This is a genomic window from Bradyrhizobium sp. Pha-3 (genome assembly GCF_042258325.1).
Taxonomy (GTDB): domain Bacteria; phylum Pseudomonadota; class Alphaproteobacteria; order Rhizobiales; family Xanthobacteraceae; genus Bradyrhizobium; species Bradyrhizobium elkanii.
The window spans coordinates 4092404-4204193 of the sequence record NZ_CP170151.1; the positions used below are offsets into that span (position 1 = coordinate 4092404).

The window sequence follows — 111790 nt, forward strand, 5'->3', positions numbered from 1 at the left end:
GGCCTGTCGCACCAGGCGCTGTTCGACGTCGCCTCGACCTCGTCGGGACAGTGCTGGTCGCTGACCACCTATTGCCCGGTTCCCGGACCGGTGCCGACGTCGCCGGCCAACAACGACTACAAGCCGGGCTTTGCTTCCAACCTGATGGTCAAGGACCTGACCTTGGCGCAGGACGCCGCCAATGCCGCCGGCGCGGTCACGCCGCTCGGCAAGCACGCGCAGGAGATCTATAAGATCTTCGACGCGTCGGGCCACGGCGGGGTCGACTTTTCCGGAATTATCCAGCACGTTCGGAGCCTCGCTGGAAAGTAGCTGTTCACTCGTAGCCCGGATGGAGCGCAGCGAAATCCGGGACTGCTTCATCGACTGGCGCGACCGCCCCCGGATTGCGCTTCGCTCCATCCGGGCTACGCTTGACGGTGACGCTGGTTGCCAATCAACGGGCTCGGAAGAAGATGACCACATTTCAGGACGCACGCGCCTTTCTGCTCGAGCACCGCACCGACTACGATGCCGCGGTGAAGGGATTTCGCTGGCCGGATCCGGTGCCGTTCAACTGGGCGCTCGACTGGTTCGATGCCGAACTGGCACGAAATCCTGACAGCCGCGACCGGCCGGCGCTGTGGATCGTGGATGCCGCCAGCGGCAACGAGACCAAGCTTTCCTTCGCCGAGCTGTCGCGCCGGTCAAACCAGGTTGCAAATTTCCTGCGCGCGCAGGGGCTGAAGCGTGGCGATCATCTGTTGCTGCTGCTCGGCAATGTGGTGCCGTTGTGGGAGACCATGCTGGCGGCGATGAAACTCGGCGTGGTCGTGATCCCCGCGACCACGCTCTTGACCGCGGATGAATTGCGCGACCGGCTCGACCGCGGCAAGGCGAGGGCGGTGGTCGCCACGCAGGATCAGGTCGCGAAGTTCGCAGGCCTCGGCAGCGACAAGCTCGTCCGCATCGTGGTCGGCGCGACGCAGGCGCAGGACGGCTGGCTGCCGTTCGAGGATGCCGCCAAGCAGTCCGACGCATTCGCGCCCGATGGCCCGACCAAGACCGACGACCCGATGCTGCTCTATTTCACCTCGGGCACCACGGCCAAGCCGAAGCTGGTGCGGCACAGCCAGCGCAGCTATCCGGTCGGCCATCTCTCGACCATGTACTGGATCGGCCTGCAGCCCGGCGACATTCATCTCAACATCTCCTCGCCCGGCTGGGCCAAGCACGCCTGGAGCTGCTTCTTCGCGCCGTGGAATGCCGGCGCAACGATCTTTATCGCGAACCAGCCACGCTTCGAGGCGAAAGGACTGCTCTCGATCATCGGCCGCTGCGGCGTCACCACGCTGTGCGCGCCGCCGACGGTGTGGCGGATGTTCATCCAGGAGGACCTTGCGAGCTTCAAGGTCTCGCTGCGCGAGGTGTGCGGCGCTGGCGAGCCGCTCAATCCTGAGATCATCGACCAGGTCAAATCGGCCTGGGGGCTGACTATCCGCGACGGCTACGGCCAGACCGAAACCACCGCGCTGGCCGGCAACTCGCCGGGACAGAAGGTGAAGGTCGGCTCGATGGGCCGGCCGCTGCCGGGCTATCGCGTGCAGGTCACCGACAATGACGGCCACCCCGCGAAGGAGGGCGAGGTGACATTGCTGCTCGGCGCCGCCCGCCCGGCCGGCCTGATGCAGGGCTATCAGGGCGACGACGGCAAGCTCATCGGCACCGACGGCGAGATCTATCGCAGCGGCGACGTCGTGTTCACCGATGACGAGGGTTATCTGACCTTCGTCGGCCGCACCGACGACGTGTTCAAATCGTCAGACTACCGCATCTCGCCGTTCGAGCTGGAAAGCGTGCTGCTGGAACATGATGCGGTGGCCGAGGCCGCCGTGGTGCCGAGCCCGGACCCGATCCGGCTCGCGGTCCCCAAGGCCTATGTGCTGCTGGTGTCCGGTGTCGAGCGCACGCCGGAGACGGCGCTGTCGATCTTCCAACATTTGCACACGCGGCTCGCACCGTTTAAACGCATCCGCAAGATCGAGCTGGTCACCGAACTGCCCAAGACGATTTCTGGAAAAATCCGTCGCGTGCAGTTGCGCCGGCTCGAACATGACGATGTCAGAAGCGATGCGTTGCGCGGGGTCGAGTTCCGCGAGGAAGAATTTCCGGAGCTGCAGAAGGTGCGGACCTCCGGTTAGCAGAGGTTAGCCAATGAACGAAGTCTGGAAGAAGCCGCCGGTGTCGCTGGAAACCTACCAGGGCATGGTCGGCAAGGAGATCGGCGTGTCCTCGTGGCATCTGCTGGATCAGGGCCGCATCGACACCTATGCCGACGTGATCGAGGATCACCAGTTCATCCATGTCGATCCCGAGCGCGCCAGGAAGGAGACCGCCTTCGGCACCACGATCGCCCATGGCTTTCTCACGATGTCGCTGATGTCGATCATGTCCTACGAGGTGATGCCGGTGCTCGAGGGCACCGCGATGGGCGTCAATTACGGCTTCGACAAGCTGCGGTTCATCTCGCCGGTGCGCTCGGGCAAACGCGTCCGCGGCCGCTTCGTGCTGGCCGAAGCCACGCTGCGCAAGCCGAAGGAGTTGTTGTCGCGCACCAACGTCACGGTCGAGATCGAAGGCGAGGAAAAGCCCGCGCTGGTCGCCGACTGGCTCGGCCTGATCTATTTCAGCTAACGGTCACGAGACGCGGTTGTGTTGCAATCGCGAAGGGTTGCGCCACCTCTCCCGCAAGCGGGGGAGGTGGGGCGAGCCACCCCGATCGGTTTTTTATGCGGTGCGCTGCTCTGGCCTATGTAGCGCATTGACGGCTGTGTTCCATGGTGTCCATGATGCCCGCTTTAGGCGGTGCGGTCCCGGGAGTGGCAGCCATGGTGCAAAACATCGTCGCCGGAATTGTCGTAGTCGCCTTGATTGTGATTGGCGCGATTAGCTACGCTCAAGAGCATCACGAGTGCTGGAGCGGGCATCTGCTCAAAAGCCTGAAACCCTGCGGGTCGATGACCCCTTCGGTCTAGCGCAACCGGTGGCCGCTTCGGCCAGTCTCGGCCGGGCTTGACCCGGCCATCCATCGCTGCTCAAAAGTCCCCAACCTTTTCATGCCGCTCGGGCATGCACCCTCTCCCCTTGTGGGAGAGGGTGGCGAAATCGAGCGGAGCGAGATGAAGCCGGGTGAGGGGTCTCTCTCCGCGTGCTCATCCGTGGAGAGAACCCTCATCCGGCGCGCTCGCGCGCGCCACATTCTCCCACAAGGGGAGCAGGGAAGTCAGAGCAGGAATGACAAGCATGGCAATCAGGTTTGACGGACGCGTCGCTATCGTCACCGGCGCGGGCAATGGTCTCGGACGGGCGCATGCGCTGGGGCTCGCCAGCCGCGGTGCCAAGGTGGTGGTCAACGATTTCGGCGGCGCGCGCGACGGCACCGGTGGGTCGCTGTCGCCGGCCGAGACCGTGGTCGAGGAGATCCGGAAAGCCGGCGGTACCGCGATGGCGGACGGCGCCGACGTCTCGAACTTCGAGCAGGTCACCGCGATGGTCGAGCGCGCCACCAAGGAATGGGGCAGCGTCGATCTCTTGTGCGCCAATGCCGGCATCCTGCGCGACAAGTCGTTCACCAAGCTCGAGGTTGCCGACTGGGCCAAGGTGCTCGACGTGCATCTCACCGGCACCTTCTACTGCTGCAAGGCGGTGTGGGCCGGCATGCGCGAGCGCAATTACGGCCGCATCGTGCTGACGACCTCGTCGTCCGGCCTGTTCGGCAATTTCGGCCAGGCCAATTACGGCGCGGCGAAGGCCGGCATGGTCGGCCTGATGAACGTGCTCGCCGAAGAGGGCCGCAAGAACAACATCAAGGTCAACACCATCTCGCCGACGGCTGCAACCCGCATGACCGCGGAACTGCTGCCGCCGCAGGCGCTGGCGCTGATGAAGCCGGAAGCGATCACGCCCGCGGTCGAATTCCTGCTGTCAGAGGACGCACCGACCCGCACCATCATGGGCGCCGGCGCCGGCTCGTTTGCCGTGATCCGCGTGCTGGAGACCGAAGGCGTCAACCTGCCGCAGTCCGAATGGACGCCGGACGGCGTCGCCGCGCACTTCAACGCGATCAGCGACATGTCGACCGCGAAGGCGCTGCAGGGCGCGTTCGAGCAGACGCAGAAGTATGTCGCCCAGGCCGCCGCGCGGGCCGGGATCAAGCTCTGAGCATGACCGTCGCCGTCATCGGAGCCGGACCTGCCGGCCTGATGGCGGCGGAGGTGCTCGCGCAAAGTGGCGCACAAGTCACTGTCTACGACGCGATGCCGTCGGCCGGCCGCAAATTCCTGATGGCCGGCCGTGGCGGGCTCAATCTCACCCACTCTGAACCGCTGCCGGATTTCCTTGCGCGCTATCGCGAGGCGCTGCCGCGTCTGAAGGCTGCGGTCGAGGCATTTCCACCCGACGCGTTGCGGGCCTGGAGCGAGGCGCTGGGGCAGCCGACATTTGTCGGCAGCAGCGGCCGCGTATTCCCCAAGGCGTTCAAGGCATCGCCCCTGCTGCGCGCCTGGCTACGGCGGCTCGATGCCGCGGGCGTTGCGTTCGCATTCCGGCACCGCTGGGTTGGATGGGACGCGCGCGGGGGACTGCTGTTCGAGACGCCGGAGGGCCAGCGCACAGTCAAGGCCGATGCAGCCGTGCTTGCGCTCGGCGGCGCAAGCTGGCCGCGGCTCGGCTCGGACGGCGCCTGGGCGGATATCCTCGCCGCAAAGGGCGTTGCCGTGGCGCAGATCAAGCCAGCCAATTCCGGCTTCACGGTTGCGTGGTCGAATATCTTCCGCGACCGGTTCGAGGGCCAGCCGCTCAAGGGTGTCGCGCTCACGATTGGTCCGGATACCGTGCGCGGCGAGGCGATCGTCACCCGCGCCGGCATCGAGGGCGGCGCCATCTATGCGCTGTCGGCGGAATTGCGCGAGGCGGTGCTCGCGAAGGGAACGGCGACACTGACGGTGGCGTTGCGGCCCGATGCCGCGCGCGACCAACTGGTCGCGCGTCTGTCGGCGCCGAAGGGCAAGCAATCCTTGTCGAACTTCCTGCGCAAGGCCGCGCAGCTTTCGCCGGTCGGCATCGGTTTGTTGCAGGAGGCAGCAGTCGCCTCCGGCCGGTCGCTGGCCGCGCTGCCGCCCGCCGAATTGGCCGAACTGATCAATGCGGTGCCGATCCGGATCACCGGCGTGGCGCCGATCGCACGCGCGATCTCGAGCGCCGGCGGGATCAGGTTCGACGAACTCGACGCGCAGTTCATGCTGCGGCGGCTGCCCGGCGTTTTCGCCGCCGGTGAGATGCTCGATTGGGAAGCGCCGACCGGCGGCTATCTGTTGCAGGCGTCGTTTGCAACGGGCGTGGCCGCCGGGAAGGGAGCGTTACGATGGTTCGTGCAGAAATCGTAGCTTCGTAGGATGGGTAGAGCGAAGCGAAACCCATCGACTTTCTACCGCGCGGAGACATGATGGGTTTCGCTGCGCTCTACCCATCCTACGCGATGCCACTCACTCCGATCCCGTCTTCGTCGCGATGTCCGTGATTAGGCCGAGCACGCTGAACACCGCAGCCACCGCACACACCGCGGTCCATCCACCAATGCTCCACGCCGCGGATGCCGCTGCCGCGCCGACCGCGCCGCCGATGAAGAACAGCGCCACGAACAGCCCGTTGATCCGGCCGCGCGCCTCGGGGCGCAGCAGGTTGACGGCGCGGCGGCCGAGCGTCTGGTCGGTGGTGATGCCGAGATCGAGCAGGATGGTGCCGAGGCTCAGCGCGACGAGTGCTGCAATCCGCGACTCCAGTACGCCGGCCCAAGCGCACAGCGCGAGCGATGTCGATATCAGGAGGTGTGAGCCGATCAGCATCGGCCGCGCCAGGCCACGGTCGCCCCAGCGGCCGGCCAGCGGTGTCGCGACAGCGCCGGCAACGCCGATCAGCGCGAACAGCGCGATCCCCCTGGCGTCGAGCTTGAACGGCGCATCCGGCAGGCGCAGCGCGACGGCGGCCCAGAACGCGGTGAACGAGGCCATCACCAGCGCCGCGGTCCACGACCGGACGCGCAGCACCGGCTCCTCGCGCAGCAGGGTCGGGAACGAACGCAGCAGCGCGCCGTAGCTGACCTTCGCCGCCGGCTGCAGCGTCGGCAGCGTGCGCGCAAGTGCTGCGGCGAGCACCGTCATCAGCACGGCTGAGGTGACATAGTAGCCGCGCCAGTTCCAGCTGTCCGCGATCCGGCTCGCCATCGGCCGCGACAGCAGGATGCCGATCATCAGGCCGCTCATGACATCGCCGATCGCCTGTCCCCGGCGCTCCGGCGGCACCATCGACGCTACCAGCGGCACCACCATCTGGATCGCGGCGCAGGAGGCGCCGAGGATGAAGGTGGCGGCGAGCAGGATCAACGGCGTCGGCGCCATCGCGGTGCCGATCGCCGCCACGATGGCGCAGGCCAGCGTCCGCAGGATCAGCCGCTTGTTCTCGATGAGGTCGACCAGCGGCACCAGCAGCAGCAGCCCGAGCGCGTATCCGAGCAGGGTCAGCGTCGAGATCAGGCCGGCCTCTAGCGCGGTCATGCCGAGCGAGCGGCCCATCAGGCCAACGAGGATTTGCGGCGCAAAGAGATTGGTGACGACGGTGCCGGTCGTGATGGCGCCGGTCCAGATCAGGGGACGCACGGCGACGGTGCGCGCCGGGGAGAGTTTGGTGGCTTCGGAGATGGTCATGGGGCCTCGCGATGGAGTGGCGAGGCCCCCTTTAGGGGATGGGCCTAATATGCTACAATTCAAATAAGATGATGAAGAATATGCGAGATTGTTATGAATACCCATGATCTCGTGGCGTTCGTCGCCGTGGTCGAGACCGGATCGATCGTCGCGGCCTCAGCACGGCTGAACCTGACCCAGCCCGGCGTGACGCGGCGGATCCAGAATCTCGAGGAGATGCTCGGCGCGCAGCTGCTCGACCGGCTCTCCAAGCCGCTGAAGCCGACGGCGGCGGGAATCGAGGCCTATGAGCAGGGCCGCCGGCTGCTGCGCATGCTCGACGACCTCAAGTCAGGCGTCGCCAATGACGGCGTGGTGCGCGGCGAGTTCAGGCTCGGCCTGACGCCGTTTTTGTCGGAGGCGGGGCTCACCGGACCGCTCGACGCGGTGCGCGGCGAATTTCCGGCACTGGCGGTGCGCGTCGTCTCGGGCTGGTCGCCCAACCACATGGAGCGGGTCAGCCGCAACGAGCTCGATGCCGCGGCGATCTGCCTTCCTGACGGCACGGCGCCGCCCGACGATCTCGTGGCCTCCGACCTCGGCGCGCAGCCGGTGGTGTTCGTCGTCGCGCGCGACATGAAGACGCCGAAGTCGGTCGATATCGAATGGCTGTCGCGGACCGGATGGGTGATCAACCAGGACGGCTGCGGCTTTCGCCAGACGCTGAAGCGTCATTTCGATGCGGCGCATCTGCCGTTCAACATCGCGGTCGAGGCTCTCGACAGCGAGCTGCGCCTGTCGCTGGTGGCGCGCGGGCTCGGCATCGGCCTCGTGACGCCGGTGGCGCTGAAACGAAGCCCGATCCGCAGCCGGCTCAAGGCCGTGAAGATCACCGATTTCAATCCCGCGGTGCGCGCCTGGATCGTGCATCGCCCGCCGGCCGGCCGCCTAGCGCGGCCGATCGAGGTGTTTCGCGCAGCGCTGGACCGCGAACTGCAGGCGCTGATGCACGGCTAAATACGTAGGATGGGTAGAGCGAAACGAAACCCATCACCTTTCATCTGCGCGGAAGCATGATGGGTTTCGCTGCGCTCTACCCATCCTACGAGGTCGCTGGATGCGGCTAGCGCAACTTCCCGCGCGCCGTCACCGGCAACGTACCGATGATCTCGTCACCGCGCACCATCACGACCTCGTCCATCATGTTGACGACGACGCAGACGTGATTGGGCACGATCCGCACCACGTCGCCGACATTGGGCCGCGTGTTGCTGCGGGAGAGGTCGAGAAAGCCATGCTCCTCGGCAAAGCGCGCGATCCTGGCCTCGGGATGTTCGAGGATCAGGCCGTGGCCTTCGAGGCCGCCGGTGTCGGAGGTCAGCGTCTTCGAGCCGGCATCGAGGATGCCGCGCTCCGGGCCGGCGCGGCTGACGACGGTGGAATAGATATGCAGCGCGCAATCGTCCCAGGTCGCGACGCCGGCCGCGACCTGCATGCGGTCGTTGTAGATGTAGGTGCCGAAGCGGTGCTCGGTGCCGCCCTTCAGCTTGCCGAGATTCTTCAGGTTCGGCGTGCCGCCGGTCGAGACGATTGTCGCGTCGAGGCCGTGGGCGCGAACGCCGGCCAGCGCCTCGTCGTAGAATTTCTGCGCCTCGGCCCAGCCGGTCTCGGTCGGATACAGCATGAAGCCCGCGAAGGTGAGGCCCTCGGAGGCCGCGATCTCCCGCGCCAGCGCGATCGCCTCGGCCGGGGTCTCGACGCCGGCGCGCTTGCGGCCGGTGTCGCATTCGACCACGACCGAGAGCGGGCGGCCGGAGGCGGCTGCGGCCTTCGGCAGGTCGCCGACGACGACGGAATTGTCGGCGGCGACAGTGACGTTGGCCTTTGCTTGCAGCGCGCCGAGCCGTGCCATCTTCTCGTCGCCGAGCAGATTGTAGCTGATCAGGATGTTGTCGATGCCAGCGTCCGCCATGATCTCGGCCTCGCCGAGCTTCTGGCAGGTGATGCCCTTGGCGCCGGCCTTGATCTGCAGCTGTGCCAGCATCGGGTTCTTGTGCGTCTTGATGTGCGGACGGTTGGCGACGCCGGCTTGGTCGCAGGCCTTCTGGATGCGCGCGATGTTGCGCTCGACCCGGTCCATGTCGATCACGGCGCAGGGCGTGCCGTATTCCTTGGCGATCTTGGCGGCGAGGGGCGTGGTCATGGTCTGTCCTTCTTACCCATCCTACAAATTACGCCTGTTCGATCTCTTCGCGCAGCACTTCGAGTTCGAGCCAGCGGTCCTCGGCGGCGGCGAGCTCTTGCTGCGCCTTTGCGATCGCCGCCGAGGCGGCGTCGAATGTCTTGCGATCCTTCGTATAGAGATCGGGATCGTCGAGCAGCTTCTGCTGCTTGGCGATCTCGGTGTGCAGCTTGTCGATGGTCTTCGGCAAGGTTTCCAGCGCGTGCTTCTCGTTGAAGCTCAGCCGGCGCCTCGGTGCCGCTTCGGGCGCCGCGACCCTGGCTTCCTTCTTCTCTTCGGTCGGGGCATCCGCCTTCACCGTCTCGCGCTTCACGTCGGCGCCACGCTGCGCCAGCATGTCGGAATAGCCGCCGGCATATTCGATCCAGCGTCCCTGGCCTTCGGGCACGATCACCGACGTCACCACGCGGTCGAGGAAATCACGGTCGTGGCTGATCAGGATCACCGTGCCCTCGTAATCGCCGAGCATGTCCTCGAGCACGTCGAGGGTTTCGAGGTCGAGGTCGTTGGTCGGCTCGTCCAGGATCAAAAGGTTCGACGGCTTGGCCAGCGCGCGCGCCAGCATCAGGCGGCCGCGTTCGCCGCCGGAGAGCGCTTCGAGCGGCGTGCCGCGCTGCTCCTGCGCGAACAGGAAGTCCTTCATGTAGCCGATCACGTGCTTCGACTTGTCGCCGACCATGACGTGATCGCCGCGGCCGCCGGTCAGAGCCTCGGCCAGCGTCAGCTTCGGGTCGAGACTTTCGCGATGCTGGTCGAGCGTCGCCATTTCGATATTGGCGCCGAGCCGCACCGAACCGGAGTCCGGCGGATCGTTGCCGATCAGAAGATGCACCAGCGTGGTCTTGCCGGCGCCGTTGGGACCGACGATGCCGAGCCGGTCGCCGCGCTGGATCCGGGTCGAGAAGCCGTCGACGATCTTGCGCTCGCCATAGGCCTTCACGATGTTCTTGGCCTCGATCACCAGGCGGCCGGACTTTTCGGCTTCGGCGGCGGCGAGCGTGGCATTGCCGGTGGTGCCGCGATAGTTGCGGCGCTGGTCGCGCAGCGCGAAGAGATTGCCGAGCCGCTTGACGTTGCGCTTGCGGCGGCCGGAGACGCCGTAGCGCAGCCAGTGCTCCTCGTTGACGATCTTGCGGTCGAGCTTGTGCTGCTCGCGCTCTTCCTCCGCCAGCACCTCGTCACGCCACGCCTCGAAGGCGCCGAAGCCGCGCTCGATCTGCCGGATCTGGCCGCGGTCGAGCCAGGCCGTGGTGCGCGACAAATTGGTGAGGAAACGGCGGTCATGGCTGATCAGCACCAGCGCGCAGCGCCGGCTTTCCAGTTCGCCCTCGAGCCATTCGATGGTCGGCAGGTCGAGATGGTTGGTCGGCTCGTCCAGCAGCAGGATATCGGGCGAGGGCGCCAGCACGCGGGCCAGCGCCGCACGGCGCGCCTCACCGCCGGAGACATGCGCCGGATCTTCCTCGCCGCTGAGGCCGAGCTGCTCGAGCAGATAGCGCGCCTGGTAGTGGTCGTCGCCGGGGCCGAGGCCGGCCTCGACATAGGCCAGCGTCGTCTTGTGGTCGCCGAAGTCCGGCTCTTGCGGCAGATAGCGGATGGTGGCGCCGGGCTGCACGAAGCGGCTGCCTGCGTCCGGCTCGACCAGGCCGGCCGCGATCCGCAGCAGGGTCGACTTGCCGGAGCCATTGCGGCCGATCAGGCAGACGTGCTCGCCCGCGGAGATCGACAGCTCGACGCCTGACAGCAGCGGCGTGCCGCCAAAGGTCAGGCTGATGTCCTTGAGCTGGATGAGAGGAGGCGGAGCCATCGCGCTAACCCTGCTGGCTCGCCTGCGCCTGCTCGGCGCGGCGGCGCTGGATGCGGCGGATGGTCTGGTCGAGCGTCGACAGGAAGGTCGAGCGGTCGCGCGGCGAGTATGATTTCGGCCCGCCGGTGATCTCGCCCGACGAGCGCAGATCGGTCATCAGGTTGCGCACCGCGAGCGTCATGCCGATCGACTGCTCCGTGAACGGCTTGCCGTTCGGTGCGATCACATCGGCGCCGGCCTTGACGCAGCGGCTCGCCAGCGGGATGTCGGCTGTTATCACGATGTCGCCCTCACGCGCGCGTTCCGCGATCCAGTCGTCGGCCGCATCCATGCCGGAACCTGCGGCGATGCGCTCGATCAGCGGATCCTGCGGCACGCGGATGAAACTGCCCGCGACCACGCTGACGGGCACGCCGTGCCGGATCGCGACGCGATAGATCTCGTCCTTCACCGGGCAGGCGTCGGCGTCGACATAGATGCGGGTGGGGGCAGGGGTTTCAGTCATCGATTCCAAGGTTGGCAGGCGCGGCCTGCGTGTACTCCATCGGGCGGAAAATTGCGAGCAAAACGAGAGGCTTGTCAGGCTGCCCGGTTCGACTACGATTGCCTGAGAAAAACAACGGAAATAAGGGGAAACCCCATGGATTCGAAGACGGCTTCGCTGACCTACCGCGTCTCGGCCTACAACACTTCAAAGCTCTCGGAAAACAAGATCCACGACGACACGGTGGCGCGGAAGTTCGGCTTTTCCGGCGGACTGGTGCCAGGCGTCGACGTGATGGCCTACATGATGCATCTGCCGGTCGAGAAATGGGGCCGCGATTTCCTCGCGCGCGGCCTGATCGAGGCGCGCTTCGTGAAGCCGGTCTATGACGGCGAGATCGCGGAATTGACGGGACAGGAGACCGGCAATGGGCTGACGATCGAGCTCCACAGCCGCGGCGAGCTCTGCGCCACCGGCACGGCATCGCTGCCGGCATCCGCGCCGAAATTCGTGCTCGACGACTACAAGCAGGTCGCCGCGGTCGCCGAGCGCAAGCCGGTCAGCGCGTCGTCCTATGAAGAGGGCAAGTGGCTCGGCACCATCCCGCGCGACTGGTCGGGCGATGCCGCGAAGGAGTATCTCGCCGATATCAGGGAGACCGACCCGATCTACTTACGCGAAGGTCTCGGCCATCCCGGCCTGCTGCCGCGGGTGATGAACAAGGTCCTGGTCGACAATGCGATCCTCGGGCCCTGGATCCATGTCGGCACCCGCATGCAGCTGCTGTCGGCGGGCAAGATCGGCGACGAGCTGACCGCGCGCGCCAAGGTGACGGGCAGTTACGACAAGAAGGGCCACCGCTTCGTCGAGCTCGATGCGCTGGTGCTCGGCAACGGTGTGCCGCTCGCGCATTGCTGGCACATCGCGATCACCCAGCCGCGCGAGCAGGCCGCGGCATAGGGAAGGGGCACGTCGTCCCCACGCCGCAGGTGTCATACCCCGCGCATGCGGGGTATCCAGTACGCCGCGGCCTCTCGGCTCTATCGCTGGCGTCTCTGGAATACTGGATCACCCGCTTTCGCGGGTGATGACAGTGGTGTGGTGGTTGCAGGTTGCCTTATGCCGCCTTCGCCTTGGCGTCCTGGATCGCGCGCCAGACGCGTTCCGGCGTCAGCGGCATATTGATGTGCTTGATGCCGTACTCCGACAGCGCGTCGACCACGGCGTTGACGATGCAGACGAGGCTGCCGGCGCAGCCGGCCTCGCCGCAGCCCTTGGTGCCGAGCGGGTTGGATTTTGCCGGCGAGGGATGATCGCCGACCAGCATCGACGGCACGTCGCCGGCACGCGGCAGCGCGTAGTCCATGAACGAGCCGGTGATCGGCTGGCCTGAGGCGTCGTAGCTGACTTCCTCCATCAGCGCCTGGCCGATGCCCTGCGCGACGCCGCCGTGCAGCTGGCCCGCGACGATCATCGGATTGACCACGACGCCGAAATCGTTGACCGCGGAGTAGCGCACGATCCGCGTCACGCCGGTGTCGGGATCGATCTCGACCTCGGCGACGTGGCAGCCGTTCGGGAAGGTCGACGCCGTCTCCTTGGTGGCGTGATCGACGTCGAGCGTCTCCGGCGTGCCCTCGGGCATCTTGCCGGCGCGCATCCGCTCGGCGAGCTCCATGATGCCGATCGAGCGGTCGGTGCCCGCGATGGTGAAGCGGCCGGCGCCGAATTCGATGTCGGCCTCGGAGGCCTCCAGCATATGCGCGGCGGCCTTCTTGCCCTTCTCGACCACCAGCGCGGAAGCCTCGACGATCGCCTGGCCGGTTGCGGTGATCGAGCGCGAGCCGCCGGTGCCGTTGCCGAAGCGCACCAGATCGCTGTCGCCCTGTTCGAGCGTGATCTTCTCGAAGGGGACGCCGAGCTGGTCGGACAGCACCTGCGCGAACGGCGTGGCGTGGCCCTGGCCGTAATCCAGCGTGCCGGTGGTGAGCTTCACCGATCCGTCGGGCCCGAAGCTGATCTTGCCGAGCTCGCCGCTCGGCGGCGCGGTGACCTCGAGATAGGAGCCGACGGCGATGCCGCGCAGCTTGCCGCTCTTCTTGCTTTCCTTCTTGCGCTTGGCGAAGTTCTCGTAGTCGGAGATCTCCAGCGCCTTCTGGAACACGCCGGTGAAATCGCCGCTGTCATAGGTGACGCCGGAGGCCGCCGGAAACGGCAGCTGCGACGGCTTGATGAAGTTGCGCTTGCGCAGCGTGAAGCGGTTGATGCCCATCTCGTCGGCGGCGGCATCGATCAGCCGCTCCATGTAGTAGTTGGCCTCGGGCCGGCCGGCGCCGCGATAGGCGCCCATCAGCGTGGTGTTGGTCAGGACAGTCTTGATGTCGACGCCGAGCAGCGGCGTGCGATAGACGCTGGCGAGGTTCTTGCCGGTGTTGAGCGACAGCGGGCCCGGCGCGACGCCGGTGATGTAGGCGCCGAGATTGCCGTAGCCGGACAGCCGCACCGCGAGGAACTTGCCGTCGGCATCGAGCGCGAGCTCGGCATGGATCAGCTGCGCGCGGCCCTGGCTGTCGGAGAGGAAGCTGGTCGAGCGCTCGTCCAGCCACTTCACCGGGCGGCCGAGCTCACGCGCCGCATGCGCAATGCAGGTGTATTCGGGATAGTTGAGGTTCTTCATCCCGAACGAGCCGCCGACATTGCCGGTGAGGATGCGGACCTTGTCGGCGGGCACGTTGAGCAGGCGCGCCAGGATCGCCTTGTTGCCCGAGACGCCCTGGGTCGGCACCTGCAGCGTGAAACGTTCGGTTTTCTTGTCGTAATGCGCGAGGGCGACGCGCGGCTCCATCGAGACCACGGCAACGCGGGTGTTGACGATGTCGAGCTTGGTGACGTGCGCCGCGCCGGCGAACGCCGCCTCGATCTTGGCGGTGTCGCCATAGTGATAGTCGAGCGCGACGTTATCGGGGATGTCGTCATAGAGCTGCGGTGCGCCGGGCCTGGCGGCTTCGGCCGCGTCGGTCACCGCCGGCAGCGGTTCGATATCGACCTCCACGGCCTCGGCCGCGTCGCGAGCCTGCGCCGCGGTTTCCGCGACCACGAAGGCCACGGGATCGCCGACGAAGCGCACCTTGTCGGTCACGAGCGCGGGGCGGTTGGTCTGCTTGAGCGGCGAGCCGTCGCGGTTCTTCAGCGGCAAGCCGCAAGTGAAGGGGTTGTAGCCGGCGGCCGCGAGGTCGGCGCCGGTCCAAACCCCGAGCACGCCCGGCATCGCCTTGGCCGCCGCCGTATCGATGCCCTTGATGAGTCCATGGGCATGGGAGGAGCGAACCATCCAGCAAGTGGCCTGGCCGGGCAGCGAGAAATCGTCGGTGTATTTGCCCTTGCCGCGCACCAGGGTGTCGTCCTCCTTTCGTCGAACAGGCTGTCCGACACCGTATTTTTGCAGTGCGATAGCGTTTTCGAGAGAGGCAGGCGGCGTGTGATCTTGCATCGAAAAAGACCTGAAATGCCCGGATTTGCTGGAGTCTGGGGGCGTTGAGGAGATAACGCACGCCCCCCTTAACGACAACGCCCGATTGGACATGGACCCAATGTGAACGGAGTTGCGTAGGGCTTTGACGCTGCTAAAGTTTCCGTGAACGACAATTATTCGGCGGGCCCAAGGATCCTCCTGGATCCACCTTGGGGTCCTGCGGAAAGACAGTTTTGATGAACGACCATGTGCGGCTTTGCGACGGCCCCCCGGCCAGCGAAGCCCCGCCAGGGTTGGTTGCGGCAGCGGCGGAAAGTGGCGTCTACGCCGCGCTCGACCTTGGCACCAACAATTGCCGGCTCTTGATCGCCTGTCCCACCGGCGACGGGTTCCGCGTGGTCGATTCCTTCTCGCGGATCATCCGGCTCGGCGAGGGCATCGCCGCCACCGGCTCGATCAGCGAGGCCGCGATCGAGCGTGCGATCGCCGCGCTCGCCATCTGCAGCGACAAGATCCGCTATCGCAAGGCGCGCCGGCTGCGGCTGATCGCCACCGAGGCCTGCCGCGCCGCCGGCAACGCCGAGAGTTTCCGCGCGCGGGTCGCGGCCGAGACCGGCATCAAGCTCGAGGTGATCGATCGTGAGACGGAGGCGACGCTCGCCGTGATCGGCTGCTCGCCGCTGCTCGATCCGAAGGGGCGGGGCGCCATCCTGTTCGATATCGGCGGCGGCTCGACCGAGCTGGTGCGGATCGAGCGCGACCCCAACGCACCCGACGCGCCGCCACGCATCAAGGCGTGGATGTCGATCCCGCTCGGCGTCGTCACGCTGGCCGAACATTTCGGCGGCAAGAACGTCACCAGGGATCTGTATGCGCAGATGATCGACGAGGTCGCGCGGCACGTTGCGCCGTTCGCGGCCGAGCACGGCAAGGATCTGCGCGACATGCACATGCTCGGCACCTCCGGCACCGTGACGACGCTCGCCGGCGTGTTCCTCAATCTGTCGCGCTATGACCGCCGCCGCATCGACGGCATCTGGATGAACGATTGCGATGTCACCGCGACGATCCAGAGGCTGCTCGGCATGAGCTATGAGGCGCGCGTCAACAACAACTGCATCAGCGTCGAGCGCGCCGATCTGGTGCTCGCCGGCTGCGCGATCCTCGATGCGATCCGCAATGCGTTCCCAATGCCGCGGCTCCGCGTCGCCGATCGCGGCCTGCGCGAGGGCATGCTGGTCGAGATGATGCGCGAGGACGGCGCGCTGCGGGCGTGCTAGAGCTTCTCTTGCCTCGCCCCGCTTGCGGGGAGAGGCCGGATTGCATGTCAATGCAATCCGGGTGAGGGGACTCTCCACGAGCGCATCTCTCACCTTCATTGCGGAACCAGCCCCTCACCCCAACCCTCTCCCCGCAAGAGCGGGGCGAGGGAGTAGAGAAGCAGTATGGCGAAAGACACCACCGGGCGGCTGCACGTCACGGTCAAGAGCGGCGGCAAGCGCAAGCTGTCGTCAAAACTCTGGCTCGAGCGCCAGCTTAACGATCCCTATGTCGCCAAGGCCAAGGCGATGGGCTACCGCTCGCGCGCGGCGTTCAAGCTCACCGAGATCGACGACAAATATCGCCTGCTCAAGCCGGGCATGACCGTGGTCGACCTTGGCGCGGCGCCCGGCGGCTGGAGCCAGATCGCGGCCAAGCGTACCGGTGCCGCCGACGGCAAGGGCAAGGTGGTCGCGATCGATCTGCTGGAGATGGGCGAGATTCCCGGTGTCACCTTCGCGCAGCTCGACTTTCTCGACCATGACGCGCCGCAAAAACTGATCGCGATGATGGGCGGCCGCGCCGACATCGTGATGTCCGACATGGCCGCCAACACCACCGGCCATCGCAAGACCGATCAGCTGCGCATCATCGGCCTGGTCGAAACCGCCGCGCATTTCGCCAGCGAGGTGCTCAATCCCGGCGGCACGTTCCTGGCGAAAGTGTTCCAGAGCGGCGCCGACGCCGAGCTGGTGGCGCAGCTGAAGCGTGATTTCGCCACCGTCCGCCACGTCAAGCCGGCCGCCAGCCGGCAGGATTCGTCGGAGCGTTATGTGCTGGCGACGGGATTTCGCGGGCAGCAACAGCCGTCATCGCGCGGGGAGTAGCGACGACGCGTCCGCCGAAGCCTCCGCGAAGGCAATCCATGATCCCTCGTCGGGCCCGGCTGGAGTGCCGCCCGGTACGCGAGCGCGTCGCGGGCTGACCTGAATCCATTGGAACTCTTCCCGTTACGGCGTATTCTATCTTTCCGGCGCGGGCTGTTAGTTGCGTATTTCGACCTGGCGCCACGGCAGGTTTGTGCAGCGAGCCGCGCCTCCGTCTTGCGGAGCTCTTCCGTGATGGAACGCAGGTCGAGCATGGGTAATCGCCTTTTGGCGGCCTTGCCGCCCGCCGATCTTGATTTGCTTGCGCCTCATCTCCGCAAGGTGTCGCTCGAACGCGACGCAGTGCTGGTGCGGTCGGGCGACCTCGTCGAACAGATCTATTTCCCCTGCACGGCATTGATCGCGTTCGTCATGGACATGCCGAACGGACAGGCCGTCGCGACGACTATGATCGGCAACGAGGGCGCCGTCGGCATCCTGTCGACACTCAGGTCGATACGCTCGCCGATGACCGCGGTGGTTCGCGTCGCGGGCACGACGTGGCAGATTTCGCCGGCACGATTTCACGCCGCACTGGCGCACAGTCACGCGCTTGCCGGTGCGGTGCAGCTCCATATGCGGTCGTTGCTGGTCCAGTTCCAGCATATCGCGGCGTGCAATGCGCTCCATTCCGTGGAAGCCCGCCTGGCCCGGTGGCTGTTGCAGGTTCACGATCAGATCGGTGACGAGACGCTGCCGCTGACGCAGGAGACGCTGTCGGAATTGCTGGGTGTGCGACGAACGACCGTGACCCACGTCGTGCACAAGCTTCGCGCCTCGGGCGCAATCCGCTCCAACCGGCGGAGCTCGATCGAGGTCGACAGGCTGCGGCTCGAAACTGCGGCCTGCGAGTGCTACGAGATCATGCGCGGCAGGATCGACCGCATCGTATCCGCGGAAGGGATCAAGTCGTCCGGTCGCGGCGCGCCGCCACATGGACCTCCGCGTTCGCACGCCCGGCCGTGGACCAATGGCGACAAGGTTCATGCACATGCGCGCGGCGCGGGTGCTGAGCGATCACGAAGCCATTGAATGCGGTTGCAACGCAGACGCAGGTGTCAGGACGCCTTGCGCAATTCCTGCTCGGGTTCGTGCACCCACGCGTCCCTGGCGAACCATTCGTGATTGGTCCGACAGCCCGTGCAATAGCTGCGCGAAAAGAACACGGCGCTGCGCCGGAACGTCTCGCGGTCGGATTTCATGCCGGTATTGATCGCACGTCCCGTCCGCGGGCATTTGATCATGATGCCGCCCACCTCGGTCCTCCTCCAATGTCAGGGATTGCTGGTCCCGCGCACCGTCGGCTGGACCGCGCCCCTTCTGATCGGAGACGCTTGGTCCAGCTGGCCTGGGAGCGGGGGGGGCGGCTCCTCAGGAAGGTGTTTTCAGGGCCCTTGCAAAGCTCTTCTTGATCGGCTCGGAGGTCTCGGTCGCGACCTTCTTCGCGATCTCCCAGAGCTCCTTGTTCTGCGCGGTCGTCACTTCGAAAGCCTTGCGGCCGTGATCGGCCGAAAGCTGGATGGCTTCCGACAGCGACCTGGTGCCGGCGAGTTCGGATATGAAAGCGAGGGTCGAACCGGCGTTGATATGCGAGATATCGATCACCTTGGCTGCGTAATCCGCGGCGCCCTTGGCGTTGACCGCGTATGCTTCCTTGAGCAGGACAGAGATTTCCTCCGAAGCTTCCTTGGCTTTCTCGAACTGTTCTCGGGCGCGCCTCGCATTCTGTTCGGCGATACCCTGAAAGGCCTGGGGCAACGCAAACAGGGGCAGGCCAAAGCCGCCGGCTTTCGGATTGTGGCTCACTTCATTCGTATGGACGTCACTCACTGGCTCTGATCCTTTCAAGCGAAACCAGATCAAGGAAAATCCGCGCCTCGCGGTGCACGGACGCTGGGGAAGCGCGCCTGGAGCGCTTCCTTCCACATGGCTTTTTGCTGAATGCCGGGTCACCGCGTGCCCGCTTGAGCCGGACTATGCAGGATCGGCGGCGTAGCTTCCGTTCGCTTTCTGACTCTCGCGGAGATTTTTTTCCGGGACGAAACGGCGGCGATTCATCGAACACATCTCGACCGCTTGCGCCAGGAGAGCCTGGCCGGGCGCGGTCCCGGTCGCGACCCGCGCACGAAGGCAATTCAGCGCGACCGGTTGGAACCTCGACGCGCGGCCGGAGTCGATTCCGTTGCTCCCGGCCAATGCCCCCCAAGCCCACCGGGAGAAAACCCCCACTGGGTTGGCGGCCTTGGTGTAGCGTCAGTTTCGCGCACCGGGGCCGTTTCGTGCCGGACTGGAAAATTGGATACCGCGGGCGCATATTTCTGGCATGGCGACCATTGTTCAATGCAATTGCGGCGCCGAGTACAGACGCACCGAAGAGAAGTTCTTGGTGCCGCATACGGGTGATGCGATCTGCACGGTCTGCGGAGCAGCGTTGGAATCGTGGCTGGAAGCGACCCACGTTCCCACATACGAACTTATCGAACGTCCGGATCGAGGACAGCCAGGCGGAATGACCGGCCACCCCTGATGGCCTGGTCGTGACCTGACGACGGCTCGCGGCGTCCGTGCCTCGGGAACGGCTCGTTCGATCGACTAGCCGAGCCGCTGATCGCGCGCGTTCTGGGTGTCCTCGGTGGCGACCTTGACGGCTTCGGTCGCGGCGCGCTTCTCGGCGCCCTTGCGGCTCGAGATGTCGATCGCCTTGCGGCCGGCGATCTCGTTGCCGGCCTCAGCCGGCATCTGCCAGAAGAACCAGGCCGAGGCCGCCGAGATCAGCGAGACCACGATGAAGGCCGGCGCGAACACGTCGGCGGAGAGCTCCGTCTGGTGATGCAGCGCCAGCGTGGTTTCGACCGAGAACGCGCCGACCGCGACGCCCGCGGACACCGCGAGCTGCTGATTCACGCTGACGAGGGTGGTGGCCCGGCTCATTTGCGGCGCCTCGACCTCGGCATAGGCCACGGTGTTGATCGCGGTGAATTGCAGCGAGCGGAAGAAGCCGCCGACCACCAGGATGGTGAAGATCAGCATCAGCGGCGTCGAGATCGTGAACAGCGCGCAGGCGGCGAGGAAGGCCGAACTGACCACGGCGTTGACGGTCATCATGTTGCGGAAGCCGAAGGCGCGGATGATGCGCGCCGCCAGCGTCTTCATGCCCATGGCGCCGACCGCCGACGCAAAGGTGACGAGACCGGACTGGAACGGCGACAGGCCGAAGCCGACCTGCATCAACAGCGGCAGCAGGAACGGCAGCGCGCCGATGCCGAGCCGGAACATGAAGCCGCCGACGATCGACGCGCGCATGGTCGGCAGCCGCAGCAAGCCGAAATCGAGCACCGGCGAGCCGGTCCGCCGCGCGTGGATGACGTAAAGCGTCATCGATACCGTGCCGACCCCGACCAGCGCGGCGACGATCGGCCACGGCAGCAAATTGAGCCCGGCCACCGACAGCCCGAAGGCGATGCCGGCGAGGCCGATCCCGGCCAGCACCAGTCCCACGAGATCGAAGCGCTCGGGATCCTCGCTCTTGATCGGGTCGATATATTTCAACGCCAGGAAGATGCCGAGCAGCCCGATCGGGATGTTGATCAGGAAGATCCAGTGCCAGGAGAAATAGGTGGTGATGAAGCCGCCGAGCGGCGGCCCGATCACCGGGCCGATCAGCGCCGGGACCGTCACCCAGGCCATCGCGTTGACCAGCGCACTCTTGTCGACCGAGCGCAGCAGCACCAGCCGCCCGACCGGGGTCATCATCGCCCCGCCGAGGCCCTGCAGGATGCGGGCGAACACGAAATCGGTCACCGAGGACGACAGCGCGCAGCCGATCGAGCCCAGCATGAACACGCCGACGGCGCCGGCAAACACGATGCGGGCGCCGAAGCGGTCCGCGGTCCAGCCGCTCGCCGGGATGAACACCGCGAGCGACAGCAGGTAGGAGGTGATCGCCAGTTTCAGCGTCAGCGGGCTGGTACCGATATCGGCGGCGATCGCCGGCAGCGAGGTCGCGATCACCGTGGAGTCCATGTTCTCCATGAACAGGGCGGTGGCCACGATGAGCGGGATCAGGCGTTGCTTGTTCATCAAAATAGGACAGCTGTGCTGAAAAGGCGGGCGAGCGGGCCATATCATCCTGCCCTCGGCCACGCTATTGCGGAACCGGCCAAACGCCCTAAATCCTGCGTGACGCTGGTATGCATCCGCCCGTGTCCAAAGGTTCGCCGTGATCTACGTCCTTGCCGCTCTCTTGCCGCCGATCGGACTGCTCCTGAACGGACAGCCGTTTTCGGCCCTCTTTAATCTGGTCCTGATCGTGTTTTGCGCGGTTTTCGGGCTGTTTTTCCACGTGTTGCTGCTGGTGCCGTCGGCCCATGCCGTGATCGCGGTCCACATGAAGCGCGAGGACCGGCGCCATCGCGAAATGGTCGAGGCGATCCGCCGCCATGGGCCGCCGCCGGGTTACCGGGCGCCCTGAACCGGCCCCTAAAAAGGCCTGTGCATGGCTGGCAAACACTTTGATTCGTCATCCCGCCATGCTATCGACCAGCGTCAACCCCACCGATGGGCGCCGATTCGACGGTGACGCAGCAAGCGTCGCCGCAGGCGGCGTTCATCCGTAAGACCATCGCGGCTGGGCCGCAGATAAAGGAGTTGGCAATGGCCACGGGATTTCCGGCTATCCGCGAAGCCTTCACGTTCGACGATGTGCTGCTGAAGCCCGGTTTGTCCGACGTGCTTCCCTCGGAAGTCGATATTCGCTCGCGCGTCACCCGCGCAATCTCGCTCAACATCCCGATCATGGCGTCCGCGATGGACACCGTCACCGAGGCGCGGATGGCGATCGCGATGGCGCAGGCCGGCGGTCTCGGCGTCATCCACCGCAACTTCGATCCGGAAGGCCAGGCCGCGCAGGTGCGGCAGGTCAAGAAGTTCGAGTCCGGCATGGTGGTCAATCCGCTGACCATCGGCCCCGACGCCACGCTGGCCGACGCGCTGACCTTGATGAAGGAGAACGGCATCTCGGGCATTCCGGTCGTCACCGGTGCCGCCAAGAACGTGCCGGGCAAGCTGGTCGGCATCCTGACCAACCGCGACGTGCGCTTCGCCAGCGATCCCCGGCAGAAGGTCTCGGAGCTGATGACGCACGAGAACCTCGTCACGGTGCGCGAGGGCGTCGGCCAGGACGAGGCGAAGCGGATGCTGCACAAGCATCGCATCGAGAAGCTGCTCGTCGTCGACGACCAGTATCGCTGCGTCGGCCTGATCACCGTGAAGGACATCGAGAAGGCGGTTGCCCATCCGCTCGCCTGCAAGGACGAGCACGGCCGCCTGCGCGTCGCCGCCGCCACCACGGTGGGCGAGACCGGCTATGAACGCACCGAGCGGCTGATCGATGCCGGCGTCGACGTCGTCGTGGTCGACACCGCGCACGGGCACTCGCGCCACGTGCTCAACGCCGTCAACCGCATCAAGCGGCTCTCCAACGCCGTGCAGGTGGTGGCCGGCAACGTCGCGACCGAGGGCGGCGCGCAGGCGCTGATCGATGCCGGCGCCGACTGCATCAAGGTCGGCATCGGCCCGGGCTCGATCTGCACCACGCGCATTGTCGCCGGCGTCGGCGTGCCGCAGCTCACCGCGATCATGGACGCGGTGGCCGCGGCGAAGAAGGCCGACGTGCCCGTGATCGCCGACGGCGGCATCAAATATTCCGGCGACCTCGCCAAGGCGCTCGCCGCCGGTGCCGACATCGCCATGGTCGGCTCGCTGCTCGCCGGCACCGACGAGACGCCGGGCGAAGTCTTCCTGTGGCAGGGCCGCTCCTACAAGGCCTATCGCGGCATGGGCTCGGTCGGCGCGATGGCGCGCGGCTCGGCCGACCGCTACTTCCAGCAGGACATCAAGGACACGCTGAAGCTGGTCCCTGAAGGCATCGAGGGCCAGGTGCCGTACAAGGGTCCGGTCGGCAATGTGATGCACCAGCTCGCCGGCGGCCTGCGCGCCGCGATGGGCTATGTCGGCGCCAAGGACATCAAGGATTTCCACGACAAGGCCGAATTCGTCCGTATCACCGGCGCCGGCCTGCGCGAGAGCCACGTCCACGACGTCACCATCACCCGCGAAGCCCCGAACTATCCGGGCGGGGTGTAAGCCAAGCACCATCATTCCGGGGCGGTCCGAAGGACCGAACCCGGAGTGCCGGGATTGCGGGATGCCATCATCTGCTAGGCGAGCCAGCGCTTGCGTCGCTTGTAGTGCTTCACATCGCGGTATGATTTTCGCTTCTCTCCGGCGACGCCAAGATAGAACTCCTTGACGTCCTCATTTGCGGCAAGGGCGTGCGCTTCGCCGTCCATCACCACGCGGCCGTTCTCGAGGATGTAACCGTGGCTCGCATATCTGAGCGCCATATTGGTGTTCTGCTCGGCGAGAAGAAACGATACGCCTTCCCTGGCGTGGAGATCCTTCACGATCTCGAAGATTTCTTCGACGATCTGCGGCGCGAGGCCCATCGATGGTTCGTCGAGCAGGATCAACTTCGGGCGCGACATCAGCGCGCGGCCAATCACGCACATCTGCTGTTCGCCGCCCGACGTGTAGCCGGCGGTGGAATTTCGTCGCTCCTCGAGGCGGGGAAAATAAGCGTAGACACGTTCAAGGTCCTGGGCGATCGCGAGCTTGCCGTCCGTCCGCGTAAAGGCGCCGGTCAGGATGTTCTCCTCGACCGTCAGATGAGGGAAGGCACGCCGACCCTCCATCACCTGGATGCAGCCGCGTCGCACCACCTCGTTTGGCGACAGGGACTTCACCTCGACGCCGTTGAACAGGATCGAGCCCTTGGTGACCTCGCCGCGCTCTGCGTGCAGCAGATTGGAGACCGCCTTCAGCGTCGTCGTTTTGCCGGCGCCGTTGGCGCCGAGAAGCGCAACAATGCCGCCTCGCGGGACCTCCAGCGAAACGCCCTTCAACACGAGAATGACGTGATCGTAGACAACCTCGATATTGTTGACCGATAAAATCAGCGCTGCCGCTTCCGTCGCTGCGGTGACGACCTTGGCGATTGACATGCGCAGACCTCCAAACCGAGCAGGGGCTGGGATCCGGGAGCAGGCAATCCTGCCTCCCGGATCACTCGCACGGGGTCAGGTTTCTTTCGCGCAGTCGCGCGGCTTGATCTTCTTCTCCGCGGCATACTTCGCGGACACATCGGCGACGAGCGGCTCGATGAGCGATTCGTCAGCCGTGTACCAGTCGGAGATCACTTTCCAGCCCTTGCCATCCCATTGCTGGACGCGCCCGTAGCGCGCGCCTTCGTGGTCTGAGCAGGAAATGCTGACCGGCTTCAACATTCCCTCAAAGCCGAGCTCCTTGATGCGCGCATCGGTGAGTATCAGGTTCTCAAGCCCCCAACGGACCTGCTCGCCCGTCAGCGGTTGCTTGCCGAATTTTTCTTGCGCCTTGCGGATCGCCTCTACGCCGAGCATGGCATTCGTGATGCCGCGGTTGTAGAGAACTTCGCCGATCTTGCCAGGTTCTGTCGAACCCTTTCCCTTGGCGTAGACGTACTTCTCTATGTCGGCGTGCGCGGGGAATTTTCCTGCGCCATGCTGAAGCATCAACGACTTGTAGCCGCTGGCCTGATCGCCCGCCGGCGTCACATCCGGCTCCGCGCCTGACCACCAAACACCGATCATCTTGTCGCGCGGATAGGCGACGGCGGCCGCTTCCCTGATTGCCGTGCTGTTCATGACGCCCCAGCCCCAGACCAGGACATAGTCGGGCCGATGCTGGCGGATCGCCAGCCATTGCGACTTCTGCTCGACGCCTGGATGCGTGACGGGAATCGGCGTGAACTCAAAGCCGTACTTCTGCGCCAGCACCTGCAGCATCGGAATTGGTTCTTTGCCATAGGGGCTGTCATGGTACAGCAGCGAAATCTTCTTGCCCTTCAGCTTGTCGAAGCCGCCGAGTTCCTTGGCGACGTGCTGGATCGCGATATCGGCCGCGGACCAATAAGTGCCGAGCAATGGAAAATTATATGCGAACACCGCGCCGTTCTTGGAATCGGCACGGCCATACCCCATCGTAATGATCGGGATCTTGTCGGCCGCGGTCTTTTCCGTGAGTGCGAAGGTGATCCCGGTCGACAGCGGATTGATGAAGGCCGCGCCGGTTGGTCCTTTGCTCTTGAGACGCTCGTAACACTCCACTCCCTTGTCGGTCGCGTAACCCGTCTCGCATTCCTCGGTCATGATCTTGACGCCGTTGATGCCGCCGTCGCGTTCATTGATCAGGTTGTAGTAGTCTACCACGCCGTTTGCGTAGGGCGCGCCGTTCACAGCGTACGGTCCGGTCCGGTAGGACAGAATTGGGATGAACTGTTCGTTTTGCGCTGCGGCCGGTGCGCTAAGCGCCGCGCCGGCCAAGGCGGTCGCGAGTATCAGTAACCTGTGTGCAATACTTGCCATATTGATCCTCCTTCATAAAGCGCTGTTTCCCGTCCGCGGTACTTCCTTCCTCTCCGTTGTCAGCGGCCGCCATCCGCATAGCGAGCAAGGCACGATCGCTTCCTCAATACGGAAACGGCCAAAGTCTGAGCTTCTCCTTGCCGATCGATATCAGCCGGGCGAAGCCATGGGGTTCCTTGATGAGCAGATAACAAATCCAGGATCCGAAGATGATGAACTGGAGGTGAGTGATCGTTTGCGTCGACAGTGGCAGGCCGAGCTTGGTCGGAATCACATTCAGCATGATCGGCACGATGAGGATGAAAGCTGCTCCGATGAACGAACCCATGATCGAGCCGAGCCCGCCGATGATGACCATGAACAGAAGCTCAAGCGAGCGGTCGATCGAGAACGCAAGCGGCTCCCATGAACCGAGGTACACGAACGCCCAGAGCGCACCCGCCACCCCGATGATGAACGAAGAGACCGCGAAAGCCGTCAGTTTTGCATAGAGCGGCCTGATGCCGATCAGCTCGGCGGCGATATCCATGTCGCGGATCGCCATCCACTGCCTGCCGAGATTGCCGCGCACGAGATTTTTCGCCAACACGGCCATCACGGTCACGAAGAGCAGGCACAGCAGGTAACGCTCGACCGGCGAGCGAACGACCATACCGAAGAAATCCAGTTCCGGCGCATTCACTGATCCCGACGGGGCGTAGTTGGTGAACCACGGGATCCGCAGGAACGCCCAATCGAAGAAGAACTGCGCGGCGAGCGTTGCGACCGCCAGGTAGAGACCCTTGATCCGCAGACTGGGAATGCCGAACAGGATTCCGGCACCCGCCGCCATGAACCCGCCAAGCAGAATGGATGCCAGCACGGGCAACGGTGGGATCGCGATCGCGAAGCCAAGCCAGGCAAGCGGGATATGAACGCCGGTCGCCAGCTTGTAGGCGGAATAGGCGCCGATGGCCATGAACGCGCCGCTGCCGAGCGAGATCTGGCCGCAATAGCCGACGAGAATGTTTGTCCCGATGGCGGCGAGCGCCAGGATGAGGAAGGGGAGCAGGATGGCCCACAACAAATAGTCGGTGCCGAACGGCCAGATCCGGAAGGTGGCCAGCAGCGGCACGCCAATGAAAGCAATTCCGAGCAGGACTGCGAGGGCAATACGATCCTGCCGGATCGGGAAGATCGCCATATCCTCCGCATAGGTCGCCTTGAACTGGCCGGCTTCGCGATAGAGCACAACGACCTCCTTGCCTCAGACGCGTTCGATGATCCGTTCGCCGAACAGGCCCTGCGGCCGCAAGAGCAGCACCGCCAACGCCAGCACGTAGGCAAACCAATATTCGATGCCGCCGCCGATGGATGGCCCGAGATATACCTCTGCGAGCTTCTCACCCGCCCCGACAATGAGCCCGCCGACGATCGCTCCGGGAATCGAGGTGAGGCCGCCGATGATCAGGACCGGCAAAGCCTTCAGCGCGAGAAACGTGATGGAGAACTGCACGCCAAGCTTGGTCCCCCACACGGTCGCCGCGACGAGCGCAACGAGGCCGGCAACGAGCCAGACCACGAACCAAATCCAACTGATTGGAATCCCGATCGAGTGCGCGGCCAAATGGTCGTCGGCCACGGCTCTGAGCGCGCGACCGGTCTTGGTACGCTGAAAGAAGACCGCGAGGCCGGCGACCAGGATGCCCGCGATCAATGCGCCCCAGACATCCAGCTTGTTGACCAGAATTCCACCCGGGAACAGGCCTTCAAACAAGAACCAGGCGTCGGTCGGGAACAGCCGCAACGGGTAGACATCTGATCCGAAGATCATCTCCGCGGCGCCCTCGATGACGAATGTGACGCCGATCGTCGACATGAACAGCGTCAAGCCGTCCTGATTGACAAGAGGTCCGATCACGAACCGCTCGATGAGCCAGGCGGTTGCCGCCATGATCACGGCGGCAAAGCCGATAGCGAGGATGACCGCGACCCAAAGCGGAAGGCCGTTGGCGACCAGGAGGTCGAGGGCGCGAACCAGCGCCAATCCCGCGAGCAACACCATTGCTCCCTGCGCATAGTTGAATACGCCGGATGCCTTGAAGATCAGCACGAAGCCGAGCGCGACCAGCGAATAGAGCACGCCGGACATCAATCCGCCGATAAGGACCTCGAGAAACTGACCCAGTGCGATCATGGACGCACCTCAATGCGCGACGCCAAGATATGCGTCGATGACGGCTTGACTTCGCTTCACTTCATCAGGCGTGCCGTCGGCGATCTTCACGCCGTGATCGAGCACTGCTACGCGGTCCGACAGATCCATGACCACGGCCATGTCGTGCTCGATCAGGGCAATGGTCGTGCCGTAATGGTTGTTCACATCAATGATGAACCGCGACATGTCCTCCTTCTCCTCGAGGTTCATGCCTGCCATCGGCTCGTCGAGGAGCAGAAGGTCGGGCTCCATCGCCAGGGCGCGACCGAGTTCGACACGCTTCTGCAAGCCGTAGGGCAGACGGCCGACCGGTACCTTGCGGATTGTCTCGATCTCCAGGAAGTCGATGATCTCCTCGACCTTGCGCCGATGCTCGATCTCCTCTGCGAGGGCAGGGCCATAACGCAGCAGCTGCCACAACAGCCCCCGGCGCACCTTCAAGGTGCGGCCTGCCATGATGTTGTCGAGCGCGCTCATGCCCTTGAACAAGGCGACATTCTGAAAGGTGCGCGCGATGCCGCCGCGTGCCGCCTCGAAGGGCTGCATTTTGGACCGGGTGCTTCCCTTGAAGGTGATGGCGCCATGGTTGGGATGATAGAAACCGTTGACGACGTTCAGCATTGAGGTTTTGCCGGCGCCGTTGGGGCCGATGATGGCGCGAATTTCGCCTTTTCTGACGTTGAACGAGACGTCCCGCAGCGCCTTGACGCCGCCGAAGGCCAGTGCCACGCCCTCGACCTGCAGCAGGATTTCGTTGGCGTTTGGCGCTCTCATGCTGCTCTTCCCAGCGATTCTGCCGGACCGATGATTTGCATGTCGCGAATCTTGACTCGTGCCGCGATCGTGCCCTTCCGGCCATCCTCAAACGTCACTTCCGTGGAAATGTCGGCGTCATGCGCTCCGTTGTAGAGTGCCGTGACCAACGACGCATAGCGTTCGGCAATGAAGCGGCGGCGCACTTTCTGCGTGCGGGTCAGCTCGCCGTCATCCGCGTCGAGTTCTTTGTGCAGAATGAGGAAGCGGCGAATCTGGGCGCCCGCGAGCACCGCTTCCCCGGCCAGGGAACGGTTCACCGCGGCAACGTCTTTGGCGACCATGTCGTAGACCAGCGGATGCCCGGCAAGCTGCTGATAGGACCCGTAGGCGACGTTGTTGCGTTCGGCCCAATTCGCGACCGCGACCGGGTCGATGTTGAGCATGGCGCATACGAACTCTCTCGAGTCACCGAACGTGATCGCTTCCTTGATATTCGGATAGAACTTCAGCTTGTTCTCAAGGTACTTGGGAGCAAACATCGTGCCGTCAGCCAATCGACCGACGTCCTTCGCACGATCGATGATCTTCAGATGCCCGGTCTTCTCGTCGAAAAAGCCCGCATCGCCGGTCCTGACGTATCCATCGGACGTCATCGCTTCCGCGGTCTTTGCCTGATCCTTGAAATATCCGAGGAACATGCCGGGCGAGCGAAACTGCACCTCACCCGATTCCGCGATGCGGATGTCGACGTTGGGCGCCGGCGGACCAACCGTATCCGAATAGATCTCGCCATCGGGCTGACACGTTACATAGAGGAACGCTTCGGTCTGGCCGTAGAGCTGTTTCAGGTTCAGTCCGATCGCGCGGTAGAACGCGAACAGATCCGGACCGATAGCTTCACCTCCGGTGTATGCGACGCGCACCTGAGACAAGCCAAGAACGTTCTTGAGAGGTTCGTAGACCAGCCAGCGCCCGAGCGCATAGAGCAATCGGCCTGACAGCGGCACCGGACGTCCCGTCAAGACTTGCTCGCCATACCGCCGCGCGACGTCCAGAAAGTAGCTGAACAATCGCCGCTTGATCGGCGCTGCGTCCTCCATCCGGACCATCAGCCGCGTCAGCATGGCCTCGAAACCGCGTGGCGGGGCCAGGTAGAAGGTTGGTCCTATCTCATGACGATCCTGCTCGATTGTGTTGCTGCTCTCCGGACACGCCATGCAGAATCCGGCCACCATGCCTTGTGCATAGCTGACGTAATGATCGCCCGCCCAGGCCAGCGGCAGATAGGCCAGCACCACGTCCTTGTCGGTCAACTTGTCGAACCGCGTGGTGTCGGTTGCAGCATCGATGCAGCCTCGCGCCGACAGCATGACGCCCTTGGGCGCGCCGGTCGTTCCCGAGGTGTAGAGGATGACCGCGATGTCCGAACCGTTGCCGGCCCGAATGGATTCATCGATCCGTTCGCCAAGCGCCGGATCGGCTGCAAGCGCGGCGCGGCCGTCATTGATGATATCGCCGATTGCGATCAGTCGGCCGTGGTCGTAGCCGTCGATTCCGCGCGGTTCGTCGTAGATAATCCTGTTGAGTTGCGGCAGTCGGTCGGACACCGACAGGACCTTGTCGACCTGCTCCTGGTCCTGCGCTGCGACCAGCGTCGCCTCGGCGTGAGCGAGAACAAAAGCAAGCTCATCAGCCACTGCATCGGAGTAGACTGGAACGGGGATTGCGCGCAGCGTCTGCGCGGCCATCATGGTCCAGTAAAGCTTGGGCCGGTTGGAGCCGACTACCGCGATTGTCTCGCCCGGCCGCAAGCCAAGGCGATGCAAGCCGGCGGCGTAGCTACGTACGATCTCGGCAACCTCAGCCCAGGTCCAGCTCTGCCAGATGCCGAGATCCTTATGTCGGAACGCTGGCCGCGTGCCAAATTGTGCCGTGTTTCGCAGCAGCAATTTGGGAAACGTATCATACGATCCGCCGCCGGCCATGTCGGTCTCGATCCAAAAACCGAAGCGTTGGTTCGCTCCTGTTATGGTGATGCCTGCCCCATTTTTGGGTAACAGACATGCGAGTGCCGCATGGTCCGAGATTACAGCGAATCGCAAGTCCGACAAGGGCCAGATTGATGGATCGCGTTTTTGCCGCGGGGCGCGCGCGGCAGAGATAGGTCTACCGGCTGCCAATTCGCCGAAGGTGAATCCGGCCGCCACCAGACGGACATTGCGGCGCGAAGACGCTGATCGGCTCTCAAGAGGTAACCCCAATGCTTCGGAGCGCCTCACGTCCATCGGACGGTCCCGCGAAGCTGACCGAAGTCCTGCGCCACTCAAGTTTCGAGGGCGACCGGAAACCGATTGCCGATTTGCTGCGTGGCCGCCCTCGTTGCGACCCATGGAGGGCCGCCTGACCGCTTTGCCGGATGGCGAGGTCGGATCAGGCGACTTGACTATGGCCGCTTCGTTTGCTGGTGGCGCGCCGTGACAAACTGCCGCCACCAGGGGGCCCTGCGAACCGCCCCCGACATGACAGTATCGCGTTGGCGCCAATGTGCCTGGCATGACGGCCGTCATTTCAAACAACATTTCAAACAGTGCTGCGCGAAAGAGCAAATCCATCTCCCTTGCGGGGAGATGGATTGCATGACTACGTGTCCGCCACGAACCAATCACCTCAGGAGGAAATCAACATGTCCCAAGGAAAGCGCATCGTTCTGGCTTCGCGCCCGCACGGCGAGCCCACGTCGGCCAATTTCAGGCTCGAGGACTACACGCCGCCGACACCGGGTGCGGGCGAGGTGCTGCTGCGCACCATCTGGCTGTCGCTCGATCCCTATATGCGCGGCCGCATGGCCGACGGTCCGTCCTATGCCGCACCGGTACCGGTCGGCGGCGTGATGGAAGGCGGCACGGTGAGCGAGGTGATCGCCTCCAACAATCCCGGCTTTGCCAAGGGCGATATCGTGCTGTCGCGCGCGGGCTGGCAGACGCATGTGCTGTCCGACGGCAAGGGCCTCGCCAAGATCGATCCGAAGATCGCGCCGATCTCGACCGCGGTCGGCGTGCTCGGCATGCCCGGCATGACCGCCTATACGGGACTGCTCGAAATCGGCAAGCCGCAGGCGGGCGAGACGGTGGTGGTCGCGGCCGCGTCCGGCGCCGTCGGCTCGGCGGTCGGCCAGATCGCCAAGATCAAGGGCGCGCGGGCGATCGGCATTGCCGGCGGCAAGGACAAGTGCGCCTACGTCAAGAATGAGCTCGGCTTCGACGAGTGCCTCGACCATCGCGATCCCAATCTCGCGGCCAAGCTGAAGGAGGCCTGTCCGAAGGGCATCGACGTCTATTTCGAGAATGTCGGCGGCGCGGTGTTCGATGCGGTGTTTCCGCTGCTCAACGCGTTCGCGCGCATCCCGGTCTGCGGCCTGATCGCGCATTACAACGACACCGAAGCGCACGCCCCGAAATGGGCCGGCGCGATGATGCGCAACATCCTGACCAAGCGGCTGACCTTCCGCGGCTTCATCGTCAGCGACTTCGCCGCCATGCATGGCGACTTCCTCCGCGACATGTCGCAGTGGGTGCGCGAGGGCAAGGTCAAGTACAAGGAGTTCGTGACCGAGGGCCTGGACAGCGCGCCGGATGCCTTCATGGGCCTGCTCAAGGGCGCCAATTTCGGCAAGCAGCTGGTCCGGGTCGGGCCGGACAAGGCCTGAGTTACAGGCCCCGGAAGCTCCCATTCCGCGCAACAAAGTATCAAAAGCGCCACAATGGCGGGGATTTGGGGGCCTTTTGGCCCCCATTTGCTTGACTGAGACCCGCAGCAGTTGATTCAATATGGCTATATTTCAGGTGAAGCCATGATTTTTGAACTTATTGTTTTCGGGGTCATTCTCCTCGCCGTCGGCTATTGGGCGACGATGTTCGTCATCGGCCGCCGCGACGACGTCTTGCATGGAAGATTCGTCGAGGAGCAGCCGGACACGACACCGGTCCGCATCATGCCGCACGTACCTCGCGCACGGCCCGCGCCGGCGGCACCACCGCCCGACAAGGACTCGCTACAGGCGCTGCTCACCGTGATCAAGCAGGACCTGCACGACGCGGCGCGGAGCTGACGCGCGGCTCAGGCCGCCGGCTCCTTGCCGAGCAGCATCTCCAGGTCGACATCGACCTGGCCCTTCGCCCTGACGTGGCGGACCTCGAAACTGTCGGGCTGGAAGCGGTATTCGACGAGACCGGTTTCCTTGATGCCGATCACCTCCTGCCGCGCGTCGGAGATGACGAAGCCGGCCGAGGGCGCCCAGATGTGTCTGACATGCTCGAACGTGTAGTCGCGACGCTGGTGCACATGGCCGCTGCCGACCAGACGCCAATCGACCTTGCCGAACATCTCGATCAGGCGGCGGCGCGCCGGCTGCGGGACGAAGCGGATCGCGGTCTCGGCGCGCTCGGCATCGTAGGGCAGGTCGAGATAGAGCGGCTTGTGCAGGAACAGCGCGACCGGCCTGCCGACGGCCTTGTCGAGCGCGCCTGCGAGCCAGTCGAACTGCTCGGCCTCGCTGTCGAGACCGGTGTTCATGATCAGCGAATTCAGCCCGATGAAGCACCAGCCGGCGGCGTCGAAATGCCAGCGGTCCTCGCCGAGCACCGAGGTGAAGGCGCCGCGCGTCTCCTCGGTTGGTAGTTGCGTCGGCGGCGCGCCGACCGCGGTCGGATTGTCGCCGATGTCGTGATTGCCCGGCAGATAGAGGCAATCGACCGGCAGCGCGTTGTGCAGCTCCTTGGCGAACGTGAGGTCGTCGCGGCTGGTCGGCCCGTCGAACGAGACGTCGCCGGAGTTGAGCACGAGATCGGGACGCGTCGCGTCGATGTGCTCGCTGACGCGATGAAAGTTGTCGATGAGCGGCTTGAAGCGGCGCGCGAGATGGGTGTCGGAGATTTGTGTCAGGCGAAATTGGGGCATGCATCGCTCCTTTGGGCCGGAGCATAGGTCGGCGCGAAGTCGGAACGATGACGATTTTGCCGTCTTATTCGATGCCTCGTTTGAAGCCCCGTTTGATGTGTTGTTTGGTTTTGCGCCTTTGGGGCGGCCGCTGATCGCCAGTTGCCGCACCGACGCCGGCGAGCCCGCCGTCACCATGCCGGGCACGCCGCTGCCCGGGCCGCGCTGTCGAGGATCGGGGTGATGACGCTGATCGCGTCATCCATGAAGGGCTGAAACCGCCATTGGTCCTGGGAGTTGGTCATCCGGGCTCGGATCATGGTTCAACGGGTTACCGCGCACGCTTCATTGTCTTGGGGGCGAGCGGCGGCTAAGAGGGCGGCAGGGCGCCCGCGGCTGAGGGAGATTTTTGATGTCGGTTCAAATGGTTCTGTTGCCGGTCTTCATCCAGATCGGGCTCGCCTTCGCGCTGTTGTTCGCCATGGCGACGACGCGTACAAGGGCGCTGACGAGCGGGGAGACCAAGATCGGAGACATCGCGCTGCGCGAGCCGAACTGGCCGGCCCAGGCCACCAAGTTCGGCAACTGCTTCGCCAACCAGTTCGAGCTGCCGATCCTGTTCTATGTCCTGATCGCTATTGCGCTGCCGCTGCGCCGTGCCGATCTGTTCATCGTGCTGATGTCCTGGGTGTTCGTGGTGACGCGGTTTGCCCATGCCAGCGTGTTCGTCACCTCCAACGACGTGCGGCCGCGCTCGCTCGCCTGGTTCGCCGGAGCGCTGGTGCTGGCGGCCATGTGGCTGTATTTCGCGCTCAGACTGCTGCTGCTGATCTGATGCGCCCAACCGAAAGAGATCAATGACCCCCGCTGCCCGGCTTTCCGCGGCGATCGAGCTGATCGCCACCATCGACGCACAGCGCATTCCCGCGGCGAAAGCGCTGAAGGAATGGGGCACCGCGCACCGTTATGCCGGCTCCGGCGATCGCGCCGCGATCTCCGGCCTGATCTGGGACGTGCTGCGCCGGCAATCCTCCGCGGCCTATTTGATGGATGACGCCAGCGCCCGGTCGCGCCTGCTCGGCATGCTCAAGCTCGAACGCGGCATGGACATCGCCACGATCCAGGCGCTGTGCGACGGCGGCCGGTTCGCGCCGGATCCGCTGACCGCGACCGAGGAGGCCGCATTGGCCTCGCGCTCGCTCAAGGAGGCGCCGGCGCATGTCGCGGGCGACTATCCGGACTGGCTCGATCCGCATCTGGCAAAGGTGTTCGGCGACGACCGCGCGGCGGAAGCGACCGCGATGGCGAGCCGCGCGCCGCTCGATCTGCGCGTCAACACGCTGCGCGGCAAGCGCGAGAAGGTGCTGCCGCGGCTGTCGCATCTCGGCGCCAGGGCAACGCCGTGGTCGCCGCTCGGCCTGCGCATCGAGCTCGGCGCCGATGCGCGCAATCCCGGCATCCATGCCGAGGAGGATTTCATCAAGGGCGCCATCGAGGTCCAGGACGAGGGCTCGCAGCTAGCCGCGCTGTTCGCGGCAGCCAAGCCGGGCGAGCAGGTGATCGACCTCTGCGCCGGCGCCGGCGGCAAGACGCTGGCGGTGGCAGCTCAGATGCAAGGCAAGGGCCGGTTGATCGCGACCGACAGCGACAAGCGCCAGCTCGCGCCGATCCATGAGCGGCTGTCGCGCGCCGGCGTGCACAATTGCGATGTGCGCACGCCGCGCGGCGAGGAGGAGGTGTTGTCCGACATCAAGGCCTCCGCCGACCTCGTGCTGATCGACGCGCCGTGCACCGGCACCGGCACCTGGCGCCGCAATCCCGACGCCAAATGGCGCATGCGCCCCGGCGCGCTCGAGGTGCGGCTGAAGGATCAGGCCGAGGTGCTGGAGCGCGCCGCGCCGCTGGTGAAGGGCGGCGGCCGGATCGCCTACATCACCTGCTCGGTGCTCACGGAAGAGAACGGCGAGCAGGTCAGGGCCTTCATCGCGCGGCATCCGGAGTTCTCCGTGCAGCCGCCGGAGCAGACCGCAGCGGTGCTGTGGGACAAGGCCGAAGCTTTTGCCGAGGCCGCGCTGCAATCGGCGGAGGGCCTGCTGATGACGCCGCATCGCACCGGTACGGATGGGTTCTTCGTCTCGGTGTTGAAGAAGGCGTAACGCTTCCTCCGCCGTCATTGCGAGGAGCGTAGCGACGAAGCAATCCATTTCTCCGCTTGCGGCACGATGGATTGCTTCGCTTCGCTCGCAATGACGGGCGCGTCCACTACGCTTCGGAGCACGCACCAATCGGCACCGGTGTCCTGCTCACCACGATCACCCAGTACAGCAGCGCGCAGGCGCTGATCGTGGCACCCAGTACGCAGACGCCGGGCCAGCCCGCGGCCGCATAGGTCAGCGTCGAAGAGATCGCGCCAAAACCTGTTCCGATCGAATAGAACACCATGTAGCCGCCGACCAGCCGGCTCGCCGCGTCGGGGCGCGCGGCGACGATCAGGCTCTGGTTGGTGACGTGGATCGCCTGCACCGCGAAGTCGATCATCAGAACGCCGGCCACGACCAGCCATAGCGAGGTGTTGAGGCAGGCGATCGGCACCCAGCCGGCGAGCATCAAGAGCAACGACAAGCCGGTGGTGCGCTGCCCCCAGCCGCGGTCGGCGAGCTGGCCGGAATTGCGCGCCGCCAGCGCGCCGGCGAGGCCCGCGATCCCGAGCATCCCGATCGTGGTGTGCGACAACGAGAGCGGGGGGGCCGCAAGCGGCAGCACGACCGAGCTCCAGAACACGCTGAAGCTTGCGAAGATCAAAAGCGCGAACACCGCGCGTTCGCGCAGGACCTCCTCCTCGACGAACAGCGCGACCGTCGAGCGCAGCAGCTTTGCGTAGGACGATCCGGCCATCGGCTGCGGTGCATGCCGCGGCAGCGCGCGTGCCAAGAGCGCCGCCAGCACCGGCGTCAGCGCGGCCGAGGTGAGGTAGACCACGCGCCAGCCTCCGAGATCGGCCAGTGCGCCGGCGGCAAAACGTGCCAGCAGAATGCCCGAAACAGCGCCGCTGGTGACGGTGCCGATGGTGCGGCCACGGTCGGCCGGCGCCGCCAGCGTCGCGGCGTAGGCGACCAGGACCTGGATCACGACGGCGAGCAGCCCGACCAGCACCATGCCGACAAGCAGCACCGCGGCGTTCGGCGCGGTGCCGACGATGGTCAGCGCGAGCGCCGACAGCACGGTCTGGCCGACGATCAGCCTGCGGCGGTCCCAGAGGTCGCCGAGCGGCACGATCAGCATCAGGCCGAAGGCGTAGCCGACCTGGGTCAACGTCACGACGCCGCCGATCACCGCCGGCGTGATGGAGAGATCCTGCGCCATGGTGTCGAGCAGGGGTTGCGCGAAATAGATGTTGGCGACGCTCAGCCCGCAGGCGACGGCGAACAGCAGCACGACGGCGGGCGACAGAGCGCGAGCCGTGGTGTGGCCGGGTTTGTTGTGCGTCTTGTGATCGGCCTCGGCCGGTCCGGCCTTGGTCATGGTCTGGTTCGTCATCTTGCCTCCGCTGCAATTCGCAATCTGGTCTCATAATGAGACCAGTTGCGCCGGACGCTGTCTAGTCCTATTTTAAGACCGTCGGAATCGTGATCGAGGGAGGCGGAGCGCGATGAAGCGGACCGCATTTGCGAAAGCGGAATGCCCGGTGGCGCGTGCGCTGGATGCGATCGGCGACTGGTGGTCGCTGTTGATCGTGCGCGACGCGTTCGACGGCCTGCGCCGGTTCGGCGACTTCCAGAAGAATCTCGGCATCGCCAAGGGCATGCTGACGACGCGGCTGCGCACGCTGGTTGCAACGGGCGTGCTCGAGCAGGTCGCGGCCTCCGACGGCAGCGCCTATCAGGAATATGTGCTGACCAAGCGAGGCCACGATCTGTTCCCGATCGTGGTTGGTCTCAGGCAATGGGGCGAGGCGCATCTCTTTGCGCGCGGCGAGCCGCATTCGGTGCTGCTCGACCAGGCCGGGCAGGCGGTCGGGCAGCTCGTGTTGCCGTCGAAGAGCGGCCAGCCGCTGGGCTGGGCGGAGACGAAGGTGAGGAAGGTGGCGTCGCGGAGGAGGTGAGTGCGTGCCGCGGACCAGCCAACGTCATCACTATCCGCAAAAGCTCGGCGTCATCCCCGCGCAACGGCGAAGCCGTTGTCGCTGGAGGTGCGCGGCGCGCGATGCGTCAGCAGCGCGCGTCGAGCCTCGAAGGATGGGGATAGAGTCGGGCCGTCGCCCTTCGAGGCTCGCTCCGCTCGGACCTCAGGGTGACGGATGACGTGTGCTCAATCCACAATGAACAGCGTCGCACCCATCTTCGTCGACGAACGGTGCGCGGCGTCGCCGAAGTCGGAGACCTGGTAGCTCATGCCCGGCTTCAGCGTGAATCTGCGGCCGTCGCGCAGCTCGGTGTCGAGCTCGCCCGTGACGACGTAGAGCACATGGCCGCGATCGCACCAGTGATCGGCGAGATAATCAGGCGAATACTCGACCATCCGCACCCGCAGCTCGCCGATGTTGAGCGTGCGCCACAGCGCCTGGCCGGTCTCGCCGGGATGCACGGTGGGCGAGACATTGCTCCAGTCGGTGACGGTGAAGGGCAGGGTCGGGATTTTCATGGGGGTGGTTCCTGACGTTCTGTGACTCTACGCGTCTGCATCTTCAAATGCCGGCGTCATCCCCGCGCAACGGCGAAGCCGTTGTCGCTGGAGGTGCGCGGCGCGCGATGCGTCAGCAGCGCGCGTCGAGCCTCGAAGGATGGGGATGGAGCCGGGCCGTCGCCCTTCGAGACGGTCGCTTCGCGACCTCCTCAGCGTGACGGATTACTGCACGCGGCAACCTCACCCCACCAGATGGTTCGCCGAGCCCTGCCGAATCTTGCCCTCGGCATCCAGCCGCAAATACTCGCAGATCTTGTTGCCGCGTTCGTTCTGGTAGAACACGACGACGCTGTCCGGCGAGACATAGAGGTCGATCAGCTCGAAATGCAGCTCGGGCAATTTGGCCAGCGCCGCGCTCCAATAGGCCCGCAAGCTCGCCTTGCCGCGCACCGTGCCCGACGCGCCGAAGCCGAACGCCGGGATCCGGTCCGAGGTCATTTCGGTATCCTCGGCATACATCGAAAGCACCCGCTCGAGGTCGCGCGCGTTCCAGGCGGCGATCCAGTCGCGGCCGAGCGCTGTGAGACGCGACGGGTCGTGAAAATCCGGCATTGGTTTCCTCCATGTGGCTCATGGTCAAATTAGGTCAATAATACTGACCTATATGGATTTGTCCATGCCCAAAGAAGAATGTGGGCGCCCCATCGAGCGCGGTTGCGGGGGCGGGCGCTGTCGCGTATCTGCTTGCCATGACAGCCCAGCACACAGCCCAAGACACAGCTCAAGCGCTGTCGACGCCCTCCGTGGCCTCGGCGCATGACAAGATTCTGATTGTCGATTTCGGCAGCCAGGTGACGCAACTGATCGCCCGCCGCGTCCGCGAGATGGGCGTCTATTCCGAGATCGTGCCGTTCCAGAAGGCGGAGGCCGCCTTCAAGGAGATGAAGCCGAAGGCGGTGATCCTCTCCGGCGGTCCGGAATCGGTGCACGAGACCGGCTCACCGCGCGCGCCGCAGCTGATCTTCGAGTCGGGCGTTCCCGTGCTCGGCATCTGCTACGGCCAGATGACCTTGGCGGCCCAACTCGGCGGCGAGGTCGAGGGCGGGCACCACCGCGAGTTCGGCCGCGCCGATGTCGAGGTGAAGACCGACAGCCAGCTGTTCGACGGCGTCTGGGGCCACGGCGAAAAGCACCAGGTGTGGATGAGCCATGGCGACCGGATCACCAAGATGCCGCCCGGCTTCTCGGTGGCCGGCACCTCGCCGAACGCGCCGTTCGCGATCATCCAGGACGAGACGCGCAAATATTACGGGCTGATGTTCCATCCCGAGGTGGTGCACACGCCCGACGGCGCCAAGCTGCTGCGCAACTTCGTGCGCAAGGTCGCAGGGCTCACCGGCGACTGGACCATGCGCGCGTTCCGCGAGGAGGCGATCGAGAAGATCCGCGCGCAGGTCGGCAAGGGCAAGGTGATCTGCGGCCTGTCCGGCGGCGTCGATTCCGCCGTGGCGGCGGTCTTGATCCATGAGGCGATCGGCGACCAGCTCACCTGCGTGTTCGTCGATCACGGCCTGCTGCGGCTCGACGAGGCCAAGACCGTCGTCGACCTGTTCCGCAACCACTACAACATCCCGCTGGTCCATGTGGACGCGTCGAAGGAGTTTCTGGGCGAGCTCGAGGGTGTCACCGACCCCGAGGTGAAGCGCAAGACCATCGGGCGCTTGTTCATCGACGTGTTCGAGGCGGAAGCCAAGAAGATCGCAAATAAAGGTGAAGGTCCGGCGGAATTTTTGGCGCAGGGCACGCTCTATCCCGACGTGATCGAGAGCGTCTCCTTCACCGGCGGCCCGTCGGTGACCATCAAGTCGCACCACAACGTCGGCGGCCTCCCGGCGCGGATGAACATGAAGCTCGTCGAGCCGCTGCGCGAACTGTTCAAGGACGAGGTGCGCGTGCTCGGCCGCGAGCTCGGCCTGCCCGAAGTGTTCGTCGGCCGCCACCCGTTCCCGGGCCCCGGGCTCGCCATCCGCTGCCCCGGCGACATCACCAGGGAAAAGCTCGACATCCTGCGCAACGCCGACGCCGTCTATATCGACCAGATCCGCAGGCACGGCCTCTATGATGCGATCTGGCAGGCCTTTGCGGTGCTGCTGCCGGTGAAGACCGTCGGCGTGATGGGCGACGGCCGCACCTACGAATACGTCGTCGGCCTGCGCGCCGTCACCTCGACCGACGGCATGACCGCGGACTTCTACCAGTTCGACATGAAATTCCTCGGCGAGACCGCGACGCGCATCATCAACGAGGTGAAGGGCGTCAACCGCGTGGTGTACGACGTGACCAGCAAGCCGCCGGGGACGATCGAGTGGGAGTGAGGGGGCGGCCAGCGACAGCACCGTTTCGTCGACGGTAATCTTCGCTGACGCTCCGCTCGTTCTGGGGCCCGATGAGCAGCATTGGGATGCCTTTTTGCATTGCAAAAGCTGCCTTCGGTCTTGAACTTTCGGACTATTTTTAAGCCGCAATATGTCGATAACGACGTAGTCCGGTTGCGTATGCCTCGCGATACAACGAAACTACCCGCAAACATCTCTCACAAGAGGCCGGAGGGCGGGTTTGACCACGAAGAACGTGCACAGCGCAGACGATGCTGCGTTGGGCTTCTTATACCAAGCGCAATACGCACTAGTGCTATTGTGGCTTGAAGTCGATGATGATGCCGTAGTTTATCTTGAAACACTTGATGACGTCGTTCTGGTCGCTAACGGCGATACCTTTTTGGAGCAACTCAAGCATTCTTTGAAAGCGAAGCCGCCTTCGCTCACAGTTGCAAGCCTGCCACTTTGGAAGACCTTGAAGGCATGGATCGACGTCTTGCACGAACTCGATCGTACGCATACGACGAAGACCGCCTGATTGATGCATGCGCGCGGGCACGGCGAGCTCTATGATTGTGTTGCGTGAAGATCAGGCGGCCTGCTGATCGGCAGGCTTGTCGCCTTGGCGCAGGAGCTTCCATTCCCAGGGTAGCAGTTCGTGCAGACGCGAAGCGGGAAGATCGGCGATACGGGCGAGGACGTCGGCGAGCCAGGCCTTGGGATCGACGTCGTTGAGACGACAGGTCGTGATCATCGTCAGCATGATAGCGGCACGGTCGGCACCACGCTGGCTGCCGGCGAAGGTCCAGTTGCGCCTTCCCAGGGCGATGCCTCTCAATGCGCGCTCAGCGCAATTGTTGGTCAAGCAGATCCTGCCATCGTCGAGGAAGCGGGCGAAGTTGTCCCAGCGCCTGAGCATGTAATTCATCGGCTTCAGGACCTCGGACGAGCGAGAGAGGGTTTCGCGCTCACGCAACAACCAGGCGTGCATGTCCCCGAGGAGCGGCTTGCTCTTTTCCTGGCGCACGGCGTGCCGCTCTTCGGCGCCGCAGCCGTTAATGGCGCGCTCGATCTCGAACAACACATCCAGGCGCCTGACCGCCTCCAGCGCGATCGGAGAGACCGGTTTACCTCTCTTGCCTTCCCGGGCATTCTTCTCGATGTCAGCCAGCTCGAAGAAGCCCCGCCGCGCATGGGCGAAGCAAAACGCCGGCGTAATCGGCAGCACCTTCTTTTGCGGGTCGAACAGCGGCTCGAAGCCGTTGTAGCAATCGGCTTGCAGGATACCGGCGAAGGCGGCCAGATGCTTCTGGGGATGCTCGCCTCGTCGGTCGCTCGAGGCGTAATAGACCGCCGCCGGCGGCGCAGGCCCGGCAAAGGGCCGGTCATCCCGCACATAAGTCCAGATCCGCCCGGTCGTGCACTTGCCCTTCGCCAGGATACGGATGGTGGTGTCATCGCCATGAAGGCGCTCGGCAGCGAGCACATGGCGTTCGATCAAGTGGAAGAGCGGCATGACGGCGAAGGTCCCGTGGCCGACCTGGTCGGCCAGCGTCGACAGCGGCAAATCAATCCTCTCGGCCTTGAAGCGCGCACTCTGGCGGTTGAGCGGGATATGCATGCCGAACTTGTCGAACAGGATCGTCGCCAGCAATTGTGGGCCGATGAAGCCGCGCGGCGTGGCATGGAACGGCGCAGGCGGCTGGCTGATCTTCTCGCAATCGCGGCAGGTGAACTTCTCGCGCACTGTCTCGATGACCTTGAAGCGACGCGGGATCTCCTCCAGCGTCTTGGTCACATCCTCGCCGATCTTCGCCAGCCGCGATCCGCCGCAGCAGGCGCAGCTCGTCGGAGCGTCAATGACGACGCGCTCGTGTTCGATGTCGTCCGGCCAGGGCTTGCGCACCGGCCGCTTGCGCGTGAAGGGGCGGACGTTCTGAGTCTTCGCCGCTGCGGCCTGCGCCGCAAGCTCATCCTCGCTCGCCGTGGTGACGAGGTCTTCGAGCTCCAGTTCCAACTGCTCGAGCAGCCGCGCCGTGCGCTCGGAGCGCTGCCCGTACAGTTCGCGTTTGAGCTTCTCGATCCGCAGCTCGAGATGCGCGACCAGCGCCTCGTTGTCCGACAGCTCCGCCTGCGCGCTGGCAGCCACCGCCTCAGCTCGCAACCGCGCCTCACGCTCGGCCTGCAGCGCCGCCAGGGCACTCGCAAGGTCCGATGGAAGATCGTCCGGCTTCGATGTCATGAAGCCATTGAATCAGATCAAGCAGAAGATTCAAACTGTAAAACGGCTATCCGACCCGCGTCGGACGCTGGGTTTCTTGAGGGTTGCGCCAATCGATCCCGGACAACAGATAGCTCAACTGCGCCGGAGAGATCGTTACCGATTCACCGGCAACCGATGGCCAGATGAACTTTCCTCTCTCGAGTCTTTTGGTAAACAGGCATGCTCCCTGGCCATCGTGCCAGATCACTTTCACAAGATCGCTGCGCCGACCGCGGAAGACGAACAGATGACCGCTGAGCGGGTCTTTGCGCAGCACCTCCTGCACTTGAAGTGCCAACGACGGAAAGCCTCTGCGCATATCCGTGTAGCCTGTCGCGAGCCACACTCGCACGCCGCTCGGAACCGGAATCATCGGCGCACCAGGGCATCGAGAACTCGTCGCAGCGCGTCTCCATCAACGTCACCATCGACCCGGATTCGGTGTCCGCTACCGAGATCAATCTCGATGATGCCCTGGCTCCTCCGTCGACGCGCCGGCGCCGTCGTCAATGGCGCTTCGGCCACATCCCGCGGCGGCACAGACGGCCCAATCTCGACCGGCACTAACGGCGCTACACTCGTTTCACCGTGCTTGCAAAGCTCTTTGCGCCACCTGAACAGCTGGCTCACATGAAGGCCGGCCATGCGAGCCACCTCCGAAACGGTGGCTCCGGGCTCGAGCGATGCTGCAACTAGCCGTTCCTTCTCATCCTGCGACCACCGACGCCGCCGCTCGACCGATGTGATCACCTCTGCCCGCGAAATCGTCATAGCGCTTCTCCTAGGATTACCCCTAGGACCTGCAGCGCTCGCGTCCGTCAAACAAGGCGGCCCTCAACGGAGGGATACACTCGATCTGTCTCGCACGCGTTTTCATCTCGTGGCGGTTGCGAATATCTCGGACAGTTCGCCCCTCGAAGCGCTACTTGATGATGACGCTGACAGAAGCGATCTTTTAGAGGCGTTGAAGGAAGAAGCCGAGCGAGTAAGGCAAGAGCGAGCCGAAGCAATGGCCGCAGGTAACATTCCTCTGCCTCATGCCGAACGGTCTGCCGCATGCAAGGCCTTTCTCGATCTTTCTGAGGAAGCGAGGGCCAGTCTGCTGGCACGAGTTCGTATAAAGCCGAAGCAGCCGAATATCGCCGAGATTGAGGACCTACTCGCCGACAGTTTGACGAGTGTGGTTCGCCGTAAGCGAGCGCAAGTCGCTAGGCAGCTCGTTGAGTGGTGGAGCGGCCAAGTCCTAGACTTTCTGACTAAAAAGCGGAAGGTCGGCTTGTCAAGGTTCGAGCTTTTAACGCGCTACATGGAGATCGTTAGCGCGATCGAGCTCGACGAACTCACCAGCGCTTTTGCAACAGCGCTCCATCCTTCATCGTATCAGTTCGACAGCATGATAGAGCGCCAGATATCGCTGGTGGGTGGCGGATCTAGCGAGCTGCGTCGAGCCGTTCGAGAGGAGTGGCGCGCCCGGGAGGAGCGCTCGCGATGGTCGCGCGAGAATCCAGCTAGGCACGAGATCATCATAAAGTACGACGACCGGCTCGTAGAGGAATGGTCGGACCGGCATGCAGATATTTGTAGTGGATGTGCCAGTGCTTCCTCTGAAGTACTCAAAGGCAGGGGGTTAGAGCTTCTGAATTGGAGCCACTATACGGCGCCTAACGATTTGGAGCCGATCGCGCCAAAGATCGTCTCGCCATATTACGTCCGAGGCACGTACCAGGTGCTGTCAATCAATGGAAACGTAGGTTGGCATCCCGACTACCGGAAGCTCTTGGGGTTCGACGAATGATTGTAGCGCACGATCTCTTCGCAGAGACAAACCCGGCATTTGGAGTCTTCACCATTGTTGGCTTTTGCCGAAGCTTTTTGGATGAGTCGGAAACAGCGCCTGCAATCGCGCTGATCTATCTAGCGATACCCATTGCAATGTCCGGAGACACCCAGACTTCCTTTTCAGATACAAACTCAAGAACGGGCCTTCTCGCTTGGTTGAATAGGTATCCCGAAAGCCGCACAACCATCGCGCAGGGAAGGCCGGATGTTTCCGGTTACACCTGTGGTCCTACCCCCGAGCTCTCTACCCATTGCTCGGGGCCCATGGGTGCGATCGGCACCCGGTCTTCCCTGCGCCCTCTGATCGAAGAGGGCAAACCAACAGCAAAGCTCGGACGAATATCGTCGCGAGAACGCCGTGTCATATCTGATGCTGTTTGAAACCGTTGAACCGAACTGCGCGCTGTTCGTCCGGCGCGGCCAGGGTGTCTCCCCGCCCTTCGAACGGCGCCCGTGCGCCGATCACTGCTCCTTCTTGAACAAATCCCGGAAGATGAGCTGGCCCCAGATGCGGCCGCGTGCGTGCACCGGCGAGCGTAGCCCGGATGAGCCAACGGGTCGCGCGAACGCGCGCCCCGTTGGCTCATGCGGGCTACTCGCTACCATGGCTTGGAACGATCGAGTGGGAGTAGGGCGTCGCCGCCTCACCTCGATCTGACATTCGGGCCATCTATGCCGGCAGAAGACCCGCGGCGCGATAGCTGTCGATCGTCGAGTCGTAGAGCGAAATATCGGAGCGGCTTCTGGCGATGAGCTGCGCGCCGGCGACGGCGGCGAAGATCGCGCGGGCCCGCTGTTCGCTCTTTCTCGAACTGACCAGGCCCGCAGCCACCAACAGCTTGCTCAGCCACGCCACGTTGACGTCGGCAAAGGTCTGGACCTCCTTCTTCACCGCGTCCGGCAGGTGGTCGACTTCCGCGGACATGAAGCTGCAGAGGCACATGCGATTGTTGCTCTCGAGCGCTTTGCGAAACACCTCGGGATATCGACGCAGGCAGCGGACGGGATCGGCCGTTTCCGCCAGCATCGCCTCGAGTTGGACGGCGGTGTCCTCCCAGTAGCGCCGCGCGACGGCCACGCCGAGATCGGCCTTGCTCGGGAAATGGTGATAGATGCTGGCGGCCTTGATCCCGACTTCGTCGGCGAGATCGCGGAAATTCAAGCCGCCATAGCCGCGCGCCTGCGCGGTCCGCTTTGCCGCCGCCAGGATGGCCTCCCGAGAGCTCGAACTCACGCATCGCCTCACTGCTTCGTTATCTACCAAGTGACAGATAGGCGTTGACCGGCCGGATTTGAAGGCTAGTTTGACCCTACCAAGTGACAGGTAGACAGGAGTCATGATGAAGATTTACGATTGGCCAACTGGCCCATATCCGGCCCGCGTACGCATCGCTTTGGCCGAAAAGAACCTGCGGTCGCAAGTGGAGTTCGTATTGGTCGATCTCTACAAGGGCGAGCACAAGAAGCCCGAATTCCTCGCCAAGAACTACTCCGGCACCCTGCCGGTGCTCGAACTCGACGACGGGACCTTCGTTGGCGAGTGCACGGCCATCACCGAATACCTTGACGCGCTCGATGGCACGCCGACGCTGACCGGCAGGACGCCGCGCGAAAAGGGCGTGATCCACATGATGAGCAAGCGCGCCGAACTGGAACTGCTCGATGCCATCAGTGTTTATTTCCACCACGCCACGCCGGGTCTTGGGCCTCATGTCGAGATCTATCAGAACCCCGAATGGGGATTCCGTCAGCGCGACAAGGCCCTCAGGGGGATGCACTACTTTGACGGCATTCTGAAAGGACGGCCGTTCGTCGCCGGCGACGCATTCACGATGGCCGATATCACCCTCATAGGCGGCTTGATCTTCGCGGGACTGGTGAAGGTGCCGGTGCCGATGGAGTGCGAGGCTCTCTTGGCATGGTATGCGGCGATGCAGGAGCGTCCCAGCGTCAAGAACCGGATAACGATGTCCGAGCCGATCGAGGCATCTTGATCGAGATCGTAGTTTGCGAACACCGCTCTCGTGAACCTTGCGCGAGGGCGGATCGCCAAGATCGCAAGCGTAGCAAGCGTAGCCCGGATGAGCGCAGCGACATCCGGGGCATTTTCTATCCGCGCGTCGCGGGTGCCCCGCATATCGCTGCGCTCATGCGGGCTACTCGCTTCGCGGGCCAAATCACACGGCCGGGATCAATCACTGCTCCTTCTTGAACAAATCCTGGAAGATGAGCGGGCCCCAAGTGCGGCCGCGTGCGTGCACCAGCGCGCCACCCTCGTTGAGCTTTCCCAGCGTGACGGGTGCGAACCCGAGTTGTTTGGCCAAGGCTGCCACGGGAGCGGTCGCGTCGTCGTCGTCACCAGACAGAAAGACCACCCGGTGGCCGCCCTCGACGATCGGATCGGCAGCCAGCTTGGCCGCAACCAGGTGATTGAACCCTTTCACGAGCTTGGCGCCGGTGAACGCCTTCGCGACGAAGGCGGAGGACGGGAGGCCGTCCAGCTCTTCAGGGACTGGAAACGCGTTCATCGCGTCGATGACCGTCTTGCCTTTCCAGCTCGGCAGGGCCTTCGCGACCTCGCGATGCTCCCCGAACGGGACCGCCAGGATGATTGTGTCGGCCTCAAGTGCTTCCCGCAACGACTTGACGACGACCGTGGGTCCAATCGCCCGAGCCTGCGGCGCCAACGCCTCGGGCGGCCGGCGGCTCGCGACGGTCACGTTGATGTTCTTACGAGCGAAGGCGTGGGCGAGGGCCTGGCCTATCTTACCGAATCCTACAATTGCATAGCTCATGATACCTCTCCGATCCGTGTTGATATTGATTCCCCAGCCGTTCAGATCGCCGAGAAGCCGCCGTCGACAGACAACTCCACCCCGTTCACGAAGCTCGAATCGTCTGAAGCAAGAAACAGCGCGGCCGCCGCAATTTCCTCGGGACGACCCATCTTTCCCCGCGGGATCAGGGATTCGAACATCCGCTTCGCCTCCTCGGTGAGAACCTGGTCCTGCATCGGTGTGGCGATCGGCCCCGGGCTCAGCACGTTCACCCGGATATTCCTGCCCTTCAGTTCGTTGAGCCACGTGCGTGCGAATGAGCGCAACGCCGCCTTGCTCGCCGCATACACGCCGTAACCAGGAAAGCCTTTCACCGATGCAACCGACCCGGTCATGAAGATCGATCCGCCATCGTTGAACAGCGGCAACGCCTTCTGAACCGTAAACAGCGTGCCGCGCGTATTCAGGTCGAAGGCCGCATCGAAATGCTGCTCGGTAATCTCGCCGAGCGGGACGGCTTCGCCGATGCCGGCGCTTGCGTACAGGACGTCGATCTTGCCCTTTTCCCGCCTGACCGTATCGAACAGACGGTCGAGGTCGTCGAGATTGGCCGCGTCGCCGCGCACGCCGGTTACGTTGCGGCCGATCAGCCTGACGGCCTCGTCGAGCGCTTCCTGCCTTCGGCCCGTGATGAAAACATAGGCGCCTTCTTCAACGAACCGGTGGGCGCTCGCCAGCGCCATGCCGCTCGATCCACCCGTGACGACTGCAACCTTACCCTCAAGCTTTCCCATGACTTCTCCTTTCGTCGTGTCGGACAGCGTCTCTGGTCCCATTTGCGAGATGGCCCCGGAGAACCTCGACGTAGCTCCGCCGGCGTCGGGCGTTGAGTGCGGAAGCGCGCACATCGGTGGTGCGAAATCGATCCGGCTGGACGACTGACGTCAGCCGCGACGATCGGTGTCCGCCGTTCGGAATTGGGCTGCGCTTGTCGGCATGGCTATTCGGCTTGGGCTAGGATGATCGCCCGTGCTACCCACACACGAGATGCTGTCCGACGTATTGGACACGGGCTTTGGAAGGCGCACCCCAGCGGTGCCGGATTGCACCATGATCGACTGGGATGACGTTCGCTACTTTCTTGCCGTCGCACGCGGAGGCTCGGTGCGGGCTGCCGCCGAGCGCCTCGGGGTGAACCACTCGACCGTGCTGCGACGGGTCGCCCAACTGGAGGAACGGCTCGGAGCGCAGATGTTCGAGAAGCTGCCTTCGGGCTACCGCCTGACGGCTGCGGGGGAGGAGGTCCTCGAACTCGCGGAACAGATGGAAGCGTCGTCGCACCAGCTGGAGACGCGCGTCTTCGGCCGCGACCAGGGCGTGCGCGGGCGTCTGCGGGTGACGCTGGCACCGCCCCTCGCGACACACCTGCTCATGCCGGACTTCGCCGATTTCGCGCGACTGCATCCGGACATCGAGATGGAAATCTTGTCATCCGGCGAGCTGGCAAATCTGACCAATCGAGAGGCCGACGTCGCGATCCGCGTCGTCTACGACCGCAAAACCCTGCCGCTCAATCTTCACGGCCTGAAGGGACCGGAGCTGTTCGGAGGCATCTACATATCCCGCGATCGACTGGCCGCATGGCGTGCGGGCGCGCCTGATCCCGTCCGGTGGATCGTTATCAGCATTCATGGAATCCCGGACTGGGCCCACGAGGGCGAGGTTCGGGCCGCCGAGGTTCCGTTCAGGGCCACAGATGCCGAGGCGCAGATCGTGGCGGTGCGGCAGGGGCTCGGGATGACGACGCTGCCGTGCTTCGTCGGAGATGCCGACCCCCTGCTGGTGAGGGTGCCGGGCACCGACCTGCACATGTACGGGACGCTCTGGCTTCTCACACAGGGGGAGACACGCAAGACGAAGCGCGTGCGGCTCTTCACCGAGTTCGTATCCCGCAGGCTCGCCGCGTACGCGCCGCTTCTCGCGGGACTGTCCGTATCGCGCGACTGACGCGCGGGCAGGTAGCCGATGGCGCTTGCCGTAATCCGATTGGAAACCGAGCTGCGATTGCACCAAGCGAAAATCGCGGTCAATCCCTTGCGCTGCTGACGGAGCAAGCGTAGCCCGGATGAGCGAAGCGATATCCGGGGCATTTTTTATCCGTGTGTCGCTTGGTGTCCCGCATATCGCTGCGCTCATGCGGGCTACTCACTGTTTCGCGGATGTCGCGATGGCGCATCGCGCCGGTCAAGCGGCTAGGGGGCAGCCCGACCGATCGATGCGGCGGAGCGATCAATATGGACCGGGTTCGCAGGGGACGTTGTTGCCGGTCCAGGGCGCGGTGGCGAATGAGCCGACGCGCGGCGCCGGAATGCAGGCGCGACCGTCGACATAGACGGGCTCGGCCGGCGCGGCGGCGCTCGCTTCCGCGACGTGGCGGGACACGGCGTGGGTCTCACGCGCCATTGCCGGCGACGCGATCATGGCAACCGCGATCAAAGCAGCCGACAGGAGTTTGACGTTCGTCATGGAGTTTCTCCGTTTTGTTTATGGGGCCAAGGAGTCTGGCCTCGTCAGATATTTGTGCGCAGCAACGGCGGACTTAAATGCAATCATCACTCACGCCGGCTCAACGCTGCGTGAGCTATGATGTCCTCGCCGTTGTGTTGCGCGATGCAGGCCATCACCGACAGGCCGGATGAACGAAGCGTAATCCATCACGTCTTCGGGTGATGATCGTGAGGGTGCGTTACGTCCGCGTTGGCACTCTTACGGGTTCAGCAAGCGTAGCCCGGATGAGCGAAGCGATATCCGGGGCGTGTCGTGGCGTCCCGCATATCGCTGCGCTCATGCGGGCTACCCGCCGGCGAACCCGTCCTGCGTGCCTAGGAACTTTCGGACGCAAACGCCGCACAAAACTCCGTCACGGCGCGAGCTCGGCTTGGACCTCGCCGAGCAGCGCCATGCCGCCGAGCCGGCCGAGTTCGTCCGAACATTTTGCGCTCTTGCCGTAGCAGCAGAAGGCGACCGTGACGCGCTCTGAAAGCGGTCCAATGCAGGGCAGGCCGCTGTCGCCGAAGGTGGTCATGCAGGGCACGACGCGGCGTTCCTCGAAAGCGAGGTCGCGAATGCGGTCTAGGATCTGTCCTTGAAGCCGATCGGCGACTTCAATCGATCCGCCGGAGCGGAACCAGCCCTTGATATCGGCCTCGCTGTCGAGCGGAAGATCAACCGGATCGCCGCCGAGCTTCAGCCAGGTCTGGCCGTCCGGATAGAGGATCGGCGGCAGGATGTAGGGATTGTCGCCCTTGGGCCCGAGACAACGCATCGACGGCATTCCGGCCAGGCGTTGAACCTCCGCCGCACCAAGTCGGAACAGTGCCGCGGTCCGGCCATAGACCGTAAAGCCCAGCGAGCGGCCGAGCAGCGATTGGGTGTGCCCGCCCGCCGCAACCAGAACGCGCTCGGCCTCGACGCTGCCCGATCGCGTCCGGATCGTCACGCCGGAGCCGTCTTCCGAAATCCCCAGCGCGGGTTCGTCGATGATCCGGGCGCCGGCGCGCTTCGCCGCGATCGTCTGCGCGCGGACCAGGCGGCGCGGGCTGATGTATCCGGCATTGCGCGGCTCGAAATACCCCTGCATTCCCGCCGTCGATTTCAGAAACGGAAAGCGCGCCGCGAGCCCCGTATCATGATAGGCTTCGCACCGGATCCCGTCTTCGGCGCAGATCCTGCCGATCGAAGCAACATCGCTGGTTTCGCTGTGGCCAATGTGAAGCGCACCGGCTTCCCGGTAGAACTCCACGCCGCTCTCCGCTGAAATCTCGCCGTAGCGCGAAATCGCGGCGCGGTTCGCTTGCCGCCAGAACGGCCCCGGATCGTAACTCCGCGTGATGCGGCCCTCGTCATAGTGGCTGCCGAAGACGCCGCCATGGCGCGAAAAATCCGCCGGCTCATCGGGCCCGATCAGCGCAACATCGTGGCCCATCTTGCTCAGATGCCGCGCAGCCGCCGACCCGATCAGGCCACGTCCGATCACCGCAAGTTTGATCGCTTGATTGGTGCTCACGAATAAGCTCTGCGCTCCGCCTGCATCAGCGGTGTGAAATCGACCATGTCATTTCCGATGCTCTGGCAGCAAGCATAATCCGGCTGAGCGCGCAGCAGGACTGGCGAAGCGCGAGCCGCCGCATCTTGGAGCCACGCGCGAGACGGCGGGTTGCGTGTCGCTAACCCGCCCTGCGATATCAGCCAGACTTTTCGCGACTGCCGGGACGCCGGCGCAAGCCCGTGCCTGATGACGCTGCTTTCCGCACGAACGTTCCACCGCCCCAACTTGAAACAAACAGTCACGGTGATTTCACTCGCGCTGAACGGCGTTATATGAAATGATGCAACCAAAGGTCAACATCGTGCATTGTCACCGGCAGGAGGGCGAAATGAGCGACCAAATGATCGATGCGACGACAAGTCCGACCCAGATTGTTCAGCAGGCGGCCAAAAAATATCTCGGTATCAGCAATGCCCCTGGCTGCTGCATCGCGGTCTATGACGAAAAGTCGTTCGGCACCAAGGGCTACGTCTACCCCAAGGGACTGTCGGGCGTGGCCGGCTCTTCGCCCGCGCCATTCAGTGTCACGACCGACACGGTGTTCGAGATCGGATCGGTGACCAAGGTGTTCACCAGCACATTGCTGGCGGTGGCGGTCAAGGCGGGTGGGCCCTCTCTTGACGACACCATCGGCCCTTATCTGAACCTCTTCAGCGCGAAGGCGGTGGGAACGCCGGCGCTGGACGCCATCCAGCTCGTGCAATTCGCCACCCATACCTCCGGCATGCCGGAGCAGCCGGGGGACGGCTTGACCGGCTACAGCGAGCAGCTGTTTGCGGACGAGCCGCCCTCCAGTGAACTCATCAACTGGTGGAATCAATATGATACGCCGCCGCAGGGCTGCTGGCAGTATTCCAACATCGGCTTCGTGACCCTGGGCTTTGCGGTCACGCAGATGTTTGCGAAAGACAAGGGCCACAACTACAACGAGATCCTGGCCGAATACGTCACCGGTCCGCTCGGCATGAAGCAAACGGGAGCCGTGCTCAACTCGTCGTGGAAGATCGCGCAGGGATGTATCGGGCATTGGAGCAAGAGCTCTGAGCCGCCATACCAGATCGTTTTCGACCGCAACACGCCGACCGGCGGCACAGCCTTTGATCTGAAAACCACCGGCGACGATATGATCAGGTTTCTCGCGGCGCAGATCGCGGCGCCGAACGGCCCGCTCGGGTCGCAAATCGCGCTCACGCAGCAGAACCAGGGGACATTCCCCGTTTGCGGGGAGAAGACCAGCGTCACCATGGGCCTCGCCTGGCAGATCACCACGGACACGCAGGGCCATACCGTTTTCACAAAGAACGGCGCGACGAGCAGAGGCGGATTCGAAGCGATCGTGATCGTCGTGCCGGAATTGCAATGCGGTGTCGCGGTGCTGAGCAACCAGTATTTCGATGCGTCGGGCGTGCACCCCGCGGGGATCGCACCCGGGCGCACCGCACTGGAGATTATTTCGCGGCTCCATCCAGGATTCGAGCTGACCGAACCGCTGCCAGAACACGATCCGTTCGACTAGCAAACCTGGCCCGGGCAGGCGCAGCGATGTCCGGCGGCTTTGCCATCTGCGCGAGGGCCTGTCCCTGATGTCGCCAACGTCAGCCGGTCGGTCGCTTACCCGTGTTGACCGCCAGCTGAGCCTCGAAAGCACGCTGGTAAGCCGGCCGGGCTTCGCCGCGGGCGACATAGGCGGACAGGCTCGGATATTCGTCGAGAATGCCCGATGCTCTCAGCCTGAGCAGCACCGACACCATCATCAGGTCGCCCGCACTGAACGCGCCGTCGAGCCAGTCGGCGTCGCCAAGGCGGGGGGAGAGTTGTTGCAGCCGGTCGCGGATGCGATCCATGACCAGCGGCAGGCGCTCTTTGGTCCAGGGCTTGTCGCTCTCCAGAATCCTGGCGGTCATGAGTTCAAGGATCGGCGGTTCCACCGTGTTGACCGCGGCAAACATCCAGGTGATTGCGCGGGCGCGGGCATTGGCATCGCCCGGCAGCATGGCCGACATGACGTTCGGCGATATGCAGCACGATCGAGCCTGTCTCGAACAGCGCGAGATCGTCTTCCTCATAGGTCGGAATCTGGCCGAAGGGATGCAGCGCCAGATGCGCCGGCTCCTTCATCGCCTGGAACGAAACCAGGCGAACCTCGTAAGGTTGGCCCGCTTCTTCCAGCGCCCAGCGAACGCGGGTATCGCGCGCCAGTCCCTTGCCGCCATCGGGCGACCGTTCAAAGGCGGTAATGATGGGCGTCATCGTTTCTCTCTCCATGTCCTTGCGTCCCGAGGACGAGCGGGCGGCACGCGCCCCGACAGCCGATCCTGGATTCTTTTGGCCAAGCGTAGCCCGGATGAAGCGAAGCGAAATCCGGGACCGGTCCTGCCAAAGGGGAGAACCCGGATTTCGCTGCGCTCCATCCGGGCTACAGGCTGCGTGTCACGCAGTCGAGTTGCCTCGACGCAAATCAAATCCCTTTGCGCCACCTGCGACAAATCACCCCGACGGGCAAATCAGCAAAACCTGTCAATCCCGCGATAAGAAAATATTCCGCTTGGACCCAACTCAGATGTTCCTCTCTGGTATACTGAATCACTCGCATGCGCGGGTGATGACACCGCGTGTTGGTCACCTTGAATTGCGACTCATCCCCATCGTCGTCCCTGCGAAAGCAGGGACCCATAACCACAAATGCCGACTATTGCACGATGCTGATACGACGAGTCCCGTTCACAACATCCGCCGTGGAGTATGGGTCCCTGCTTTCGCAGGGACGACAGCGTGCTTGGGGCATCCCCCTGGCAACCCAGCAAAATTCGCGATTGCTGGCTGCCTCATCTTCAGGCAATGACGGTCTGCAATGAACAAGAGCTTCGAGGAAACTGCCGCTCGTCTGGCGCCAGCGATCTTTGTCGTGCTGTGGAGCATCGGATTCGTCGGCACCAAAGCTCGTGCCTGTGGTTCGACCAGCGCCAGGCGCGCGCGGCTGCGGAGTTTACGCCGCGGCCGTTCCTGGCAGCGGTGTCCGCGGGGCGTGTCCTCGCTGACCCGCGCTACGGGTTGCAGAACAAAGTCGGGTGAATGATGGGTGATCAAGGCCGCGGGTTGCGAAGAATGCGATTGCTTCGTCAGATGAAGCAAAGCCACCTCGCTGAATTGATGGGTGTGGATCAGGCGACCGTGTCGCGCTAGGAGCGCGGCATTCTCGATCTGTCCGAAAGCCAGTGGATCTCGGCGCGCCGATTGCTCATGGGTCCGTTCGAGCCGGCCCAGGATGCCGCCCTGAAGCGTCTCGTCGAATCCTCGACGCGCAAGGTCCATCTGGTTTGCGACCTGACGCATCGGCTGCTTGCCGCATCGGCGCCCAGGCAGGCTGAATGGCGAACCGGCTTGTCCGAATTCCTGGGCAAATCGCTACGTGTTTATGCCTCTCCGGAAATCCTCGCGGCTGACACCGCCCTCAATGATCTCGGCTGGTATGACGGGCAGCTGAGCTCGCTCGAGGTCAATACGGGTCCGAACTCCGATGCGGACCTCGTGATCCTTCCGGGCCGCATGCTGTGGGAGCGCCTCATGCTCGCCGACGGTGCCCCCGCACGGCTGGTCACCACCATTGCCTGAAGCACGGGGAGGCTGCCTCAGCCGGATAACGCTCGCTTATTTTATGCGTGGCGACCTTTCGACAAAGGCTGCTAGGTCGGGCTCGTACGGCAGATGAACTTTGGCCCGCGTATCCGTTTGGATGCGCGGGAAAAAGCTCTGAAGCGGAACACGCCCGAGGCCAGAGATCGCGTTCAATGAATTCCGTTCCGTTGTTTGACATCAAGGCCGTTCCGAAGGCCGAGCTTCACGTGCATGTCGAGGGAACGCTAGAGCCGGGCATGCTGCTCGATTTTGCCCGCCGGAACGATGTGGCGATTCCGTACCGCTCGATGACCGACGTCCTCTCGGCGTATCGCTTCTCCGATCTCCGGTCGTTTCTGGAAATCTACTGGGCCGGCCTGACCGTGCTTCGGACGGAGCGCGACTTCTATGAGCTGACGCGCGCGTACTTGACCCGTGCGCGGGAAGACAATGTCGTTCATGCGGAAATCTACGTCACCCCGGCCGACCATACCGAGCGCGGCGTGCCGTTCGATTCTGTCATGGACGGCATCAGCGCCGCTTATGCAGACGCGCGACGCGATATCACCGGAGGCATGATCCTGTGCGTTCGCCGGCATAAGCCTGTTGAAGAGGCTTTCGCCGCGATTGAGGCGGCGCGCCGCTGGCGCGACGGCGTGCTGGCCCTCGGACTCGGTGGACCGGAAAAAGGCTACCCGCCCGGACCCTTCGACGAGGTCTTCGCCCGCGCCCGCGCGCTTGGCTGGAAGACGACCGCGCATGCCGGTGAGGAAGGGCCGCCGGATTATGTGACCGAAGCGATCGACAGGCTGGGCGTCGACCGCATCGATCACGGCGTCCAGTGCGAGGCCGATCCGGCACTGATGCGGCGCCTTGCCGACGAGGGGACGCCGCTCACGGTATGCCCGCTGTCGAATGTGGCGCTGCGGATCTTCCCCGATCTCCAACGTCACAATCTGCGCCGGCTGCTCCACGCCGGCCTCTGCGTCACGGTCAACTCCGACGACCCGGCGTATTTCGGAGGTCACGTCAACGAGAACTTCGTCCGCGCGGCAGCGGCGTTGGGCCTGACTGCCGTGGAACAATTGAGCCTCGCCGACAACAGCCTCAAGGCTGCGTTCATGGATGAAACGCGCCGTCAGGACTATCGGCGCGTCATCGGGGACATGGCCGCCTGTCCACGCCGGTCACCCGCATGACGACTGACAGTTCCAGTCCCGGGCTCCGCGTCTGGCTCGCCGTCATCGTGCTCGGCGTTGCTTCGTTCACGATGGTCACGACCGAGTTCGCGCCGGTCGGGCTGTTGTCCCAGATCGCCCTCGATCTTGGTCGAGACCAGGCCGCGGTCGGGCTCACGGTCACGCTCTATGCCTGGATCGGCGCTGCCAGCGGCCTGTTGTCCGCGGTTCTGCTGCAACGTTTTCCCCGCAAGCCGCTGCTCGTTGTTCTGATGCTGGTGCTGTCCGCGAGCAATCTTGCGGCGATGCTTTCCGACAGTTTCACGGGGTTGTTGCTGGCGCGGGCGGTCGGTGCCGTCGTTCACGGCTTCTTCTGGGCGATGGCGGCCGCGATCGCAACGCAGATCGCGCCGTCTCATCGCATGGGTGTTGCGACAGCGATCGTGTTCGGCGGAATCTCGATGGCAACCGTCATCGGCGTGCCGCTCGTCAACCTCATCGGACAGAACAGCGGATGGCGCGCGGCATTCGGCGTGATCGGCGGGGTTGGATTGTGTACGTCTGTCCTGATGGTCGGGGTTCTTCCGCGGCTCCGGGCCGGATCGCCGACGGGATGGCAAGCGCTGGCCGCGGTGGTTCGCCGACAGGATCTGCGCAGAATCTATGCCGTGACGGCGTTCATGGCGGCGGCGAATTTCGCAGCCTACACCTTCATCGAACCCTTCCTCGGCGAGATCGCGGATGTGCCGCCCTTCATGATCGGCGTGATGCTGTTCGGTTTTGGCGGAGCAGGATTCGTCGGCAACATCCTGACCGGTGTCCTGATCGATCGCTTCATGACATCCGTCATCACGTGGGGACTGCTTGCCCTCGCGGGCGCGCTTGTCGGGCTTGGATGGTTTGGCCCGCAACTCGGGACCGGCACCGTCGTTACCTTGCTTGTGGTCTGGGGCACCGCCGTTGCGGCGCTGTTCGCGGGCCTCCAGACCTGGATCTTGCGTGCGGCCGGTTCCATGGCAATGTCCGCGGCCGCGATCCACTCGGCCGTCATCAATTCGGCGATCGGCGTCGGAGCCATTCTTGGTGCCCGGATGCTGAATCTCTCGGATCTATCCGGAGTGATGCTGATGGCGGGAGTGATCGTCATCGTGCCGCTTCTGATCATGCGCGTGGGCCGAAGTGGCGAAACATGATCCGCGATGGCGGAACAGTTTGTGGAACGATAACCTGCGCCGCGTCGAACCAGGACCATAATCACGCATTATGACCGCTCCATCCCGCTCGACCCTGCAAGGAGACTGCCATGACCGATCTCGTCACATGCCTCTGGTTCGATCAGGGCCGGGCGCGCGAAGCGGCGGAGTTTTATGCCGCGACGTTTCCCGACAGCCATGTCGGCGCGGGCCATCCATCTCCGATACCGGGCATCGGGCAGGGCGAGGAGCTCACGGTCGAGTTCACCGTGCTCGGCCGGCGCTTCGTGGGGCTGAACGGAGGCTCCAACTACACGCCGAACGAGGCGGTCAGTTTCATGGTGCTCACCGACAGCCAGGAGGAGACCGACCGCTACTGGAATGCGGTCACTTCCAACGGCGGCAAGGAATTGCCGTGCGGCTGGTGCCGGGATCGCTGGGGCTTTGCCTGGCAGATCACGCCGCGGCGGCTGCTCGAGCTCGTCAACAGCGCCGACCCCGTCGCCGGCAAGCGCGCGATGGAGGCGATGATGACGATGAAGAACATCGACATCGCCGCGATCGAGCGCGCGGCGGCGGGGTAATCCGCGTGCCGGAATGATCTGGCCCGGGCTCGATAGTCGGGTGTCCGATCGAGCTGGTATCTGCGACGCGGCCATTCGCGTTGCGGCGTGCGCTCGTCGCGACGGTCACCCCGGCGCAAACGCGGGATGTGCCCGGTGCTGTCGCGTGATACGAAATTCGCATTCGCAGCTCTGGAGCCAGCCTTGATGTCCGTCGCCGCCGCCGCCAATCAACAGCAAAATCTCACCGCCGCCGAATCCGATCCGCAAACGCTTGGCTGGATGCAGGGCTTTCCGCCGCCGCAGGACAGGACCATCACCTTCCAGAACGGCTCGTTCCGCAGCTTCCCCGAATTGCGCTGGGCCTGGAGCAACATCCGCCAGCTGGTGCCGACCGTGAATGTCTGGCGCGGGGCAGGGCCGGCGTCGGTGCTGCCGCGCGAAGACCATGATATCGGAGCGTCGGCATCGGTGACGATGGACGGCCGCCCGATGACCTTCGCGCGCATGCTCGAGGAGACCTATGCCGACGGCATCGCCGTGCTGCACCGGGGCAAGCTGATCTACGAGCGCTATTTCGGCGCGTTGAAGCCGCACAAGCCGCACATCGCGATGTCGGTGACGAAATCGTTCACCGGCACGCTCGCCGGCATCCTGATCGCCGAGGGCAAGATTGATCCGCAGGCGCCGATCACCGATTATGTGCCGGAGCTGAAGGCAAGCGCATTCGGCGATGCCCGCGTGCACGAGGCGATGGATATGACCACCGGCCTCAAATACACCGAGGTCTATACCGACAAGAATTCCGACGTGTGGGGGCTGCGACGCGCCAACGGCATGGCGCCGATCGATCCGGGCTATGAGGGCGCGACCAATATCTTCGACTTCCTCTGCGCACAGCAGAAGCAGGGCGAGCACGGCAAGGCATTCGCCTACAAGACCGTCAACACCGACGTGCTGGCCTGGATCTGCCGCCGTGCCAGTGGCATGACCTTGTCGGACCTGCTCTCCGAGCGGATCTGGGCCCCGATGGGCGCCGAGGAGGACGCGCATTATCACGTCGATCGCATCGGCACCGAAAGCGGCGGCGGCGGATTGTCGACGACGCTGCGCGACCTTGCCCGCTTCGGCGAGACGATCCGCAACCATGGCCGCTTCAACGGCCGCCAGATCGTACCGTCTCAAGTGGTCGAGGACATCGCGCGCGGTGGCGATCCTGAGAAATTCAAGCCTGCCGGCTACACCACGCTACCAGGGGCGTCCTACCGCAATCAATGGTGGGTGACGCACAATGCGCATGGCGCCTTCATGGCGCGCGGCGTTTATGGCCAGGGCCTCTATATCGATCCGAAGGCCGAGATGGTGATCGCGCGCTACGCCTCGCACCCGGCCGCCGGGAATGCCGCCAACGATCCCGTGACGCTGCCGGCCTACATGGCACTGGCCAAGGATCTGATGGCGGGAGGGTAGGACGAAGGCAGGTTGGTTCGCTCGCGCAAGACGCGTAGCCCGGACGAGCGCAGCGATATCCGGGGCTTTTCCGTCTGCTGATCGCGGCTTGTCCCGCATGTCGCTTCGCTCATGCGGGGCTACGATCACGTCCGCGAGATTTTGTCGTATCGCTTGATCAGGCGCTCCCGCTTGATGCGGGACAACCGCCTGATCCAGAACACGCCGTCGAGCTGATCGATCTCGTGCTGATGGCACACCGCGCGCAGGCCGTCGGATTCCTCGGTCTGCATGTTGCCGTCGAGATCCTGATAGCGGATGCGGACGCGGGCGTGGCGCTCGACCTCGTCATTGACCCCGGGCATCGAGACGCTGCCCTCCTTGTGCAGGATCATCTCGGGCGAGGTCCGGATGATCTCCGGATTGACATAGGTCCGGGGCCCCTCGCGGACATCGAGCTCGAGCACCACGACGCGCAGGGACACGCCGATATGCGGCGCGGTGATGCCGATGCCCGGCGCTGCATGCATGGTCTCGAGCAGGTCCTGCGCCAGTTCGCGCAGCGCGTCGTCGAACATGGTCACCGGCTCGGCCGGCAGCGCAAGGCGCGGATCGGGATAGCGCACGATGGGGCGAATGGTCATGCCCGTGTCTTAGGCCAGCGCATCGCGCCGGACAACATGCCGATGCGGGCACCGCGTGCGGCGCGCCGTTCAGAGATGCTTTTCGAAGAACAGATCGGGGTAGGGGTCGTCATTGAAGCGCGGGATCTCGGTCCAGCCCGTCCTGCGATAGAGCTGGCCGGCTTCCGGCAGCGCGCTGTTGGTGTCGAGCCGCAACACCGCGATGCCGAGCTTGCGTGCGGCCTGCTCGGCGGCGTCCATCAGGCGGCGGCCAAGGCCGAGGCCGCGCGCGCCAGGTGCGACCCAGAGCCGCTTGATCTCGGCGAACGCGCTGCTGCTGCCCTTCAGCCCGACGCAGCCGATCGGCAGCCCGTCCGACATCGCCACGATGAAGCTGCCGCGCGGGCGCACCATATCCTTGGCCTCGGGGTCGCGCGACAGCCTGACGTCAAAGCCCTTCTCGAAGCGCCGCGCGAGCTCGGCGTAATATTCGCAGAGGCAGTAGCGCGCCTCGTCGCTGCGCGGATCCATCTCATCGAGGGCGGTGCCGTCGCGGCCAAGCGCCGAGGCGATCAGGTCCATCGCCGCCAGCAGCGCCTCGCGTTGGCTGTGGTGGGCGAGAAAGTCCTTGGCCTGCCGGTTGGAGATCGCCTCATAGGCGCTGAACTCGCGCTTACCCGCCGTCGTCAGCCGTGCGATGCGGCGGCGCGCATCGTCGCCATGCGCCGTGGTCTCGATCAGCTCCTCGTCCTCGAGGCTGCGCAGCAGGCGGCTCATCAGGCCGGAATCGAGGCCGAGATAATCCCTGATCTCGCCGACATCGGCGCGGCCATGCCCGATCGCGTTCAGCACGCGCGCCGCGCCGAGCGGCCGGCCGCGCCCGAGGAACGAGGTGTCGAGCGCGCCGACGGCGGAGGTCACGGCACGATTGAAGCGGCGGACGCGGGAAACGGGGTCGAGCATATATCTGACTTTAGTCAGATATCGCCGCGGCGTCAATCGGCCGGCGATCCGGACCGAATGAAGCCTTGCCGCCTAGTGCAGATGCCATGCGATAGGCGACGCGTATCAGCCTGGGACGCAGCGGAACGAAGTCGCCGCTGCGTCGTCTCGTGTCGTTTCGGCGGTCACGCCGCGGCCATCTTGGCCCTGATCACTTGCGGATCGACGAAGCCGCCAAAGCCGACCGCGATCCGGTTCCAGCCGTTGATGATGTTGATCAGCAAGGTCACCTTGACCTGCTCCTCCGGAGTAAAATGCGCCTTCAGCGTCTCGTAGGCCGCGACATGGGTATGCTGCTCGCAGATCCGCGTCAGGGCCTCGGTCCAGCCGAGCGCTGCGCGCTCGCGATCGGTGTAGCAGGGCGCTTCGCGCCAGGCCGACAGCAGGTAGATGCGCTGCTCGGTCTCACCCTCATCGCGGGCGAATGTCGTGTGCAAATTGATGCAATTGGCGCAGCCGTTGATCTCCGAGGCGCGGATCTTCACGAGCTCGGCGAGCTTCGGCTCGAGGGTGGAGGTGATCGCAAGTGACGCGTCGAACCAGATCTTCATGATCTTGGGGGCGGCGGCGAGCGGATCAAGTCTGACAGTCATGGTCGGTTTCCCTGGTTTGGTTGACGACATCATGACGAACGAGGAACGGCGAATGTGACATGCCGGCGCGATATTTTTATCGGCCGCGGCAGCGGCGGCTCTTACAGGAAGCCGGCGATCGGGCGGATGGTCTCGTCGGCCAGCGTTGTGACCGCCTTCCGGAAGGCCGGCGGGCACGCGCGGTCTTGCTGTGCGCTGTTGCGATTGGAATGACGCGATGATCGCGATCATCAGCGGCGCTACTGGGGCGCGAGATCGCTCGCCGCTTGCCGGAGTTCTTGCAGCAGCTCTGTTTCCCATTGCGAAGGATCCGTCAGGAACCGCGCGAGATTGTCGAAACAATAATATCCGAACTCCGAATTTGACCGGGCGGCGGACGTCGCGGCTGCACGCGCCAGCAATCGCGCCGCATACTGCTGCGCCGTCATCAGGCTCGCCGCGTGCTCGGCCATCTTCGCCAGTCGCCAAAGCACCGAGTGGTCGATGGCATTGCCGAGATCGCCGAAATAGAATTGTTCCGCGAGCTCCAGGCGAGCGCTCGCGCTGCCAGCGTTCTCCAGCATTAACGGAGCGATCTTCTCGAAGAAGAAGTTCTCGTGATCGGTATCGACCAGCCCGTAGTAGCGCAGCAGAACCTCGTTGCTCGACTTGTCGAGACGCGCGAGACACCACGCGGCGTAGCCGAACAACGCGGTCGGAATCTCGTCTCCGTAAGGGTCGTACCAGGCGTTGGTGTGCGGTCCGATGTGTGCGTACACCGTATCGATCAGCCTTCGGATCGCAGGCGCGGCGCCGGGGCAATGCCTGGCGACATGGGTGAAGAACTTCTTCTCGTTGAGCCGCTTGCCGTCGCAACGGAACACTGCCTGGAGGTGGTTGTCGTGCGGCCGCTCGTTGATATCGGGACCGATCTGCGCCGTCAGCGCATCGATGGCCGCGATACAGTCGGGCTCGCTCATCGAGGCGAGATCGACGGTGTAGGTGCTGAACCGCTTGGCGAGCGTCTCGGCCTTCTTGGCCAGGGCGGCATCCCTGTCCTCTTCTTGCGACTCGGGTGGAGCGGGCCTGAAATGATCCTCCGTTACGGGCACGACCCGGACGCGGTGTATCGGATCGCCCGGCGCGCCGGAGACCGTCACCATCCCCTCCGCGAACCGCATATCGAGACGCCGGTCCGGCAGAGGCGTCGCCTTCGACCAGGCGCGGGCGCGCGCCAGCCAAGGACGGTCGTCCATCCCGAACCGCTCCAGCATGATCTTGGGCGAAACCGTCCCGTCCACACCGACGCAGGCGACGAAGTCATGCCGCTTCAACCAGAAAGCCTGGCTATCGCCTTGCCAGCCGATCACGTCGCGCTCGGAGAGTTCGAAGTCGCGGAGATTGCTGCTGACATTGGCGTAGTGGCCGTTCGGATCCGGCCACAGATCGGGGTGCGATTTCGCGTTGATCTCGTTGGTCGTCAACGTGGCCTCGCGATCGAGCAACTGCGACACCTTGCGGTAGATCTCGCCGCGTCGTGGCGACAATCGCTGCTTCCGCCTGTCGAGGTCGAGCTGGGTCGTGTCGGGCAACCCTTCCGCCTGCATCCACATCGGCGCGACGGAATGCAGCTGCCGCAGCGGAAAGGCCTGCCATATCTCGACGGCAAAGCTGAAATACTCCCGCTGCGCCGCGGTGTCTCTGCCCAGCAACCGGGAGACGAGCGAACTCTCCTCGGTGATCATGGGAAGCCGGGAATTGTCTCCGCGCAGCCAATAGCGGCCACACGGGCTCGAGCGGATCAGAAACGACTTGGCGCGTGATCCCTCGCAGCTCGACACCTCGTGATGGCCGGTCTGCGGATCGATGCGCAGCAGCAGGGCAACAATTCCGTTATCGTGCCGGAACGCCGAAACCAGAATTCGGCCATCCCGGTCCAGAACCGGCGGGCACAGCGAGTTGCCGCTCGGCATGCCCTGAACCGAGCGGACGATCGCCCTGCGCTCGAGGTCGATGACATGCAGGTCCGTCGCGCGCGCGGCGTGATAAAGCAGGAGATGGACGAGCCGGCCATCCTTGCTCTGGAGAAATCCGTAGCTCAGATAGTCGTCCCGCGCGTCCTTTCCGTCGTGTCCGCGCGCCCAGGGCGTTTGCAGCCGATCGACGAGTTGGCGACGCGCGAGATCATAGAAGACGAATCCCGCGTCGGTGTTGAAGAACCACGCGATGCCATCCGGCAGCAGCCCGGCATCTCGCGCGAGCCGCTTGCCGAGGGCAGGACGCATGATCCAGTCATCCTGGCCGTCGACCTGGATTGCGTAGTACTCGGTGTTGCTGATTTTGCGGATGGAGTTCACGATCGGGTAACCCTGCGAAGCCGCCCCGTGTCCCGAGGTGCTTCATTATGCGCGACCCGGACAACATCCGATTAATGCGATCGGGAAACTTGAGGTTGACCGGCCGGCGACCGCCGGCGGGACAACTTGCCGCATGTCTCTTGCTGTGCGCCGATGAGCCGGTCAAGCGCGCGCCAGCACCAGGACGTTGCCGGCAAGGATCGCGGCGGCGCCGGCGAGCACCGGCCAGCCGAGCGCAAGGTGCTCGAACAGCGCCGACAGCACGAGCGCGACGAGCGGCACCAGCGCGAGCGTATAGGCGGCGCGGCCGGGACCGAGCCGGCGCACCAGCTCGAAATAGAGCATGAAGGTGATGCAGGACGCGGCGACGGCGAGATACAGGAAGCTCGCCGCGTAGGAGAGCGAGATGTCGGCGGCAAACGGCGTGCCGGTCGCGACGGCCCACAGCGCGCTCGCTGCGGCTCCGACGAACGCGCCCCAGCCGAGCACCGAGACGACGGGCAGTCCGGCGCGCTGGTTGCGCGCACCGACCGTCGTTCCCGCGCCGGTCGCGATGGCCGCGGTGAGCGCCCAGGCGAAACCCGCAAGCGGCGTGGCTCCGTGCGCGGCCGCGCCGGGCAGGAAGATGATCGCGAGGCCAAGGATGCCGCACAGCGCGCCCGATACGAAGCCGGAGGAGATCGGAACGCCGAGCGCGGCGCGCGCGATCACGGCCGCGAACAGCGACGATGTCGACAGCACGAGCGCCGCAAGCCCGCTCGGCATGCGGGCGGTCGCCTCATAGAAGGCGACGAAGGCAATGGCGAAGAACAGCAGGCCCTGCAACGCGACCGCCGGTCGATCCTTTCGCGGGATCGCGAGCGGCACGCCGCGTAGCCGTCCGTAGCCGAGCAGGATGACGCTCGCGAGCACCATGCGCAGCGCGACCGACCACGGCGCGGGCGTCACGCCGGCCTGCATCGCCGTTGCCAGCGCGCCGCCGCCCCAGAGCAGCGCGGTCAGCGCGAACAGCAGGGCTGTCATGGCGCGCCGGCGTCATCGCGCAGGGCGCGCCAGCCCTCGGCATCGATCCGCGCGCTTTCTCCCTCAAGCCGGGTGAGGGCGGAATCGAGCGTGGCGCGTTCGTTCTCCGACAGCCGCGCCAGCAGCCGCGTCTCGATCGCGCTGCCGAGTGCGGCGATCCGGTTGAACGCGGCCCGGCCGCTGCGGGTGATGCTGACGGCGGCGAAGCGCCGGTCGGACTTGCCGGGCCGCCGCACCGCGAAGCCGAGATCTGCGAGCTGGCCGATGCCGCGACTGACCGCAAACGGGTCGAGGGCGCAGGCGCGGCCGATCTCGGAGGCGTTGGCGGCGTCGCGCTCGGCGATGACGGCGAGGATACGCCAGCCGGCCTGGCTCAATCCGAACGTCTCGCCGTAGAAACGCTCGAGCGGTCGGGCGACCTGCGCCGCGACCAGGAACAGGCGGTAGGGCAGCCAGGCACTGAGCTTTAGCCCATCGTCGGACGCAGGCGCGGTCTGTTTCATGGGGCGCGAGGCTCGCACACATAATTGCAAAGTGCAAGTATATCGCAAAGACAAGTTGCGACCCGGATCGCATGCGTGAAAATCCCGACACACTTGTCACTCCCACTCACTGCTGCCGCGGCGCCAGATTGGGGCATGACCAACGGCGAACGGCGGGCGGCGATGGAACCGCGCTGAGGTCCCGGAGTTCGTCCAAATCGGAGATGGAGAGACCATCATGAATAAATCAGCTGAGAACGATCGCGGCGGACTGACGGCGATGCAGACACCGCCGGTGGTGTCGCGGGAAGCGTGGGAGGCGGCGCGCCTCGAGATGCTGGTGAAAGAGAAGGCCCAGGTGCGGGCACGCGACGCGCTTGCGGCGGAGCGGCGGCGGATGCCCTGGATGGCGATCGAGAAGCCGTATGTCTTCGAAGGACCGAACGGCAAGGCGAGCCTGCTCGACCTATTCGAGGGCCGCCGGCAGCTGATCATCTACCGCGCCTTCTTCGAGCCCGGCGTGTTCGGCTGGCCGGATCACGGCTGCCGCGGCTGTTCGCTCGGCGCCGATCAGGTCAGTCATCTCGCCCACCTGAACCAGCGCGACACCACGCTCGCTTACGCCTCGCGCGCGCCGCAGGCCGACATCGCGCGGCTGAAGGCGCGGATGGAGTGGGACATGCCGTGGTACACGATCACCGACAGTTTTGACGCCGACTTCGGCGTCGCCGAATGGCACGGCCACAACGTGTTCATCCGCGACGGTGAGCGGATCTTCCGCACCTATCTCGTCAACAGCCGCGGCGACGAAGCGATGGGTACGGTGTGGAGCTATCTCGACATCACGCCGCTCGGCCGCCAGGAACTCTGGGAGGACTCGCCGAAGGGTTATCCGCAAGGCCCGACCTACAAATGGTGGAATTGGCACGACAATTACGACGCCGAGGCCGCGCCAAACGCAAAATGGGCGGCGGTGACCGATGCCGGCGAAGCCGCGTTCCGCAAGATCGCGGAGCAGGAGCGCAAGGCGACCTAAGGGGTAGAGCAGGGCGAACGCGTGGCGTGCTTCCGAGAGCTTCGGTTTTGATTGCATCAGAACCGAAGCTCTCGCTTCTTGTCTTGCCTGCTTTCCCGACGCGGACCGGCGTTCACTTCGCTCGACGCTCTAGCGGCCGTTGTCCCTGGCCGAAAGTGCCTTCAGCGCCGACAAGGTCTGCCGCAGCCCGCGATCGAGGCGCTTGTCGCGGCGGATCACCACCGCGAGCCGGCGGTAGAGCTTTGGTGACAGCGACCGGACGATCAGGTTGCGCTGCTTGGTGCTGGCGGGAACGGCCATGCCGGGCAGCACCGCGCAGCCTAGCCCGGCGCGCACCATCTCCTTGATCGCCTCGACGCTGCCGAGCGACATCAACGGCTTCAGCGACACGCCGCCGCGGGCCAGCCACTCGTCGGCGGTGCGCCGGGTGTTGCCGCCCGGCTCGAACAGCAGCACGGGCCTCGTCGCCAGCACCTCCGGCGTGATCCGCGCCGGCAGTTGCATGTCGCGGGGCGCGATCAGCACGAACTCGTCGTTCATGACCGGCGTGATCTCGAAGCTGCGCCCCGACACCGGCAGCGTGACAAGCGCGATGTCGATGGTGTTGTCCTCGACCGCCCGGGCGATCTCCGCGGTGTTGCCGGTCGTAACCGTGATCTCCAGCGAGGGCAGCGCGGCGCGCAGCTCCTTCAGGATCGGCGGCAGCAGGAAGATGCAGGCGGTCGCACCGGTGCCGAGCCGCACGCGGCCTGCCGTTCCGGTTGTCTGCTGTGCGACGGCGTCGACCGCCGATGCCACCGCCGCATTGATCTGATGCGCGTGCGAGAGCAGCGCGACGCCGGCGGCGGTCGGTCTGGCCTTGCGTCCGACCCGCTCGATCAAGGTCGCATTCAGGCTGCGCTCGAGCTGGCGCACCTGCAGGCTCACCGCGGGCTGCGTGAGTTGCAGCCGCTCGGCCGCCGCCGAGAAGCTGCCGCAGTCGATCACGACAGCGAAGCTTTCGAGATAATCGAGGTTGAGGTTCTTCATCAAAGTATCTCTTATGCCGCGCATAAGCTGACAAAGCTTCACTTATATAACGCCGCGGCGCATAGTCCGGCAAGCGACGGCTTCGGCAGACCGGGAGCAGGCATTGTCCGGCCTCAAGTCCATCGGCGATGTCATCGTCGAGCTGGGGCGCTATCTTGCGGTCTCTTCGCATTCGCGCAACCGCCGCCGGCAGGCGCTGCGTGAGCTCGACGATCGCCTGCTGGCGGATGTCGGACTGTCGCGCAGCGATGTCGAGATGAGCCCGTGGTGCGTGCAGCATGCGCCGACGCGGCGTCGAAGCACAGGGATGATGCCGCAAGACGAGGGAAGGATGAGAGACAACGAAGACACCGTGATCCGCGACGCCACAGAGGTCGACATGGCGGAGGTGCAGCGCATCTACGCGCACCATGTGCTCAACGGGCTGGCGACATTCGAGGACGTGCCGCCGTCACTCGACGAGATGCTCGGGCGCCGCGCCGCCGTGCTGGCCGCGGGGCTGCCGTATCTCGTGGCCGATATCGACGGACGGGTGGCCGGCTACTCCTACGCGACAGCGTACCGGCCGCGGCCGGCCTATCGCAACACCATTGAAGACTCGGTCTACGTGTCGGAAGCCCTGCGTGGCCGCCGCGTCGGCGCGGCGCTGCTGCGGGCGCTGATCGAACGGTCGGAGGCGGGACCCTGGCGGCAAATGATCGCCGTGATCGGTAACAGCGGCAACGCCGGATCGATCGCATTGCACCGTCGCATGGGCTTCGAGATGGTCGGGACGCTGAGGTCGGTGGGCTTCAAGCTCGGGCAATGGGTCGACACCGTGCTGATGCAGCGGCCGCTGGGGCCGGGCGCTGCCACGCTGCCGTCAGACAAGGAAACGGCCCGGTGATCGCACGCCGGGTCGTGATTGCCCTCGGGCTGGCTCAACTGATCTCGTGGGGCGCGACCTACTATCTGATCGGCGGGTTCGGCGAGCAGATCGCCGCGGACCTCGGCTGGAGTCGCGACATCGTCTACGGCGGATTTGCAGCGGCGCTGTTGGTGATGGGGGTGGCGTCGCCCCTTGCGGGCAGGTGGGTGGACAGAAGCGGTGGCCGGCAGGTCATGGTCGCGGGCGCCGTGATCAACGCGCTCGGCTGCGCCGGTCTCGCGGTCTCGCACCAGATCGGTAGCTATTTCGCATCCTGGATCGTTCTTGGCCTCGGCATGCGGCTGACGCTGTACGATGCCGCCTTCGCGGCGCTGGCCCGGATCGGCGGGCCGGAGGCGCGCCGTGCGATGTCCGGGATCACCTTGCTTGGTGGCTTGGCCGCCACCGTGTTCTGGCCGCTCGGCCACACGCTCTCGGACCATTTCGGCTGGCGCATCGCGGTGCTGGCCTATGCCGGCATTGCGCTATTGACGATCCCGCTGCATCTGCTGATTCCGAACCAGCGATTTGCCGGCGTGCCGGGCTCTGCTGCGGTGGCATCGAGGCAACCGCGCGCGATGGGGCGGCGGCAGCTTGCAGCGGCGAGCGGGCTCTATGCCGTGATCATGACCGGCGCGAACTTTTTGAATGCCGGCATGTCCGCCCACATGATCGCGGTGCTCACCGGCCTCGGGCTCACCGTCACCGTTGCGGTGTGGATCGCAACGCTACGGGGGATCGGGCAATCCGCCGCGCGTCTCTGCGAAGTCCTGTTCGGCGGACGGATCGATCCACTCGGGCTCAACCTGATGGCCTGCCTGATCATGCCGCTCTGCTTCATCGCCGGCCTGTTCAGCGGATCAGCGCGGGAGATGGGGATCGCGTTCGCGCTGCTCTACGGCGCCTGCAACGGCATTCTGACCATCACCAGGGGAACGCTGCCGCTCATCCTGTTCGATCATCGCAGCTATGGCACGCTGGTCGGCCGGCTCATTGTCCCGAGCTTCATCCTGCCGGCGGCGGCGCCGCTGATCTATGCAATCGTGATCGGCCGGTTCGGCGATGCGAGCGCGCTCTATCTCTCCACCGGTCTCGCCCTGGTGACACTGCTTGCCGCCATCCTGCTCAAGCTGCTGTTTCCGCCGCCGCTCGCGGCCGCGAAGCAATAGCCGTATCGGCGCTGTCGATCTCAACCCGCCGCCGGCTCGCGCGGCAGCCACAGCGAGAGCCAGCCGCCGAGCGCCAGCAGCGCGACATTGCAGCCGAGCGCGATCGTGAAGGCGTGCGCGTAGTCATCGACCCGCGGATGCGGCCCGAGCAGGCTGTAGAAGACGCCGCCGATCACCGCGACGCCGAGTGCCGCGCCGATCTGGAAGGTCGAGATCATCATCCCCGATGCCAACCCGGCATGCCGCGGATCGATGCTGCCGATCACGGCCTTGATCACCGAGGGCATCACGGTGCCGAAGCCGAGCCCGCCGCAGATCAAGCCGAATTCCAGGCTTTGCGGAAGGGCGCCGCCGACCGACAGCATCACGACACTGAAGCCGACGACCTGGAGCGCAAAGCCCAGCGTCAGCGTGCGCGGGCCGAGCCATTGCATCACCAGCGACGACACCAGCGAACTGACGAAGAAGCCGGCGGCAAAGGGCAGGGTGGCGAGGCCGGCTTCCAGCGGAGATTGCTGCAGGCCACTTTGCAGGTAGACCGCGAAGGTCAAATAGAACGACGACAGCATGTAGAAGGCGAGCGCCATCACCAGCCCGATCACGAAATCGCTGTTGCGCAGCAGATGCAGCGCGACCAGCGGGTCGCCGCCACGGGCTTCGAGCCGCGCCTCGAAGCGGACGAAGCCGGCGAGCATCAGCGGAGAGGCCAGCAGCATCACGACGATCCAGACAGGCCAGCCGGATTCCCGGCCCTCGATCAGCGGATAGACCAGGAGGCCGAGCGTGAGCGACAGCAGAATGACGCCGCCGACGTCGAGCCGCTGCGCGTGCGCGGCGCGCGAGTCGGCGAGGTACAGCAGGCCGCCGACGAAGGCGGCGAGGCCGATCGGCACGTTGATCAGGAAGATCGCCTGCCAGGCCAGTCCGAACGGATGCGTCGACACGAGCACGCCGCCAAGCAACTGGCCGCAGATATTGGCAAGGCCGAAGGTCGCGCCATAGAAGCCGAGCGCGCGGCCCTGTTCGGCCGCCGGAAACAGCACGCGGATCGAGGCGAGCACCTGCGGGGCCATCACGGTGGCGGTGAGGCCCTGCAGGATCCGTCCGGCGACCAGCATGGCCGGTGACCACGCGATGCCGCACAGCACGGACGCGATCGTGAAGCCGGCGACGCCGGTCAGGAACATTTGCCGCCGCCCCAAGAGGTCGCCGAGCCGGCCGCCGGTGATCAGGAACACGGCGTAGGTCGCGGCATAGGCCGAGATCACGAACTGCACCTCGCTTGGGCTGGCGCCGAGATTGTCGCGAATGGCCGGCAGCGCGAGGTTGACGACATTGAAATCGAGGATCGGCAGGAAGGCGCCGGTGAGCAGCACCGGCAACGCCAGCCATCGCCGCGGGTCGACCGTCGCCGGCCGCGCGGCGTGCAATTGCAACGTCTCGGTGGTCTCGCTTGTCACCTGCCAGCTCCTCTGCGTTGCCGGCGCGGCACACGAGGTGCGCCCGTCGGCCGAACTTTTCGGGAAGATGGCCTGTTTGTCCGTGATAAGGTATTCGTCAACTCTGCTAATTGAGTTTGCAAAAATGAACAGCCCGCTTGCCTGGAATGACCTTCGCCTTGTCCTCGCGGTCGCGCGGGAGGGCAGCCTCTCGGGGGCGGCGCGCCGGCTCGGCGTCACGCATTCCACCGTGTTTCGCCGCCTCGGCACGATCGAGGATGCGATCGGAACGCGGCTGTTCGAGCGCTTCCGCGACGGCTACGCGCCGACACCGGCCGGCGAGATCGCGGCGGCGTCGGCAGCCCGGCTCGAGGACGAGGTGCTTGCGCTCGAGCGCAAGCTGGCGGGACGGGACCTCAGGCCGTCGGGGCCGGTGCGGATCACGACGACGGACACGCTCGGCGCGGTGCTGATGCGGCATCTGCCGGCGATGCGCGCCGCGCATCCGGAGATCCAGCCGGAGATCATCATCTCGAATGCGATGGCGAACCTGACGCGCCGCGAGGCCGAGATCGCGATCCGTCCGACACCGGCGCCATCCGAGCTGCTGGTCGGACGGCGCATTGTTGATATTGCCCATGCGGTCTACGGATCGCGCGCCTATCTTGCCCGCCGCGGTGACAGGGATCTGTCGGTGCACGACTGGATCGGGCTCGACGATGCGCTGGCGGGGACCGTCATCGCCGGCTGGATGCGCGAGAACCTGCGTTCGGCGCGGACCACCTGCCGGGTCGATGCGCTTCCGGCGCTGCGCGATGCTGCGGCAGCGGGGCTGGGGCTTGCCCTGCTGCCCTGCTATGTCGGCGATCTCGCGCCCACGCTGCGCCGCTTGACGCCGAAAGCACTCGCGGAGCCGCGCTCGGCGCTGTGGCTATTGACCCATGACGATCTCAAGCGCACCGCGCGCATCCGCGCGACGCTCGATTTTCTCGCCAGGGCGCTCGCTTCGGAGCGTGCGCTGTTCGAGGGAACGCGCGCCGGAGGCGCGCGCCGCTAGGCGGCCGGCGCGCAGATCGTTCAGGACCCGACAACTTCCGTGACGGTATGGATTTCCTCTGCCGCGCGGTTCGCGGGCATCCGATGGTGCTCGCGAAAGGCGCCAACGATCGTCTTCAGGACTGCGCGGGATTTTGCATCTGACAGCGCCGACAGCAGCATGATCTCGGACGGCGGAAGCGCAGGCAGGCCCAGCCGCCGGCTGACCTCGATCGTCCCGACCGGGGCGAGCCGGCGGGAGAACACCGACGTAGCGAGGCCTGCGGCGACCGCGTCGGCGACGGCAAAGGATCCGCAGCCGAGGAAAGTTTCCGTCCACGGGATGCCCGCCGCCGCCAGCGCGCGCGTCGCGATGTTGAGCACGCCGCAGGACGGCGAGGAGGCGGCGAGCCGCAGCGGCTCGCCCGCGCGATGGACGAAGTCCGGCGTGGCGAACCAACCATAGTGATCCGTCGCCAGCATCTCGCCGTCGCGGCGGTCGTCCTCGCGGCGGACGATGGCGGCGTCGATCTCGCCGCGATCGAAGGCGCTCAGCAGGTCGCGGGAGTCCTCGAGCCGGACCTCGATGGTGAGCGCCGGGTCGTGCGCATGCAGCCGTGCCAGCAAGGTCGGGACCTCCGCGCCACCGACATGGGTGGCGACGCCGATCGAGAAGCGACGCGGGCGTGCGGGCGACAACGCCGCCACGGCGCGATCATGCGCGGCGAGCAGTTCCTGCGCGGGGGCGAGGAAAGCCGCGCCCTGTGCCGACAGGCGCACCAGGCGCGGTGTCCGTTCGATCAGCCTGTAGCCGAGCTGGCGTTCCAGCCGCTTCAACTTGACGCTGATCGCGCCCTGCGTGGTGCCGAGCGTTTCGGCGGCGCGGGTAAAGCTCTTGAGATCGGCGATGGTCACGAATGTCTTCACGGCGTCGACGTCGAGCGTGGTCATGTCAGTCATCCGGATTTGTTGTCTCTGAAATATCTAGTCATCCAATTCACCAATGCTCAAGCCGTGACTAGCTTTGCGCTGTGAAGCGCTGCGGCCACCCGATTCCTGCCGCTGCTGCCTCAATACATCGTGAGTCGATCGACCGACGCTGCTGCCAGCACCCTGGCAACAGCGTGCGGTATGCCGTTGGCTTGCCACAACAAAAGGCCTGATCATGTCTACTGAACTGAGCCGCCGCGGCGCTGTCGTGCTGTCCGCCGTATGCCTTGCCTGCCTGATGTTCGGATTGGAGATTTCCAGCATCCCCGCGATCCTGCCGACGCTGGAGCGGGTGCTGCATGCCGACTTCAAGGCGCTGCAATGGATCATGAACGCCTACACGATCGCGGTCACCACGGTGCTGATGGCGATCGGGACGGTGGCGGACCGCTACGGACGCAAGCGCATCTTCCTGGTCGCGATCGCGGCGTTCGGCATCACCTCGCTGATCTGCGGCATTGCCTCGAGCGTCGACATGCTGATCCTCGCCCGGTTCCTGCAAGGCCTGAGCGGCGGCGCGCTCTTGATCTGCCAGATCGCCGTGCTCTCGCACGAATTCCAGGGCGGCCGGGTGCGCGCCGTTGCCTGGGGCTGGTGGGGCGTGATCTTCGGCATCGGTATCGGCTTCGGCCCGATCATCGGCGGCGCCGTTGTCGCGGTGCTGAGCTGGGAGTGGGTGTTCCTCGTCCACGTGCTGTTCGCAGCCGTTGCGTTCGTGCTCACGATCGGCGGCGTGCATGAATCGAAGGATCCGAAGGCGAGCAGCCTCGACGTCGCCGGTATCGTGACGATGTCGCTCGCGGTGTTCTGCCTCGCCTTCTACATCACGCAGGGGCCGGATCTCGGCTTTGCCAGCCCGAAGGGGCTTGCGATCCTCGGCGTCTCCGCCGTGAGCTTCATCGCGTTCCTGATTGCCGAGAAGATCAGCCGGCGGCCGATGTTCGACTTTTCGGTGTTCCGGATTCCAGCTTTCTCCGGCTCGATCGTCGGCTCGGCGGCGATGAACCTCAGCTACTGGCCCTTCATGATCTACCTGCCGATCTGGTTTCATGCCGGCCTCGGCTATGACAGCATGTCCGCGGGTCTTGCGCTGCTTGCCTATACGCTGCCGACACTGGTGATGCCGCCATTAGCCGAGCGACTGTCGCTGCGCTATCAGCCGGGCGTGATCATCCCGCCGGGGCTGTTCACGATCGGCGCCGGATTCATGCTGATGAAGTTCGGCAGCGCCGCCGTGCAGCCGGACTGGGCGACGATGCTGCCGGGGTGCCTGCTCGCCGGCATCGGTCTCGGCATCACCAACACGCCGGTCACCAACACGACGACTGGCTCGGTCTCGAGCGATCGCGCCGGCATGGCCTCGGGCATCGACATGAGCGCGCGAATGGTTTCGCTTTCAGTCAACATCGCGCTGATGGGCTTTATCCTGGCGAGCGGCGTGCTGGCGCATCTGAAGGCGGTGCTGCCGGCGCTGGACGGCGCGCAACTTCGGGCAATCGCCGAGCGGATCGCGGCCGGCGACGTCGCATCCACTCCGGAGCTGACCGGCCCGGTCGTGCATCAGGCACTCGCAAGCGGCTTCGGCTGGGTGATGCTCTATGGCGGGATCGGGGTGTGGATCATGGCCGCGCTCAGCTTCCTGATCTTCAACGCGCGGCCGATGCAGCAGGCCGCGGCTCACGGCACGAAGTGAACACGATGTCGCCGTGCCTGCCCAGACGCAGGGGCGGGCAGGCGGTATCGGTCACTTCACGAGGGTCAGCAGCGGCTTGTCCTTCTCGACGATGTAGGTCGCAAGCTCGCTGGCGGTGACGTCGCCGACATTCCTCGCCGCATGGACCGTGCCGGCGGGAATGAACAACACGTCGCCGGCCTTCAACCTCGCCGGCGGCCTGCCGTCGACGTCGTATTCGAGCGTGCCGGCGAGCACATAGATGATTTCTTCGCCCGGATGCGTATGGCGGCCGAATGCCTTGCCCGGCGCGATGTCGACCCGCACCTGCACGGCTTCACGCCCGGAGGCGCTGAGGTCGTGGCGCTGCAGGTCGGTCCGCGTGAAGCCGGCTGGTTGGAGCGCCTGTGCGCTCGGTATGGTCAGGAGGCTAGCGGTGAACAAGGCCGTCCTTGCGAGGAGGCGCGTTGCCTTCATCAGCTTGCTGGTCATCTTGAACTCCAGGATTTGCTTGCGTCCTTGTCCGATCGCGAGCCGGCAAGCGGTCGGCCCGCGTCGGAGATCGTCATGTGCTCGTTTCAGACGAGGGTGGTCGTGACATCGATGTTGCCGTGAACCGCCTTGGAGTAGGGGCAGATGCCGTGCGCGGCTTCGATCAGCTCCTGCGCAACCTCGCGCTCGACGTCGGGGATGTGGACGTTGAGGCGGGCGCTCAGGAAGAAGGCGCTGCCGGCCTGGTTCAGATCGATCTCGGCCTCGACCTCGGGCTCGCTTGCGAGCTTGACTTTGCGTTGACCGGCGGCGAGCTGGATCGCGCCGATGTAGCAGGCCGACCAGGCGGCCGCGAACAGGTTCTCCGCGGCGGGGTGCGGCTGCGGCAGCTTGACGTCGAGGAAACCGTCGCGCGAGCGGGCGGCGCCGTTCGGGCCGGCGGTGACGTGCGTCTTTCCGGTGACGAGAACCTTTGCATTGGCGGTCATGGCGAACTCCTTTAGGATGAATAATATAGATCGTATCCGATCTAATCGTGTACGCGTCGAAATAGACCCCGGGCTTGATCATGTCAAGCACTTCCGATTTAATCGGATGCGATTTATATTGACCGCGACATCCCAAACTCCGGAGACATCCGTGACCCGCTCCTCCAAGGCCGAGACCAAGGGCCGAAAACTCTCGAATTTTCTGTGCTTTGCGGTCTATTCGGCCAATCTGGCCTTCGGCCGCGCCTACAAGCCGATCCTGGACGCGGTCGGCCTGACCTACACCCAATACATCGCCATGGTGGCGCTGTCGGAGGCGGACGAGCAGACCGTCAGCGCGCTCGGCGAAAAGCTGTTTCTGGAATCCAACACGCTGACGCCGATCCTCAAGAAGCTGGAGCAGAGCGGCTATATCAGCCGCGTCAGAGATCCCGCCGATGAGCGGCAGGTTCGCGTGAGCCTGACGCCGGCCGGCCGAGGCCTGCTCGACAAGGACATCAATGTGTCCCTGGTCGAAGCCACCGGGCTCGGCGACGAGTTTCCCGTCGTGCAGAAGACTGTTGCGAGGCTGCGCGACAATCTGCTGCGCAACACGCGCGCCGATCCGAAGAAGGCCTGATCCCGCGGGCCAAATTGTAACGCGCCGTATCCGCGCCGCGCCGGACGGACTGAAGCAGTCTGGGTCTGATCAAAAGCGGCCGGGTGGCAGGGGCAAGCGCTTCTGAATCTTGCTTTAGCCGGACACGAGCTCAGGAAGCACGGGTCGAGACACGCTCGCCCCGCTTCGATCCGATCCGAGGTGCACGGGCCCCGGCAATTTGATGCGGACAAGAAGGCCGTGCGGCGCGTTGTCGTGCAGGGACAGCTCGCCGCCATGCCCGCACACCATGGCCTGAGCGATCGAAAGGCCAAGTCCGAACCCGCTTTTCTCGTCCATGGTGCGGGCCTCGTCGCCCCGGACGAACGGCTTCAGCATTTCGGCCCGGCGGTGCTCGGGAATCCCCGGACCGTCGTCCGAGACGTCGATGGTGGCCTGATCGGGTGACGCGGTCAGCCGGATATCGACTTCGCTACCGAAGCGCAGGGCATTCTCCACCAGGTTGGTCACGGTGCGGCTGATCTCGCCGGGACGGATCAGGAGCGAAGCCCTGACCGGGCCCTGGTAGCGCACGACGTGACCGCAATCGGAGAATTGCTCGCAGATCGTCTGCAGCAGGGCAGCGACGTTCACAAGCGTCGGCTTCGCCGCGCTGCCGCCGCTCAGGAATGACAGCACGGACTCCAGCATGGCCTGCATCTGGTCGAGGTCGTGCAGGGTCTCCGCGCGCTGGGCATCGTTTTCGATATATTCGGACCTGAGCCGCAACCGGGTGATCGGCGTGCGCAGGTCGTGACTGATAGCGGCGAGCATCCGCGTGCGGTCATTCATCAGCGTGGTGATGCGTTCGCGCATGCGATTGAGCGCGACCGCTGCGGCGCGGATTTCCTCCGGGCCGGTTTCCGGCAGCGGCGCGGCTGCCTGGCTGATGCTGAAATTCTCGGCGGCGCGGGCAAAAGCGGAAAGCGGCGCACTGAGCGCGCGGCCGGCCCACACGCCGAGCAGCGTGACGCTGACGAACAGGAACAGGAATGTGCTGACCCAGAATCCGCCGAAGAAGGGCGGCATTTTCGTCGGGCCGATCGTCGCTTCGAACAGGGCTCCGTCCGGCAACCGAACCGCCGCCGGCGCGGTCTTCGAGGAAAACTCGTCGATATCGTCGACGCCGGGCGGCTCTGACGAAACACCGTCAGACGAGCCCGGACCTGCGTCGCGCAATGTGAGGTGCAAGCGAGGAAAGGCTCGATCGGCAGCGCGCAACAGCGTTGCGCGATCGGCCGCAGGGGCCTCGGCCAGAAGCTTGGCAACCAGCTGGAACTGATGGATCGGCCTGTCCGCAAACGATCTCGGCTTCTGGCTGACGAAATAAAGCCCGATCAGGGCATGGATGAGCACCAGCGACAGCAGGATCAGCGCGGCGATCTGGCCACTGATCCGGTGGAAGCTGAAAAGCGCGGCAATCCTGCGGGTCCAGCTCATGCGTCCTCCACATGCGGCGTGAAGATGTAGCCCCCGGTGCGCACCGTCCGGATCACCGACGATCCTTCGCTCGTATCGAGCTTGCGGCGAAGCCGGCTGACCAGCACGTCGATGCTGCGCCCGAACGGACTGGCCGGCCGGCTGCGCGTCATGGTCAAGAGGCCATCCCGCGTCAGGATCCGGCCGGGTCGCTCGCAGAACACCTGCAGCAGGTCGAACTCCGCGCTCGTCAACGGGACCTGGGCGCCGTCGGGATCGCGCAGTTCGCGCAGGCGCAGATCGATGGTCCAGTCCTGGAAGCGCAGGCGCGCGGCGCTCTGGCCCGAGCGCCCGGCAAGGCCGGCCTGGGCCTGGCGGCGCAGCACGGCGTTGATCCGCGCCAGCAGCTCGCGCGGATTGAACGGCTTGGCGAGATAATCATCCGCGCCCATCTCGAGCCCGAGGATCCGGTCGAGGTCCTCGCCCTTTGCCGTGAGCATGATGATCGGGATCGTCGAGTCGCCGCGCAGGCGGCGACACAGGGTTAGTCCATCCTCTCCGGGCAGCATCAGATCGAGGACGACGAGATCGAGCGAATGCCCGGCAAGGTAACGATCCATTTCCCTGCCGTTCGAGGCGGTGGCCACCAGGCAGGATTGGTCGCGCAGGTAGCGGGCAATCAAGTCTCTGGTTTGCAGATCGTCTTCGACGATCAGGATCTTCGGAGTGTTTGCAAGCATGATCCGCGACTGGGTCCTCATCATGACGTTACTGACGCGCGTTCCAGCGCGCTCAGCCACCAATTGACCAGCATACGCGTCGCTTGTGGGCGGCATTGCGCCTTTTCGTAAGCATAGTGTTTCTGAACTGTAAGCGTCGCCCGCGGCCCGAAACAATCCGCGATGCCGGCCGCGTCGCGTCGCGCTAACAGTCCCAAACCACTGGAAATAATCCCGCAATCCTGCAGCCACACCGCAGCCATCACCATCCCGTCACAACGGGCTTCTTGTTCGCGAGGTGTGGAATGAAGACGTGGCGGGGCTTTGTCGCGGCGATCGTGCTGTCGGGGTTTTCGATCCCGGGGACGCCGGTGATATGGCCATTGTTGGCACCGGTGGCGGCCCAATCGGTTGATGCGATCACGGTCGAAGGCAACCGGAGGGTAGAGGCGGAGACCATCCGCTCCTATTTCAGGGCCGGGCCCAGCGGCCATCTCGACCAGGCCGCCATCGATGACGCCCTCAAGGATCTGGTCGGGACCGGATTGTTCCAGGACGTCAAGATCAATCAGGCGGGCAGACGGATCGTCGTTTCCGTGATCGAGAATCCGGTGATCGACCGCGTCGCGTTCGAGGGCAACAAGAAGATCAAGGACGAGCAGCTCGCGGCCGAAATGCAGTCCAAGCCGCGGGGTACCCTGTCGCGGCCGATGGTGCAGTCGGATGCACTGCGGATCGCCGAGATTTATCGGCGCTCAGGCCGCTACGACGTGCACGTCACGCCGGAAATCATCGAACGCTCGAATAACCGCGTCGATCTCGTCTTCACCGTCGACGAGGGAGCGAAGACCGGCATCAAGACCATCGAGTTCATGGGCAACAACAGTTTCTCGGCGGCGCGCCTGAAGGACGTGATCAAGACCCACGAGACGAACTTCCTGAGCTTTCTCGGTAATGCCGACATCTACGACCCTGATCGGGTCGAGGCCGACCGTGACCTGATCCGCCGCTTCTACCTGAAACACGGCTACGCGGACGTCCAGGTCGTGGCTGCGCTCGCCGAGTATGATCCGGAGCGCAAGGGCTTTCAGGTGACGTTCAAGATCGATGAGGGGCAGCAGTACCGCGTCGCGACGGTCAGTTTCCGCTCGAACATTGCGGGCTTCGATCCGACGACGCTGCGTTCATTGTCGCGCGTCGGCGAAGGCTCGCTCTACAATGTCGAGGCGGTCGAGAAATCGGTCGAGGACATGCAGATCGAAGCGTCGCGCCGCGGCTACGCCTTCGCGGTGGTCCGTCCGGACGGCGCCCGGAATTTCGAGGCCCACACGGTGGGCATCGTGTTTCGCGTGGAGGAGGGGCCGCGCACCTATATCGAGCGGATCGACATTCGCGGCAACGGCCGCACCCGCGACTACGTGATCCGGCGCGAGTTCGATCTCTCCGAGGGCGATGCGTATAACCGCGCGCTGGTCGATCGCGCCGAGCGGCGGCTGAAGAATCTCGACTACTTCAAGACCGTCAAGATCACCACCGAGCCCGGCTCAACGAGCGATCGCGTGGTGTTGGTCGTCGACCTGGAGGAAAAGTCGACCGGCGACTTCTCCGTGTCGGGCGGTTATTCCACGACGGACGGCGCGCTCGCCGAAGTGAGTATCTCTGAACGCAATCTGCTCGGCCGTGGCCTGTTCGCCAAGGCGACGGTCAGCTACGGCCAGTATTCGCGCGGCCTGTCGCTGTCCTTTGTCGAGCCGTATTTGCTCGACTATCGCGTCGCGCTCGGGCTCGATGCGTATTACAAGGAGCAGCTGCCGACGGACTACACGACCTATGGCGTGAAGACGATCGGATTCTCGCCGCGGCTCGGCCTGGCCTTGCGCGAAGACCTGACCCTCCAGCTGCGATATTCGCTCTATCAGCAGGAAATCTCGCTCGATAGCGCCTACGCGAACTGCAACAACAATCCGGCCAACCCGTCGCTCGCGTTCAATCCAACACCCGCCTACATCCAGAGTGTGCTCGGCGGCGTCGATCCCACGAACTCGGTCTCGTCAGGGCTTTATGGATATGGCTGCTACGGCGACGGAGAATCCACCTTGCCGGTGCGCAAGGAGCTCGCCGCAGGGGCGACCTGGACCTCGCAGATCGGCTACACGCTGACCTACAACACCCTCGACAACAACAAGAACCCGACCGACGGCCTGCTGATCGACTTCAAGCAGGATTTTGCCGGCGTCGGCGGCGACGTGACATATCTGAAGAGCGCGGTCGACGCGAAATACTATACGCCGCTGGTGTCCGACCTGATCGGGCTGATCCACCTGCAGGGCGGCCTGCTCACCAAGGTCGGCGACAATGATCTGCGCATGCTGGACCATTTCCAGATGGGGCCGAATCTCGTACGCGGCTTTGCCACCAACGGCATCGGCCCGCGCGACATCACCTATGCGAGCTTAGGTGCGGTCGGGGATGCGCTCGGCGGCACCAAATACTGGGGCGCGTCGATGGAGCTGCAGATGCCGTTTTGGTTCCTGCCCTCCGAGGTTGGGTTGAAGGGGGCTGTCTATGCGGACGCCGGCTCGCTCTGGGGTTATGAAGGCCCGACGTCGTGGGCCGCAACCGGCGAGGTGAATACCGCTGCTTGCAAATGCGGCCTCCAATACGACGATGGGAACGTGGTACGAACCTCGGTCGGTGTCGGCCTGATCTGGGCCTCGCCATTCGGCCCGCTGCGCTTCGATTACGCGGTGCCGATCACGAAGGGCAAATACGACATCGTGCAGGAGTTCCGGTTCGGAGGCGGGACGTCGTTCTGAGGTGACAGTCGCTCCGCTTGCCGGACCGCGCCGCGGGTTGCGGCCAGCGTGACGCCTGCCATGCTGTCCTGCCGCTTGCGACGTCCGGCGAAGGGGGGCAGGCTGCATCGGTTCAATTCCGATCCGAGGCAATCCATGTCACGCGTGTCAATCAAGACCAAGAACGACCTGCCGGCCGAGCTCAAGCCGCTGTGGGACAAGATGACCACTTATGGCGCGTTCGAGCACCAGGCCGGCGTCATGGCGCAGCGCCCGCCGATCTTCAAGCACATGTGGTCGCTGCTGGTCGATCTGGCCGACGAGGCGGTGGTCTCGAAGCGCCATCTCGAGGTCGCGCTGGTCACGGTCTCGCTGCTCAACAAGTGCGACTATTGCGTGTCGCACCATGCGCCGAAGCTCGCGATCCAGGGTGTTTCGGAGGCGGGCGCCGAGCGGCTGCTCGACTATCAGAATCATCCCGAGCTCGATGCGCTCGACAAGCTCGTGGTCGAATATGCGATCGCCGTCACCAGCAACTGGAACAAGACCCGCGACGAGATCTTCGCACGCCTGCGCGAACATTTCTCGGAAGCGCAGATCGTCGAGCTGACCTGGCGGATCGCGCTATGCGGCGCCTTCAATCGCTTCAACGACATCTTGCAGCTCGACGTCGAGCAGGGCGTTCCGCAGCGCGAGGCCGCGGAGTGACGGCCTGACCAGGTCACCGATGCGGCGCCGCCGCCGAGCGTCGTGAGCACGAAATCGGCCCGCTCTGATGGCGATAGCTTCGGCAGGCCGATGACGTTGTAGCTGAGCGTCGGCAGCGCCTCCATCAGACGCTGATACTCCGCCGTCGCTGCCTCGAAGCCGTGCCGACGCTCGGAATCGGTGACGTAGATCTCGGGCCATGGCGGCGTCATGAACACGCGCCGGTGGTAGCGATGTGCGGAGCAGATCGGGTGCAGCACCGGCTCGCCTGTCAACGCCTCCAGTGCCGTCGCCGCGTCGACGAGGCCGCGATCGAAGAACACCCATCCCGAATGGGCCTTGGCCATCTCCAGATCTTTCAGTCCGACGCAGATGGCGCGACGCAAAAAGGCCGCCGTATCGACCCAGGGCAGGGCCTTGCCGCCGGACGCAAGCTGATCGGCGATGATGCGGCGGCCGGGTTCTTCGACGACGGGATAACCGCGTGCGGCCAGTTCAGCCAGCAGCGTCGATTTTCCGCCGCCGGAGCAGCCGGAGATCAGGACGAAGCGGTTTTGCAAAGGGTGTCCTTTCATCGATCGTCACACCGCGCGAACGAGCACGCCGCGAAGGCGGGTTGCCCGATAGACCAGAAATCTTGAGGAGGAAGGCGCGCGGAAATGTCTCGACGCGCGGAGTGAGCATAGCCTCGAATGTGACGCAAATGGGGGCGCGCTTGACGAATTCTTCAGGGCCACGCCGATAAGATCGACCAAACTGGATGCTTCCTGTCTGAAGGAAAGACGCACATGGCATCACGCTCGATCATCTGCACGACGCTCGCGCTTCTGCTCTTCGGTGCGATGCTTCAGCCGGCGCGCGCTGCCGAATCCGGCGAACCGATCCGCGTCGGCGCGGTGCTGCCGTTTTCCGGCGGGGTCGAGCTCTACGGCCAGCAGGCGAAACTTGGGCTCGATCTCGCCGTCAGGGACATCAACGCGGCCGGCGGCATTCTTGGCCGGCCGGTCGAGGTGATCTATGCCGACGACAAGACACGGCCGCAGGCGGCCGCTGAGGCGATGCGCTCGCTGGTCGAGAAGCAGGGCGTGCTGGCGGTGGTCGGTCCGATCACGTCGCAAAACCTGAATGCGCTGGTGCCGATTGCCGAGAGCTCGAAGACGCCGCTGCTCTATGCCACCAATTACGAGGGCGGCAAATGCAGCCGCTATCTGTTTTCGTTCGGCGCGGTGCCGAACCAGGAACTCGGCCAGCTGCTGCCCTACATGAGCCGGACGTTCGGCAACACCTACTTCCTGCTCGGCGCCGACCGGGTGTGGCCGCATCAGATGTTCGGCATCGCGCAGCCTCTGATCGAGAAGCTCGGCGGCAAGGTGGTCGCGACGAAATACACGCTGGGGACCGAGCACGACTTCTCGCCGCTGATCGCGGAGATCGCGGCGAGCAAGGCCAAGGTGCTGCTGTTCGCGCTGAAGGGTGACGGGATGGATTTCATCCGGCAGGCCGACGAGGCCGGGCTATTGAAGGACATCACCGTCGCGTTCCTCGGATTGTCGGAAGTCGACCTCGGCATCTTCCGTGGCAAGGGACAGAACATGGTGACCGTGGTGCCGGCGGTCGCGGCGAGTGAGGATCCTGCCGTCAAGGCGTTCGTCGCGAAGGCCCGCGCCGTCGCGGAGCCGGGTGTCGCGGTGTCGAACTATGTGATGACGCATTACAACACGCTGATCGCGCTGAAGGCGGCGGCCGAGAAGGCCGGCAAGCTCGACAAGGAAGCCATCATCGACGCGATGGCGGGCCTCGCCGTTCCGTCGCCGACCGGCCCTGTCACGCTCGGTCAGGATCATCACGTGGCGATGAGCATGTTCATCGCCAGGACGCAAGGTTCCGAGCTGGTGCAGGTCCACGCCCTCGGCGAGATCGCGCCGCAGCCGGGGTGCAGTTTGGCTGGCCGCTGACCAATATCTCGGTAGCCGGGCTAGACGCCATGCTCGCAAAAAAGTGAGCTGGAACGCTCGTCGCCTGTCGGTTCCAGCCCTGTCTGCTCGTCTTCCAGCCAGAACGAGCTGCATGGGAGTTCCGGAATGAGCAATTCGACCTATCGCTGGGTGATCGTCGCGGCCGGTGGCCTGCTCGGCTGCGTCGCGATCGGCGGCATGTTTTCGCTGCCGGTGTTCCTCCAGCCCATGGCGCGCGAGACCGGCTGGTCGGTGACCGGCATTTCCAGCGCGATGACGATCGGCTTCCTCGCGATGGCCTTCACCAGCATGATCTGGGGCACGCTGTCCGATCGGTTCGGGCCGCTCCCGGTGGTGCTGACCGGATCGGTCGTGCTGGCGGCAAGCCTCGCGCTGGCCAGCCAGGTGACATCGCTGCTGGCCTTTCAGTTCGTGTTCGGCGCGCTGGTGGGCGCGGCCACGGCGGCGATCTTCGCCCCGATGATGGCCTGCGTTACCGGCTGGTTCGACACCCATCGAAGCCTCGCCGTCTCGCTGGTATCGGCCGGCATGGGCATGGCGCCGATGACGATGTCGCCGCTCGCGGCCTGGCTGATCTCCCACCACGACTGGCGCACCGCGATGCTGATCGTCTCGGGCGTGGTCGGCGCGATCATGATCCCGGTCTCGTTCCTGGTGCGCCGCCCGCCGGCGCTGCAGGGCGACCACGCTGAAGCGGTCTCCGAAAACGGCGAACCGCCGATGTCGCTGGCGCAGGCGCTGCGCTCGCCGCAATTCATCATCCTGATCGCGACCAATTTCTTCTGCTGCGCCACCCATTCGGGCCCGATCATTCATACCGTGAGTTACGCGGTCACCTGCGGCATTCCGATGGTTGCTGCGGTAACGATCTACAGCATCGAAGGGCTCGCCGGCATGGGCGGCCGCATCGCCTTCGGCCTGCTCGGCGACCGCTTCGGCGCCAAGCGCGTGCTGGTGCTTGGCCTGCTGGCGCAGGCGTTCGGCGCGCTCGGCTACGTCTTCGTGCGCGAGCTTGCCGCATTCTACGCGGTCGCGGCGATCTTCGGCTTCATTTATGCCGGCACCATGCCGCTGTATTCCGTGCTGATCCGCGAGAACTTCCCGCTGCGGATGATGGGCACCGTGATCGGCGGCACCGCGATGGCCGGCAGCCTTGGCATGGCGACCGGGCCTTTGGCCGGCGGCCTGATCTACGACACCTTTGCGAGCTACACTTGGCTCTATGTCGGCTCCTGGGCCGTCGGCATCGGCGCGTTCCTGATCATGATGACCTTCCGCCCGATCCCGGCGGCGCGGCCCGCGGCGGTGCCGGCGCCGGCATGAGGTTTGACCTAGGTCATGCAGCGCGCCGCTCGGACAGACGCATTGTTCTTGCCGAGCGGCGGGCAAAGGGGCAACGTTGTGGCGTCATTGCATCGGTCGGGCATCCACGGTTGAATGCCATGATTGTTGGCACGATGCCAAGTGTATGAGAGCCCACTATGTACCGTGATCTCCAATGGTCCCCGGCCGAAAAGAAGATTGCGCGCAAGGCCTATGATTCTGCGGTGGAGTGCGCACTCGCCAAGGTGATGGTCGAATTCAAGAGCAGGGCCTTTGCGGCAGCGACGCCGTCGGAGATGTGGGAAGTTGGCGACTATCTGCACCAGCAAAGGAGGGAGCTCGATGAGATGTTCGACTATCGATACTCGCAGCTCCCGCTTGTCTTCGCACGGCTCATTCGAGAACAGCATCTCGACGAGGCGCTGCTCGCGGGTTTGTCGGACGAGAAGCGCCAGGTGATCCGCTCTATTCTTTCTCTGGCCGAAAGGTGATCGCAAATCGCTTCACGCGCGACTGCGCTTCGGCCGCCGGATGGCACGCACCTTGTTGTTGGCGGAGCCGCTTCCGCAGAAGAAGCGGTCGCCGCCGTCGGACTCCAGCCCGGAGACGAACGTGCCCTGCGGCATCTCCAGCCGTTCCATGACCTCGCCGGTCTGCGGGTCGATGCGTCGCACGTCGCTTTCATCGCCTTCCCAGGTGCCGTGCCAGAGTTCGCCATCGACCCAGGAGACGCCGGTGACGAACCGGTTGCTTTCGATGGTGCGCAGAACCTTGCCGGTTTCCGGATCGATCTGAACGATCGTGCGATCGCGATACTGGCCGACCCACAGCGAGCCCTCCGCCCAGGCGAGGCCGGAGTCGCGGCCGCCGCCAGGTGAGGGGATGGTGGATATCACGCGTCCGCTGTTCGGCTCGATCTTCAGGATGCGGTCCTCGGCGATCTGATAGAGGTGCTTGCCGTCGAAGGCGGTGCCGGCATGGGCCGCGATGTCGAGGGTGCGGGTGGTATTGCCGCTGTCGGGATCGAAGGCCACCAGGCGGTCGCCGGCCGCGAACCAGACCTGCTCGCCGTCGAAGCTGACGCCGCCGACGTTCTCGACGCCGTCGAAGGGGCCGTATTCCCGGATGATCTCGGCCGTGGCCTTTTTCATGCTGCGCTCCTGTCGCCTGAAGCTTCGGTTCTGGCTGAATCAGAACCGAATCTCCAGATTTCCTGTTTTGACGCGTTTTCTTCACGCGAACCGGCATCCGCTTCGCTCGAAAACGCTCCAATTGCGCCCTGATGCTAGCCGTTCGGCAGCGGGGCAGGGAGTAACAACGTCGTCGTGAATCCCGGCACCGGCGGCGTCATCCAGCGCCGGGCGCGGGCACGGCCGACCGACTGCACCTTGCCGGTGGCGGCCAATGCGTCGAGCGCACGCTGCACGGTGCGCTGGCTCGCCCCCAGCGCGACCGACAGCGCCGAGCTCGACCAGGCCTCGCCGTCGGCGAGAAAGGCCAGCACCGCCGCATGCTCCTCCTCGACCGGCAGCGCCAAAACGCTCACCTCGCGCCGGCCATGTGGCTCCAGCACAAAGCCGTCAGGCGTGGCGCTGAGATCGGCGAGCGGCCGCAGCGCGCGGCGCAGCCGTCCGATCTCGACGCGTAGCCGCGCACGGTGTGATTCATCGGCTTGCTTGCCGCGAAACGCCCGCGAGATCAGCGTGCCGCGCGACACGTCCTGCGGCCACGCTTCGCCCAGCGCGCGCGCGAGCGCGAACAGCACCGGCCGCCGGGTCAGCGAGACCGTCGTGCTGGTATCGCGCACGACATAGCGGCAGGCATCGACGACGAGGGCCTTCGACGCCATCAGGGCTTCGACCTCCTCGAGCAGCAGCGGCCGCTCGCTGCCGCGCGCGATCAGACGCGCCGCGGGCGTGGCGAGCAGGCGCGCGGTGCTCTCGACCTCGGCCGCGAGCTCGGCGATGCCGGCGCGGCGCGTGGCTTCCCTCGCGCGGGCCAGCGCTTCGCGTGCCGGTTTGGTCCGCAGCCGCCGCATCGCGATTCCGGCGACGACCAGTTCATGGCCGACCCGCAGCGCCGGCGGGAACGGCGCCGGGTCGAGGCCGTCAAGCATGCGCTCGGCCGCATCAACGCTCCCGATCAGCAGCAGGCGGCGGATTTCGAGATAGCCGGCGTGGGCAGCATTGAGTGCATCGCCTCGTGCCGCGAGCGTTGCGCGTGCCGCGGCGAGGCTCTTCCCGGGAAAGGAAAGGTCGCGCGACACCAGCGCGATCTCGGCCTCCGCCACCACACAGCGCGCCCGCGCGACGGCTTCGCGCGGGCCGAAGGCGCGGCCTGCGCGCCGCAGCAGCTCCTTGGCGCGGGCGAAATCGCCGAGCCGGGCCATCGCGATGCCGCGCAGCGCCAGCGCCGGCGCATCGTCGCGCAAGGCTACCCGTTTCAGTGCGCCGAGGGGATCACCCGCCGCGAGCGCGCGCGCCGCAGCTATGATCAGCGAGTCCATTCGAATCCCGACACACTTGTCACTCTCACCCTCCGAGGCCCGGTCCTAACCTAGCACATGACGACATGGATCATCTCCAGAGAGATCGAACGATGGCCGGTATTGAAACACGAGAAGATTGGGTGAGGGGGCGGCTCAGTGGACGCGGGCCCATCGTGGCGCGCTTTCTGTCGCTGGCGGCGGCACCGACCTTCGCCGTGATGGCGCTGATTGCCGCGATGGCGCCGGCCGACATGATCTGCGGCGCGATGCAGGGGCCGCTGTCATTGCAGGGCATGGTCCCGATGTACGCGCTGATGAGCGCATTTCATCTGGCGCCATGGCTGCGCCTGTTCAGATGACCGGCTCAAGTCTCCGGCAAGGTGAAGACCGCGCATGGCCGCGCGATGCCGCGCAATTCATGACTGCCGAGCGCGACCAGCGGCGTCTCGGTCTCGGCAGCGAGGGCGCCCGAAACCAGCACGGTTTGCTCCAGCGGCTTGCAGAGCCCTTCGAGCCGGCTCACCAGATTGACCGCGGCGCCGATCGCGGTGAAGTCGAGGCGGTCGGCGGCGCCGATATTGCCCCAGTGCACCTCGCCGAGATGCAGCGCCGCGCCGAATGGCAACGGCGGCAAGCCCTGCTTGCGTCGCTCTACGTCGAGATGCGCCATGCCGACGCGCGCCGCCGACACCGCGCGCAATGCCGCCTCGGATGCGTTGCGCGCGCTGGTCGTGACCGGAAAGATCGCAAGCAGGCCGTCGCCGATGAATTTCAGCACCTCGCCGCCGAAGGCGTGGATGGCGCCCGCGATGCGGTCGAACCAGGCATCGAGCGCCGCGATCACCTCGGTAGGCGGATGGCTTTCCGACAGCGTGGTGAAGCCGCGGAGGTCTGCGAACAGCAGCGCCGCCCGGATGGTTTCGCCGGTATTGCGCCGCAATGGCGATGCCAGTACGCGCGCCGCGCTGCGCCGGCCGAGATACGCCTCCAGCGCCGCCGTCAGTGTCGCGCGCGCCGCGAGCGCGGCGAGCGGCGCGGCCATGAACCGCGCCGCCTCGCGCAATTGATCCGCTTCGGCAGGTGTGAAGGCGCGTGTCCCGATCCAGCCGAGGGTCGGGCCATCCGGCCGCGTTCCGATCGTGCCCTCGTGGATCGGGCCGGGCGCGAGAGTTCCGAGCCAGCGCCGGCCGGCGTCGCCGGATCCCACCATGTCGGGCATCGCAAAGGGTTGTTCCGGCGCGAATCCGAGCGCTTCGATGACCTCGCCATTGTCGGCACGCCACAGCCAGGTTCGTCTTGCAATCAGGGGGTGCGGAACCTCGAGCGTCAGAGCGCCGCCGGCAAGCGGCAGGCCATCCGTGATAAGGTGGCTACCGAGGTCCGCCAACAACCGGTTGGCGCCCGCGGTCTCGGCGGCGGCGTCGACCAGCCAGCTCAACGTCGAGGACAATTGCATCACACCATCATGGGGTTGACGCACCATTCTTGTCACGAATTATCCCTGAGCACCGACTGTCAATGGAGCATGGATCGATGACTGAAGCCTTCATCGTTCAACGCGAGATCCAGATCGCAGCCCCGGCTGCAACCGTGTTCGCCTTCCTGACCGATCCGCAGAAGATCGTGAGCTGGATGGGGCTGGAAGCCGCGACCGAGACGCATCCCGGGGGCCTCTACTTCCTCAAGGGGCTCGGCAGCGATCGCAGCCGCGCCGCGCGCGGTGCGTTCCGCGAGGTCGTGCCGGTGCATCGTCTCGCCTACAGCTTCGGCTGGGAGGGCAGCGAGGAAGTGCCGCCGGGATCGAGCCTGATCGAGATCGACCTGATGGAGCAGGACAACGGCACGCTGCTCCGCATGACCCATAGCGGCCTCCCGAACGCCGCGCAGTGCGCGGCCCATGATAAGGGTTGGGCGCATTATATGGGCCGGCTCTCGCACGCGGCCGCCGGTCGTGATCCCGGGCCGGACCGCGGTCCGGCGTGAGGCAGCTAGGCCTTCTGCGGGAGTCTGTCGGCCACAATGTGTCGCGGCCGACAACAAGGGAAGGTGTGGAAGCAGGGCAGGCGCTGGTCGATGCTGGTTGGCCGATATATTCCGTCTGCTATTAGTGGATTGGTCCGGGACCGCCGCTCCTGTGGAAACCGCAATCCGTGATGCCTGACGATCCGAATCTTTCCGAGCGACTGAGACAGAAGGACTTCCTCGGTTTCTTCAGCCGGTCGGCCGTGGACAAGGCCCTCGTTTACCGTGCCCAGGGCCGCGTCTCGGACGTGGAGATCAGTGAGGATCTCACCCGCGTGAATGCGCGGGTGAGTGGAACCGAACGCAAGCCTTATCGGGTCGATATTGTGCTGAAGTTTGACGGCGATCGACTGGTCGACGTCGACGGCGATTGCAGCTGTCCAATGGCCGTGAACTGCAAGCATGTTGCCGCGACGCTCTTTGAAGCCTTGCACCGGCGGGCACCTTCGGCCGGTACGCCAATGCTGGCGTCGCGAGGCGCCGCGGGAAATGGGCAGCTGCGACCTGACGCGGCGCTGCCCTACCAAATCACGGAATGGATCGAGACGGTCGGCCGGTCGGTGCGGGACGCGGACTATCCGCCCGATGTCACGCAGCGATTGCTCTACTATCTGCAGCCCGCGTTGTCGGCAGGCTGCGTTCCCTGCATGGACGTGTCGCTGGTATCCGTGAAAATCCTGAAGACAGGCGAGTTCGGCAGCAAGGTGTCGCAGCCATCTTTGGCCGATTTTTCGGTCGATCGCGCTCCGAAATATTATCTCGGCTCCGACATTGACGTCCTCGTCAGGCTGTCCAGCGAGTTTCGGTCCGGCTACACGCTGGGCCGACGCGCGTATTCGGCCGATGTCCTGAAACGGATCGTCGCGACGGGGCGGGCGTTCTGGCGTGATCACCGTGGCGTGGCGCTGCAATGGAGCGATGCGCGCGGCGGTCGCATCGCGTGGCGTCAGGTCAGCAAGGACGGGATCGGTCCGCTGTTGACCGTCGAAGATGCAACGGCGCTCGACGCCGAGCCGCCGGTCTATGTCGACGCGGCTGCCGGATTGATCGGGCCGATCGGGTTGAATCTTCCGGAACGGCTGAGCAGCCGGCTTTTGTTGGCGCCTGCGATCCCGTATGCCCATGTCGCGCAAGTCGTGCAACATCTAGGCCAGAAATTGCCCGGCCTCGATCCTGGCTGGTTGCCGGAGCCTCCCGCCGCAGCGGTGAAGATCAACGTGGATCCGGAGCCGGTGCTTCGCCTCATGCTGGGGCGCAAGATGACCCATGCCTATTACTATGGCGGCGACCGTACGCCCGAACGCGTACCGGTGGCCCGCGTCAGCTTCCGCTACGGCCCGGTCGAAATCGAACAGTCGGAATCCGCGCATCGCGTGGAGTCGTTCAGCGACGGAAGCATTCACGTCGTTACGCGACGCAAGGCCAAAGAGAAGGAGATGGCTGCACGACTGACCAGTCTCGGCTTGGTCGACGCGAGATCGGCTTTCCCCCTGCTCGATGCCGTGCATACGAAGGACCTGGCCTTCGCGCAGCCGGCGGAATGGCTCGACTTCCTCAACGTCGAGGCCGCCGGTTTGCAAGCGGCTGGTTTCGAGATCCGCATCGACGACGATTTCCCGTACCGCCTGGCGACGTCATCCGGGGTGTTCGATGCCGACTTCGAAAGCAGCGGCATCGACTGGTTCGAGCTAGCGCTCGGGATCGAGATTGATGGCGAACGCCGCGATCTTGCCCCGCTACTGGCCACGCTAATATCGCAACCCGGATTCGCGCCAGAGACGGTCAAGCGGCTCGCGGACGATGGCGGCAGCGTCTACCTGCCGCTGGCCGACGGCCGCTATCTGGCGATGGCGGCCGATCGCTTCCTTCCGCTTGTACTGGCGCTCCATAGCCTGGCCTTGCGCGAAGCCTTCGTTGATGCGTCAGGGAAGATCCGGCTCTCGCGCGCCCAGATCGTGCCGCTGTTCGGTCTCGAAGCCGATCATTTCGTCTTCAGGGGAGCGGAAAATCTTCGTCGTATGGCGGGACTGCTCAGTGCCCGCGGATTGCCTTGTCCCGTCCTGCCATCCGATTTCAACGCGGCCTTGAGACCCTACCAGACGCAAGGCGTGGCCTGGCTCGACCTGCTCAGGGAGAGCGGCTTGGGCGGCGTACTGGCCGACGACATGGGACTGGGCAAGACCGTTCAGATACTGGCGTTGTTGGCGCTGGAGAAGGCGCGCGGTCATCTGACGGATCCGGCGATCGTCATCGCTCCCACAAGCCTGATGACCAACTGGTTCAACGAGGCGCGCAAGTTCACGCCAGGCTTAAGGGTTCTCGTTCTGCATGGTCCTGACCGCAGGCAGAGTTTCGAAGCGATCGCCGATCACGACCTGGTTCTTACGACCTATCCGCTGATCGCGCGCGACCACGAGGTGCTGCTCGCGCGCGAATGGCACGTCGCAGTGCTTGACGAGGCTCAGACCATCAAGAATTCCAACACGGCGACGACGCGTCGGCTCCAGGGCATCCGCGCGCGGCATCGCTTCTGCTTGACCGGCACGCCGATGGAGAATCATCTCGGCGAACTCTGGTCGATCATGAGCTTTGCCAATCCAGGGTATCTCGGCGATCGGGCGACGTTCGTGCGCGACTGGCGGACGCCGATCGAGAAGCGCGCCGACCTCGGACGCGCCCGGGTGCTGACCCACCGCATCAAGCCATTCTTGTTGCGGCGGACCAAGCAGGAGGTGGCCGCCGAGTTGCCGCCGAAAAGCGAGTTTACAGAGGGTGTCGTCCTCGAAGGCAGCCAGCGGGAGCTCTACGACGCCATCCGTCTGTCGATGTCGGACAAGGTCCGGAAGGCGATCCGGGAACGCGGCCTGGCCAAGAGCCATATCGTCGTGCTCGAAGCCCTTCTCAGGATGCGTCAGGCCTGCTGCGATCCCGCGCTGTTGAACCTCGGCGACGGCGTCCAGCGTCCGTCGGCAAAACTCGATCGGCTGATGGAGATGGTCGAAGAACTCCTGAGCGAGAAGCGCAAGATCATCGTATTCTCGCAGTTTACCTCCATGCTGGCGCTGATCCGCAAGCGCTGCGACGCGCTCGCGATCCGGTACAGCGTGCTAACCGGTGAAACGAAGGACCGCAGGAGCGCGATCGACGGGTTTCAGAACGGTGCCAGCGACCTCTTCCTGATCAGCCTGAAGGCCGGCGGTGTCGGACTCAACCTGACGGCCGCGGATACCGTGATCATCTTCGATCCCTGGTGGAATCCCGCGGTCGAGGAGCAGGCCATCGATCGTGCTCATCGCATCGGTCAGGACAAGGCCGTTTTTGTCTATCGGCTGGTGGCTACCGGTACGATCGAAGAGAAAATGGACGAACTCAAGGCCCGCAAGCGCGCGCTGGCCGACAGCATTTTCGATTCCCAAGGACGCATCGGCGCTGCGCTCACGGAAGAGGACGTGCAGGCACTGTTTGTGGATTGAACATTGCCTGGTCCAGATTTGGTGACGGCTTTTGCCGAACTGGCCGCGTCATGTCGGCCATTTCGAGCCGAGGATGATCGAGCAGAAGTTCATCCTGGTGTAGTTCAAGTCCTTCAGCGCCAGCACGTCGGCCTTGACGTTGCCGAAGGTCGTCAGCGGCTTCTTGATGGTGCCGGCGGCGAAATGATCGATGATGTTCTCCTTGAAGTTCGCCTCGCGCGGATGGTGCGCGCAGACATGGTCGCGGTGCTCGTGCGAGAAATCGTCATAGGCGATGCCGAGCACGTCCATCTCGACGCCGGCGGTGACCAGCGCAATGGTTGGACGCATATGCTCCGGGATACCGGGCGTGGTGTGCAGGGCGATTGAGGTCCAAACGTCCTCGATGTCGCGCTCCGGAACGCCATAGCCCTTGAGGAAGTCGCGCGCGGCGTTGGCGCCGTCGACCTCGAAGCGCAGATCGGGGCTCGCGTGATCGGCGGTGAGGCCCATGTCGTGAAACATGGCGCCGATATAGAGCAGCTCGGGATCGAATTTCAGCTTGCGGCGGTTGCCGGTCAGCGCGCCCCAGAAGAACACGCGGCGGCTGTGATTGTAGAGCAGGTCGTCCTCGGTATCGCGCACCAGCTGGGTGGCGGCGCGGGCCATCGCGCTGTCGGGTACGCGGATGCCGGCGATGATCTCGGTCATTTCAAGACGCTCCTCGATATGGCAAGACGATGCCGTGGCGTGCGAACACGCGAGCCCGGCGCTTGTCTTTGCGGTGTGTGCGGATCGCTGGATGGCGCGATCCGTGGCGTGTTTGTCGCCCGTTTTGACCCGATCCCGCAACGATCGCGCGCCGCCGGATCGGGCCAACCAGCCGTCGTTTCGCGCCAGCGGGCAGGGAGAAGGCATGGCGGTTCAGAGGGTCGCGATCGCGATTCACGAAGGGGTTCAGGCGCTCGATGTCGCGGGTCCCGTCGACGTGTTCGCGGAGACGAACGGCTTTGTGCCGGCGGGCGATGGCTATGAGACCGTGCTGGTCGGCGCCGGCTGCGAACCGCTGCGCGCGTCGAACGGCATGAAGATATCGGCCGACCTCAGCTTCGCCGAGGCACAGGAGAAGTTCGATATCCTGCTCGTGGCGGGCGGGCCGGCATTGCCCGACGCCGCGCCGGATCCCGAACTGACACAGTGGCTGCGCGGGGCGCCCGCGCGCGCCGAGCTCTATGGTTCGATCTGCACCGGCGCCTTCGCGCTCGGCCATGCCGGGCTGCTCGACGGCCACAAGGTGACGACGCATTGGCAGAATGCGCAGCGGCTGGCGGCGCGCTTTCCGGCGGCCGAGGTGATCTTCGACCGCATCTACATTCGCGACGGCAAGCTGATGACCTCGGCCGGCGTGACCGCGGGGATCGATCTCGGGCTCGCGCTGGTCGCCGAGCGGCACGGGCCGCAGGTTGCGGTCGCGGTGGCCAAGCGGCTGGTCGTGGTGGCGCAGCGCCAGGGCGGGCAGTCCCAATTCAGTCCCTATCTCACCGCGCCGGTCGATGAGGATTCGCCGATTGCGCGCGCGCAGGCGCATGTGATGCAGCATGTCGGCGAGCGCCACACGCTGCTGTCGCTGGCGGAGGCCGTCGGCATGAGCGTGCGCAATTTCGGCCGCGCCTTTGCGCAGGAGACCGGCATCACGCCGCACGAATTCGTCGAGCGGGCGCGGGTCGACGCCGCGCGCCGGCTGCTCGAGGGCTCGGACCGGCCGCTGAAGGCGGTTGCTTTCGACTGCGGCTTCGGCTCGGCCGACCGGATGCGGATCGTGTTCAGCGAGCGGCTTGGCGTGTCGCCCGCGCAGTACCGCGCGAGTTTTCGCAAACTGTGACGCCGTTCATGACGCGGACGCTTCATCGGGGATAGGATCGACGGCGCCGCCGTTTCCCGCCACACATATTCTCCCGCGAGGCCGCCATGGACGCGCTCACGCTCTTCATCATCCGTCACGCCGAAAAGCCTGATGATGGCTGGCCGGGGCCCGGATTCACCGCGGACGGTGTGTCCGATACCGAGTCGCTTGTCCTCCGCGGCTGGCAGCGCGCCGGCGCTTGGGCTGCATTGTTTGGCACCGACTTCGCCAAGGGCGATTATGCCAAGCCTGACGCGATCTATGCCGCAACTCCCGGCAACACGCCCAACCGGGGCCCGAGCAGCCGTCCTGCCGAGACGATCTCGGCGCTGGCGGCGCGTCTTGGCGCGACGCCCAACGAAGATTTCGGCAAAGGTCATGAACCAGCTCTGATCAAGGCGCTGCTGGCACTGAATGGCGTCGTGCTGCTGTGCTGGGAGCACAAGGCGATCATCTCCGATATCCTTCCGCTGATCCCGGTCAGCAAGGGCACCCCGCCGACCAAATGGGAGGGCAGCCGGTTCGACGTCGTGCTGCGCTTCGACCGCGCCAAGGGCGACGACAAGTTCGCCTTCAAGGAGCTGTTCCCGAAATTGCTGTCGGGCGATTCCGACAAGCCGCTGGGTGGCTGAATAGCGTCGCAGCTTGGCCGATCAATCGAGCCCGAGCGCCTTGCGCGATTTCCGCGTCAGCTTTCCGGCGATCAGCGCATGCGCCTGATCGAGATAGGCCTTGAGCTCCGCATCGGGCAGGGCGTCGTTCCTCACCAGTTGCACCCATGTGGCGCGCGCCAGATACGGCGCGGGCCGCGCCAGGCTCTGCTCGATCAGCAGCTGATAGGCCATGTTCGAGGTCTTGAACATGAAGCCGCCTGTGCTCTCGATGTAGCCGCCGGCCAGCGCGAACATCTTGCCGCCGACCTTGAACACCGACGTGCCTTCCCATTGCACCACCTTGGTGGCGGCGGGCAGGCGCAGACAATGGGCTTCGAAGGTCTTGGGGCGCATGAGTCGCAGGGCTGGAAGGCGTTCAAAGCCATAGGCCAGCCGCATGAAGGTCGGCAAGCCCCAGACTGAGCCCGGCCAGCCCTCGGCCAGCACCAGCCGCCGCTTCGTCCCCGACGTCTCACGAAAACGTGGGTTGCCGTCGTTCCATCTGTAGATATATCGTAAGATATGTTTTCAGTAAGGAACGTATAAACGTATAAATGAGACGATCGATATTTCGCGACCGGGACGATGACGGCTTCCGGTTTGGGTTCTTCGCCATGGGCCGGCACGGCCGAGGCGGCCACCGCTTTGGTCGCGGCGGCCATGGCTTCTTCGGGCGACGTGGTGGCGGTGACTTTCCGGGATCGCGGCGGCTTTCGTCGCAGGATCTGCAACTGGTCATCCTCGCGCTGCTCGGCGAGCAGCCGGCACACGGCTACGAGCTGATCAAGCGGATCGAAGAGCGGTCGGACGGTTTCTACAGCCCGAGCCCGGGCGTGATCTATCCGGCGCTGACATTCCTCGAGGAGATCGGCCATGCCAGCGTCACCCAGGACGCGGCGCGCAAGCTCTACAGCATCACCGAGCAGGGCAGGGCGTATCTCGGCGAGAACCGCACGACCGCGGACACCATTCTCGAGGCGCTGTCGCGGATCGGCCGCCGCATGGAGGAGGTGCGCGAGGCCTTCGCCGGCGTGAGCGATCTCGATGGCGAAGCGTCCGACGACGTGCACCGCGCCCGTCACGCGCTGAAGAGCGCGCTGCGCCAGAAGCGCGGCTGCGATGCCGCCGAGGCCCGGCGCATCGCGAAAATCCTGGACCGCGCTGCCGCCGAAATCCTGCAGCAATGACGCAGTCGCAGCAACGGAGACCCTTCATGTACAACGCCGAACCGCACAGCGCGATCCGTGATTCCGCGTCACCGCCGTCATCGAGCGCCTGCAGGCCACCCGCCGGGCGCCGGTGCGCGGCAACCAGATGCAGAGCGGCAGCCGCGACCCGCACGACTATGCCGAGCAGGGATTCTCGATCCACCCGGAGCAGGGCGAGCTGATCTATCTGTTGTGCCGCGGCCTGCACGCCCGGCGCGTCGCCGAGTTCGCGACCTCGGTCGGAATGTCGACGCTCTATTTCGCCGCCGCGATGCGCGACAATGGCGGCGGCACCGTGATCGGATCGGAGATCGTGCCGGCCAAGGTCGCAGCGGCGAAGCGCAATCTCGCGGAGGCCGGCCTTGCCGATTACGCCGACATCCGCGAGGGCGATGCGCGCAAGACCCTGCGCGATCTCGGCGGTCCCGTCGATTTCATCCTGATCGACGGCTGGCCGGGCGACAAGGGGCCGACGCTGGCGCGCCAAATGATCGAGATCGTCGCGCCGCAGCTGCGCGTTGGCGGCTACGTCATGAACGACAATGCCGAGGCGGATTTCCTGGAGTTCGTGCGCGATCCCAACAATGGCTTCGTGTCGATCACGCTGCCGCTCAAGGGTGGCACCGAGCTCTGCCTGAAGGTGGCGTAAGCGCGGATCCGGCGCAGCACACACGGAAGAGATCTGGCTGGCGTGATTGTGAGCCGCAACGACTCACGCCATGCTGGATTTTGCTTGCACTTCTTGCTCTGCTCCAAAAAAATCAGGAGCGAAGCGCCGCATGTCCGAAGCCCCGCCGACTCATCCGCTCGATCGCCCAATCTGGAGCGCACTGACCACAAGACAACGCGATCTGGCGGAAGGCGGCGCTGACGCGCGCCGCTTTCCGCTCGCGATCGCACCCTTCGCCGACATGGTCGACATGTCGCCAAAGAGCTTTGCCGCGCTCGGAGCGCTGCTGTCGGGACCTGAGATCGCGGTGCTGTTCACGCCCGATCCTGTCCCGGTGCCGCCGCAGTTCAAGGTGCTGCTGGCCGAGACCGGCGAGCAGATGATCGGCACGCCAGCTGACCATTCTGTGCCCGGCGTCGAGATCGTCACGCTCGGCGCTGCCGATGTTCCTGCGATGATGACGTTGACCGAGCTGACAAAGCCCGGACCGTTCAGTGCGCGGACGCATGAGCTCGGCAACTTTTTCGGCATCCGCGTCAATGGCGAGCTGGTCGCGATGACCGGCGAGCGGATGAAGCCGGGGAACTACACCGAGATGACCGCCGTCTGCGTGCATCCAGAGCATCGCGGCCGCGGCTACGCGCAGGCGCTGCTGTCGGCGGTTGCCCGCCAGATCGTGGCGCGCGGCGAAATTCCATTCCTGCACGTCTTCACCAGCAACGTCTCGGCGATCGCGCTCTATCGCCGCCAGGGCATGGAGATCCGCCGCCGCCTGCACATCACGGTGTTGCAGAAACAGGGATAGGGATGCGCGGCAAAGTGGGTTGAGGGAAATCCCTCATTCCTCATCGCCGATCTCGTGCTTACCTTTGCCGGATCGCAACACGATGAGAGAGGATATCTCGATGTCCGAGCAATCCCAGGACAAGCGTCCAGTCGCCGATCCGACGGAGAACAACGCTTTCTTTCCGTCGCCTTACTCGCTTGGGCAATTCACCTCGGCCAGGTCGGATCTCTCCGGCGCGGACTATCCCAACGCTTACAGGGGTGGCCGCTGGAAAATTCTGATGATTGCCGCGGACGAGCGCTATCTGCTGTTGCAGAACGGAACGATGTTCTCGACCGGCAACCATCCCGTCGAGACCTTGTTGCCGATGTATCACCTCGACAAGGCGGGCTTCGAATTCGACATCGCGACCGTGTCGGGCAATCCGGTCAAATTCGAGCTCTGGGCGTTTCCGAAGGAGGACGACGCGGTCCAGAGCATCTACCAGAAATATCTCGGCAGGCTGAAGCAGCCGCTGAAGCTCTCCGACGTGATCGAAAAAAAGCTCGGCAAGGATTCCGACTATATCGCGGTGTTCATTCCCGGCGGCCATGGTGCGCTGATCGGCTTGCCCGAAAGCACCGACGTGAAGGCCGCGCTGAAATGGGCGCTCGACAACGACAAGCACATCATCTCGCTCTGTCATGGCCCGGCGGCGCTGCTGGCGTCGGCGGTCGGCGAAGCCAAGGGTAACTATCCCTTCAAGGGCTACAAGATCTGTGCATTTCCCGACGCCATCGATCGGACGACGCCCGATATCGGCTACATGCCGGGTGCGCTGACCTGGGCCTTCGGCGAACAGTTGCAGGCGCTCGGCGTCGAGATCCTGAACAAGGACATCACCGGCAAGGCCCATCAGGATCGCAAGCTGATCACCGGTGACAGCCCCTTCGCCGCCAACAATGTCGGCAAGGCGGCCGCAAAGGCTCTGCTCGATACGCTCGGCGGGCGCTGAGCGGTCGGCGGCTCAACCTCCGGGCGGCGCGAACCTCGCCGCGCCGCCGGCGGCGGGCCAATGTCGCGCGCCTTGCAGGCCGACCTCGCTTGAGGGAAAATCCTCAACGCGCTGGGCCGCGCGTGACCGGTCTTCCGCAAGATACGATGGCACCGCATGGACCGCTACATCGAAGCCGTGGTTGCGATCGAGGGTAGCGAGAGCTTGGCCGCGATCCAGGCGGCGGTGCGGTCTGCGAGTGTGCCGCTCGGCTACGACCGGTTCGTGATGTTCTCGGCGTCGCCGGCACGTGAGGACTTGGTTGACCGGATCTACTGGGTCGAAGGCGACTGGTTCGGCACAGGCGTGACCGTCGATGCCGAAACCTATGTCCGGCATTGCCCGGTGACGCGCAATTTCCTCAATGTGGACGAGGCGTTTTTCTGGACCAAGGTGATGTCGGCGCGCGGCGAGAAGTACCGTGTGGTGCGCACGCCGCGCGGGCCCGGTTTCCATGGACTGCAGGTTCCGGTGTTCGGGCGCACCGGCCTTGAGGGCGCGATGAGCTTCGCCGGGACGCGGATCGATGCGTCGCCGCGGACCCGTGCGGCGCTGACGATGATCGGCGCCGCCGCCTTCCGCGCCGCTCGCGGGCTGATGGAAGCGCACGAGCCGAACGGTGCGTCGAGCCTGTCGCCGCGCGAGCGCGAGGTGCTGCGCTGGATCTCCGCCGGACGGCGCCAGGCCGACATCGCGGCATCGCTCGGCCTGTCGGAACGCACGGTCGAGAACCATTTGCGGCGTGCGCGGCTTCGGCTCGGCGTCGCCACGACCGCGCAAGCCATCCGGCTCGCGATCCGCAGCGGCGAGATCGAGGACTGAGGCGCTTGCGGACGGCCGCCATTGAGCGGGGCGGGCGATAGCTGAGATCAGTGTTTCTTCGACGTCTTTGCCCCGATCTTCGGCGTATGCGTGCCCGCAGCGATCCGCGTCAGCGCATCGGCAAATGCACGTGCCGCAGGTCCCAGCGGTTCATCGAGCCGGTGGGCGAGATAGGCCTCCATCGCAAGCGCGGCGTTGCGGCCGAACGCGCCGGTTTCGACCCGTACAAGGCGGCGCTCCTTCAGGTCGCGCGCCACCTGCCAGAGCGGCAGCCGGCCCCAGCCGAGCCCGGCCAGGATCATGGCGTGCTTGGTGTCCTGATTGCTCACTCTGCAAATCTGCGGCGAGAGCACGCCGAAGCTGCGGCCCTCCGACAGCGGGGTCGGATCCGACAGCACGATCTGCAGATGATCGGCGAGATCCGCCACGCTCTTGCGGCCGCGGCGCGCGAGCGGATGGCTTGCGGAGGCGACGGCGACGATCTGCACCGCGCAGATCGCATCGAGCGCGAGGCGGGGATCGCGAAAATCCTCGCCGACCGTGACCGCGAGCGCGCTACGCCGTTCGGTCAAGCCGGTGATCGGACCGCCCATCGGTTCGACCGCGAGCCGCACGCTGACGGACGGATAGGCCGCCCGCATTTCCGTCAGCGCCGCGCCGACGGCGGCGATCGGAAACAGCGTATCGACGACGAGCGAGAGTTCCGATTCCACCCCGTCGCCCAGGCCGCGCGCCCGAGCCCGCATCGCATCGACACGGAGCAGCAGGTCGCGCGCGTTGGCCAGCAGTGCCTTGCCCTCGGCCGTCAGCGCCGGGCGATGGCTGGAGCGGTCGAACAGCGTGAGGCCGAGTTCGGCCTCGAGGTTGGCGATGGCATGGCTGACCGCGGATTGCACCCGCGCCAGCTTGGCCGCGGCGGCGCGAAAGCTGCCGCTCTCGGCGATGGCGACAAAGGTGCGGATCTGATCGAGTGTGAGGTTATCGAGCATGATCTATGAATTCGATCAATCGGATGCAAAACATATCACTCCTGTCGATGGTCGGGAAACGCTATCTCTGTGGTCCGAGCGGGTGGCGGAGTGGACGCACATGACGATCGAGACGGCCGTGATGCAGCAGAGCGAGGCGAAGCGATGGGCGACGGTCGCCATCGTGATCGGTTGCGGTATCGGCGCGGCGCTGCAGGTCGGCAAGGTTCCGATTGCCGCCTCGATGCTGCAACAGAGCCTCGGCATCGACCTTGCCGCGGTCGGAACGATCGCCGGCATCTTTGCGGTCCTGGGGCTTGTCGGCAGCGTCCCGGCGGGCGTGGTGATTGCCGCGGTTGGCGCGCGCAGGGTGCTGCTGTGCGGGCTCGCGGCCATCACGCTGGGGGCGGCCTCGGGCGCGCTCGCGCCACAACTCGCGGTGCTATTGGCATCGCGCCTGCTGGAGGGGCTCGGCTTCCTGCTGGTGATGGTCGCGGCTCCTGCATTGCTCGATCGTGTCGTCGATGTCAGCGCACGCGACGTCACCATGGCGGTGTGGAGCTGCGTGATGCCGTTCGGGATCGCGCTGGCGCTGGTCGCCGGCCCGATCTTCGATGGCTGGCGCACGATCTGGTGGGCCGGTGCTGCCTTTGTCGCCGTGCTGTTCATCCTTGCGAGCCTCATCGCGCCTGAAGTGGCATCGCGGACCGGCGCGGCGCGGAGCGGTTTGATGCAGGAAGCCATCGCGCTGGCGCGGCGCCGCACCCCGGCGCTTCTGATGGTGCTGTTTGCGCTCTACAGCCTGATGTTCTTTGCGTTGTTCAGCTTCCTGCCGATCCTGTTGTCCGAGCGGCTCGGCGTGTCCAGCCAAGGCGCCGGCGCGCTCAGTGCGTTGGCCGCGGCCGGCAACGTCGTCGGCAATCTCGCCGCCGGTCATCTGCTTGCGCGCGGCGTCAGCCGCAATCTGCTGATCGCCGTGGCGGCATTCGTGATGGGCGCGTCCGCGTTCGGAATCTTCCTGCCGGCGCTCGGCGGGTGGGGGGCATTCTGGCTGTGCCTGCTGTTCTCCGCGATCGGCGGCCTGATCCCGGCGACGTTGCTTGCAACCGCACCCGCCGCGGCGGGATCGGCGGCGATGGTGCCGGTCATGATGGGCCTGTTGATGACGGGCAGCAATTTCGGCCAGGTCACCGGTCCAATCGCGGTCGGCGCTGTGGTCTCGGCATGGGGCTGGGGCGCGGCCTGCGCCATGGTGGTGGCCGCGGCGATCCTTGCCGGTCTCGCGGCGTGGATGCTGGCGCGCGGCGATCACAAGCGCGTAAGCGAGGCGAGGGACCCGGCTTGACGCCGCGCGCGCAGGAGCCGAAGGAGTGAAGGTCTCTCACGCCAACGACAACAGGAACCTTGATGACACGCGTGCGCTGTATCACCGAAATGGGCATGGGCGTCGACGTTCACGGCCGCGACGCCACCAAGGCCGCCAAGCGGGCCGTGTCGGATGCCATCCGCCATTCCAGCCTCGGCTTCTTCCGCATGCTCGGCAAGACCGCCAACGACATGTTCGTCGACGTCACGATCGCCGTGCCGAATCCCGAAGATGTCGATACCGCAGCGGTCGCGAAGGAATTGCCCTATGGCACCAAGACCGTGAAGGCGATCGCGGGCGGGCTCGAGATTCCGTCCGATCTCGGCAACGACCCGATCCTGATCGCGAACGCCGCCGTCATCGTCAGCTTCGACGACGGCAAGTGACGGAAGCGCGTCGGGCGACCGGCATGCGTGCGCTATTCGTTGCCTCGGAAATAGTCGGGCTTGCCGGTCGTCCACGTCTCGCCCCAATGCTGGCCGCCGCCGTCGACGGTCAGCGTCTCGCCGGTGATGAACTTGCCGGAGGGCGCGGCGAGGTAGACGGCTGCCTCCGCAATGTCCCAGGGCGTGCCCGGGCGCATCATCGGATTGGAGCGCGGATAGGCGGCGCGCGCCGCTTCGCTGTAGACATTCCAGCCCTCGGTCTCGATTGCGCCGGGCGCGATGCAGTTGATGCGGATGTTCAGCGGCGCCCATTCGACCGCGAGCGCGCGCGACAGGCCGATCACACCGGAGCGTGCCGCGATCGAGTGCGCAATGCCGTAGAGGCCGTGAGTCGTGACCACGACGATATTGACGATGCTGCCGGGATGCTTGCGGTCGCGCCAGCGCTGCGCCGCGGCCTGCATCATGTACCAGGTGCCGTTGAGGTTGGTGTTGATGACCGCATTCCAGCCCTTGATGGAGACGTCGATCGCGGGTTGCGGGAACTGGCCGCCGGCGCTGTTGACGAGATGATCGACACGGCCGTGCTCGGTCCACAGCGCATCGAACATCGCATTGACCGCGTCGGGATCCTTGATGTCGGCGACATGCGCGGACGCCTTGAGCCCGCGATGGCCGAGACGATCGACCAGTGCGTCGAGCCTGTCGGCATTGCGGCCGGCGACCACGACATGCGCGCCGAGCCGGGCGAACAGCCATGCGATGGCGCGGCCGATGCCGCCGGCGCCGCCGGACACCACGATCACCTGACCGGCGAGCGCATCGGCCGCGAACACGGTCGGGTGCGTTGCGAGTTCGTCGTCGGAGAGGCCGAGCGTTGCGCCTGTTGTTGCGCCTGTCTGTTGATCGTTCATGGCCGGTTGCAGACCTTGCGGCTTTCACTGAGCTCCGTACATTAGCCATCCAACAACAACCATGCAAAGCAACAACCCTGCAAAGAATGTCGACATGACCGACCTGTCTGCCTTTCCCATCACAAAACGCTGGCCTGCTCAGCATCCGGACCGCCTGCAGCTCTATTCGCTGCCGACGCCGAACGGCGTGAAGGTCTCGATCATGCTCGAGGAAATCGGGTTGCCCTACGAGGTCCATCTCGTCGACTTCAACAGGGATGACCAGAAGACGCCGGAGTTCCTGTCGCTGAACCCGAACGGCAAGATCCCGGCGATCCTTGATCCCAACGGCCCAGGCGGCAAGCCGCTGCCATTGTTCGAATCCGGCGCCATCCTGCAATATCTCGCCGACAAGACCGGCAAGCTGCTGCCGGCGGACACGGCGCGCCGCTATCAGGCCATCCAGTGGGTGCATTTCCAGATGGGCGGCATCGGGCCGATGTTCGGCCAGGTCGGGTTCTTCCATAAATTCGCCGGCAAGGATTACGAGGACAAGCGGCCGCTGCAGCGCTACGTCGCCGAGTCCAAGCGCCTGTTCGGCGTGATGGAGACGCATCTCGCCGGACGGCAGTGGTTCATGGACGATGAATACAGCATCGCCGACATCTCGATGCTCGGCTGGGTGCGCAACCTGATCGGCTTCTACGGCGCGCGCGAACTCGTCGAGTTCGACCAGTTCACGCAGGTCGCGGCCTGGCTGGAGCGCGGTCTCAAGCGGCCGGCGGTGGAGCGCGGATTGAATATTCCGAAGCGTCCCTAACGCGCCGACGTCAGCAGCTCGTAGACGACGGGATTGTCGGCACAGGCGGCAAAGCCACACTCGAGCAGGGTGGAGAGCACATTCAGCGCCGTCAGCCCGACCACAAGCCACACCGCACCTTGCGCGAACCTGTCGGGCGAACTGCCCGGCGCCGCGCGGTGCTCGAACTGGCGGTCGAACAGCAGCATCGCCGCGAGCAGCACGATCGCGGCGGTGAAGCCGATCAGCGCCCACGTATAATAGTGATAGCCGAGCAGCGCCGAACCGTAACCGGCATCGCCGGGGAGGATGTGCAGCAGCACCTGCCGGGTCGAGACCGTGGTGCCGAGGACGGCCGTCAGCAGCGACAACGCATAATGACTCGGCCGTGGCCCGAAGCGGATATTGAGGATCGGCCCGATCGCCAGCAGGGCGAACAGGATGCGCTGCAACAGACAGAGCGGGCAGGGCAGCTCGTGAAGCAGCAGCTGCGCGGCAAAGGCGGCGGCCAGCACCAGCGCCAGCCCAAAGAGCGCGACGGCATTGAGGGTGACGGCCTGCCTGTCGTTCATGGCTGGCCTCAGAACGACAAGGTGAGACGGTCGGTGGCGTGGTGCAGCAAGGTAGCGGCGCAGGCGATCAGGATCACCGCGAACAGGCCGATCGCGACGGGGCGTGGGCCACGCCAGGCCACCAGCATGGCGATGGTGATCGCGAGAAACAATACAGTGAATTCCATTCCCAGCCTCCCGATGCGAGCCGGCCGCAGTCTATGACAGATTCGTGTGCGCTCGCGACCGCGCGAATGGGCATTGTCGCTTGCGCGCGGCTCCGCCAAGATGGCATCACCAGTTGAGTTCATCCCAGCCGGGGCACCTCATGACCACAGCCGCGATCAAGCCCGTTGCCCGTCCCCATCATCAGCCCTGGTACAAGATCCTCTACGTCCAGGTGCTGATCGCGATCGTGGCAGGTGTCCTGATCGGGTATTTCTATCCGAATCTCGGCAAGGAATTGAAGCCGCTGGGCGACGGCTTCATCGCCCTGATCAAGATGATGATCGCGCCGGTCATCTTCTGCACCGTGGTGCACGGCATCTCCTCGATGGGCGATCTCAAGCGCGTCGGCCGGGTCGGGTTGAAGACGCTGATCTATTTCGAGGCGGTGTCGACGGTGGCTCTCGCGGTCGGTCTTCTGGTCGGCGAGCTGCTGCAGCCCGGCCACGGCTTCAACATCGATCCCTCCACGATCGATCCGAAATCGGTCTCCAACTACGTCACGCAGGCCAAAGAGCAGGGCATCGTCGCCCATCTGATGGCGATCATTCCGGACAGCTATCTCGGCGCGGTCGCGCGCGGCGACCTGTTGCAGGTGCTGCTGATCTCGATCCTCTCGGGCTTCGCCATCGCTCTCATGGGCAAGGTCGGCGAGCCGATTGCGTCCGCGATCGACACGGCCGCCAAGATGTTCTTCGGCATCATCCGGATCATCGTCCGCGTCGCGCCGCTCGGCGCATTCGGCGCGATGGCCTTCACGGTCGGTGCCTACGGCCTCGGCTCGCTGTTGAATCTGGCGGCGCTGATCGCGACCTTCTATCTCACCAGCATCCTGTTCGTGCTGATCGTGCTGGGCGCCATCGCACGGCTCGCCGGCTTCTCGATCATCCGCTTCATCGCCTACATCAAGGACGAGCTCCTGATCGTGCTCGGCACGTCGTCGTCGGAGACGGTGCTGCCGCAGATGATCCAGAAGATGGAGCATCTCGGCGCCTCGCGCTCGGTGGTCGGCCTCGTGGTGCCGACCGGCTACAGCTTCAATCTCGACGGCACCAACATCTACATGACGCTGGCGACGCTGTTCCTGGCGCAGGCCACCAACACGCACCTGACGATCTGGCAGGAGCTCGGCATTCTGGGCATTGCCATGATCACCTCGAAGGGCGCTTCCGGCGTCACCGGCGCGGGCTTCATCACGCTGGCCGCGACGCTGTCGATCGTGCCCGACATTCCGATCCAGTCGATCGCGATCCTGGTCGGCATCGACAAGTTCATGAGCGAGTGCCGCGCGCTCACCAACCTGATCGGCAACGGCGTCGCCTGCGTCGTGATCAGCCTGTCGGAAGGCGAGCTCGACAAGCAGGCGCTGCACGAGACGATGGCGCATCCGCTCGAGCTCGGCGAGGCGCTGGAGCCGGGCGGCTCCGGCTAGAGCAATGTGAAGTGATGGGGCCGTCGCAGGGGACGCTGCCAAAATATCGAAAACAACCCCATGCAAAGGAGCCGGCGGTGGCCGGCGTTCGACCAGGCAACTTGACACGTCGGGCAACTCAGGGGTATTCTTCTAATATTCCGAAATTGCACAAGTGTCCCTTCGTCCCAAGGCTGTCGCATATGGCATTTGCGGGCTTTTGCAACTGACGCTTCCACGTCGCGGGCGGGAGAGGGAACGCGCCTTGTTCGCGGCCGCAGCCTGGGTCGTGAACCCATAAAGTCGGAATCGTGCGCACGGTAGGATGACTGACTATGCGCCAAGCCTTGAATGCATGATGCGCCATCGATCGTCCGTTGCGCGGCGGCTTGCCTCTGCGAGTTAGTAAACCACCCAATCCAGGAATGCTTAACTATGCTCACCGTCTATGGCGAAGGTCGTGGCTTCCGTGTTGTCTGGCTGCTCGAGGAATTGGGATTGGCTTATCGGCTGCGCCCGGTCGATCTGCTCGCAGCCGGCGGGGTTGATCGCGATTTCCTCGCGATCAACCCCGCCGGCTTCATTCCCGCATTGCAGGACGGCGAGACGATCATGGTCGAATCGATCGCGATTCTTGAGTACCTGCTCGTCCGCCACGGCTCAGGTTCGCTTGCCGTCGCCCCGGACGATCCCGCCTTCGCTTCCTATCTGCAATTTCTCCACTTGGGCGAGGCCGGGCTCGCCGGGCCGATGAACGCCGTCATTGTCGGTCGCCAACTGGCGCCCGAAGCCGAGCGAGATGCCCGGGTCACTTGCTGGGCTCTCGAGACCTTCGAGAGCCGGCTGGGGTTGGTTATCCGCCGCCTCGCGGATTGCCCCTATCTCGCCGGCGACCGATTCACGGCTGCCGATATCTCGGTGAGCTATGCTCTCCTGCTCGGCATGCGAACCGGCAACTACGTCCCCGGTCCTGCCGAGCGGGACTATCTCGCCCGCACGACGGCGCGCCCTGCCTATGTCCGAGCGATGGAAAGCTGCAAGGCCACCAAGGCTTGGGCGGCGAGGTCACCGGGATTGTAGTGCTCGCTTCAATCCGGCTGTGGCTCCGCCCTTACGAGTCTGCTGCCTGGCTGGGCCGTATACTCATTAAGCAACTGGGGCCTGATGTCCGCTTACCCCCAACAGCGGCGGAAAAGCGGACATCTCCCGAGATCGCCGAAGGGCCACAACCGGACTTGGCACCATTTAGCGGAGTGGACGAAGGTCTCTGCAGGTTGAACCGCGATCATCGTGTCCGGCGGTCCCGCGACGGGAGGGGTTCCTTTTTGCTCGCCGCCGGTGTTTCCTCTGCACGGCGGAGAACAGGCATGCGGGGATCGCTGGGAGAGAAGATCGGCCAAGGCGTCTTCGCTGATGTCCACGCCTGGGCGCCCGGTCAGGTCGTCAAGTTGTCCAGGCCAGGTATCCCGCAGTGGGTCGTCCAGCACGAGGCGCAAATGACCCGCGCGGTCTTCGCCGCCGGCGGCCCAGCGCCGGAGGTGCTCGGCGAAGTCACCCTGGACGGCCGCTTTGGCATCGTGATGCCGCGGTTCGATGGGCCGACCCTGACGCAGGCTACGCGCACCGGCGCCATCACGCGTGAACAAGCGGGCGCAATCCTCGCGACGCTCTGCCTTGCCGTTCACAAGACGCGACCGCCGCCGGACGCACTCTCGCTGCGCGAGGCGATGGACGCCAGATTGCGGTTCGGCGGCAGCATGCTTCCGGAGCGCATCACCACCGGCGTCCTCGCGCTGATCGAGCACCTCGCGCCCGACGACGTGCTGTGCCATTCCGATCTTCACCCCGGCAACGTGATTATGACGGCGCAGGGTCCGAGACTGATCGACTGGCTCGGTGCGGCTCGTGCGCCCGCCGCCTACGAGATTGCACAGTGCCATGTCCTGATTGCCGAGCTTGACCCGGAACCCGCCGACGATCCGGAGCGGGCCGCGGTCAATTCGGTTCTGCAGGCGGAGTATGCGCGGCTGGCCGGCATAGCCCCTGCGGCGCTAACGGCGGCGATGCAGCCCTATTTGCCGATCGTCCGCGTCTTCCTCCTGCTCGGCGGAGCCATGCCTGACATGCGGGAGCGGCTGATCCAGCGCGTCGAGGCGGCCCTGCGCTCGGCGGGGTGATTACTCTCGGTCATCCCGTCTACGCCAAGGCTACGCCGGGCCAACATACGCGCTCGCCGCCGAAGCTTCAGCGAAGGCGGCATGCCCGGCCATAGCCGTTCGAAGAACGGCGTCGCTTCGCACCGCCTATGACGAGTGCCCATAGGGTGAGGGTCACAGCAACACGGGGGCTAAAGATGCAGGGATCGCTGGGGGAAAAGATCGGTGAAGGCGCCTACTCCGAAGCCTACGCCTGGGCGCCGGGGCAAGTCGTCAAACTGTTCAAGCCCGGCTTGCCGCGGCGGATGCCCTGGTTCGAGGTGCACATGATCCGCGCCGTCCACGCCGTCGGCGCTCCGGTGCCGGAGGTGTTCGGCGAGGTGACCCTGGACGGGCGCTTCGGCATCGTGCTGCAGCGCCTCGACGGACCGACCCTGCTGCAGCTAACCCGAACCGGCGCGGTGACGTTCGAACAGGCCGGCGCGATCATCGCGGCTCTTGCCATGTCCATTCACAAGACGCCCCTGCCGCCGGAGGTCCTCTCCATGCGCGAGTATATGGAGGCGCAGTTGCGGCACGACGACGGCACGCTCCCGAAGCACATCGCCGCTGAAATCCTCGCGCTGATCGATCGCTTGCCGCCGGGCGACGGGCTTTGCCATACCGACCTGAGCCCCGGTAACGTGATCATGACAGCGGAAGGCCCAAAGCTGGTCGACTGGGTCAGCGCGATGTGCGGGCCCGCCGTCCTCGAGCTTGGGTTCTTGCGCGTGATCCTGTCCGAGCTCGGTCCGGAAGTCGCCGACAATCCGGAGCGGCCGCGCGCGACCAATGCGGCGGCGCAATCCGAATATGCTCGGCTGGCCGGCATGTCTCTCGCGGACCTAACGGCGGCAATGGAGCCGTATTTGCCCATCGTCCGCACCTTCGCCGTTCTCGGCAACGCGGTGCCTTCGCTGCGGGAGCGGCTGATCCAGCGCATCGAAGCGGCTCTGCGCTCGGAAGACTGAATTGTTCTGGTCGCGCGCGAGCGCTATGAACTCTCCGATGAGGAATGGACTGCCATCACGCCGATGTTGCCAAGCAAGCCGCGGCGTACCACGGGTGAATGGTCGTCGCGTCCTCCGAGCGGCATCAGTCCGGGACGCCGGCCGCCTTCAGCGTCTCGCGATAGGTCGCGGACATCGATTCCACCGGAAACGGGATCCGCGACAGGAAGCCGGAGATCGTGAACTCCGGGTCGATCTTGAGCAGCTCGCGCGCGATCTGGGTCGCACGCGCGTTGTCGCCGGTCTTGACCAGCGCCACGATCAGGACGCGCAGCGCCACCGCGAAGCGGCGGTTCTGCGCCAGCGCCTTGTCGGCCCACATCACCGCCTCAGTGAAATTCTGGTCGAGCACCGCGCAGATCGCCAGCGCCGCGGCGGCGAACCAGCCGCGCGGGTCGCGCGGGTTCAGCCGTTGCGCACGCTCGATCATGGCGCGGCCGGCTTTCTGATTACCGCGCATCGCCTCGATCCAGCCGCCGAGCACCAGCGCCATCGCCGAGTTCGGATTGATCGCCAGCGAACGCTCGAACAGGTCGCGCGCGGGCTCGATCTCGTCGGCCATGTTCCAGATCGCGAACGCCGCCATCCACAACACCTGCGGGTCACCGGGCGCAAGCTCGACCGCGCGCCAGGCCTGCGCGACTGCGCGTTCGCGATAGGCGTCGTTCGGCTTCAGCCAGCCCTGGACATGGCGCATCGCGTGACAATAGGCCGAGGCTGCCAGCGCGGGCGCGTAGGTGGGGTCGAGCGCCTGCGCCTGGTCGAGGCAATCGAGTGCAGCTTCCATGCTCTCGGGCGTGAACTCGTAACGCAGGCTATAGGCGCGCAGCAGCAGGTCGTAGGCGTCGAGCCTGTCGGGCGGCGCTGCCCGCACCCGCTCGGCTTCCGCAACGAGCAGGGTCGGCTCGATCGCGCCGACTACGTTCTCGGTGATGCGGTCCTGCAGGTCGAACACATCAGTCGCGGCGCCATCGAACCGGTCGGCCCACAGATGCGCGCCGGAGACGGCGTCGATCAGCTGCCCGGTGATCCGTAGCCGATCGCCGCCGCGGCGGACGCTGCCCTCGAGCACATATCCGACGCCGAGATCGCGTCCGACCTGGCGGATGTCGACCGCCTTGCCCTTGTAGGTGAAGGCGGAGTTGCGCGCGATCACGGTGAGGTGGCTGCAACGCGCGAGCGCGGTGGTGATGTCCTCGGCGATCCCGTCGGCGAAATAATCCTGTTCGGGATCGCCGCTCATATTGGTGAAGGGCAGCACAGCGATCGACGGGCCCTCGCTCGGCCGCGGCGGGCTGGCATTGTCTGCAACCGGACGATCGGGCGCGGTGTCCTCCCTGACATCGCCGACAAAGCGGAGACCCTTGCGGGGCAGGGTGCGGATCAGCCGCTGCTCCTCGCCATTGTCGCCGATCGCCGTCCGCGCGGCGTTGATCCGGCTGCTCAGCGTCGCTTCCGAGACGATCCGGCCGTGCCAGACCGCGGCCAGCACCTCGTCGCGGCTGACCACCCGATCGCGGGCGCGGATCAGGAACTCGATGAGGTCGAAGACCTGCGGCTCGACGGCCACCAGAGCATCGCCACGGCGCAGCTCACGGCGTTCGGAGTCGAGGGTCAAGTCGTTGAAATGGTAAGTCAAATTCGATGGTCCGGCGGCCGGCGGCTGAATCGGTGGCGGAACCTAGCACAGGCCGCCCGGAGCCAAAATCACGACGGTCTGAAGGACAAATCCAAGTCCTCTGAAAGCGGACGGGGGCGGTCTCTGCAATATTCCATCCCGACACTAGATGCAGGAGATCGCCATGTCGC

At 64.9% G+C, this 111790-nt stretch carries 107 protein-coding genes and 4 pseudogenes (2 of these 111 cut by a window edge); 60 read left to right on the forward strand and 51 right to left on the reverse strand.

The features are described 5' to 3' along the window. From mmsB to ACE10X_RS18915, 6 genes are all read left to right on the forward strand, one after another. Positions 1–312, forward strand: the final stretch of a protein-coding gene (gene mmsB / locus ACE10X_RS18890) for a 3-hydroxyisobutyrate dehydrogenase (RefSeq protein WP_038384133.1). The gene continues 576 nt to the left of window position 1, outside the view; only the last 312 of its 888 coding nucleotides appear in the window; its start codon lies beyond the left edge, outside the window; the stop codon is at positions 310–312. A 143-nt stretch (positions 313–455) separates the two neighbouring features. Further along, on the forward strand, positions 456–2180 hold the full coding sequence (locus ACE10X_RS18895; protein WP_038384202.1) for an AMP-binding protein: 1725 nt from the start codon (positions 456–458) through the stop codon (positions 2178–2180). 13 nt (positions 2181–2193) lie between these two features. Further along, entirely contained in the window at positions 2194–2673 is a 480-nt protein-coding gene (locus ACE10X_RS18900; protein WP_016846543.1) for a MaoC family dehydratase, read from the forward strand. A 194-nt stretch (positions 2674–2867) separates the two neighbouring features. Next, the gene (locus ACE10X_RS18905; protein ID WP_225159189.1) at positions 2868–3014 is read left to right on the forward strand and encodes a hypothetical protein; all 147 of its coding nucleotides are present in this window, start codon (positions 2868–2870) and stop codon (positions 3012–3014) included. Between the two features lie 268 nt (positions 3015–3282). Next, positions 3283–4200, forward strand: a complete 918-nt coding sequence (locus ACE10X_RS18910; protein WP_038384203.1) for an SDR family NAD(P)-dependent oxidoreductase — start codon at positions 3283–3285, stop codon at positions 4198–4200. Between the two features lie 2 nt (positions 4201–4202). Beyond that, entirely contained in the window at positions 4203–5423 is a 1221-nt protein-coding gene (locus ACE10X_RS18915; protein WP_080583312.1) for a TIGR03862 family flavoprotein, read from the forward strand. 99 nt (positions 5424–5522) lie between these two features. Here ACE10X_RS18915 and ACE10X_RS18920 read toward each other — a convergent pair whose 3' ends face one another. Further along, on the reverse strand, positions 5523–6740 hold the full coding sequence (locus tag ACE10X_RS18920) for an MFS transporter (RefSeq protein ID WP_038384134.1): 1218 nt from the start codon (positions 6738–6740) through the stop codon (positions 5523–5525). 93 nt (positions 6741–6833) lie between these two features. Between ACE10X_RS18920 and ACE10X_RS18925 the strand changes: the two genes are divergently transcribed. Further along, complete coding sequence (locus ACE10X_RS18925) at positions 6834–7736, forward strand: LysR family transcriptional regulator (protein ID WP_038384135.1); 903 nt, start codon at positions 6834–6836, stop codon at positions 7734–7736. A 106-nt stretch (positions 7737–7842) separates the two neighbouring features. Here the strand turns inward: ACE10X_RS18925 and ACE10X_RS18930 are convergent, their stop codons facing one another. Genes ACE10X_RS18930 through ACE10X_RS18940 form a run of 3 tightly spaced genes read right to left on the reverse strand, consistent with a single transcriptional unit; the run spans position 7843 to position 11273 of the window. Continuing rightward, positions 7843–8922: a D-TA family PLP-dependent enzyme gene (locus ACE10X_RS18930; protein WP_038384136.1), complete on the reverse strand. Its 1080-nt coding sequence runs from the start codon at positions 8920–8922 to the stop codon at positions 7843–7845. A gap of 28 nt (positions 8923–8950) precedes the next feature. Further along, the gene (locus ACE10X_RS18935; RefSeq protein WP_038384137.1) at positions 8951–10768 is read right to left on the reverse strand and encodes an ABC-F family ATP-binding cassette domain-containing protein; all 1818 of its coding nucleotides are present in this window, start codon (positions 10766–10768) and stop codon (positions 8951–8953) included. A 4-nt stretch (positions 10769–10772) separates the two neighbouring features. Further along, a complete protein-coding gene (locus tag ACE10X_RS18940; protein WP_038384205.1) occupies positions 10773–11273 on the reverse strand; it encodes a YaiI/YqxD family protein in 501 nt (166 codons plus the stop codon). 135 nt (positions 11274–11408) lie between these two features. Between ACE10X_RS18940 and ACE10X_RS18945 the strand changes: the two genes are divergently transcribed. Further along, positions 11409–12212 (forward strand): hypothetical protein, encoded by an 804-nt coding sequence (locus tag ACE10X_RS18945; protein WP_038384138.1) that lies wholly within the window; start codon positions 11409–11411, stop codon positions 12210–12212. Positions 12213–12369: 157 nt separating this feature from the next. On the opposite strand, the gene ACE10X_RS18950 is transcribed toward ACE10X_RS18945, so the two are convergent. Then, a complete protein-coding gene (locus tag ACE10X_RS18950) occupies positions 12370–14742 on the reverse strand; it encodes a xanthine dehydrogenase family protein molybdopterin-binding subunit (RefSeq protein WP_038384139.1) in 2373 nt (790 codons plus the stop codon). Positions 14743–14960: 218 nt separating this feature from the next. Here ACE10X_RS18950 and ACE10X_RS18955 point away from each other — a divergent pair, with 218 nt between their 5' ends. From ACE10X_RS18955 to ACE10X_RS18965, 3 genes are all read left to right on the forward strand, one after another. Further along, positions 14961–16004 (forward strand): Ppx/GppA phosphatase family protein, encoded by a 1044-nt coding sequence (locus tag ACE10X_RS18955; RefSeq protein ID WP_080583313.1) that lies wholly within the window; start codon positions 14961–14963, stop codon positions 16002–16004. Between the two features lie 165 nt (positions 16005–16169). After that, positions 16170–16871, forward strand: coding sequence for an RlmE family RNA methyltransferase (locus ACE10X_RS18960; RefSeq protein WP_038384140.1), 702 nt, complete (start codon positions 16170–16172; stop codon positions 16869–16871). Positions 16872–17123: 252 nt separating this feature from the next. Beyond that, positions 17124–17942, forward strand: a complete 819-nt coding sequence (locus ACE10X_RS18965) for a Crp/Fnr family transcriptional regulator (protein WP_244435763.1) — start codon at positions 17124–17126, stop codon at positions 17940–17942. 26 nt (positions 17943–17968) lie between these two features. On the opposite strand, the gene ACE10X_RS18970 is transcribed toward ACE10X_RS18965, so the two are convergent. The 3 genes from ACE10X_RS18970 to ACE10X_RS18980 form a co-directional block, all read right to left on the reverse strand. Then, positions 17969–18166 (reverse strand): hypothetical protein, encoded by a 198-nt coding sequence (locus ACE10X_RS18970; RefSeq protein WP_038384141.1) that lies wholly within the window; start codon positions 18164–18166, stop codon positions 17969–17971. A 115-nt stretch (positions 18167–18281) separates the two neighbouring features. Next, entirely contained in the window at positions 18282–18863 is a 582-nt protein-coding gene (locus ACE10X_RS18975; RefSeq protein WP_375764455.1) for a phasin family protein, read from the reverse strand. 639 nt (positions 18864–19502) lie between these two features. After that, positions 19503–20990 carry a DHA2 family efflux MFS transporter permease subunit gene (locus tag ACE10X_RS18980; RefSeq protein WP_028344675.1) on the reverse strand — a complete coding sequence of 496 codons (1488 nt, stop codon included), beginning with the start codon at positions 20988–20990 and terminating at the stop codon, positions 19503–19505. A 139-nt stretch (positions 20991–21129) separates the two neighbouring features. Here ACE10X_RS18980 and ACE10X_RS18985 point away from each other — a divergent pair, with 139 nt between their 5' ends. Together ACE10X_RS18985 and guaB are read left to right on the forward strand one after the other, a co-directional pair. After that, positions 21130–21381 (forward strand): hypothetical protein, encoded by a 252-nt coding sequence (locus tag ACE10X_RS18985; protein ID WP_038388585.1) that lies wholly within the window; start codon positions 21130–21132, stop codon positions 21379–21381. Positions 21382–21563: 182 nt separating this feature from the next. Beyond that, a complete protein-coding gene (guaB, locus tag ACE10X_RS18990; protein ID WP_028344677.1) occupies positions 21564–23054 on the forward strand; it encodes an IMP dehydrogenase in 1491 nt (496 codons plus the stop codon). A gap of 74 nt (positions 23055–23128) precedes the next feature. On the opposite strand, the gene ACE10X_RS18995 is transcribed toward guaB, so the two are convergent. The 6 genes from ACE10X_RS18995 to ACE10X_RS19020 all read right to left on the reverse strand — a co-directional run bounded on the left by ACE10X_RS18995 (position 23129) and on the right by ACE10X_RS19020 (position 30310). Then, the gene (locus ACE10X_RS18995) at positions 23129–23971 is read right to left on the reverse strand and encodes an ABC transporter ATP-binding protein (RefSeq protein WP_038388584.1); all 843 of its coding nucleotides are present in this window, start codon (positions 23969–23971) and stop codon (positions 23129–23131) included. A 75-nt stretch (positions 23972–24046) separates the two neighbouring features. Further along, complete coding sequence (locus tag ACE10X_RS19000; RefSeq protein ID WP_375764591.1) at positions 24047–25243, reverse strand: ABC transporter substrate-binding protein; 1197 nt, start codon at positions 25241–25243, stop codon at positions 24047–24049. A gap of 232 nt (positions 25244–25475) precedes the next feature. Further along, positions 25476–26603, reverse strand: coding sequence for a branched-chain amino acid ABC transporter permease (locus ACE10X_RS19005; protein WP_375764456.1), 1128 nt, complete (start codon positions 26601–26603; stop codon positions 25476–25478). Positions 26604–26618: 15 nt separating this feature from the next. Then, positions 26619–27548, reverse strand: a complete 930-nt coding sequence (locus ACE10X_RS19010; RefSeq protein WP_080583624.1) for a branched-chain amino acid ABC transporter permease — start codon at positions 27546–27548, stop codon at positions 26619–26621. A gap of 9 nt (positions 27549–27557) precedes the next feature. After that, positions 27558–28343 (reverse strand): ABC transporter ATP-binding protein, encoded by a 786-nt coding sequence (locus ACE10X_RS19015; RefSeq protein WP_051003365.1) that lies wholly within the window; start codon positions 28341–28343, stop codon positions 27558–27560. After that, positions 28340–30310 (reverse strand): AMP-binding protein, encoded by a 1971-nt coding sequence (locus ACE10X_RS19020; protein ID WP_038388581.1) that lies wholly within the window; start codon positions 30308–30310, stop codon positions 28340–28342. The genes ACE10X_RS19015 and ACE10X_RS19020 overlap by 4 nt, the downstream gene beginning before the upstream one ends. 698 nt (positions 30311–31008) lie before the next feature. Between ACE10X_RS19020 and ACE10X_RS19025 the strand changes: the two genes are divergently transcribed. Further along, the gene (locus ACE10X_RS19025; RefSeq protein WP_038388592.1) at positions 31009–32031 is read left to right on the forward strand and encodes an NADP-dependent oxidoreductase; all 1023 of its coding nucleotides are present in this window, start codon (positions 31009–31011) and stop codon (positions 32029–32031) included. Between the two features lie 144 nt (positions 32032–32175). Further along, complete coding sequence (locus tag ACE10X_RS19030) at positions 32176–32433, forward strand: hypothetical protein (RefSeq protein WP_038388579.1); 258 nt, start codon at positions 32176–32178, stop codon at positions 32431–32433. Positions 32434–32441: 8 nt separating this feature from the next. Here ACE10X_RS19030 and ACE10X_RS19035 read toward each other — a convergent pair whose 3' ends face one another. Continuing rightward, positions 32442–33281 (reverse strand): metallophosphoesterase, encoded by an 840-nt coding sequence (locus tag ACE10X_RS19035; RefSeq protein WP_038388578.1) that lies wholly within the window; start codon positions 33279–33281, stop codon positions 32442–32444. A gap of 391 nt (positions 33282–33672) precedes the next feature. On the opposite strand from ACE10X_RS19035, the gene ACE10X_RS19040 reads away from it, so the two are divergent. After that, on the forward strand, positions 33673–34095 hold the full coding sequence (locus tag ACE10X_RS19040) for an MAPEG family protein (RefSeq protein ID WP_026192653.1): 423 nt from the start codon (positions 33673–33675) through the stop codon (positions 34093–34095). 22 nt (positions 34096–34117) lie between these two features. After that, positions 34118–35416 carry an RsmB/NOP family class I SAM-dependent RNA methyltransferase gene (locus ACE10X_RS19045; RefSeq protein ID WP_038388577.1) on the forward strand — a complete coding sequence of 433 codons (1299 nt, stop codon included), beginning with the start codon at positions 34118–34120 and terminating at the stop codon, positions 35414–35416. Positions 35417–35522: 106 nt separating this feature from the next. On the opposite strand, the gene ACE10X_RS19050 is transcribed toward ACE10X_RS19045, so the two are convergent. Continuing rightward, on the reverse strand, positions 35523–36797 hold the full coding sequence (locus ACE10X_RS19050; protein ID WP_038388968.1) for an MFS transporter: 1275 nt from the start codon (positions 36795–36797) through the stop codon (positions 35523–35525). A 112-nt stretch (positions 36798–36909) separates the two neighbouring features. Between ACE10X_RS19050 and ACE10X_RS19055 the strand changes: the two genes are divergently transcribed. Beyond that, positions 36910–37362: a helix-turn-helix domain-containing protein gene (locus ACE10X_RS19055; protein ID WP_304555696.1), complete on the forward strand. Its 453-nt coding sequence runs from the start codon at positions 36910–36912 to the stop codon at positions 37360–37362. A gap of 206 nt (positions 37363–37568) precedes the next feature. Here ACE10X_RS19055 and ACE10X_RS19060 read toward each other — a convergent pair whose 3' ends face one another. Next, complete coding sequence (locus ACE10X_RS19060; protein WP_038388440.1) at positions 37569–37901, reverse strand: DHCW motif cupin fold protein; 333 nt, start codon at positions 37899–37901, stop codon at positions 37569–37571. A gap of 222 nt (positions 37902–38123) precedes the next feature. Continuing rightward, entirely contained in the window at positions 38124–38495 is a 372-nt protein-coding gene (locus tag ACE10X_RS19065) for a nuclear transport factor 2 family protein (RefSeq protein ID WP_038388441.1), read from the reverse strand. A gap of 137 nt (positions 38496–38632) precedes the next feature. Here ACE10X_RS19065 and guaA point away from each other — a divergent pair, with 137 nt between their 5' ends. Further along, complete coding sequence (gene guaA / locus ACE10X_RS19070) at positions 38633–40258, forward strand: glutamine-hydrolyzing GMP synthase (protein WP_038388462.1); 1626 nt, start codon at positions 38633–38635, stop codon at positions 40256–40258. A 241-nt stretch (positions 40259–40499) separates the two neighbouring features. Next, entirely contained in the window at positions 40500–40799 is a 300-nt protein-coding gene (locus tag ACE10X_RS19075; protein ID WP_375764457.1) for a hypothetical protein, read from the forward strand. Between the two features lie 51 nt (positions 40800–40850). Here ACE10X_RS19075 and ACE10X_RS19080 read toward each other — a convergent pair whose 3' ends face one another. The 3 genes from ACE10X_RS19080 to ACE10X_RS19090 are packed head-to-tail and all read right to left on the reverse strand — an operon-like array spanning position 40851 to position 43295. After that, a complete protein-coding gene (locus ACE10X_RS19080) occupies positions 40851–42503 on the reverse strand; it encodes an IS66 family transposase (protein WP_038380666.1) in 1653 nt (550 codons plus the stop codon). 46 nt (positions 42504–42549) lie between these two features. Beyond that, complete coding sequence (tnpB, locus tag ACE10X_RS19085) at positions 42550–42897, reverse strand: IS66 family insertion sequence element accessory protein TnpB (protein WP_018272694.1); 348 nt, start codon at positions 42895–42897, stop codon at positions 42550–42552. Continuing rightward, positions 42894–43295, reverse strand: coding sequence for a transposase (locus ACE10X_RS19090; RefSeq protein ID WP_038380667.1), 402 nt, complete (start codon positions 43293–43295; stop codon positions 42894–42896). The genes tnpB and ACE10X_RS19090 overlap by 4 nt, the downstream gene beginning before the upstream one ends. A gap of 109 nt (positions 43296–43404) precedes the next feature. On the opposite strand from ACE10X_RS19090, the gene ACE10X_RS19095 reads away from it, so the two are divergent. Both ACE10X_RS19095 and ACE10X_RS19100 read left to right on the forward strand, forming a co-directional pair. Next, positions 43405–44319, forward strand: coding sequence for an ABC-three component system protein (locus ACE10X_RS19095; protein WP_375764458.1), 915 nt, complete (start codon positions 43405–43407; stop codon positions 44317–44319). Then, complete coding sequence (locus tag ACE10X_RS19100) at positions 44316–44744, forward strand: three component ABC system middle component (RefSeq protein WP_369529574.1); 429 nt, start codon at positions 44316–44318, stop codon at positions 44742–44744. The genes ACE10X_RS19095 and ACE10X_RS19100 overlap by 4 nt, the downstream gene beginning before the upstream one ends. Before the next feature lie 289 nt (positions 44745–45033). On the opposite strand, the gene ACE10X_RS19105 is transcribed toward ACE10X_RS19100, so the two are convergent. After that, on the reverse strand, positions 45034–45597 hold the full coding sequence (locus tag ACE10X_RS19105; RefSeq protein ID WP_038383595.1) for a TetR/AcrR family transcriptional regulator: 564 nt from the start codon (positions 45595–45597) through the stop codon (positions 45034–45036). A gap of 106 nt (positions 45598–45703) precedes the next feature. Here ACE10X_RS19105 and ACE10X_RS19110 point away from each other — a divergent pair, with 106 nt between their 5' ends. Further along, positions 45704–46357, forward strand: a complete 654-nt coding sequence (locus ACE10X_RS19110; RefSeq protein WP_038383601.1) for a glutathione S-transferase — start codon at positions 45704–45706, stop codon at positions 46355–46357. Positions 46358–46558: 201 nt separating this feature from the next. Here the strand turns inward: ACE10X_RS19110 and ACE10X_RS19115 are convergent, their stop codons facing one another. Both ACE10X_RS19115 and ACE10X_RS19120 read right to left on the reverse strand, forming a co-directional pair. Then, the gene (locus tag ACE10X_RS19115) at positions 46559–47158 is read right to left on the reverse strand and encodes an NADPH-dependent F420 reductase (RefSeq protein ID WP_038383596.1); all 600 of its coding nucleotides are present in this window, start codon (positions 47156–47158) and stop codon (positions 46559–46561) included. 41 nt (positions 47159–47199) lie between these two features. Continuing rightward, a complete protein-coding gene (locus ACE10X_RS19120; RefSeq protein ID WP_038383602.1) occupies positions 47200–47934 on the reverse strand; it encodes an SDR family NAD(P)-dependent oxidoreductase in 735 nt (244 codons plus the stop codon). Between the two features lie 316 nt (positions 47935–48250). Between ACE10X_RS19120 and ACE10X_RS19125 the strand changes: the two genes are divergently transcribed. Then, positions 48251–49147 carry a LysR family transcriptional regulator gene (locus tag ACE10X_RS19125; RefSeq protein ID WP_038383597.1) on the forward strand — a complete coding sequence of 299 codons (897 nt, stop codon included), beginning with the start codon at positions 48251–48253 and terminating at the stop codon, positions 49145–49147. A gap of 282 nt (positions 49148–49429) precedes the next feature. On the opposite strand, the gene ACE10X_RS19130 is transcribed toward ACE10X_RS19125, so the two are convergent. Next, positions 49430–49666, reverse strand: a complete 237-nt coding sequence (locus tag ACE10X_RS19130) for a hypothetical protein (protein ID WP_038383598.1) — start codon at positions 49664–49666, stop codon at positions 49430–49432. Positions 49667–50060: 394 nt separating this feature from the next. Further along, positions 50061–51206, reverse strand: a complete 1146-nt coding sequence (locus ACE10X_RS19135) for an FAD-binding oxidoreductase (protein ID WP_038383599.1) — start codon at positions 51204–51206, stop codon at positions 50061–50063. A 382-nt stretch (positions 51207–51588) separates the two neighbouring features. Between ACE10X_RS19135 and ACE10X_RS19140 the strand changes: the two genes are divergently transcribed. Next, positions 51589–52764 (forward strand): serine hydrolase, encoded by a 1176-nt coding sequence (locus tag ACE10X_RS19140; protein WP_157787904.1) that lies wholly within the window; start codon positions 51589–51591, stop codon positions 52762–52764. A 79-nt stretch (positions 52765–52843) separates the two neighbouring features. Here ACE10X_RS19140 and ACE10X_RS19145 read toward each other — a convergent pair. Then, a pseudogene (locus tag ACE10X_RS19145) lies at positions 52844–53498 on the reverse strand (glutathione S-transferase family protein). A gap of 825 nt (positions 53499–54323) precedes the next feature. Here ACE10X_RS19145 and ACE10X_RS19150 point away from each other — a divergent pair. The 5 genes and pseudogenes from ACE10X_RS19150 to ACE10X_RS19170 all read left to right on the forward strand — a co-directional run bounded on the left by ACE10X_RS19150 (position 54324) and on the right by ACE10X_RS19170 (position 59267). Further along, a pseudogene (locus tag ACE10X_RS19150) lies at positions 54324–54860 on the forward strand (transcriptional regulator). Between the two features lie 176 nt (positions 54861–55036). Next, positions 55037–56062: an adenosine deaminase gene (locus ACE10X_RS19155; protein ID WP_080583286.1), complete on the forward strand. Its 1026-nt coding sequence runs from the start codon at positions 55037–55039 to the stop codon at positions 56060–56062. Continuing rightward, entirely contained in the window at positions 56059–57234 is a 1176-nt protein-coding gene (locus ACE10X_RS19160; protein ID WP_038383603.1) for an MFS transporter, read from the forward strand. Before ACE10X_RS19155 ends, ACE10X_RS19160 begins: the two co-directional genes overlap by 4 nt. 110 nt (positions 57235–57344) lie before the next feature. Next, positions 57345–57818, forward strand: coding sequence for a VOC family protein (locus ACE10X_RS19165; RefSeq protein WP_038383604.1), 474 nt, complete (start codon positions 57345–57347; stop codon positions 57816–57818). Between the two features lie 186 nt (positions 57819–58004). Next, positions 58005–59267: a serine hydrolase gene (locus ACE10X_RS19170; RefSeq protein WP_038383614.1), complete on the forward strand. Its 1263-nt coding sequence runs from the start codon at positions 58005–58007 to the stop codon at positions 59265–59267. Positions 59268–59392: 125 nt separating this feature from the next. Here ACE10X_RS19170 and ACE10X_RS19175 read toward each other — a convergent pair whose 3' ends face one another. From ACE10X_RS19175 to ACE10X_RS19200, 6 genes are all read right to left on the reverse strand, one after another. After that, entirely contained in the window at positions 59393–59890 is a 498-nt protein-coding gene (locus tag ACE10X_RS19175) for a peptide deformylase (RefSeq protein ID WP_038383605.1), read from the reverse strand. A gap of 69 nt (positions 59891–59959) precedes the next feature. Next, positions 59960–60832: a helix-turn-helix domain-containing GNAT family N-acetyltransferase gene (locus ACE10X_RS19180; protein WP_038383606.1), complete on the reverse strand. Its 873-nt coding sequence runs from the start codon at positions 60830–60832 to the stop codon at positions 59960–59962. A gap of 164 nt (positions 60833–60996) precedes the next feature. Then, a complete protein-coding gene (locus ACE10X_RS19185; protein ID WP_038383607.1) occupies positions 60997–61464 on the reverse strand; it encodes a carboxymuconolactone decarboxylase family protein in 468 nt (155 codons plus the stop codon). 239 nt (positions 61465–61703) lie between these two features. After that, entirely contained in the window at positions 61704–63800 is a 2097-nt protein-coding gene (locus ACE10X_RS19190; RefSeq protein ID WP_038383608.1) for a YncE family protein, read from the reverse strand. A 162-nt stretch (positions 63801–63962) separates the two neighbouring features. After that, the gene (locus ACE10X_RS19195) at positions 63963–64823 is read right to left on the reverse strand and encodes a DMT family transporter (RefSeq protein WP_038383609.1); all 861 of its coding nucleotides are present in this window, start codon (positions 64821–64823) and stop codon (positions 63963–63965) included. Beyond that, a complete protein-coding gene (locus ACE10X_RS19200; RefSeq protein ID WP_051002886.1) occupies positions 64820–65326 on the reverse strand; it encodes a MarR family winged helix-turn-helix transcriptional regulator in 507 nt (168 codons plus the stop codon). The genes ACE10X_RS19195 and ACE10X_RS19200 overlap by 4 nt, the downstream gene beginning before the upstream one ends. A gap of 217 nt (positions 65327–65543) precedes the next feature. On the opposite strand from ACE10X_RS19200, the gene ACE10X_RS19205 reads away from it, so the two are divergent. Beyond that, the gene (locus ACE10X_RS19205; RefSeq protein WP_051002887.1) at positions 65544–66341 is read left to right on the forward strand and encodes a DUF899 domain-containing protein; all 798 of its coding nucleotides are present in this window, start codon (positions 65544–65546) and stop codon (positions 66339–66341) included. Positions 66342–66470: 129 nt separating this feature from the next. Here ACE10X_RS19205 and ACE10X_RS19210 read toward each other — a convergent pair whose 3' ends face one another. After that, positions 66471–67370 carry a LysR family transcriptional regulator gene (locus ACE10X_RS19210; protein ID WP_304555676.1) on the reverse strand — a complete coding sequence of 300 codons (900 nt, stop codon included), beginning with the start codon at positions 67368–67370 and terminating at the stop codon, positions 66471–66473. A 103-nt stretch (positions 67371–67473) separates the two neighbouring features. On the opposite strand from ACE10X_RS19210, the gene ACE10X_RS19215 reads away from it, so the two are divergent. Then, the gene (locus ACE10X_RS19215) at positions 67474–68256 is read left to right on the forward strand and encodes a GNAT family N-acetyltransferase (protein WP_080583287.1); all 783 of its coding nucleotides are present in this window, start codon (positions 67474–67476) and stop codon (positions 68254–68256) included. Next, complete coding sequence (locus ACE10X_RS19220; protein ID WP_038383616.1) at positions 68253–69446, forward strand: MFS transporter; 1194 nt, start codon at positions 68253–68255, stop codon at positions 69444–69446. The genes ACE10X_RS19215 and ACE10X_RS19220 overlap by 4 nt, the downstream gene beginning before the upstream one ends. Before the next feature lie 20 nt (positions 69447–69466). On the opposite strand, the gene ACE10X_RS19225 is transcribed toward ACE10X_RS19220, so the two are convergent. Then, entirely contained in the window at positions 69467–70906 is a 1440-nt protein-coding gene (locus ACE10X_RS19225) for an MFS transporter (RefSeq protein WP_375764459.1), read from the reverse strand. 124 nt (positions 70907–71030) lie between these two features. Between ACE10X_RS19225 and ACE10X_RS19230 the strand changes: the two genes are divergently transcribed. Next, positions 71031–71942, forward strand: coding sequence for a LysR family transcriptional regulator (locus tag ACE10X_RS19230; protein ID WP_038383619.1), 912 nt, complete (start codon positions 71031–71033; stop codon positions 71940–71942). Positions 71943–71962: 20 nt separating this feature from the next. Here the strand turns inward: ACE10X_RS19230 and ACE10X_RS19235 are convergent, their stop codons facing one another. Then, positions 71963–72871 (reverse strand): LysR family transcriptional regulator, encoded by a 909-nt coding sequence (locus tag ACE10X_RS19235; RefSeq protein WP_051002889.1) that lies wholly within the window; start codon positions 72869–72871, stop codon positions 71963–71965. A 214-nt stretch (positions 72872–73085) separates the two neighbouring features. On the opposite strand from ACE10X_RS19235, the gene ACE10X_RS19240 reads away from it, so the two are divergent. After that, positions 73086–74603, forward strand: coding sequence for an MFS transporter (locus tag ACE10X_RS19240; RefSeq protein WP_038383620.1), 1518 nt, complete (start codon positions 73086–73088; stop codon positions 74601–74603). 51 nt (positions 74604–74654) lie between these two features. Here the strand turns inward: ACE10X_RS19240 and ACE10X_RS19245 are convergent, their stop codons facing one another. Continuing rightward, a complete protein-coding gene (locus ACE10X_RS19245; RefSeq protein ID WP_038383636.1) occupies positions 74655–75059 on the reverse strand; it encodes a cupin domain-containing protein in 405 nt (134 codons plus the stop codon). Between the two features lie 101 nt (positions 75060–75160). After that, positions 75161–75562: an Ohr family peroxiredoxin gene (locus ACE10X_RS19250; protein ID WP_375764460.1), complete on the reverse strand. Its 402-nt coding sequence runs from the start codon at positions 75560–75562 to the stop codon at positions 75161–75163. 151 nt (positions 75563–75713) lie between these two features. Here ACE10X_RS19250 and ACE10X_RS19255 point away from each other — a divergent pair, with 151 nt between their 5' ends. Beyond that, positions 75714–76181: a MarR family winged helix-turn-helix transcriptional regulator gene (locus ACE10X_RS19255; RefSeq protein ID WP_038383622.1), complete on the forward strand. Its 468-nt coding sequence runs from the start codon at positions 75714–75716 to the stop codon at positions 76179–76181. A 114-nt stretch (positions 76182–76295) separates the two neighbouring features. On the opposite strand, the gene ACE10X_RS19260 is transcribed toward ACE10X_RS19255, so the two are convergent. Both ACE10X_RS19260 and ACE10X_RS19265 read right to left on the reverse strand, forming a co-directional pair. Continuing rightward, the gene (locus ACE10X_RS19260) at positions 76296–77639 is read right to left on the reverse strand and encodes an ATP-binding protein (protein ID WP_038383623.1); all 1344 of its coding nucleotides are present in this window, start codon (positions 77637–77639) and stop codon (positions 76296–76298) included. Further along, positions 77636–78358 carry a response regulator gene (locus ACE10X_RS19265; protein WP_026192667.1) on the reverse strand — a complete coding sequence of 241 codons (723 nt, stop codon included), beginning with the start codon at positions 78356–78358 and terminating at the stop codon, positions 77636–77638. The genes ACE10X_RS19260 and ACE10X_RS19265 overlap by 4 nt, the downstream gene beginning before the upstream one ends. A 284-nt stretch (positions 78359–78642) precedes the next feature. Between ACE10X_RS19265 and bamA the strand changes: the two genes are divergently transcribed. Both bamA and ACE10X_RS19275 read left to right on the forward strand, forming a co-directional pair. Beyond that, positions 78643–81153: an outer membrane protein assembly factor BamA gene (gene bamA, locus ACE10X_RS19270; protein WP_038383624.1), complete on the forward strand. Its 2511-nt coding sequence runs from the start codon at positions 78643–78645 to the stop codon at positions 81151–81153. Positions 81154–81288: 135 nt separating this feature from the next. Then, positions 81289–81840 carry a carboxymuconolactone decarboxylase family protein gene (locus tag ACE10X_RS19275; protein ID WP_038383625.1) on the forward strand — a complete coding sequence of 184 codons (552 nt, stop codon included), beginning with the start codon at positions 81289–81291 and terminating at the stop codon, positions 81838–81840. Between the two features lie 35 nt (positions 81841–81875). On the opposite strand, the pseudogene ACE10X_RS19280 reads toward ACE10X_RS19275, so the two are convergent. Next, positions 81876–82415, reverse strand: a pseudogene (locus ACE10X_RS19280) (AAA family ATPase); the annotation flags it as partial. A gap of 213 nt (positions 82416–82628) precedes the next feature. Between ACE10X_RS19280 and ACE10X_RS19285 the strand changes: the two are divergent. The 3 genes from ACE10X_RS19285 (at position 82629) to ACE10X_RS19295 (ending at position 85630) form a co-directional block, all read left to right on the forward strand. After that, a complete protein-coding gene (locus ACE10X_RS19285; protein ID WP_038383627.1) occupies positions 82629–83795 on the forward strand; it encodes a substrate-binding protein in 1167 nt (388 codons plus the stop codon). Positions 83796–83921: 126 nt separating this feature from the next. Then, positions 83922–85139, forward strand: coding sequence for an MFS transporter (locus tag ACE10X_RS19290; RefSeq protein ID WP_038383628.1), 1218 nt, complete (start codon positions 83922–83924; stop codon positions 85137–85139). A gap of 158 nt (positions 85140–85297) precedes the next feature. After that, on the forward strand, positions 85298–85630 hold the full coding sequence (locus ACE10X_RS19295) for a hypothetical protein (RefSeq protein ID WP_038383629.1): 333 nt from the start codon (positions 85298–85300) through the stop codon (positions 85628–85630). A gap of 12 nt (positions 85631–85642) precedes the next feature. Here ACE10X_RS19295 and ACE10X_RS19300 read toward each other — a convergent pair whose 3' ends face one another. Then, on the reverse strand, positions 85643–86290 hold the full coding sequence (locus ACE10X_RS19300) for a glutaminyl-peptide cyclotransferase (protein WP_038383630.1): 648 nt from the start codon (positions 86288–86290) through the stop codon (positions 85643–85645). A 134-nt stretch (positions 86291–86424) separates the two neighbouring features. Continuing rightward, positions 86425–87645, reverse strand: a complete 1221-nt coding sequence (locus ACE10X_RS19305; RefSeq protein ID WP_038383631.1) for a hypothetical protein — start codon at positions 87643–87645, stop codon at positions 86425–86427. Positions 87646–87800: 155 nt separating this feature from the next. On the opposite strand from ACE10X_RS19305, the gene ACE10X_RS19310 reads away from it, so the two are divergent. Beyond that, positions 87801–87986 (forward strand): hypothetical protein, encoded by a 186-nt coding sequence (locus ACE10X_RS19310; protein ID WP_050386687.1) that lies wholly within the window; start codon positions 87801–87803, stop codon positions 87984–87986. A 5-nt stretch (positions 87987–87991) separates the two neighbouring features. On the opposite strand, the gene ACE10X_RS19315 is transcribed toward ACE10X_RS19310, so the two are convergent. Continuing rightward, positions 87992–89083, reverse strand: a complete 1092-nt coding sequence (locus ACE10X_RS19315) for an adenylate/guanylate cyclase domain-containing protein (RefSeq protein WP_038383633.1) — start codon at positions 89081–89083, stop codon at positions 87992–87994. A gap of 77 nt (positions 89084–89160) precedes the next feature. On the opposite strand from ACE10X_RS19315, the gene ACE10X_RS19320 reads away from it, so the two are divergent. Together ACE10X_RS19320 and ACE10X_RS19325 are read left to right on the forward strand one after the other, a co-directional pair. After that, a complete protein-coding gene (locus ACE10X_RS19320) occupies positions 89161–89610 on the forward strand; it encodes an SRPBCC domain-containing protein (RefSeq protein WP_038383637.1) in 450 nt (149 codons plus the stop codon). Between the two features lie 170 nt (positions 89611–89780). After that, positions 89781–93122 (forward strand): SNF2-related protein, encoded by a 3342-nt coding sequence (locus ACE10X_RS19325; RefSeq protein ID WP_375764461.1) that lies wholly within the window; start codon positions 89781–89783, stop codon positions 93120–93122. 48 nt (positions 93123–93170) lie between these two features. On the opposite strand, the gene ACE10X_RS19330 is transcribed toward ACE10X_RS19325, so the two are convergent. Further along, complete coding sequence (locus ACE10X_RS19330; protein ID WP_038383640.1) at positions 93171–93812, reverse strand: HD domain-containing protein; 642 nt, start codon at positions 93810–93812, stop codon at positions 93171–93173. Between the two features lie 205 nt (positions 93813–94017). On the opposite strand from ACE10X_RS19330, the gene ACE10X_RS19335 reads away from it, so the two are divergent. Continuing rightward, positions 94018–94983 (forward strand): GlxA family transcriptional regulator, encoded by a 966-nt coding sequence (locus ACE10X_RS19335; protein ID WP_038383645.1) that lies wholly within the window; start codon positions 94018–94020, stop codon positions 94981–94983. Positions 94984–95069: 86 nt separating this feature from the next. Next, positions 95070–95636, forward strand: a complete 567-nt coding sequence (locus ACE10X_RS19340; RefSeq protein ID WP_038383641.1) for a hypothetical protein — start codon at positions 95070–95072, stop codon at positions 95634–95636. 21 nt (positions 95637–95657) lie between these two features. Here the strand turns inward: ACE10X_RS19340 and ACE10X_RS19345 are convergent, their stop codons facing one another. Further along, positions 95658–96011 (reverse strand): MmcQ/YjbR family DNA-binding protein, encoded by a 354-nt coding sequence (locus ACE10X_RS19345; protein WP_038383646.1) that lies wholly within the window; start codon positions 96009–96011, stop codon positions 95658–95660. A gap of 200 nt (positions 96012–96211) precedes the next feature. Here ACE10X_RS19345 and ACE10X_RS19350 point away from each other — a divergent pair, with 200 nt between their 5' ends. The 5 genes from ACE10X_RS19350 (at position 96212) to ACE10X_RS19370 (ending at position 100177) form a co-directional block, all read left to right on the forward strand. Continuing rightward, positions 96212–96844: a PadR family transcriptional regulator gene (locus tag ACE10X_RS19350; protein WP_038383642.1), complete on the forward strand. Its 633-nt coding sequence runs from the start codon at positions 96212–96214 to the stop codon at positions 96842–96844. Positions 96845–96971: 127 nt separating this feature from the next. Further along, positions 96972–97514, forward strand: coding sequence for an O-methyltransferase (locus tag ACE10X_RS19355; RefSeq protein ID WP_100213597.1), 543 nt, complete (start codon positions 96972–96974; stop codon positions 97512–97514). A gap of 130 nt (positions 97515–97644) precedes the next feature. Beyond that, positions 97645–98340 (forward strand): GNAT family N-acetyltransferase, encoded by a 696-nt coding sequence (locus tag ACE10X_RS19360; protein ID WP_038383643.1) that lies wholly within the window; start codon positions 97645–97647, stop codon positions 98338–98340. A gap of 100 nt (positions 98341–98440) precedes the next feature. Continuing rightward, the gene (hchA, locus tag ACE10X_RS19365) at positions 98441–99316 is read left to right on the forward strand and encodes a glyoxalase III HchA (RefSeq protein WP_038383647.1); all 876 of its coding nucleotides are present in this window, start codon (positions 98441–98443) and stop codon (positions 99314–99316) included. A 156-nt stretch (positions 99317–99472) separates the two neighbouring features. Continuing rightward, complete coding sequence (locus tag ACE10X_RS19370) at positions 99473–100177, forward strand: PA1136 family autoinducer-binding transcriptional regulator (protein WP_304555654.1); 705 nt, start codon at positions 99473–99475, stop codon at positions 100175–100177. 47 nt (positions 100178–100224) lie between these two features. On the opposite strand, the gene ACE10X_RS19375 is transcribed toward ACE10X_RS19370, so the two are convergent. Then, on the reverse strand, positions 100225–101166 hold the full coding sequence (locus tag ACE10X_RS19375; RefSeq protein WP_304555652.1) for a LysR family transcriptional regulator: 942 nt from the start codon (positions 101164–101166) through the stop codon (positions 100225–100227). Between the two features lie 100 nt (positions 101167–101266). Here ACE10X_RS19375 and ACE10X_RS19380 point away from each other — a divergent pair, with 100 nt between their 5' ends. Then, positions 101267–102490 (forward strand): CynX/NimT family MFS transporter, encoded by a 1224-nt coding sequence (locus ACE10X_RS19380; RefSeq protein WP_304555650.1) that lies wholly within the window; start codon positions 101267–101269, stop codon positions 102488–102490. 62 nt (positions 102491–102552) lie between these two features. After that, positions 102553–102897 carry a Lin0512 family protein gene (locus tag ACE10X_RS19385; RefSeq protein ID WP_026192671.1) on the forward strand — a complete coding sequence of 115 codons (345 nt, stop codon included), beginning with the start codon at positions 102553–102555 and terminating at the stop codon, positions 102895–102897. Positions 102898–102929: 32 nt separating this feature from the next. On the opposite strand, the gene ACE10X_RS19390 is transcribed toward ACE10X_RS19385, so the two are convergent. Beyond that, complete coding sequence (locus tag ACE10X_RS19390; protein WP_038383652.1) at positions 102930–103811, reverse strand: SDR family oxidoreductase; 882 nt, start codon at positions 103809–103811, stop codon at positions 102930–102932. A gap of 94 nt (positions 103812–103905) precedes the next feature. Between ACE10X_RS19390 and ACE10X_RS19395 the strand changes: the two genes are divergently transcribed. Continuing rightward, positions 103906–104610: a glutathione S-transferase family protein gene (locus ACE10X_RS19395; RefSeq protein ID WP_038383669.1), complete on the forward strand. Its 705-nt coding sequence runs from the start codon at positions 103906–103908 to the stop codon at positions 104608–104610. Here the strand turns inward: ACE10X_RS19395 and ACE10X_RS19400 are convergent. Together ACE10X_RS19400 and ACE10X_RS19405 are read right to left on the reverse strand one after the other, a co-directional pair. Then, the gene (locus tag ACE10X_RS19400) at positions 104607–105161 is read right to left on the reverse strand and encodes a disulfide bond formation protein B (RefSeq protein WP_038383653.1); all 555 of its coding nucleotides are present in this window, start codon (positions 105159–105161) and stop codon (positions 104607–104609) included. The genes ACE10X_RS19395 and ACE10X_RS19400 overlap by 4 nt on opposite strands. Positions 105162–105169: 8 nt before the next feature. Further along, on the reverse strand, positions 105170–105328 hold the full coding sequence (locus tag ACE10X_RS19405; RefSeq protein WP_162832412.1) for a DUF5993 family protein: 159 nt from the start codon (positions 105326–105328) through the stop codon (positions 105170–105172). A 140-nt stretch (positions 105329–105468) separates the two neighbouring features. Here ACE10X_RS19405 and ACE10X_RS19410 point away from each other — a divergent pair, with 140 nt between their 5' ends. From ACE10X_RS19410 to ACE10X_RS19430, 5 genes and pseudogenes are all read left to right on the forward strand, one after another. Then, positions 105469–106797: a dicarboxylate/amino acid:cation symporter gene (locus ACE10X_RS19410; protein ID WP_028344753.1), complete on the forward strand. Its 1329-nt coding sequence runs from the start codon at positions 105469–105471 to the stop codon at positions 106795–106797. Between the two features lie 414 nt (positions 106798–107211). After that, positions 107212–107856: a glutathione S-transferase family protein gene (locus ACE10X_RS19415; RefSeq protein ID WP_038383654.1), complete on the forward strand. Its 645-nt coding sequence runs from the start codon at positions 107212–107214 to the stop codon at positions 107854–107856. Positions 107857–108143: 287 nt separating this feature from the next. Further along, entirely contained in the window at positions 108144–108953 is an 810-nt protein-coding gene (locus tag ACE10X_RS19420) for an aminoglycoside phosphotransferase family protein (RefSeq protein ID WP_038383655.1), read from the forward strand. A gap of 176 nt (positions 108954–109129) precedes the next feature. Continuing rightward, on the forward strand, positions 109130–109942 hold the full coding sequence (locus ACE10X_RS19425) for an aminoglycoside phosphotransferase family protein (RefSeq protein WP_038383656.1): 813 nt from the start codon (positions 109130–109132) through the stop codon (positions 109940–109942). Between the two features lie 6 nt (positions 109943–109948). Further along, a pseudogene (locus tag ACE10X_RS19430) lies at positions 109949–110057 on the forward strand (IS5/IS1182 family transposase); the annotation flags it as partial. Between the two features lie 9 nt (positions 110058–110066). On the opposite strand, the gene ACE10X_RS19435 reads toward ACE10X_RS19430, so the two are convergent. Next, positions 110067–111620, reverse strand: coding sequence for a winged helix-turn-helix domain-containing protein (locus ACE10X_RS19435; protein WP_038383657.1), 1554 nt, complete (start codon positions 111618–111620; stop codon positions 110067–110069). A gap of 163 nt (positions 111621–111783) precedes the next feature. Between ACE10X_RS19435 and ACE10X_RS19440 the strand changes: the two genes are divergently transcribed. After that, on the forward strand, positions 111784–111790 hold the start of the coding sequence (locus tag ACE10X_RS19440; RefSeq protein ID WP_375764462.1) for an alpha/beta fold hydrolase. The gene runs 1034 nt beyond the window's last position; the window shows 7 of its 1041 coding nt (coding positions 1–7); it begins with the start codon at positions 111784–111786; its stop codon lies beyond the right edge, outside the window.

Coding starts and splice junctions, on each gene's coding strand:
- ACE10X_RS19295 (WP_038383629.1), top strand. CDS start 85,298: ATGTACCGTGATCTCCAATGGTCCCCGGCCGAAAAGAAGATTGCGCGC.
- ACE10X_RS19260 (WP_038383623.1), bottom strand. CDS start 77,639: ATGAGCTGGACCCGCAGGATTGCCGCGCTTTTCAGCTTCCACCGGATC.
- ACE10X_RS19165 (WP_038383604.1), top strand. CDS start 57,345: ATGACCGATCTCGTCACATGCCTCTGGTTCGATCAGGGCCGGGCGCGC.
- ACE10X_RS19285 (WP_038383627.1), top strand. CDS start 82,629: ATGGCATCACGCTCGATCATCTGCACGACGCTCGCGCTTCTGCTCTTC.
- ACE10X_RS19315 (WP_038383633.1), bottom strand. CDS start 89,083: ATGCAATTGTCCTCGACGTTGAGCTGGCTGGTCGACGCCGCCGCCGAG.
- ACE10X_RS19335 (WP_038383645.1), top strand. CDS start 94,018: ATGGCGGTTCAGAGGGTCGCGATCGCGATTCACGAAGGGGTTCAGGCG.
- ACE10X_RS19180 (WP_038383606.1), bottom strand. CDS start 60,832: ATGCTCGACCCCGTTTCCCGCGTCCGCCGCTTCAATCGTGCCGTGACC.
- ACE10X_RS19320 (WP_038383637.1), top strand. CDS start 89,161: ATGACTGAAGCCTTCATCGTTCAACGCGAGATCCAGATCGCAGCCCCG.
- ACE10X_RS18920 (WP_038384134.1), bottom strand. CDS start 6,740: ATGACCATCTCCGAAGCCACCAAACTCTCCCCGGCGCGCACCGTCGCC.
- ACE10X_RS19275 (WP_038383625.1), top strand. CDS start 81,289: ATGTCACGCGTGTCAATCAAGACCAAGAACGACCTGCCGGCCGAGCTC.
- ACE10X_RS19210 (WP_304555676.1), bottom strand. CDS start 67,370: ATGAAGAACCTCAACCTCGATTATCTCGAAAGCTTCGCTGTCGTGATC.
- ACE10X_RS19250 (WP_375764460.1), bottom strand. CDS start 75,562: ATGACCGCCAATGCAAAGGTTCTCGTCACCGGAAAGACGCACGTCACC.
- ACE10X_RS18915 (WP_080583312.1), top strand. CDS start 4,203: ATGACCGTCGCCGTCATCGGAGCCGGACCTGCCGGCCTGATGGCGGCG.
- ACE10X_RS18935 (WP_038384137.1), bottom strand. CDS start 10,768: ATGGCTCCGCCTCCTCTCATCCAGCTCAAGGACATCAGCCTGACCTTT.
- ACE10X_RS18930 (WP_038384136.1), bottom strand. CDS start 8,922: ATGACCACGCCCCTCGCCGCCAAGATCGCCAAGGAATACGGCACGCCC.
- ACE10X_RS19115 (WP_038383596.1), bottom strand. CDS start 47,158: ATGAGCTATGCAATTGTAGGATTCGGTAAGATAGGCCAGGCCCTCGCC.
- ACE10X_RS19030 (WP_038388579.1), top strand. CDS start 32,176: ATGATTTTTGAACTTATTGTTTTCGGGGTCATTCTCCTCGCCGTCGGC.
- ACE10X_RS18905 (WP_225159189.1), top strand. CDS start 2,868: ATGGTGCAAAACATCGTCGCCGGAATTGTCGTAGTCGCCTTGATTGTG.
- ACE10X_RS19185 (WP_038383607.1), bottom strand. CDS start 61,464: ATGACTGTCAGACTTGATCCGCTCGCCGCCGCCCCCAAGATCATGAAG.
- ACE10X_RS19360 (WP_038383643.1), top strand. CDS start 97,645: ATGTCCGAAGCCCCGCCGACTCATCCGCTCGATCGCCCAATCTGGAGC.
- ACE10X_RS18940 (WP_038384205.1), bottom strand. CDS start 11,273: ATGACTGAAACCCCTGCCCCCACCCGCATCTATGTCGACGCCGACGCC.
- ACE10X_RS19395 (WP_038383669.1), top strand. CDS start 103,906: ATGACCGACCTGTCTGCCTTTCCCATCACAAAACGCTGGCCTGCTCAG.
- ACE10X_RS19045 (WP_038388577.1), top strand. CDS start 34,118: ATGACCCCCGCTGCCCGGCTTTCCGCGGCGATCGAGCTGATCGCCACC.
- ACE10X_RS19370 (WP_304555654.1), top strand. CDS start 99,473: ATGGACCGCTACATCGAAGCCGTGGTTGCGATCGAGGGTAGCGAGAGC.
- ACE10X_RS19015 (WP_051003365.1), bottom strand. CDS start 28,343: ATGAGAGCGCCAAACGCCAACGAAATCCTGCTGCAGGTCGAGGGCGTG.
- ACE10X_RS18995 (WP_038388584.1), bottom strand. CDS start 23,971: ATGTCAATCGCCAAGGTCGTCACCGCAGCGACGGAAGCGGCAGCGCTG.
- ACE10X_RS18945 (WP_038384138.1), top strand. CDS start 11,409: ATGGATTCGAAGACGGCTTCGCTGACCTACCGCGTCTCGGCCTACAAC.
- ACE10X_RS19010 (WP_080583624.1), bottom strand. CDS start 27,548: ATGATCGCACTGGGTCAGTTTCTCGAGGTCCTTATCGGCGGATTGATG.
- ACE10X_RS19415 (WP_038383654.1), top strand. CDS start 107,212: ATGCTCACCGTCTATGGCGAAGGTCGTGGCTTCCGTGTTGTCTGGCTG.
- ACE10X_RS19385 (WP_026192671.1), top strand. CDS start 102,553: ATGACACGCGTGCGCTGTATCACCGAAATGGGCATGGGCGTCGACGTT.
- ACE10X_RS19300 (WP_038383630.1), bottom strand. CDS start 86,290: ATGAAAAAGGCCACGGCCGAGATCATCCGGGAATACGGCCCCTTCGAC.
- ACE10X_RS19090 (WP_038380667.1), bottom strand. CDS start 43,295: ATGACGATTTCGCGGGCAGAGGTGATCACATCGGTCGAGCGGCGGCGT.
- ACE10X_RS19325 (WP_375764461.1), top strand. CDS start 89,781: ATGCCTGACGATCCGAATCTTTCCGAGCGACTGAGACAGAAGGACTTC.
- ACE10X_RS19020 (WP_038388581.1), bottom strand. CDS start 30,310: ATGGCCGGCGGCGGATCGTATGATACGTTTCCCAAATTGCTGCTGCGA.
- ACE10X_RS19355 (WP_100213597.1), top strand. CDS start 96,972: ATGCAGAGCGGCAGCCGCGACCCGCACGACTATGCCGAGCAGGGATTC.
- bamA (WP_038383624.1), top strand. CDS start 78,643: ATGAAGACGTGGCGGGGCTTTGTCGCGGCGATCGTGCTGTCGGGGTTT.
- ACE10X_RS19125 (WP_038383597.1), top strand. CDS start 48,251: ATGATCGACTGGGATGACGTTCGCTACTTTCTTGCCGTCGCACGCGGA.
- ACE10X_RS19100 (WP_369529574.1), top strand. CDS start 44,316: ATGATTGTAGCGCACGATCTCTTCGCAGAGACAAACCCGGCATTTGGA.
- ACE10X_RS19055 (WP_304555696.1), top strand. CDS start 36,910: ATGAAGCGGACCGCATTTGCGAAAGCGGAATGCCCGGTGGCGCGTGCG.
- ACE10X_RS19380 (WP_304555650.1), top strand. CDS start 101,267: ATGACGATCGAGACGGCCGTGATGCAGCAGAGCGAGGCGAAGCGATGG.
- ACE10X_RS18965 (WP_244435763.1), top strand. CDS start 17,124: ATGGGTAATCGCCTTTTGGCGGCCTTGCCGCCCGCCGATCTTGATTTG.
- guaB (WP_028344677.1), top strand. CDS start 21,564: ATGGCCACGGGATTTCCGGCTATCCGCGAAGCCTTCACGTTCGACGAT.
- ACE10X_RS19040 (WP_026192653.1), top strand. CDS start 33,673: ATGTCGGTTCAAATGGTTCTGTTGCCGGTCTTCATCCAGATCGGGCTC.
- ACE10X_RS19390 (WP_038383652.1), bottom strand. CDS start 103,811: ATGAACGATCAACAGACAGGCGCAACAACAGGCGCAACGCTCGGCCTC.
- ACE10X_RS19400 (WP_038383653.1), bottom strand. CDS start 105,161: ATGAACGACAGGCAGGCCGTCACCCTCAATGCCGTCGCGCTCTTTGGG.
- ACE10X_RS19130 (WP_038383598.1), bottom strand. CDS start 49,666: ATGACGAACGTCAAACTCCTGTCGGCTGCTTTGATCGCGGTTGCCATG.
- ACE10X_RS19160 (WP_038383603.1), top strand. CDS start 56,059: ATGACGACTGACAGTTCCAGTCCCGGGCTCCGCGTCTGGCTCGCCGTC.
- ACE10X_RS18980 (WP_028344675.1), bottom strand. CDS start 20,990: ATGAACAAGCAACGCCTGATCCCGCTCATCGTGGCCACCGCCCTGTTC.
- ACE10X_RS18960 (WP_038384140.1), top strand. CDS start 16,170: ATGGCGAAAGACACCACCGGGCGGCTGCACGTCACGGTCAAGAGCGGC.
- ACE10X_RS19345 (WP_038383646.1), bottom strand. CDS start 96,011: ATGCGCCCCAAGACCTTCGAAGCCCATTGTCTGCGCCTGCCCGCCGCC.
- ACE10X_RS19235 (WP_051002889.1), bottom strand. CDS start 72,871: ATGACCACGCTCGACGTCGACGCCGTGAAGACATTCGTGACCATCGCC.
- ACE10X_RS19330 (WP_038383640.1), bottom strand. CDS start 93,812: ATGACCGAGATCATCGCCGGCATCCGCGTACCCGACAGCGCGATGGCC.
- ACE10X_RS19405 (WP_162832412.1), bottom strand. CDS start 105,328: ATGGAATTCACTGTATTGTTTCTCGCGATCACCATCGCCATGCTGGTG.
- ACE10X_RS19425 (WP_038383656.1), top strand. CDS start 109,130: ATGCAGGGATCGCTGGGGGAAAAGATCGGTGAAGGCGCCTACTCCGAA.
- ACE10X_RS19175 (WP_038383605.1), bottom strand. CDS start 59,890: ATGACCATTCGCCCCATCGTGCGCTATCCCGATCCGCGCCTTGCGCTG.
- ACE10X_RS19340 (WP_038383641.1), top strand. CDS start 95,070: ATGGACGCGCTCACGCTCTTCATCATCCGTCACGCCGAAAAGCCTGAT.
- ACE10X_RS19195 (WP_038383609.1), bottom strand. CDS start 64,823: ATGACAGCCCTGCTGTTCGCGCTGACCGCGCTGCTCTGGGGCGGCGGC.
- ACE10X_RS19120 (WP_038383602.1), bottom strand. CDS start 47,934: ATGGGAAAGCTTGAGGGTAAGGTTGCAGTCGTCACGGGTGGATCGAGC.
- ACE10X_RS19170 (WP_038383614.1), top strand. CDS start 58,005: ATGTCCGTCGCCGCCGCCGCCAATCAACAGCAAAATCTCACCGCCGCC.
- ACE10X_RS19060 (WP_038388440.1), bottom strand. CDS start 37,901: ATGAAAATCCCGACCCTGCCCTTCACCGTCACCGACTGGAGCAATGTC.
- ACE10X_RS18955 (WP_080583313.1), top strand. CDS start 14,961: ATGAACGACCATGTGCGGCTTTGCGACGGCCCCCCGGCCAGCGAAGCC.
- ACE10X_RS19110 (WP_038383601.1), top strand. CDS start 45,704: ATGAAGATTTACGATTGGCCAACTGGCCCATATCCGGCCCGCGTACGC.
- ACE10X_RS19420 (WP_038383655.1), top strand. CDS start 108,144: ATGCGGGGATCGCTGGGAGAGAAGATCGGCCAAGGCGTCTTCGCTGAT.
- guaA (WP_038388462.1), top strand. CDS start 38,633: ATGACAGCCCAGCACACAGCCCAAGACACAGCTCAAGCGCTGTCGACG.
- hchA (WP_038383647.1), top strand. CDS start 98,441: ATGTCCGAGCAATCCCAGGACAAGCGTCCAGTCGCCGATCCGACGGAG.
- ACE10X_RS19035 (WP_038388578.1), bottom strand. CDS start 33,281: ATGCCCCAATTTCGCCTGACACAAATCTCCGACACCCATCTCGCGCGC.
- ACE10X_RS19140 (WP_157787904.1), top strand. CDS start 51,589: ATGATCGATGCGACGACAAGTCCGACCCAGATTGTTCAGCAGGCGGCC.
- ACE10X_RS19240 (WP_038383620.1), top strand. CDS start 73,086: ATGTCTACTGAACTGAGCCGCCGCGGCGCTGTCGTGCTGTCCGCCGTA.
- ACE10X_RS19155 (WP_080583286.1), top strand. CDS start 55,037: ATGAATTCCGTTCCGTTGTTTGACATCAAGGCCGTTCCGAAGGCCGAG.
- ACE10X_RS19200 (WP_051002886.1), bottom strand. CDS start 65,326: ATGAAACAGACCGCGCCTGCGTCCGACGATGGGCTAAAGCTCAGTGCC.
- ACE10X_RS19375 (WP_304555652.1), bottom strand. CDS start 101,166: ATGCTCGATAACCTCACACTCGATCAGATCCGCACCTTTGTCGCCATC.
- ACE10X_RS19410 (WP_028344753.1), top strand. CDS start 105,469: ATGACCACAGCCGCGATCAAGCCCGTTGCCCGTCCCCATCATCAGCCC.
- ACE10X_RS19245 (WP_038383636.1), bottom strand. CDS start 75,059: ATGAAGGCAACGCGCCTCCTCGCAAGGACGGCCTTGTTCACCGCTAGC.
- ACE10X_RS19290 (WP_038383628.1), top strand. CDS start 83,922: ATGAGCAATTCGACCTATCGCTGGGTGATCGTCGCGGCCGGTGGCCTG.
- ACE10X_RS19025 (WP_038388592.1), top strand. CDS start 31,009: ATGTCCCAAGGAAAGCGCATCGTTCTGGCTTCGCGCCCGCACGGCGAG.
- ACE10X_RS19080 (WP_038380666.1), bottom strand. CDS start 42,503: ATGACATCGAAGCCGGACGATCTTCCATCGGACCTTGCGAGTGCCCTG.
- ACE10X_RS19205 (WP_051002887.1), top strand. CDS start 65,544: ATGAATAAATCAGCTGAGAACGATCGCGGCGGACTGACGGCGATGCAG.
- ACE10X_RS19305 (WP_038383631.1), bottom strand. CDS start 87,645: ATGGACTCGCTGATCATAGCTGCGGCGCGCGCGCTCGCGGCGGGTGAT.
- ACE10X_RS19065 (WP_038388441.1), bottom strand. CDS start 38,495: ATGCCGGATTTTCACGACCCGTCGCGTCTCACAGCGCTCGGCCGCGAC.
- ACE10X_RS18895 (WP_038384202.1), top strand. CDS start 456: ATGACCACATTTCAGGACGCACGCGCCTTTCTGCTCGAGCACCGCACC.
- ACE10X_RS18950 (WP_038384139.1), bottom strand. CDS start 14,742: ATGCAAGATCACACGCCGCCTGCCTCTCTCGAAAACGCTATCGCACTG.
- ACE10X_RS19230 (WP_038383619.1), top strand. CDS start 71,031: ATGAACAGCCCGCTTGCCTGGAATGACCTTCGCCTTGTCCTCGCGGTC.
- ACE10X_RS19265 (WP_026192667.1), bottom strand. CDS start 78,358: ATGCTTGCAAACACTCCGAAGATCCTGATCGTCGAAGACGATCTGCAA.
- ACE10X_RS19050 (WP_038388968.1), bottom strand. CDS start 36,797: ATGACGAACCAGACCATGACCAAGGCCGGACCGGCCGAGGCCGATCAC.
- ACE10X_RS19350 (WP_038383642.1), top strand. CDS start 96,212: ATGAGACGATCGATATTTCGCGACCGGGACGATGACGGCTTCCGGTTT.
- tnpB (WP_018272694.1), bottom strand. CDS start 42,897: ATGATTCCGGTTCCGAGCGGCGTGCGAGTGTGGCTCGCGACAGGCTAC.
- ACE10X_RS18925 (WP_038384135.1), top strand. CDS start 6,834: ATGAATACCCATGATCTCGTGGCGTTCGTCGCCGTGGTCGAGACCGGA.
- ACE10X_RS18910 (WP_038384203.1), top strand. CDS start 3,283: ATGGCAATCAGGTTTGACGGACGCGTCGCTATCGTCACCGGCGCGGGC.
- ACE10X_RS18900 (WP_016846543.1), top strand. CDS start 2,194: ATGAACGAAGTCTGGAAGAAGCCGCCGGTGTCGCTGGAAACCTACCAG.